At 61.5% G+C, this 82,625-nt stretch carries 73 protein-coding genes and 5 pseudogenes; 19 read left to right on the top strand and 59 right to left on the bottom strand.

The features are described from left to right. Both HHL24_RS34735 and HHL24_RS44875 read left to right on the top strand, forming a co-directional pair. Positions 1-215 (top strand): annotated as a pseudogene (locus tag HHL24_RS34735) (ISNCY family transposase); the annotation flags it as partial. 225 nt (positions 216-440) lie between these two features. Beyond that, the gene (locus tag HHL24_RS44875; RefSeq protein ID WP_329606790.1) at positions 441-791 is read left to right on the top strand and encodes a helix-turn-helix domain-containing protein; all 351 of its coding nucleotides are present in this window, start codon (positions 441-443) and stop codon (positions 789-791) included. On the opposite strand, the gene HHL24_RS45180 is transcribed toward HHL24_RS44875, so the two are convergent. The 3 genes and pseudogenes from HHL24_RS45180 to HHL24_RS45190 all read right to left on the bottom strand — a co-directional run bounded on the left by HHL24_RS45180 (position 742) and on the right by HHL24_RS45190 (position 1,543). Beyond that, positions 742-1,071 (bottom strand): M20/M25/M40 family metallo-hydrolase, encoded by a 330-nt coding sequence (locus HHL24_RS45180; protein ID WP_407947545.1) that lies wholly within the window; start codon positions 1,069-1,071, stop codon positions 742-744. The genes HHL24_RS44875 and HHL24_RS45180 overlap by 50 nt on opposite strands. Before the next feature lie 66 nt (positions 1,072-1,137). Then, positions 1,138-1,415: pseudogene (locus HHL24_RS45185) on the bottom strand (peptidase dimerization domain-containing protein); the annotation flags it as partial. Next, positions 1,412-1,543 (bottom strand): hypothetical protein, encoded by a 132-nt coding sequence (locus HHL24_RS45190; protein WP_407947543.1) that lies wholly within the window; start codon positions 1,541-1,543, stop codon positions 1,412-1,414. The gene HHL24_RS45190 and the pseudogene HHL24_RS45185, both read right to left, overlap by 4 nt. Positions 1,544-1,561: 18 nt before the next feature. Here HHL24_RS45190 and HHL24_RS34750 point away from each other — a divergent pair. Both HHL24_RS34750 and argG read left to right on the top strand, forming a co-directional pair. Beyond that, a pseudogene (locus HHL24_RS34750) lies at positions 1,562-1,875 on the top strand (argininosuccinate synthase); the annotation flags it as partial. A gap of 224 nt (positions 1,876-2,099) precedes the next feature. Next, positions 2,100-3,434, top strand: coding sequence for an argininosuccinate synthase (argG, locus tag HHL24_RS34755; RefSeq protein ID WP_169489809.1), 1,335 nt, complete (start codon positions 2,100-2,102; stop codon positions 3,432-3,434). A 411-nt stretch (positions 3,435-3,845) separates the two neighbouring features. On the opposite strand, the gene HHL24_RS34760 is transcribed toward argG, so the two are convergent. The 18 genes from HHL24_RS34760 to HHL24_RS34845 all read right to left on the bottom strand — a co-directional run bounded on the left by HHL24_RS34760 (position 3,846) and on the right by HHL24_RS34845 (position 25,465). Beyond that, positions 3,846-6,371, bottom strand: a complete 2,526-nt coding sequence (locus tag HHL24_RS34760; RefSeq protein ID WP_329606789.1) for a TonB-dependent receptor plug domain-containing protein — start codon at positions 6,369-6,371, stop codon at positions 3,846-3,848. Between the two features lie 81 nt (positions 6,372-6,452). Continuing rightward, positions 6,453-8,042, bottom strand: coding sequence for an MFS transporter (locus HHL24_RS34765; protein ID WP_169489810.1), 1,590 nt, complete (start codon positions 8,040-8,042; stop codon positions 6,453-6,455). Positions 8,043-8,170: 128 nt separating this feature from the next. After that, positions 8,171-8,698: a GNAT family N-acetyltransferase gene (locus tag HHL24_RS34770; protein WP_169489811.1), complete on the bottom strand. Its 528-nt coding sequence runs from the start codon at positions 8,696-8,698 to the stop codon at positions 8,171-8,173. 15 nt (positions 8,699-8,713) lie between these two features. Next, positions 8,714-9,058 (bottom strand): DUF3088 domain-containing protein, encoded by a 345-nt coding sequence (locus HHL24_RS34775; protein WP_169489812.1) that lies wholly within the window; start codon positions 9,056-9,058, stop codon positions 8,714-8,716. Positions 9,059-9,161: 103 nt separating this feature from the next. Next, entirely contained in the window at positions 9,162-10,202 is a 1,041-nt protein-coding gene (locus HHL24_RS34780) for an LLM class flavin-dependent oxidoreductase (protein ID WP_169489813.1), read from the bottom strand. A gap of 59 nt (positions 10,203-10,261) precedes the next feature. Beyond that, positions 10,262-11,197: an ABC transporter substrate-binding protein gene (locus HHL24_RS34785; protein WP_169489814.1), complete on the bottom strand. Its 936-nt coding sequence runs from the start codon at positions 11,195-11,197 to the stop codon at positions 10,262-10,264. 40 nt (positions 11,198-11,237) lie between these two features. Beyond that, positions 11,238-13,058, bottom strand: coding sequence for an amino acid ABC transporter permease/ATP-binding protein (locus tag HHL24_RS44880; protein ID WP_169489815.1), 1,821 nt, complete (start codon positions 13,056-13,058; stop codon positions 11,238-11,240). A 55-nt stretch (positions 13,059-13,113) separates the two neighbouring features. Further along, positions 13,114-14,436, bottom strand: a complete 1,323-nt coding sequence (locus HHL24_RS34795) for an LLM class flavin-dependent oxidoreductase (protein ID WP_169489816.1) — start codon at positions 14,434-14,436, stop codon at positions 13,114-13,116. Between the two features lie 33 nt (positions 14,437-14,469). Beyond that, positions 14,470-15,471, bottom strand: a complete 1,002-nt coding sequence (locus HHL24_RS34800; RefSeq protein ID WP_169489817.1) for an LLM class flavin-dependent oxidoreductase — start codon at positions 15,469-15,471, stop codon at positions 14,470-14,472. 138 nt (positions 15,472-15,609) lie between these two features. Next, positions 15,610-18,132, bottom strand: a complete 2,523-nt coding sequence (locus HHL24_RS34805) for a TonB-dependent receptor plug domain-containing protein (protein ID WP_169489818.1) — start codon at positions 18,130-18,132, stop codon at positions 15,610-15,612. A 136-nt stretch (positions 18,133-18,268) separates the two neighbouring features. Further along, positions 18,269-19,186: an ABC transporter substrate-binding protein gene (locus tag HHL24_RS34810; protein WP_230417697.1), complete on the bottom strand. Its 918-nt coding sequence runs from the start codon at positions 19,184-19,186 to the stop codon at positions 18,269-18,271. Between the two features lie 81 nt (positions 19,187-19,267). Continuing rightward, positions 19,268-19,840, bottom strand: coding sequence for a GNAT family N-acetyltransferase (locus HHL24_RS34815; protein ID WP_407947544.1), 573 nt, complete (start codon positions 19,838-19,840; stop codon positions 19,268-19,270). 444 nt (positions 19,841-20,284) lie between these two features. Then, positions 20,285-21,283: a succinylglutamate desuccinylase/aspartoacylase family protein gene (locus HHL24_RS34820; RefSeq protein ID WP_169489820.1), complete on the bottom strand. Its 999-nt coding sequence runs from the start codon at positions 21,281-21,283 to the stop codon at positions 20,285-20,287. Positions 21,284-21,420: 137 nt separating this feature from the next. Then, positions 21,421-22,629 carry a tetratricopeptide repeat protein gene (locus HHL24_RS34825; protein ID WP_169489821.1) on the bottom strand — a complete coding sequence of 403 codons (1,209 nt, stop codon included), beginning with the start codon at positions 22,627-22,629 and terminating at the stop codon, positions 21,421-21,423. A 56-nt stretch (positions 22,630-22,685) separates the two neighbouring features. Further along, positions 22,686-23,117 (bottom strand): ExbD/TolR family protein, encoded by a 432-nt coding sequence (locus tag HHL24_RS34830; protein WP_169489822.1) that lies wholly within the window; start codon positions 23,115-23,117, stop codon positions 22,686-22,688. A 204-nt stretch (positions 23,118-23,321) separates the two neighbouring features. Further along, positions 23,322-23,747: an ExbD/TolR family protein gene (locus tag HHL24_RS34835; protein WP_120307100.1), complete on the bottom strand. Its 426-nt coding sequence runs from the start codon at positions 23,745-23,747 to the stop codon at positions 23,322-23,324. A 30-nt stretch (positions 23,748-23,777) separates the two neighbouring features. Continuing rightward, positions 23,778-24,692, bottom strand: a complete 915-nt coding sequence (locus HHL24_RS34840) for a MotA/TolQ/ExbB proton channel family protein (protein WP_169489823.1) — start codon at positions 24,690-24,692, stop codon at positions 23,778-23,780. A gap of 74 nt (positions 24,693-24,766) precedes the next feature. Continuing rightward, positions 24,767-25,465, bottom strand: a complete 699-nt coding sequence (locus tag HHL24_RS34845; RefSeq protein ID WP_169489824.1) for an energy transducer TonB — start codon at positions 25,463-25,465, stop codon at positions 24,767-24,769. 269 nt (positions 25,466-25,734) lie between these two features. Here HHL24_RS34845 and HHL24_RS34850 point away from each other — a divergent pair. Beyond that, a pseudogene (locus HHL24_RS34850) lies at positions 25,735-25,917 on the top strand (IS110 family transposase); the annotation flags it as partial. 373 nt (positions 25,918-26,290) lie between these two features. On the opposite strand, the pseudogene HHL24_RS34855 reads toward HHL24_RS34850, so the two are convergent. Then, a pseudogene (locus HHL24_RS34855) lies at positions 26,291-27,100 on the bottom strand (aldehyde dehydrogenase (NADP(+))); the annotation flags it as partial. 288 nt (positions 27,101-27,388) lie between these two features. Here HHL24_RS34855 and HHL24_RS34860 point away from each other — a divergent pair. Beyond that, a complete protein-coding gene (locus HHL24_RS34860) occupies positions 27,389-27,685 on the top strand; it encodes a hypothetical protein (RefSeq protein WP_230417688.1) in 297 nt (98 codons plus the stop codon). Positions 27,686-27,780: 95 nt separating this feature from the next. Here HHL24_RS34860 and HHL24_RS34865 read toward each other — a convergent pair whose 3' ends face one another. The 7 genes from HHL24_RS34865 to HHL24_RS34895 all read right to left on the bottom strand — a co-directional run bounded on the left by HHL24_RS34865 (position 27,781) and on the right by HHL24_RS34895 (position 38,432). After that, entirely contained in the window at positions 27,781-30,039 is a 2,259-nt protein-coding gene (locus tag HHL24_RS34865) for a S8 family serine peptidase (RefSeq protein WP_169489825.1), read from the bottom strand. Positions 30,040-30,081: 42 nt separating this feature from the next. Continuing rightward, entirely contained in the window at positions 30,082-31,326 is a 1,245-nt protein-coding gene (locus HHL24_RS44885) for a phosphatase PAP2 family protein (protein WP_169489826.1), read from the bottom strand. A gap of 47 nt (positions 31,327-31,373) precedes the next feature. Then, positions 31,374-33,158, bottom strand: coding sequence for an adenylate/guanylate cyclase domain-containing protein (locus HHL24_RS34875; RefSeq protein WP_169489827.1), 1,785 nt, complete (start codon positions 33,156-33,158; stop codon positions 31,374-31,376). A gap of 348 nt (positions 33,159-33,506) precedes the next feature. Then, positions 33,507-34,538 (bottom strand): LuxR C-terminal-related transcriptional regulator, encoded by a 1,032-nt coding sequence (locus tag HHL24_RS34880; protein WP_169489828.1) that lies wholly within the window; start codon positions 34,536-34,538, stop codon positions 33,507-33,509. 778 nt (positions 34,539-35,316) lie between these two features. Continuing rightward, positions 35,317-37,077, bottom strand: a complete 1,761-nt coding sequence (locus tag HHL24_RS34885) for a tannase/feruloyl esterase family alpha/beta hydrolase (RefSeq protein WP_230417689.1) — start codon at positions 37,075-37,077, stop codon at positions 35,317-35,319. 83 nt (positions 37,078-37,160) lie between these two features. Next, positions 37,161-37,388 carry a hypothetical protein gene (locus HHL24_RS44270; protein WP_230417690.1) on the bottom strand — a complete coding sequence of 76 codons (228 nt, stop codon included), beginning with the start codon at positions 37,386-37,388 and terminating at the stop codon, positions 37,161-37,163. A 189-nt stretch (positions 37,389-37,577) separates the two neighbouring features. Then, a complete protein-coding gene (locus tag HHL24_RS34895) occupies positions 37,578-38,432 on the bottom strand; it encodes an urea carboxylase-associated family protein (RefSeq protein WP_169489829.1) in 855 nt (284 codons plus the stop codon). Positions 38,433-38,838: 406 nt separating this feature from the next. Between HHL24_RS34895 and HHL24_RS34900 the strand changes: the two genes are divergently transcribed. Continuing rightward, positions 38,839-39,606 (top strand): SH3 domain-containing protein, encoded by a 768-nt coding sequence (locus tag HHL24_RS34900; protein ID WP_169489830.1) that lies wholly within the window; start codon positions 38,839-38,841, stop codon positions 39,604-39,606. Between the two features lie 68 nt (positions 39,607-39,674). On the opposite strand, the gene HHL24_RS34905 is transcribed toward HHL24_RS34900, so the two are convergent. Beyond that, positions 39,675-40,367: an alpha/beta hydrolase gene (locus HHL24_RS34905; protein WP_169489831.1), complete on the bottom strand. Its 693-nt coding sequence runs from the start codon at positions 40,365-40,367 to the stop codon at positions 39,675-39,677. Between the two features lie 83 nt (positions 40,368-40,450). Beyond that, positions 40,451-40,969, bottom strand: a complete 519-nt coding sequence (locus HHL24_RS34910) for a hypothetical protein (RefSeq protein ID WP_169489832.1) — start codon at positions 40,967-40,969, stop codon at positions 40,451-40,453. A 645-nt stretch (positions 40,970-41,614) separates the two neighbouring features. Between HHL24_RS34910 and HHL24_RS34915 the strand changes: the two genes are divergently transcribed. The 4 genes from HHL24_RS34915 (at position 41,615) to HHL24_RS34930 (ending at position 46,847) form a co-directional block, all read left to right on the top strand. Beyond that, complete coding sequence (locus tag HHL24_RS34915; protein ID WP_169489833.1) at positions 41,615-42,073, top strand: DUF2501 domain-containing protein; 459 nt, start codon at positions 41,615-41,617, stop codon at positions 42,071-42,073. 460 nt (positions 42,074-42,533) lie between these two features. Further along, positions 42,534-44,144: an MFS transporter gene (locus HHL24_RS34920; protein WP_230417691.1), complete on the top strand. Its 1,611-nt coding sequence runs from the start codon at positions 42,534-42,536 to the stop codon at positions 44,142-44,144. Between the two features lie 64 nt (positions 44,145-44,208). Continuing rightward, entirely contained in the window at positions 44,209-45,330 is a 1,122-nt protein-coding gene (locus tag HHL24_RS34925; protein WP_169489834.1) for an HlyD family secretion protein, read from the top strand. Then, a complete protein-coding gene (locus HHL24_RS34930; protein ID WP_268966765.1) occupies positions 45,309-46,847 on the top strand; it encodes an efflux transporter outer membrane subunit in 1,539 nt (512 codons plus the stop codon). Before HHL24_RS34925 ends, HHL24_RS34930 begins: the two co-directional genes overlap by 22 nt. Before the next feature lie 146 nt (positions 46,848-46,993). Here HHL24_RS34930 and HHL24_RS34935 read toward each other — a convergent pair whose 3' ends face one another. Then, a complete protein-coding gene (locus HHL24_RS34935; RefSeq protein WP_169489836.1) occupies positions 46,994-47,782 on the bottom strand; it encodes an alpha/beta fold hydrolase in 789 nt (262 codons plus the stop codon). Positions 47,783-47,966: 184 nt separating this feature from the next. On the opposite strand from HHL24_RS34935, the gene HHL24_RS34940 reads away from it, so the two are divergent. Beyond that, positions 47,967-48,944 (top strand): helix-turn-helix domain-containing protein, encoded by a 978-nt coding sequence (locus HHL24_RS34940; protein WP_169489837.1) that lies wholly within the window; start codon positions 47,967-47,969, stop codon positions 48,942-48,944. A gap of 69 nt (positions 48,945-49,013) precedes the next feature. Here HHL24_RS34940 and HHL24_RS34945 read toward each other — a convergent pair whose 3' ends face one another. From HHL24_RS34945 to HHL24_RS34960, 4 genes are all read right to left on the bottom strand, one after another. Then, positions 49,014-49,973, bottom strand: a complete 960-nt coding sequence (locus HHL24_RS34945; RefSeq protein WP_169489838.1) for a fumarylacetoacetate hydrolase family protein — start codon at positions 49,971-49,973, stop codon at positions 49,014-49,016. 24 nt (positions 49,974-49,997) lie between these two features. Then, positions 49,998-51,278: an MFS transporter gene (locus tag HHL24_RS34950; RefSeq protein ID WP_169489839.1), complete on the bottom strand. Its 1,281-nt coding sequence runs from the start codon at positions 51,276-51,278 to the stop codon at positions 49,998-50,000. A 101-nt stretch (positions 51,279-51,379) separates the two neighbouring features. Next, positions 51,380-52,582, bottom strand: coding sequence for an acetamidase/formamidase family protein (locus HHL24_RS34955; protein WP_169489840.1), 1,203 nt, complete (start codon positions 52,580-52,582; stop codon positions 51,380-51,382). Positions 52,583-52,621: 39 nt separating this feature from the next. Then, positions 52,622-53,146 carry a GlcG/HbpS family heme-binding protein gene (locus HHL24_RS34960; RefSeq protein WP_230417692.1) on the bottom strand — a complete coding sequence of 175 codons (525 nt, stop codon included), beginning with the start codon at positions 53,144-53,146 and terminating at the stop codon, positions 52,622-52,624. A 432-nt stretch (positions 53,147-53,578) separates the two neighbouring features. On the opposite strand from HHL24_RS34960, the gene HHL24_RS34965 reads away from it, so the two are divergent. Beyond that, positions 53,579-54,667 carry a LacI family DNA-binding transcriptional regulator gene (locus HHL24_RS34965; protein WP_169489841.1) on the top strand — a complete coding sequence of 363 codons (1,089 nt, stop codon included), beginning with the start codon at positions 53,579-53,581 and terminating at the stop codon, positions 54,665-54,667. Positions 54,668-54,802: 135 nt separating this feature from the next. Here the strand turns inward: HHL24_RS34965 and HHL24_RS34970 are convergent, their stop codons facing one another. The 9 genes from HHL24_RS34970 to HHL24_RS35010 all read right to left on the bottom strand — a co-directional run bounded on the left by HHL24_RS34970 (position 54,803) and on the right by HHL24_RS35010 (position 61,884). Beyond that, positions 54,803-55,153 (bottom strand): cupin domain-containing protein, encoded by a 351-nt coding sequence (locus HHL24_RS34970; protein ID WP_169489842.1) that lies wholly within the window; start codon positions 55,151-55,153, stop codon positions 54,803-54,805. Then, positions 55,150-55,431 (bottom strand): hypothetical protein, encoded by a 282-nt coding sequence (locus HHL24_RS34975; protein ID WP_169489843.1) that lies wholly within the window; start codon positions 55,429-55,431, stop codon positions 55,150-55,152. The genes HHL24_RS34970 and HHL24_RS34975 overlap by 4 nt, the downstream gene beginning before the upstream one ends. 20 nt (positions 55,432-55,451) lie before the next feature. Next, positions 55,452-56,381, bottom strand: a complete 930-nt coding sequence (locus tag HHL24_RS34980; protein ID WP_169489844.1) for a BKACE family enzyme — start codon at positions 56,379-56,381, stop codon at positions 55,452-55,454. A gap of 17 nt (positions 56,382-56,398) precedes the next feature. Beyond that, a complete protein-coding gene (locus tag HHL24_RS34985) occupies positions 56,399-57,148 on the bottom strand; it encodes an SDR family NAD(P)-dependent oxidoreductase (RefSeq protein ID WP_169489845.1) in 750 nt (249 codons plus the stop codon). Between the two features lie 14 nt (positions 57,149-57,162). Then, on the bottom strand, positions 57,163-58,005 hold the full coding sequence (locus tag HHL24_RS34990; RefSeq protein WP_169489874.1) for a dioxygenase family protein: 843 nt from the start codon (positions 58,003-58,005) through the stop codon (positions 57,163-57,165). 337 nt (positions 58,006-58,342) lie between these two features. Beyond that, positions 58,343-58,780 carry a nuclear transport factor 2 family protein gene (locus HHL24_RS34995; RefSeq protein ID WP_169489846.1) on the bottom strand — a complete coding sequence of 146 codons (438 nt, stop codon included), beginning with the start codon at positions 58,778-58,780 and terminating at the stop codon, positions 58,343-58,345. A gap of 15 nt (positions 58,781-58,795) precedes the next feature. Then, on the bottom strand, positions 58,796-59,182 hold the full coding sequence (locus tag HHL24_RS35000; RefSeq protein ID WP_230417693.1) for a c-type cytochrome: 387 nt from the start codon (positions 59,180-59,182) through the stop codon (positions 58,796-58,798). A gap of 16 nt (positions 59,183-59,198) precedes the next feature. Further along, positions 59,199-60,935, bottom strand: coding sequence for an FAD-dependent oxidoreductase (locus HHL24_RS35005; RefSeq protein ID WP_169489847.1), 1,737 nt, complete (start codon positions 60,933-60,935; stop codon positions 59,199-59,201). Between the two features lie 82 nt (positions 60,936-61,017). Further along, entirely contained in the window at positions 61,018-61,884 is an 867-nt protein-coding gene (locus tag HHL24_RS35010; RefSeq protein ID WP_169489848.1) for a transporter, read from the bottom strand. Positions 61,885-62,340: 456 nt separating this feature from the next. On the opposite strand from HHL24_RS35010, the gene HHL24_RS35015 reads away from it, so the two are divergent. After that, positions 62,341-63,243, top strand: coding sequence for a helix-turn-helix domain-containing protein (locus tag HHL24_RS35015; RefSeq protein WP_169489849.1), 903 nt, complete (start codon positions 62,341-62,343; stop codon positions 63,241-63,243). Positions 63,244-63,544: 301 nt separating this feature from the next. After that, positions 63,545-63,952 carry a DoxX family protein gene (locus HHL24_RS35020; protein ID WP_169489850.1) on the top strand — a complete coding sequence of 136 codons (408 nt, stop codon included), beginning with the start codon at positions 63,545-63,547 and terminating at the stop codon, positions 63,950-63,952. Here HHL24_RS35020 and HHL24_RS35025 read toward each other — a convergent pair. From HHL24_RS35025 to HHL24_RS35080, 12 genes are all read right to left on the bottom strand, one after another. Continuing rightward, positions 63,949-64,302 carry a Rieske (2Fe-2S) protein gene (locus HHL24_RS35025; RefSeq protein ID WP_169489851.1) on the bottom strand — a complete coding sequence of 118 codons (354 nt, stop codon included), beginning with the start codon at positions 64,300-64,302 and terminating at the stop codon, positions 63,949-63,951. The two genes, HHL24_RS35020 and HHL24_RS35025, sit on opposite strands and share 4 nt — an antisense overlap. Positions 64,303-64,313: 11 nt before the next feature. Beyond that, a complete protein-coding gene (locus HHL24_RS35030; protein WP_169489852.1) occupies positions 64,314-65,177 on the bottom strand; it encodes an intradiol ring-cleavage dioxygenase in 864 nt (287 codons plus the stop codon). Between the two features lie 8 nt (positions 65,178-65,185). Further along, on the bottom strand, positions 65,186-66,280 hold the full coding sequence (locus HHL24_RS35035; protein ID WP_169489853.1) for a branched-chain amino acid ABC transporter permease: 1,095 nt from the start codon (positions 66,278-66,280) through the stop codon (positions 65,186-65,188). A 9-nt stretch (positions 66,281-66,289) separates the two neighbouring features. Further along, complete coding sequence (locus HHL24_RS35040; protein WP_169489854.1) at positions 66,290-67,156, bottom strand: branched-chain amino acid ABC transporter permease; 867 nt, start codon at positions 67,154-67,156, stop codon at positions 66,290-66,292. Then, positions 67,153-67,863, bottom strand: a complete 711-nt coding sequence (locus tag HHL24_RS35045; RefSeq protein ID WP_169489855.1) for an ABC transporter ATP-binding protein — start codon at positions 67,861-67,863, stop codon at positions 67,153-67,155. Before HHL24_RS35045 ends, HHL24_RS35040 begins: the two co-directional genes overlap by 4 nt. A gap of 2 nt (positions 67,864-67,865) precedes the next feature. After that, positions 67,866-68,588, bottom strand: a complete 723-nt coding sequence (locus HHL24_RS35050; protein ID WP_169489856.1) for an ABC transporter ATP-binding protein — start codon at positions 68,586-68,588, stop codon at positions 67,866-67,868. Between the two features lie 20 nt (positions 68,589-68,608). Beyond that, positions 68,609-69,898 carry an ABC transporter substrate-binding protein gene (locus HHL24_RS35055; RefSeq protein WP_169489857.1) on the bottom strand — a complete coding sequence of 430 codons (1,290 nt, stop codon included), beginning with the start codon at positions 69,896-69,898 and terminating at the stop codon, positions 68,609-68,611. Between the two features lie 43 nt (positions 69,899-69,941). Next, on the bottom strand, positions 69,942-71,000 hold the full coding sequence (locus HHL24_RS35060; protein ID WP_169489858.1) for a maleylacetate reductase: 1,059 nt from the start codon (positions 70,998-71,000) through the stop codon (positions 69,942-69,944). 6 nt (positions 71,001-71,006) lie between these two features. Continuing rightward, entirely contained in the window at positions 71,007-72,470 is a 1,464-nt protein-coding gene (locus tag HHL24_RS35065) for an aldehyde dehydrogenase family protein (protein ID WP_169489859.1), read from the bottom strand. Between the two features lie 96 nt (positions 72,471-72,566). Further along, positions 72,567-73,562, bottom strand: coding sequence for a hydroxyquinol 1,2-dioxygenase (locus HHL24_RS35070; protein ID WP_169489860.1), 996 nt, complete (start codon positions 73,560-73,562; stop codon positions 72,567-72,569). A gap of 37 nt (positions 73,563-73,599) precedes the next feature. Then, a complete protein-coding gene (locus HHL24_RS35075) occupies positions 73,600-74,091 on the bottom strand; it encodes a cupin domain-containing protein (RefSeq protein WP_169489861.1) in 492 nt (163 codons plus the stop codon). Positions 74,092-74,255: 164 nt separating this feature from the next. Then, a complete protein-coding gene (locus tag HHL24_RS35080; RefSeq protein WP_169489862.1) occupies positions 74,256-75,221 on the bottom strand; it encodes a LysR family transcriptional regulator in 966 nt (321 codons plus the stop codon). Positions 75,222-75,446: 225 nt separating this feature from the next. On the opposite strand from HHL24_RS35080, the gene HHL24_RS35085 reads away from it, so the two are divergent. The 4 genes from HHL24_RS35085 to HHL24_RS35100 all read left to right on the top strand — a co-directional run bounded on the left by HHL24_RS35085 (position 75,447) and on the right by HHL24_RS35100 (position 81,003). Then, positions 75,447-76,538 (top strand): efflux MFS transporter permease, encoded by a 1,092-nt coding sequence (locus HHL24_RS35085; protein WP_169489863.1) that lies wholly within the window; start codon positions 75,447-75,449, stop codon positions 76,536-76,538. A gap of 408 nt (positions 76,539-76,946) precedes the next feature. Next, entirely contained in the window at positions 76,947-78,233 is a 1,287-nt protein-coding gene (locus HHL24_RS35090) for a c-type cytochrome (protein WP_169489864.1), read from the top strand. After that, positions 78,230-78,742, top strand: a complete 513-nt coding sequence (locus HHL24_RS35095; protein ID WP_169489865.1) for a (2Fe-2S)-binding protein — start codon at positions 78,230-78,232, stop codon at positions 78,740-78,742. The genes HHL24_RS35090 and HHL24_RS35095 overlap by 4 nt, the downstream gene beginning before the upstream one ends. Continuing rightward, positions 78,739-81,003 carry a xanthine dehydrogenase family protein molybdopterin-binding subunit gene (locus HHL24_RS35100; protein WP_169489866.1) on the top strand — a complete coding sequence of 755 codons (2,265 nt, stop codon included), beginning with the start codon at positions 78,739-78,741 and terminating at the stop codon, positions 81,001-81,003. The genes HHL24_RS35095 and HHL24_RS35100 overlap by 4 nt, the downstream gene beginning before the upstream one ends. A gap of 117 nt (positions 81,004-81,120) precedes the next feature. On the opposite strand, the gene HHL24_RS35105 is transcribed toward HHL24_RS35100, so the two are convergent. After that, positions 81,121-81,762 (bottom strand): HD domain-containing protein, encoded by a 642-nt coding sequence (locus tag HHL24_RS35105; RefSeq protein ID WP_169489867.1) that lies wholly within the window; start codon positions 81,760-81,762, stop codon positions 81,121-81,123. Between the two features lie 209 nt (positions 81,763-81,971). Continuing rightward, on the bottom strand, positions 81,972-82,625 hold a 654-nt coding region (locus HHL24_RS35110), incomplete at its 5' end, for an amidohydrolase family protein (protein WP_169489520.1).

The following is an 82,625-nucleotide window of genomic DNA, read 5'->3' on the forward strand; positions in this document are numbered from 1 at the left end:
GACACACGTTGCAGATGGCGCAGGTGATCCAGGCGCAGCGCGATGACCGGCGTGCGTCAGGCTCGCCATCGAGGACCAACCAGGGCGAGGCAGCACGTCCGAAGGAGCGCAAGGTGGGCACCCGCAAGCAGCGTGAACTGACGCTTGAAGACCTGAATGCAGCGGTCCTCAGAACTGCCGGAACGCGGGCAGGCTCGGTGTTTAAAAGCCCTTGAAAGTAGAGATTTCTGAACCTCAAAACCGGACATTTCTAAAAAGTCCAAACCCGGACATTTAAAACCAGCCTCGACATTGGGTGTCAGGGCTTTTTGATAATGTCCGATTCTGGCTCATTCGAAATGTCCGGTTTCACTCCCTGAGCCACGCACTACGCGCATGCTGCGCCATGGTAGTCGCCCAGGGAGCCGGACATGAACGCACGTGGATTCGTCACGATCAGCATGCACGAGCTTGAGCGGGTCAAGATCATTGAGGCGGTTGTCGAACACCGGCTGAAGGTTTTTCAGGCAGCCGAGCGTCTGCAGCTGTGCGAGCGCCAGGTCAACCGGCTGGTGCATCGCTATCAGGCCAGTGGACCTGCCGGGCTGGTGTCAGGCAAACGCGGGCGACCGGGCAACCATCAGTTGTCCAGCAGCGTGGCGAAACCCATCGCTACGCAAAAGCCAGGAACGACGCTTGCATTGCCGTCTAACTGCATAGGCGTCTTGGCGCCGGTCTTATGCGATTGCCGACGCCCCCGACTCACGACAGGTATTTCTCGACGCCGTACGGCTCCCTCAGACTGCCAATGAGCCGCCGCACGAAACGCTCGCAGCTCGCAAGCTGTTCGAGCTCGACAGATTCGTTGGCGCGATGCGCCCGCTCGATGTAGCCAGGCCCGCATACGATGGTCGCAATGCCTGCCTGCGCGAACAGCCCGGCTTCGGTGCCGTACGCGACCTTGCGCTGCTGCCGGTCGCCCGTCAGCGCGCGCACGAGTTGCGTAATCGCGGCCTCTTCGGCGGCGTCGAGTCCCGGCGACGACGAGAGCTGCCGGAACTCGATCGCGGCACCCGGATGCTCGCGGCGCATTGCCGGCAGCAGCGTTTCGCGCGCATATGATTCGATCCGGGCGAAGATCTGCTCCGGCGCGACCGCGGGCAGCTTGCGGAACTCGAACGAAAACTGGCATTCGGCCGACACCGTATTGATAGCGCTCCCCCTTCGATGAGGCTCGTCTGCGCGGTCGCGAAAGGCACGTTGAACAACTCGTCGAACGGCTCCTGCGCCCGGAATTGATCAGCAATGTCGCGGATATGGCAAATCAGCCGCGCCGCGTATTCGATCGCGTTCAGTCCTTTCGGCGTCAGAGACGAATGCGCGGCGTGGCCGCTCACGCAGCACTGATACGTGTCGATGCCCTTGTGCGCGATCACCTGCGCATGCCCGTCGGCTCGCCGACGATGCAGCCTGCCGGCCGCACGCCGCGCTTCTTCAGATCGGCGACCATGCAGAGCGCACCGACACAGCCGATCTCCTCGTCGTATGACAACGCAAAGTGCACGAGCCGCGCGAGTTTCCCGTCGAGGCGAAGAGTCGCGGGATCTACGAGGCGCCGCGGCTTGCGTTCCTGCAGATCGTGTACGAGCGACTCGTGACGGGCATCCACAACGAGGACACATTTGAACAATATCGGGAGAACGGCGGGCGCCTGGGCCGCCTGTTGTATCAGGGCCGCTGGTTTGACCCGCAGGCGATCATGCCGCGCGAAACGGTACAGCGTTGGTTCGCACGCGCGATTACCGGCGCAGTCACGATCGAACTGCGGCGCGGCAACGACTACTCGATTCTGAGCACAAAGCGCCGAACCTGACATACCAGCCGGAGCGGCTTTCAAATCGCGCACCGGTCGTTGACATATCGGTGAGACGTTGTCACATTAAAGCATTCACGTTGCACACTACCGGTGACGACATGACACGCCTCAACCCTGTCGTGGCGAGTGGAAGGTGCTTCGAACAGCTATTCGTCCCGCGCATCCGGCTTGCCTGGTAACCTGGCACAGCCAACACCTTCACGTCGCATAGCTTTCTCTCTAACTCGATCTAATGGTTTTCAACATGAGTACAATCCTTGAAAGTCTTCCCGCGGGCCAGAAAGTCGGCATCGCATTCTCCGGCGGACTCGACACGAGTGCCGCTCTGCACTGGATGCGGATCAAAGGCGCCGTCCCATACGCCTATACGGCCAACCTCGGCCAGCCCGACGAAGACGACTATGAGTCGATTCCGCGTCGCGCGATCCAGTACGGTGCGGAAGGTGCGCGACTCATAGATTGCCGGGCCCAACTGGTCGCCGAGGGCATCGCCGCCCTGCAATCGGGCGCGTTCCACATCTCCACCGCCGGCGTGACCTACTTCAATACGACGCCGATCGGCCGGGCTGTCACGGGCACCATGCTGGTCGCCGCAATGAAGGAAGACGGCGTCAACATCTGGGGCGACGGCAGCACGTACAAGGGCAATGACATCGAGCGTTTTTACCGCTATGGCCTGCTCGTCAATCCGGAGCTAAAGATTTACAAGCCGTGGCTCGACCAGGCGTTTATCGACGAACTGGGCGGCCGCGCGGAAATGTCCGAGTTCATGCGCCAGTCGGGCTTCGAGTACAAGATGTCGGCGGAAAAGGCTTACTCCACCGATTCGAACCTGCTCGGTGCGACGCACGAAGCGAAGGATCTCGAAAGCCTCGAAAGCGGTATCAAGATCGTGAATCCCATCATGGGCGCCGCGTTCTGGCGTGACGACGTGCAGATCGCGAAGGAAGAAGTCACGATCCGCTTCGAGGAAGGTCGTCCGGTCGCGCTTAACGGAGTCCAATACACAGACGCCGTCGAGTTGTTGCTAGAGGCGAATCGCATCGGCGGCCGCCACGGTCTCGGCATGAGCGACCAGATTGAGAACCGGATCATCGAGGCGAAGAGTCGCGGGATCTACGAGGCGCCGGGGCTTGCGTTGCTGCATATCGTGTACGAGCGACTCGTGACGGGCATCCACAACGAGGACACAATCGAACAGTATCGCGAGAACGGCCGGCGCCTGGGCCGGCTGTTGTATCAGGGCCGCTGGTTCGACCCGCAGGCGATCATGCTGCGCGAAACCGCACAGCGTTGGGTCGCACGCGCGATTACCGGCGAAGTCACAATCGAACTGCGGCGCGGCAACGACTACTCGATTCTGAGCACGAAGTCGCCGAACCTGACATACCAGCCGGAGCGGCTTTCAATGGAAAAGGTCGAATCGACCTTTTCGCCGCGCGACCGGATTGGCCAGTTGACTATGCGTAATCTAGACATCACTGATACCCGCGCCAAGCTGCTGATCTATGCCGAAACCGGGTTGCTCACGCCGGGCGAGGCGCTGGCGCTACCGCAGTTAAAGGACGATACAGAGTAAGTCGGGTGGATCGCGGGCGGATGTGAAGACCAATGAGCGCCAAGGTTGAGGGATGGCGGTGGCCGAGATGCGTCGGTTCGACTGGTATCGGCTACCCGCCCCGTCGGTTGGCGAACAATCTCAAGCAGTTTGAGTGTCCGCTTCGTGGAAGGCCGACCATCCTTTATGGGTTGACTCCGGCCCCACGTGTCATTGGGGTGCGGCCATTCGCGAGTGCGACAAAACTCTTTGACCTGCCGCCCTCGTTTCCAAGCGCCAGATCTTCCCGCTGCGGCCAGCGCGAACAGCGATACATAGCTGCTTCTGTTGGCACCAGCCGCCATTAACTCAGCTTTCTGTTGATCGCCCGACTTGCCGGGTATCCATGCCGCCGAAGACCAGATCAAAAACTGACTTTATAAAACGGAAAGACTAGAACAGGTATTTCGCGCGGAGGTAGTAGAAGCCGCCGTCCATACCGATTGCAGACGTCGTAGGGTCGTAAACAGCCCCTGCATATTGAGCTGCCTGTGGGATCTTGTTCGGATACTCGTTGAACAGATTCTTCGCACCCACGGCCAACTCGAAGCGCTTCGTCACGTCGTAGCGAGCCTCGATATCCGTGGTGTACTCCGCCTTATTGGTGAACGGTATGAACACGGAAACCGAACCCGCGTTGGGTCCGGTACGATAAGACTCCTCCGCCGAGGTGGTACCGTAGCGTGTCTCGTGCAGAGACACGCCCCACTTGCCAAAATTCCAGACGCCACCAATGATGATCTTGCTCTTGGGTGTCCCAGTGGTCAGGTAAGCAATCTGTTGAGCATTGAGTAGCGGCTGGCCGTTTGCGCCTGCTGCGAGGTGCGTCAACGTCGTGTTGTTGAAGTTAACACCCAGGTCCCAATCAATCGTGCCATATTGTCCAAGGTACGTATGGTAAGTGGCCGACAGATCGATGCCTTTGGTGCGCGTGTTCGCGCCATTGGTGAAATAGCTGGCGGAGATAGCTGACGCCGGAATCCCCAGCGGGGTCGAAAAACCTGCCAAACCGATGGCGTTGATTGCGGCCTCACCGGCCTGCGAACCGCCCTCGACGATACGGTTACGGATATCGATCTGATAGGCATCGAGTGTCACGTTGATGTCGCGCGTGGGAGTCAATACAAAACCCAGGTTGTAGCTAGTCGACTCCTCCGGCTTCAGCGGCTGCGCACCGAGTGCTTTTGCTGCAGCCGAATTCGCGGCAAGCAATGCGAACGCCGAAGTGGGCGTTGGACTCAGAGTCGTGTAGTATTCCTGAGCGAGTGTCGGCGCGCGAAACCCGGTACCGACGCTACCGCGTAACGCGATCCAAGGGGTGAAATCGTAGCGGGTCGAGATCTTGCCATTCGTAGTATCGCCCACGTCACTATAGTGTTCGAAGCGTCCAGCAAGATCGATCTGCCATTTCTGCGTCAGCTTGGTTGCCAGGTCGATATAAGTGCCGAGCACATTACGCGTATTATTGCTCGCGCTTGCGGGCGACAAACCGACCAGCGCCGGCGTGCCACCGTATAGATACGCATCCGGCTCGCCTGGGCCGACCGAATAGCCCTCGGTGCGCTGCTCGAAGCCGAACGACACGGTGACAGGCGCCGGCAATATGGAGAAATTGAACGGTCGCGTGAAATCAAGGTTATTGGTCCACTCGGTGTTCTGCTGACTACCGATGTAAAACTTCGTCGGCGTGTGGCCCGTCGCATTATATAGGCCTATATTCTCCGACGTTACCTGACTAAAATTATCGTAATCGCCGCCGTAGGTTGTGCTTAAGTCCCACTTCCAGCCCAGCAGATCGTTACCCTTCGCTCCGGCCGTGACCGAGAAATCGTTTTCGTTAAGCAGATCTTGCGGGATGAATCCATTCGGATAGATCGCAGGCAGAACGGTGGCGCCCCGAATCGACTGGTAGCTGGCCGCATTCTTGTGAGCATAGGTACCGAATCCGTAAAGCTCGACATCGTTGCCAACATAATAGCCCGCGTTGAAGCCGACAACTTCGCGCGTGCTCGACGGATCGCCAAAGTATATGTTGCTAACCGACCCGGCGAGCGCCCCGGTATGAGCATACTGAGCTGTCCGGTCCGTATGATTCTCCCGCGACACCTCTGCGCTCAAATCCAGAAAGCCGCCCGCTCCCAGGGCGAGCCCGTAATGTGCGGACTCGTCTTGATGGAGACCGTCTCCCTGATAAGTCTGCCCGGTCGACGTTTCGATAGAACCACCCTTGGTGTCCGACTTAAGAATGATGTTGATCACCCCTGCGATCGCATCAGAACCGTACTGTGCCGCCGCGCCGTCACGCAGGATTTCCACGTGATCGACAGCACTCACGGGGATCAGGTCGACATCGACACCCGTGGAGCCCTGCTGCGGACCGGGGTTAAGAGAAATAGTCGCGGTGGAATGCCGGCGCTTGCCATTGACGAGCACCAGTACCTGGTCAGGCGATAAACCGTGTAGCGTCAGCACATCGACCAAAGCGGCTTGTGCGCCCCCCATGGCCTGACGCTGGATCGCCGGCGACAGCGCAATCAGCGCATCGCGCAGGTCGGTCTGACCGGTGTTCTTCAACTGAGCGGCCGTAATCACATCCACTGGCGTCAGACTTCTGGTGGCTTTGGTCGCCGTACGCGTTCCTGTCACCACCACCTGATCCTGCACCTGCACGTCAGTTTGGCCGCCCTGCTGCACGGCGTTGGCCGGCTGCGCCACCACGTTCTGCGCGAAGACGCTGCCGCTGCAAGCGAACGTGGAAACTGCCACAGAAATTGCCTTGCACTTCCACCTCACAAAAGACTGGTTACCCAGTCGTTCCGGATATTTATTCTTCACCAAGGACCCCGATAGATAGACAAAAATGAACAGCACATACAAGCCCATAACTCGAACACGAATATACATAGGATTACGAATCACATAGCGCGATCCTAATCCCGCAAAACAGACCAAAAATGACCACAAAGGCTGAGACCGCTAACGCCAGCCGCGCCCTACGGTTCATCCATCAGCATTTCCACCCAGTGTGTTCCCCAGTAGCGCCATCGTCCTATCGGGATCTTCGTATCGCGCCTCATCGCGCCGTACGGCCAACCGCCTGCGCAGCATGTCGGCAAGCGCGGCAAGTAGCGCCCCGCTCGAGAGGACTAGCACGAGAGCGAGCGCCGCTATGAACGCGGACCGATAGGCCGCCAGACCGGCGCCTTGCGTCAACCTTGCGAGGAAGATGGCCGCCCCCAACGACATCCCGATCGAGCAGGCCAGACGTTGGGATAGCTGCAGGAATCCGGCCGCCAGTCCGCGGCCCTCCCCCTCGCCGGCCTCGGCCAGAGTCATCACCTGGTTGGGCGCGTGGATCAACCCACTTGTCACGCCCTGCAAAAGGCCAATTGCCGGATAGGCCAACAGGATCCCCGAAACCGGTAATACCAGAATCGCCACCCCCTCCAATGCAATCAGAGCGGCATAGACGGCGATCACTGCCGCCACGCCGGGACGGCCGAAGCGGCTAACGAAACGCCAGCTTCGGGTGGACGACGCCAGCATGCCCAGCGCCGAGGAAACCGAAAGGCCGGCAAAGAGCAGCGGACCTATTCGCAGACCGTCCAGGAAAAACAGCGTGCTAACGATGCCCAACGTCAGACCGGCGGCGAACTGGAACATCGCCACCGTGGTGCCCAGCACGTAGCCGGGCGAACGCACGAGGCCGCGCGCGAGGATCGGCGTACCGCCGCGGCGCTGGTAATGGGCCTCCCAGCAGACGAACAGCAGCACGCCAGCCATCGCTGCAGCGAGGTAGGCCCGGGCGGAAAGCAGGCCACCGTCGCCGATCAGGGTGGCGGACATCAACGCAAGCGTGGTGAAGCTCAGCAAAGCCAGTCCGCCCGTATCCAGAGAGAACCTGCCAGGCTGCGGTCGGCTCTGCGGTAAGTGCCGCAGCGCGAGGAAAAAGACGACCGCGCCGAACGGAACGTTGATCAGAAACAGCAGGCGCCATCCGAGATCCGGTGGCGCCCATGCGAGCACGAGCCCGCCGAGCAGCGGCCCGACGGCACCGGACATCCCTCCGGCCGAAGCGTAGCGGCCAAGAGCCCTCGCCCGGTTGACTCCCTGGAACAGGTCCTGGATCAGCCCCAGCACCTGAGTGTTGATAATGCCCGCGCCCAAGCCTTGCAGCAGCCGCGCTGCGATGACCGTCTCCGCATTCCAGGCCAGTCCGCCCAGGACGCTGAACCCGGCGAACATCGCCAGCCCGAGCAGGAACAGCGATCTGCGCCCGATGATGTCGCCCAACCGCCCAGCCGGGACCAGCGCGACGCCGAAGGACACCGAGTAGACCGAAATGATCAACTGCAATTGGGACGCGGACGCGTGGAGACCATCGCGCAGCCTGGGAACGGCCAGCGCGAAGATCGCCTGATCCAGCAGCGTCGTGAAGCCCATCGCAACGCAAATGCCAAGAACGATGTGGGCATTGACGTCAGACTGCGCGGACGTGTCGGCGTCGGCCTTCAGTGGCCGGTGCAGCCGTGTTTCGACCGGGTGCACCGGCAGCGCGCCGGACGCAGTCGATCTTGATGTATCGGGCATGTGATAACTCACAGGGCGTGTGCCCGGGTCGGCGGACACACCATTAAGAAACGCTGGTCGCATGGCGACCGACAAGCCATCACTTTGTTGTCGCCGCTGAGGTCATTCCCACAGAGGGTGAGCGGGCGTTAGCCAGTTTTCTGCGTGGCCAGGTCTTTCTCGAACAGGAATCCGGGCGGCTCATCCTCGCCGAAGTCGTGCGCCGACAGAAGGGTATAGCCGCTGGTTTTGTATAGCGCGATGGCCTCGGGCTGGCGGGGACCGGTGCTGAGGAACACCCGCGTATAACCCAGGCGAACGGCCTGCACCTCCAGCTCTGCCAGCACGCGGCGCGCCAGCCCCTGACGGCGGTGGGTACGGCTTGCCCATATGCGCTTGAACTCCGCGGTGCCTTGGTCGGCATGACGCATGAGCGCGCCGCCCGCTATTGCCTGCCCGTCGCGCAATAGCAGCACGAAGGCGCCATGCGGCGCAGCGAACGCCTCGGCCGGATAGCGTTGTAGTTCGTTAGATATGTCCTCCTTATTGATCAGGCCTGCATAACGGCTGCTGTATTCGAAGACCAATTCGTCGAATAGAGGACGGGCCAACGGGTCGTGAACCGAAACGTAAGCGAAGCGGTCATCTGGTACGGTCGGCGAGAGCACGGCTACCATGCCTTATCCCTTGACTTAATGGACCTTCGGGAAGCCGTGCCGCTCGGCGAGCAGCGCAAGGATCCGCTTCGTGTCGGTAACGAAGCGCTTGTCGCCGAGCGTCTGCGCGTCATCGGGTATTGCATGACCGTCGCCTAGCACGAGTACCGGCAGACTCTGATGTGCTTCATCGAGCGCAGCGATCACGTCGCGCCTCGGCCGCAAAAACGGTACGCGCTTCACGTCGAGTCGCGCGACGCGCTCGGACTCGTTTGCTAGCAGTCCTTCGATCGCTACGCCGTGCGGGCAGACAAAGCGCTCGCCCGGGTGAGCGGGATCGGTGAAACCGGGTTCCAGCAACAGAAGCAAATCTCGACTCACAATGAATATTCCTCTTTTCCTGGTTAGCACAACACTCTGTTTCTTTCCAATCCCATCCCGACATTCCAGCCAGAAAATCAAGTCGACAAGATGGGCGCCGCTGCTAAGCTGCGACAGGCTTGCGCGCGGCATCGGGCCGCCAGCCCAGTTCGGGAGCAATACGCGTGACAAAGTCCTCGAGGATCTGCTGGTAATTCTCAAACGGCAGGTCGTACGGTAATTCGAGGCGCAGTTCGCGGACCTGAGCGACGACCGGATCATCGAGCAGTTGGCGGACGATCTCGTCGGCGGTACCCACGAGATCCGGCACAAACAGCGTGCGACGCTCTCCATGCGGCGTCAGCGTACGCGCGTGGCGGCCCTCGGCGAATTCGCGATAGCGCTGGCGCGTCCGGGCGTCGGCGCCGTCGATCGGTACGATCACGCGGCCCAGCGCGATACGCGGTGCCCGCGATTCGCGCCAGTGCGAACGGAACAGATCGAGCTGACGCAGCTGCGCGTCGCGGTAATCGTCGGTTCCCTCGCCCGTCGTGATGTTGCCGATCAGCAGATTAAAACCGGTGCGACCCGCCCATTCGATAGAACGCCGCGAGCCGCCGCCGTACCAGAGCCGATCGGTCAAACCCGGCGCATAGGGCGACACGTGCGGCCTTACACGACCTGCCGCCGATTCGACGAACGTGTCTTCGCCGCCGAGCCATTCCTGGCTGAGATTGCGGCGCAAACGCTCGACGCGCGCATGCGAGAAGTCGATCAGCTCAGGGTTGGCATCAAACAGCCGCTCGCCGAGCAGAATGCCATGCGCGGGAGCGCCTGCGCTCAGCCCGATATTCAGGCGCCCATGAGACAGCACGTCGACGGTCGCAAGATCCTCGGCAAGACGAAACGGATTCTCGTAACCCATCTGGATCACCGCAGCGCCGAGTCCGATCCTCGTCGTGCGCTGACTGGCCGCCGCAAGAAAGGTCGCGGCAGAAGAGACCGCGCGCTCAAGATGACGTTGGCGTACCCACGCACTGTCGTAGCCCAGCGTTTCGCCCACGTGGAACAGTTCGAGCGAGCGCTCGAGACCCGCGGCCGGATCTTCGTCCGGATAATTCCCCGGCGTCAGAAACGCAATATGGTCAATGCGCGATGCGCACATGTCGTACCCCTGTCCTAATGTGTGTTGGTGTGTCGATGCCCGTATTCACAGCCTTTTACTTAGGCATCCTTATATCCTGGCGGATTAGTCTCGGACCGCTGAATGGCCTCGTCTTCGAGTCCCCAGCGGGCCAGTGCCGCCTTGTATTGGCCGCCGGCGATCAGGCCGTTGGTCGCTTCGGTCAACGCCGGCGCCAACCCACTGCCCTTGCGCGACGCAACCGCCACGTCGGCCTTGAGCGGCCAGCCGGCATTCACCGTTCCCACCAGGCGAATCTTGCCCTGCGTCGCGGCCGAGTAGGAAAGCGGAGCATGCGGATTGAAGATCGCGTCCGCGCGACCCGACTGCAGCGCGAGCTCGGCCGAAGACAGGTCATCGAAAAACTGCAATTCGGCGGGCTTCAGGTGTTGCGCCACGTTTTGCTGATTCCACTCGAGCAGAATGCGCTCCTGGATCGTGCCTGAACCCGTGATGATGCGCAGCCCGGCAATATCCTTTGGCGCGCGTATCGACTGAATAGAACTGGTGGCCGCCACATAGAAGCCATGCAAGCCGAGCCGATAAGTGGTGAAGTCGAACTTCTGCTTGCGTTGCTCGGTTACGCCGACGTTGGAGATCACCGCGTCGTACTTCCCGGATGCGAGCCCCAGCGGCCAGTCCGGCCACGCGACTGGCACGAGGACCAATTTCAGGCCGAGCGCATCGGCCAGCAGTTGCGCGTAGTCCGGATCCGAACCGACAATGGTGCTCGCGTCCGTCGCATAGGTCGCAAGCGGCGCGGCAAACGGTGCGACCGCCACCGTCAATGCGCCCGGCGTAACGAAGTGGTAGCCACTCGCCACGCGCTGCGCGGCGGGATTCTTGGGCGCCCTTAACTTCCCTTGCTGCTGCGGGCTGAAATCGAATGATCGGGTATCGGCTAGTGCCAGTCGATCCCATGCCAGAGAAGCAACAGCTAACCCCGCCAGGTCCACCAGAAATTTTCGTCGAGTCATGATTGATCTTGAATGGTCGTATCCGCAAGCTCGCGGCCTGCTACAGCACCTTGGACAAAAAATCACGGGTGCGCGGATGAGTCGGGTCACGCAGCACGCTCGCGGGCGGGCCGGATTCCACGATGCGCCCGGCGTCCATGAACACGATCGTGTCGGCAACCTCGCGCGCGAACCCGATCTCGTGCGTGACGATGATCAGCGTCGTGCCCGAACGCGCAAGCTGGCGGATCACGTCGAGCACCTCGTTGACGAGCTCCGGATCGAGCGCCGAAGTCGGCTCGTCGAACAGCAGGACCTTCGGCTTCAGCGCAAGCGCACGTGCGATTGCCACGCGCTGCTGCTGGCCTCCGGATAGCTGGCGCGGCCACGCATCAGCCTTGCCGGTGAGTCCCACGCGAGCGAGCAGCGTGCGCGCTTCCGCTTCTGCCTGAGCGCGCGGCACGCCAGCCGCCAGCGGCGCCTCGATGACGTTGTCGAGCACCGTCAGGTGCGGGAACAGATTGAAGCTCTGGAACACCATCCCGACATCGGCGCGGCGCCGCTGCAGGACGTCCTTTTCCTTGAGTTCGTACAGCGTGCGCCCTTCCTTGCGATACCCAACCAGTTCACCGTCGATGTCGATGAAGCCGTCGTCCACGCGTTCGAGGTGGTTGATCGTACGCAGCAACGTCGACTTGCCCGATCCCGACTGGCCGAGGATCACGGTGACGCTTCCCGACGGAAAACTCAACGAGACGTTGTCAAGAACCTTCAGCGGCCCGAAGCTCTTCGATACGTTGTGGATACCGACCTTGCCACCGACGCGCCGCTGCGCCCAGCCTGCTGTGCCCGCTTTGGCATCTGTTTCGGCTGCCACGAGATCTTGCCTCTGCGGCTGGACCGCGCCTTCCCCGCGAGCGGCGCGTGCGCTACGCCACCGCCCGAATAGCGCGGCGAGCGGCGAACGCTCCACCTGCGCACGCGTCGTGCCACGTGCGTAGTACCGTTCGATGTGCACCTGGATCGCCGACAACACGGTCAGGATCACCAGATACCAGATCGTCGCGACCATCAGCAGCGGAATCACCTCGAGGTTGCGGTGATAGATGATCTGCACCGTGTAGAAGAGGTCCGGCATCGCGAGGATATAGACGACCGATGTGCCTTTCGCGAGACCGATCACGTCGTTAAACGCAGACGGCACGATGGCGCGCATCGCCTGCGGCAGCACGATGCGCCGCACCTGGCGTGCGCCCGGCAAGCCGAGCGCCGCGGCCGCTTCCCGCTGGCCGTGATCGACTGACAGAATCCCGCCGCGGATCGCCTCGGCGGCGAATGCGGCGTGGTTGAGCGTGAGACCCAGCACAGCGGCGAAGAACGGACTAATCAGCTCAGTGGTCGATTGATTCAGTAATGCGATGTGTGTGAACGGCACGCCGATCCAGATCGTGTCGTACAGATAGCCGAGGTTGTTCAGCAGGAGCAGCAGCACGATCGGCGGAATCGAGCGGAAGAGCCAGATAAAGGCCCATGCACAGCCGGCCAGCAGCGGCGAACGCGAGACGCGCGCCAGGGCGAGCGGCGTGGCAAGTGCGAAGCCGAACAGCGCACTGAGCGCCGTGAGCACGAGCGTACGCAGGAGGCCCTCGAGTACCGGCCCGGCGAAGAACCACTGTGCGAAGACGCCCCAGCCCCAGCGCGGATTACCCAGTACCGAGTTCAGCACGATCGCGATCAGCAGGATCGCCAGCACGGTTCCGGCCGTGCGCGCATGATGTTTCGCCGGCACGACCCTGTAGTGTGCGTAGTCCTGCCCTGCTGCGCCGTCGATCACGGGCCCCCCGTGGGCGGTCCGGCCAAGCTGATGAGTGGTGTCGCTCATGATGCTGCCCTCCTGCGTTGCAAGCCGTACGGCGAGCCGTTCGTCAAGCCGTTCGTCATGCCGTTTCGGCGGTTGCATAGCGGCTCGCGCGGCGCGGCAAGCCGAGGTGATCGCGCAGCGTGATCCCGGGTAACGTGCGGCTATAGCGGCCGCGGGCCTCCAGCGCCGGAATCACGTATCGGACGAAATCGTCGAAGCCCTCGGCCTGCACCGGGAAGCCGAGAATGAAGCCGTCAGCTGCGCCAGCGTCGAACCAGCGGATCAGTTCGTCCGCGATTTGCTCGCCGGTGCCGATGAACTGCGGTTTCGGTGTCGCCACCTCTAGCGCGACCTGGCGCAAAGTCGAGCCCGTGTGCTTCGCGTCGGCCTTGATGCGCTCGGTCGTCGAACGGAAGCTGTTAGCGCCGAGATCGCCCAACTCCGGGAACGGCTCGTCGAGCGGGTATTGCGTAAAGTCGTGATGCTCGAAGAAGCGCCCCAGATACGCGAGCGCCTCGTCGATCGTCAGCAGGTCGCGGATCGCACGATACTTTGCCTCGGCTTCGGCCGCGGTCGCGCCGACGACCGGACCAATGCCCGGAAAGATCTTCACGTCCGTTGCCGCGCGCCCGTGCTCGACCGCACTCTTGCGCACGCTCTCCGTGAAGTCTCGCGTCTCTTCGAGAGACGGCGAATGCGTGAACACCGCGTCCGCATACTTACCGGCGAGCGCGATCCCGGAATCCGACGCGCCGGCCTGAAAGATCACCGGTTGGCCCTGCGGCGAACGCTGGATATTGAGCGGCCCGGCAACCTGGAAGAACCGGCCCTTGTGGTCGAGCGTATGCAGTTTGTCGCGGTCGAAAAAGCGCCCGCTTTCGCGCTCCCGTACGAACGCTCCGTCGTCCCAGCTGTCCCACAGTCCCTGCACGACCTCCAGGTATTCGTCGGCGATCTCATAGCGTAGTTCGTGATCGGGATGCTCGCCGCCGTAGTTCTTTGCGGATCCTTCGAGCGGCGACGTGACGACGTTCCATCCCGCACGCCCGCCGCTAATCAGGTCGAGCGACGCGAACTGCCGCGCTACCGTAAACGGATGGCTGTATGACGTCGAGAGCGTGCCCGCCAGGCCGATCTTCGAGGTTGCAGTGGCGAGCGCCGAGAGGATCGAGATCGGCTCGAAGCGATTCAGGAAGTGGGGAATCGACTTCTCGTTGATATAGAGGCCATCGGCCACGAACGCGAACGCGATGCCATTGGCCTCCGCCTTCTGTGCGATGCCGGTGACGAAATCCAGGTTGACACTGGCATCCGCCGGTCCGGCTGGATGCTTCCATGAATTCATGTGGCCGCCCGCGCCGTGCAGCATGATGCCGAAAGTGAGGTTTCGCTGGGTCATGTCGTGGTCCGTAATGTGGGAATGAGAAGCGCGTCAAACGCGCGCGGCGTGTTCAGCGGTGGCCAGCGCTTCGATCGAAGCAAGGCGCAGCGCGTAGTCAGCGACCGGGGTGTCAAGCACGAATTCCTCGATGCCGAAGCGTTCGTGCAATGCGTCGAGTTCCTGGCGTACATCGTCGGCCGTGCCGGTGAGGAGATGCGGATGCAGCTCGTCGATCTTGTAGTCAGTCACGCCGGTTTGCCGCGCGAACTCCGCTGCCGCCTCGGGACTGGGGAGATTCACACTCTGCCCGGTAGCAAGCTGCAGTTTGAAAATTCGCAGTGCCGGGACCTGACGCGCAGCCTCGGCCTTCGACTCCGCTGCAAACGCGTAGAGCGCGAGCAAGGGCGTGCGTCCCGTTGCATTGCGATAAACGTCAATCGAACGTTCGAGGTTGGCCTCGTCACGATTGAAATGGCCGGCATAGCAGAATTGCCAGCCATGCTGCGCGGCGAGCGCGGCGCTCTCAGGGCTCGCACCGAGCAAGACGCCCTCTGGCGCCTCCGGCGGCGTGGGCAGCGCAATCGCCCCTGCCAGCGGGTGGTCTTCGGCGACACCCGATTTCAGGAACGCGTCAAGTTCCGCAAGCTGATGCGCGAAATCAGGCTTCTTTGTCTTGTCGTGAAACCATTGCAGCGCGCGCGTCGTCAACGGCAAGCCGCCCGGCGCTTTGCCGACGCCGAGATCGACGCGGCCAGGCGCCAGGGACGCCAGCACCCGGAACGATTCCGCAACCTTGAAAGGGCTGTAATGCTGCAGCATCACACCGCCGGAACCGACCCGAATGCGCGAGGTGTGCGCGAGCAGATGGGACACGACAATCTCGGGTGCGGAGCTTGCCAGCCCAGGTGCTCCATGATGCTCGGCGATCCAGTAGCGCTTGTAACCCAACGCCTCTGCGCGCTGAGCAAGCTGAACCGTAAAGCGCAGTGCATCGTAGGCACTCGTTCCGTCGGCGATCGGACTCTTGTCGAGAATCGAAAGTGAATAGGACATATCGGAGTCCTCCTCATGTACCCGCAGGACCATGGGGAAAAAGTTTTAAGGAAATCCCTGAAAGACGCCACTTACCCATTATCGCTATCGAGCCTGGCTAGCGTTCCAGCGAATTTTTCTATGCATAGCAGGAAAACTTCAAAACACGTAACGGGCACGCGCGTAGTAGAAGCCGCCGTTCACGCCGGTCGTCGAAGCAAATGCGTCGTACTGGCTCCCTTCGAGCTGGGCGACATAAGGCAGCTTGCTCGGATACACGTCGAACAGATTGTTCGCGCCCACGGCGATCTGGAATTTCTTCGTCACGTTGTAACGGACCTCGACGTCTGTGATGTATCTCGCTGCATTCTGGAATTGCAGGAATTGTGTCGTCGAAAACGCATTGGGCCCGACGATGTAGGTTTCCTGACTCGTCGTGGAGCCGTAGCGTGTCTCGTGCAGGCTCACACCCCACTTGTCGAGATGCCACGTGCCGCCGATGATGATCTTGTTCTTCGGCGTCGACGTGGAGAGCCAGGCGATCTGTTGCGCATTCAGTTCCGGCACACCGTTGGCGCCGGTCGCCACATGCGTGACCGAGGTGGTGTTGATATTCACGCCCAGATCCCAGTCCACCTGGCCATACGCGCCAAAGCCGGTGTGGTAGGTACCGGTCAGGTCGATCCCGCGGGTCCGCGTGCTCGCCCCGTTGGTGAAGTAGCTCGCGGAGACTGCCGACGCCGGGACCGAGCTGGGCACCGACAGCCCCGCTGCCTCCATTGCGGCGATCGCGGCCTCACCCGATGCCGTCCCGCCTTCGACGATCCGGTTACGGATGTCGATCTGATAGGCATCGAGCGTCAGGTGCAGATCTCGCACCGGGGTCAGCACGAAGCCGAGGTTGTAGTTAGTCGACTTCTCCGACTGCAGCGGCTGCGCGCCGATCAACCTGGCCGCCGCCGAGTTGGCCGCGAGAAGGCCGAACACGGATGCGGGCGATTCGCTAATGTTGCTGTAGTACTCCTCGGCCAGCGACGGCGCGCGGAATCCGGTACTGACGCTGCCGCGCACGGCGAAAACAGGCGTGAAATCGTAGCGCGTCGAGAACTTCCCGTTCGCCGTACTGCCGACATCGCTGTAATGCTCGAAGCGTCCCGCCAGATCAACCGTCCATTTCGGTGTCAGATGCGTCAATAGGTCGACATACGTTCCGAGCACGTTGCGCGAGTTGTCGCTCGCGCTGACGGGTGCAAGGCCCGGCAAGGCCTGCGAGCCGCCATCGATATAGGACGCATAATCGCCCGCCCCCACCGAATAGGTCTCGCGGCGCTGCTCGACACCCCACGAGACGTTCACCGGCGCCGCAAGCAGCGGCAGCTGGAATGCCCGCGAGAAATCAAGGTTGTTCGTCAGTTGCGTGTTACTGACCGTCCCCAGATGGAAACTGGACGGCGTATAACCTTGCGCCGCGTACAGCCCCGTGTTGGCCGAATTCTCCATCCCGATGACGTCATGGTCACCGCCGTAGGTCGAGCTCAGATCCCACGACCATCCGAACAGGTTCTGGCCTTTGATACCAGTCGTGACTGAAAAGTCGTTCTCATTGACCGTCTCTCTCGGCACGAACCCGTCTGGATAGACGGCTGGAAGCACTGAAGGCGGACGATAGTTCTGGTAGGACTGCGCGTCGCGATGCCCGTACGTGCCGAAGCCATACAGCTCGACATCGTCGCCGATGTAGTAGCCGGCGTTGTAGCCCACCAACTCGCGGGTGCTGGCCGGATCACCCTCGATCGGGTTGTAGTATCCGTGCCCCGGCTGGAAGGTGCCGAAATAATCGTCAGGCCCGGTACGGACCGTATGGTTCTGGCGGTCGTATTCCGCGCTCAGATCCAGAAATCCCTTGCCGCCCAGGTCCAGACCGATACTGGCCGATTCGCTATTCTTGAAGCCATCGCCGGCATAGGTCTGACCGTTCGTCGTCTGAAGATCACCCCCGTGCGAATTCTTCTTCAGGATGATATTGATAACGCCCGCGATGGCGTCCGAGCCGTACTGAGCCGCGGCCCCGTCACGCAGGACCTCGATGTGATCGATGAGCCCAACTGGGATCATGTCGATGTCCACACCGGTTGAACCCTGATTCAAACCGCCGTCGAGCGCGATGTTCGCCGTGGTATGACGACGCTTGCCGTTCACGAGCACGAGTACGTGGTCCGGACTCAGGCCGTGCAAGGTCAACGCGTCGGTCAGCACGGCGGCATCACCGGCATAGGTCTCGTGCGCAATCGAAGGCGACAGCTGGACGAGTGCATCGCGCAGGTTGGTCCGCCCGGTCGCCTGCAACTGGGCACCGCTGATCACATCCACTGGGGTCAGGCTCTTGCTCGCCTTCGTATCGGTGCGTGTGCCCGTCACGACCACCGTATCCTGCTGCACCGTATCCGCGGCGCCAGGCTGCTTCGCGCTCGACTGAACGCTCGCGGCCGGTGAGGTTTGGGTTTGCGCGGGCTCAGCGGCGGGCGAGGCAACCGAGGCATCGCTCGCGCCCGTCGGCGCAGCCGCGCTCTGCGCCCATGCGGCGCTGTTGCACGTGATTGCCAGCACAGCAACCGACAGCACTTTCCTCCGTGCCCCCATGATCGGCTGACCGGCCCGATTCTTCCTGCTTTTACCACGCATCGACTGCCCCGTTGGTTATAAGTGGATACACCGATCCCGCGCATTGGCTGATATCAGCCATGCGTCGCGAACTTCTATTAGTGATGCTTATGAAATAGGCTGGACCATCAGAGGCAGCGATCGCCGCCTCGACTAGTTAGCTTTTGGGTAGCCCCGGAGGATTCGTCTGGGCCTTGTCGACCGCTTCGGAACCCAGACTCCAGCGGTCGAGTACCTGGGTGTATTTCCCGCTGCGAATCAGGTCGTTCAGCAGCAGCGTGACGGGCGCAGCGAGTCCACTCCCCTTGCGAGTCGTGACCGCGACGTCGGCATTGATTGGCCACCCCCCACTGATGGTGCCGACCGAGCGTATTCCCCCTCGTTGCGCAGCCGCGTAGGCAAGCCCCGAGTTGACGCTCAGGATCGCGTCCGCGCGCCCCGATCGCAGTGCCAAATCCCTCACGGCGAGATCGTCGTAGTACTGAATCTGCACCGGCTTCAGTCCATGCGCGACGTTTTCCTTGTCCCACGCGAGCAGGATCTTTTCCTGGTTCGTTCCCGAATCGGTAATGACACGGAGTCCGGCGACGTCCTTCGGCTCCTTGATTGTCTTGATCGGGCTTGAATCGGCCACGTAAAATCCGAGCACATCACGCCGATAGGTCGAGAAGTCGAATTTCTGCTTGCGCTCCTCGGTCACGGTCACGTTCGACACCACCGCGTCGACCTTGCCCGATTGCAAGGCGAGCGGCCAGTCTTCCCAGGCGAGCACCACGATTTTCAGCTTGCGCCCGAGGCCGTCCGCGACCAGTTGCGCGAGGTCCGGATCGAAACCGACAACGGTCTTCGCATCGGTCGCGTACGAACCGAGCGGCAGCCACGCCACCGTCATGCCGATGACCAGTTCGCCCTTAGAGGCGAACGGAAACGCCGCGGGTACGGCCTGGATCGCGGCGGCGTCAGGGGTTGTCCGTATGCGATCGTGCTGATCCGGACTCACATTGAACGTGGTGGGGGTTGCGGCCAGTGCAGTGCCCGCTACGCCGATCGCCAAAGCGACAAACGTTCCGGCCATCGCCGACAGAATATTCCGGCTGTGCTTCATGAATTGATATGCCCTGTTGAAGTGGACGACTAGACCGATGCGTTGCACGCATTACGACCGCTGGCCGAGCGGCTCGGGATGGACCAGATCGTGCAGCGAATCAGTGCGGCCCGGTTCCAGCAAATCCTTGCCGAATGGAAGACGAAAGTGGATCTCCGGCGCGATCGAACGATCGAACAGAGCCTCGTAGCCCGAACGGGTATAGAGTCCGGCTGCTTCCGGCTGCCTGAAACCCGTGGTCAGATAGACACGACGATATCCCTGTCGCAACGCACGCGACTCGAACTCCTGCACGACGCGGCGTGCCAAACCCTGCCGGCGCTCGCTGGCATGGGTCCACATGCGCTTGAGTTCCGCAGTCGTTGCGTCATAGCGTTTGAACGCGCCGCCGGCGACGGTCTGCCCGTCGCGCTGAATCACAATGAAAGCCCCCTCGGGCGGCACGAACAACTCGGCCGGATAACGGGCCAGCTCTTCACTTGCCAATGCCGCGCTGTTGGCTCTGAATTCGCGATAGCGCGTTGCGTATTCGACCTCAAGTGCATCCAACAGGGGCCGCGCAATCGGATCCGTCAGTGTGGTATCAATAATTTCGTAGGTCATTGCGGATAAGGGGAATTTCATGCCCCGTTTGATGCTGCCGTTGAATCTCTATACCCGTTCGACCTCTCATGCCGTCGAATCGTCAAACAAGATAACAGGCTGCCAATGAGGAATGAACCAAACATTTAACGAATCGTTATTCCATAAATTCCGTATATATAATTCACGCCTTATTCCCGCCATTAGGCGCGCGATGGCGCTGCCAATAAAGCCTGCAAATCCCCCAGGATATCAGCGCCGATTTATTTCATATTGCTTTCAATTATTTTAATTAGATTACAAATTATGTGGCGTGAGTGATTTGCGCTATCGATTAAATCTCTTATTTTCAAAATACCGAACGCCTTTTTATTTCAGGCTGCTTTCAGAAATCGTTTTAAAATGACGATTAATGCGTATGAAGCGTGGTCCGCCGCCGATGAAACGTGTGAGCTTCCAGGATAGCGGCGGCGGATTGGCCGGACATTAACTTTGACGTGGTTCGGCAAGATGGAACAGGCAGTCGCCGCGCTCCACTGCGGCGGGCACGCGTTTGCAAACCACTTCGCCCGCTGCCGCGAAAAAGGTCGTGACCGGTTCCCGCAGCGGCGTATCGGGGAAATGAATGCGCGCTGCGGGCTGGCCCGCCACGACCTGACTGCCCAGTTCGACGAGCGGCTCGTACACGCCACGATCGTAGGCGTACACATAATGGCGCGAGACCGACACCGAGAAGAAACGCGTCTGAGCGGGAGGTCCATCCGGTAAGAGCGGCCCGCTCAGCAGTCCGATGAAACCCAGCAGGTTCAGTAGCCCTTGTCGCGCATCACGCAGCAGGTTTGCCTGCACTGTGCCGCCGCCGCCGAGTTCTGTGAGGATGGAGATCGCGCCCTGCCGGCGCGCTGCGGTCGCGGCATGGACCGGATTCGGCCGATGCAGAAATGCACGCGGCAAACCGAAGGCGGCGAGCAAAGCTTTGAGCCGTTCCTCCTCGGCGGGATCGCGCGGCTCGAGGGCCAGCATGTTGGCGCCGTCGTAGAGAAGCGAACTGCCGCCCGAATGCAGGTCGATCAGATAATCTGCGCGAGCGAGCAGCGTGTGCTCGATGTAGTCCGCGATCGCGGCCGTCGGCGCACCTTGTGCGTCACCGGGGAAACTGCGATTCAGGTTGCCGCCGTCGAGCGGCGAAGTCCTCATGCCCGCAGCCGCGGCGGGAAAGTTCGCCATCGGCAGGAAGATCAGTTGCCCGCGCACCCATTGAGGCTCGATCTCGCGAATCAGACTGGAGACGAGTACCTGCCCTTCATATTCGTCGCCGTGATTGCCCCCCATCAGCAGCACGACGGGGCCCTCGCCATTGCGGACCGATGCAATCGGAATGGGAAGCCATCCATACGCGGAACGATGAACGGAATGAGGCAGGCGCAGATAGCCGACGTGACGTCCGTCGGCATCGAGGTCGACTTCATTGTGGATGGCACTCATCGGGGGTTCCTTCACGAAGCGGACTGTCCGGCGGGGAGCGCCGGGTCGTTTGACTGGACCAACGCCGGCTTATCGACGGATTATCGCCGGATTAGTGTTGGGCTGAGGTCCGATATACGACCGGCCACGTCGGGCAACTAGTCATTGCGCCGATCGGCGACCAGCGTCCACAGCCGGGCGAGATCGGCAGAGCCGTCGGCGCCCTTGACGGTGCCGAACACCTGCGCTGCGCGCGCCTTCTGACCCGCGTAGTAATACGCTTCACCCAGTCGCAGCCGTGCAGCATCCGGATGCGCGCTCCCTTTGCCGATCGCGGCAACGACTGCGTCGACCCCTTGCTGCCGTTGCCCGGCAAACACGAGGTTCAACGCGCCGTCCGCCGGATCCACCGGCAGATTGTTGCCGTCGTTCTGCCCTTGTAGACGCCGGATGACCAGCGCCTGCAAACGCTTCTCACGTTCAGCCTGCGCGTCGTGTCCGAGCACGCCCGATGCGAAGCCCTGGTCGATCACCTGCTTCGCTTCGGCGGGTATCCCGGCGACAAGTGCGAGCTGCGTCATCTCCATGTACTGGTCCGCTGTCGTCAACGCACCGGTCGCGCGGCGCAGACGGTAGATGTCGAGATCCAGCGACGCGAAATAACCCGACTTGCTGCGCACGCTATCGAACAGTTGCTGCTGGTACACGGGTTTCGGGTAGTACGCAACGAGTGCGGCCAGCGCCTCGGCACGCGCGCCATCGTCGTTCGTCTTCTGCGCGCACTGCGCGAGCATCTGCAATTGCGGCTCGGCCGGTGGACGGCCGCCCTTCAGCGCGGCGCCGACGGCGGGCTTCAGCGTCGCGACCACATTGCCGCAGTCACCCGACAGGAAATACGACTGCAGTTGCAGTTCACGCATCTGCGGATCCGCGCCGCCCGCTTTCTGGTAACGCTGTGAGGTGCGGATCGCCGCCGCGTAGTTCTTCTGCTGGAAGTAGATGCCGGCGAGCGCAGCCGAGAACTGCTGCGCGTTCGCGGCGTCGAGTTCTCCCGAGGACAGCAGCGCCTCATAGGCCCCGGCAGCGACGTCGGTGTCGCCGGCCGCCATTGCCGCCGCGCCTTGCATCTCCTCGATCACGCGCGTCTCGTAAGCAGTCTTGCCCGGCGTCGCCGCGGCCTGCGCAATCTTGCCCAGTGCGCCGCGATAGTTGCGGGCCCGGTACAGGGTCTGCGCGTCGTTCAACGGCTTCGCCACTTCGGGACGCAGCACGTCGGCCGAGTGAGAGACGCCGGGGACCACCGCCAGCGCAACAAAACTGCTGAGCGCTGCCGCTGCTGCGGCGCGCTTTACACTACGGAGATTCATTGTGTCCGCATCCTTGCCTGACTATAAAAACTGCTGCGCGTAGCGCTCACGCGTGCTCATTGCATATAGCGTTCGTTGCCGACTAGCCCGATTTTCGTCGCGCCTTCACGTTGCGCGGCGGCCAGCACGGCTGCCACGTCCTTGTACGGAGCAAGCTTGTTCGGCAGCAGGTGGATCTCCGCCTGCTCCGGTTGCGCCGCGACGGCGGCCATGTGGCGCTCCAGGTCGGCCGCGCCCGCGAGCGGCGCGCCGTTCCACGTGATCGTCCCGTCAAAATCGATGTCGACCTGCACGACCGGCGGCGGCACGGCCGGCGGCGGCGGGTTGCCCACGGGCAGGTCCATCTTCACCGAGTGCATCTGGATCGGGATCGTGATGATTAGCATGATCAGCAACACCAGCATCACATCGATCAGCGGCGTGGTATTGATGTCAACCAGCACATCCGGTTCCCCGCTGCCGCTACCCGAAGTTACGTTCATTCCCATCGTCGACTCCTGTCGACCGGACTTAACGCTTTAGCGCTTAGTCCGGTCCCATGCAAAGCTGTCGACCGGACTTAGCGCTTTAGCTGTCGGCCAGAGTTGGCGCTTTAGCGCTTACTCTGGTCCCATGCAAAGCTCTTAGTCCGGTCCCATGCAAAGCTGTCGACCGGATTTGGTGCAAAGCTCTTAGTCCGGTCCCATGCAAAGCTATCCGCCGCGCGCGGGCGGCTGAGTAATAAATGACACCTTCGAGATGCCGGCCCGCTCGCATGCGGTGACCACCCGCCCGATGAATTCGTAGCGAGTCGTCTGGTCACCGCGTACGTGCACCTCGGGCTGCGGCAGCTTCACCGACGCCCCCTTCAGCCGCGCGAGCAGTGTCGGCGCATCGACCAGCTTCTCGTTCCAGAAGAAGTCGCCGTCCTTATTGACTGCAATCTCGATGCTGTCCGGTTTGGTCTGCAGCGGGTTCACCGTCTCCGTCGGCAAACGCACCGGCACCGTGTGCGTGACCACCGGTATCGTGATCAGAAAGATGATCAGCAGCACCAGCATCACGTCGACGAGCGGCGTCGTGTTGATGGCAGCGATCACCTCGTCCTCGTCACCGTCCTGTCCAACGTTCATGCCCATAGCTTCTTGCTCCGCCTGTGCTTCTGTTGCTTACTTCGCATTCGCGACCGCGCGCACATGACGCTTCGTGCCCGGCAGAAGGACCGTATGCAGTTGCGCGCCGAACGCGCGCACGCGTTCCATCACTGACTTGTTGCGACGCACGAGGAAGTTGTAGCCAAGCACCGCCGGCACCGCGACGGCCAGACCAATCGCCGTCATGATCAACGCCTCGCCCACCGGGCCTGCGACCTTGTCGATCGACGCCTGGCCGGCGATACCGATCGCGGTCAGCGCGTGATAAATGCCCCACACCGTGCCGAACAGGCCGACGAACGGCGCCGTCGAACCGACCGTGCCGAGGAACGCGAGGCCATCCTGCAAACGGTTCGACACATTGGTAATGGCACGCTCGATGGACACGTCGATCCATGTATTGCGATCCACCGCTTCGAGCAACGCCTCGTCGTGGTGCGCGCCGGCCTCGATCCCCACTTGCGCGATGAAACGGAACGGTGAATTCTCATCAAGCTGTTCCGCGCCCTGGGCGAGCGAAGGCGCACTCCACAACTGCGCGTCGGCCGTATTCGCGCGCCGGTTGGCACGTAGCTGCTCGAGGAACTTGGTGATCATGATGTACCAGCTTCCCATCGACATGAGCACGAGCAGGATCAGCACGAAGCGCGCGACGAAGTCGCCGTTCGCCCACAGCGCACCAAGGCCATACGGGTTCGTCACTTCGGCACTCGTGGCGGCGGCCGGCGGCGGCGCGGGCTGGTCGGCGGGAGCTGCAGCCTGCGGGGCGGCCGTGGCCTGATTCGAGCCCGCGGCGCCAGCGGCTATGGTGTTAGCCGCCGGCGCGCTGGCCTGGGCCCGGGCGGCCTGCGGTGCAACGAGGAAGGTGACGGCCGTGGCCGAAATCAGCAGGCTGGCCGCCGCGGCGGCAAAAAAGGAACGCTTCTTCATACATGCTCCAGAGGGTGCATCCATCGATATCGAAAGGGTTTGAATCGGGCACGCCCGAGCCCTGCGCACGGCGCTCAGTTCAGGTTGAACGAGAACGGCACCTGCACGCGGACCGGCTGCCCTTGCGAAATGCAGTTAAATTTCTTCACCGCGCTGAACGCTGCACGGGCGAGGATCGGGCTCGCGGACTGCTCGACTTTTTCGTCGGTCACATGCCCCTGCGGGTCGACCACGAATGAGATCAACACGTCGCCCGTGATGTTGTTGTCCTGCGCTTCTTCCGGGTAGCCCATCGTGCGGCGTACCTCGTCCGAGTTCGGGCACACCACGCCGACAGCGTGGCTGGCAGGCTTCGCGGGCGCCGGTTCCGGCGGCGCAGCGGGCGCGGGCGGCGGCGGTGCAACGGGAGCCGGCACCGGCACGGCCTGATGCGTGATCGTCGGCGCGACCGGCGGCGGCGTGACCTGCACTTCTGGCGGCGGCACGAACGGCGGCGGAGGCGGCGTGAACTTCGGCGGCGGCAGTTGCACCACCGGCATCGGCGGCGGAGGTGGCGGCTTCACCGGCTCGATGATCTTCGTCTCGATCGGCTTCTGGACGATCTGCACGACCTTGTTGGCAAGGCCGTTCATCAGCGCCCAGATGAAGAAAATGTGGAGGAGTAACACCGCCCCGATGCCGGCGTAACGGCGTACCGGATTCGGATCGCGACGCCCGTACTGAGCTGGACTTCGAGCCGGCTGGGTGGAACTGAAAACTACCTCTGCAGGCATACATCACTCCGATAGCTGTGATCTGTGCAGCTCACGACTGCCCTCCTGAAATCTTGCAAAAAACACGATCCCCTTTTTTGCGACGGGCCGGCATCCTCACATCGATACCAATAGGAAGCCGAAGTCCAGATAGCGCCTGCGCGAGAGCGCAACGCAATACAAACGAGGAGCTACGGTACCGAGAACCGGCAATTCAGTGAACAAAGAATTCCGTATTTGGATTCCTGTCCATGCATAAAAAAGATCAGAGTAAATTTTGACGCGCGTGATTGGGTTCCGTCAGACCTCGCAAATCAGTAGGTGTAGATATCGCAAAGAGCGTCATCCAGTTGCACTGGGTCGAGCCAGATACTGGCAAGATCGTAAGTAGGCAGATTAAGCGGGCGGCATTTCTCGAACACTTTGCGAACCGTGCGCCATGCCTGATCGGAATGGAAGCCTGCGGCCGTGCAATGAAGCGAAAGTAGAAGCGTTTCGGAAGTAAAAGTGGAAGCAGCCTTGGTGCAAATCGTCTACATCATCAAGATTCGGTGCTAACCGCAAATACGGGACGTTATTCGCCATCGGTGACAATACCGGGAGGGGCGATAGCGCTTCCATCGGTATGCGCCAGGCTTCATTTGCATCCTGAAGCGCCTTAAGCAAAGCGGCGGCCGGCGTGAGTCGACCCTCCGGGTTGGCTTATTCAGCGCGAGGCTCGATCCTTGTTGCCCAACTCTTCCAATTCGGAATCAAGAACTGCATCGCGATACCATCGTCGCGCGCGCCGAGTCCCTTTTGACAAAGAGACGGCCCGATTGGGCCGTGTCGTTTTCTCGTGATCGTTTAATTGCGTGTGACCTGTCCGTCCCGGCGCCGCCACAACTCGAGCGGGTTGTCGTCGAGAAGCGCCTCGGGCAACAGGTCTTCAGGAAAGTCCTGGTAACAAACGGGGCGCAGAAAGCGCTCGATCGACGTAGTCCCCACCGACGTCACCCGACTGTCGGAAGTGGCCGGAAATGGACCGCCATGCACCATCGCGTGTGATACCTCAACGCCCGTCGGGTAGCCATTGACGAGAATACGGCCAGCCTTACGCTCGAGGATCGGCACGAGTTTTTTCGCCGTGGACACGTCTGTACGGTCCATCTGGATGGTCGCGGTGAGTTGACCGACGAAGTGCTCTGCGACGTCAAGGAGTTCCTGCTCGTCCTTGCAGCGCACGATCGTTGATGCCGGGCCGAACACCTCGTCTTCCAATTCGGGGGTCGCAAGAAAGGTCGGGGCATCGGTCACGAACAGCGCCGCGCAGGCTTGTGTCGGGCCCGTGGCCTCCAGCCCATACGCGACCGCGGCGACGCCTTTCGTTGCGGCCAACTTACCCTCGCCCTGCTGATATGCCGCGTAGATGCCTGGGGTCAACATCGTCTGCGCGGGCCTCGCGCTCAGTTCTGTCGTGGCGCCTTCTATGAATGCTTTCAACGCATCGCCATCGATTGCAATACCGAGGCCCGGGTTGGTGCAGAACTGGCCGCCGCCAAGCACAAGCGAATCGACAAAGCCTCGCGCGATGCCCTCACCGCGAGCCGCAAGCGCGCTCGGTAATAGAAATACAGGGTTGATGCTGCTCATCTCGGCATAGACGGGGATCGGCTCGGCTTCAACACTACATGAGATTCAAACCGTTAAAGACAGCGTCAAACCCGACGTCAAACCCCGACATTTCCAAATGGCCGGCACTACGACTGGTTCCGCTATAACTTCGACGGCTACCGCGCGTCCTTCGTCGTCTATCACCAATGGCATATAGCCGAGCCCGCGCCCGACACACATACTGCAATCGACCTAAGCGTCTCTGCAACCTCGCCCGATCGCACTCACTCCGTTTTCCACGGAGCGACCCGCTTTCTCCCTGGACACGGCGCACATCGGCGCAGCGGGACCATGCGCCACCATCTCGAAAGGAGAGTCGAAATGAAGACAGCACTTTTACTGGTAAGCGGCATCCTCTGCGCGTGCTCATTGCAGGCAAACGCGCAGGAAACCACCACGCAACAGCCGCCGACGGCAACCGAAATCATGAACAGTTCGCAAGGGCCAGACATGTCGACCAACTCGATGTCGGGCGGCGCCGCAATTCAACAGGGCAAAACCCGCGCCGAGGTTTATCAGGACCTCGTACGCTCGCAGAAAAACGGAGAAGCGGCGAGACTCCAGGAGCTTTTCAAGGGAGGTCAATAATCTCTCTGTCCGCGCCAGATCCCGGCAGCGGACGCACGTGACAGACGACGAGGGCCGGGTGCAGAAGACCCGGTCCTCGACGCGTTATGGCTCCGCTACAGCTTGATGCCTCTTTTCTTCCAGCGCGGCGAAGGCAGCCTGCCGGAGCCTGCCCGAATCTCAGGCAGGCGCGGCACATAGGCGTGTTGACCGAGCGGTACGGGCGGCGGATTCAACGTGCCGGGGCATGGGGCTAGCAGGTGAGGCGCCAGCGCGGCCGGCACCGGATCGAGGGAATCCGCCTCGTCTTCGATCCATGCGCGAGGGGAAAGCTGAGGCGTGAAAACATTGGGCTGCAATCCATTCGCGTGCTCGATGATTCTTTGCCTCGCCAGCGAGCGGGCCACCTGCGGAGCCGCCGCGCTGGTTCCGCTCAACGCAACGAGGCAGCCGCTGCGCGTACTCGCGCCCAGCACGCCTGCGCATGCGACGGAGTCTTCGCTGACAGCCGCCGCATCTGGACCGGATCGCTTCGTCTCCTGAAGAGAAGGTCCGGTCGATGAGTAGGTCGCAGCGCGTCCGTCAGTCCTGCGATAGGCACCGACCACGACGGTGCGCTCGCCGGTCGCAATGGAGCTCAACGTGCCACGACGCTTGATCCAGGTCGACGGATTGCCCTCGTCGGGATTGCCCTCGTCGAAGTCCCGCACGTGGGCCCCGAAAACAAACCTCTTGTACGCCAGATCCTCGAAGCGCGACTGGCGCCCCCGCAGCGGATATCCATAGGCCGTTTCATTACGCTGCACCCACGCATGAATCTCCAGATCGTCACCCGACCCGTTCGTCAGCGTCACGGTCCAGTTGCCCGCCGGCGCCGGATCGCGCTGGGACTGGTTCATCGTCGTGGGCGCGAGTGCGATCAGGATCATATTGCGGTCGCCCGTTGCGACGCGATCCAGATAGACCGCCGTGCACAGCACATTGCGCCCGGGTTGCCATGTGTAGAGATTCTTGACCGGAAACGCGGGGCTCTTGTCTCCCCACGGCGGAGTAATCTGAACGGTCACGCTGGATGCATCGGCATCCTTCGGCAACCATATCTCAAGAAAACCAGGCGTGGCGCAATCGGGCAAGACGCGCCACGTGAGCGCGCTCGACGTTCCGCTCTCAATCGGGAGTATCGCGTGACAGCGGAGCAGGTTGCTGTTTCCTGCGGGTACGACGATGGATAGATCGCGATGCAGGCCGATCAGTTCGTCCATCGCGCTTTCAATGATCGAACTGCCGTCGTGCGGACCCGCCATATAGCCGTAGCTCAGGTTGAGTACAACCGAGTACCCCGCACCGTTGGCAAGATCGTCGGCGCGACGCAGGAGGTAGCGGATCGCGTCGAGTGCGTGAACGGCGAACCAGAGCCCGGACGTGTCGCGAATCGTTCGCCCTGCCGTCTTGAACTGGACGCACAGGATACGCGGCGGTTGAACCGTTCCCGTCCGCTCCTCTTCCAGGATCAACGCGGCGGCCTCGATCTTGTTGGGCCTCACGCCGCACGCGAGATCCATGACCTCCGTGCCGTGCGCCCAGCGTTTGCGCGCACCGACGTAACCGTTGAGCCGATACACGGCGTCTTCATCGACGAGTCCGTTGCTTACACACTGCTCAAGCAAGTCGTTTATCTCGTCGCGAGCTAGCTCACGCCCGTAGTGCACGCCGAGCGGCGCCGCCGCCGCGTCATCCTGATTCCAGAAGTATTCGATGCGGGTTAACGGAATATCGGCGACAGAACGAAAGCGTTCGTGAGCGAACGCCAGTCCGTCGTCCATGACACCCATGAACACGGCGTGCGGCTGGTCCGGCGCGTCAGGGGACGCTGCGCCTGGTTGAGCGATGGGACCGAAGACGGGCGCCGTTCCCGGCACGGACGCTTCGGGACCAGGAGCCAAAGACTGCGCCGCGTCGCCAGGAGCGATCGGCATCCCGAGTTCGAAGCGCTTCACGACACCCTTCATGGCGCCATCGATTTCGGCGAAGAACTGCTTCGTCACGATCGCAGTCAGGAAGCGCGACGCCTCCAGATCATGCGGCGGAAAGCGATAGACGGTCGATACCTGAATCCACCTCTTCCACGCGGCGTTCGCGTTTTCCAGACTCTCCGCGAACGCCTGCGCGGTAAGTGGCGGAGCGCCATCTCCTGGCCAGTGCGCTTCCAGTTCGAGGATGACGCGCACCCACCCCGTGGGTTGCCCTCCGAGGCAAGCAAATGCCGTGGTGTCCGCCCACGCCAGATAGGGGTCGGCGCGGGCGCTGTCAACGGCGCGCCCGGTCCAGTCGAGACCACTCCACGCGCCGCCGCCCACCAAAGATTGCCAGCTCATATGTCACCTCGTATGCCACCATTTCTGCGCGCATCGACACGCTTACGGCAAACGCGTGTTCTGGAGACTCTTACCCGTCCACTCGCTCACCGCCTGGTTCCAGAGCCACGACAGAATGTCGGATCCATCCACGGCCGTTTGCACAGAGTCCCAGCCGATGAACGAGAAGTAGGCTTGCACCTGTGCCGCGGTCATGCCCTGAGTGTTCGCGATATAGGCGGCGACATCGGCGTCGCTCAGCGGCTCGTGATAATCGAAATCCGGATTGCCGTGCGGATCATTGGCATTGATATCCTTGCCCTTGAAATAGCGGGACGTAATCATGCCGTTACCGCCAAGCTTGCGCTTACACCGCGCGACAAAGTATTCCCCGAGCGACGTACCGAGGACGTGCCCCGCGATGCTGTCGATCGGAAAATGCACACCCGCCACCGTTCGATTCACCGCGACGCGGTACGCCTGCCTCATCACCTGCTGATGGAATACCGAGCCGGGCAACTCATTGAACAATGCGCACAGCACCACCGCGATAATGAACGCCTGGGTCGAATGGCCGCTCGGTAGCGAGCCATGACCCGGCGTCTGGATCATCGGCTGGACCTGGGTCGAGTACTCGATGGCCCTTTGCGCCGCTATCGCATGCTTGAAGCGAAGTTCCACGAAGATCGCGAATCGCACGACGGTATCGAGCAGTTCGAGCGTCTTCGGCGTGCGGCTCGGGTGCAGATAGATAAGGGTGCTCCAGAACGCCACTTGCGGCCCCATCTGACACAGTATCTCCGCAGTGCGGTCCTCGCGCAGGTCCGCATAGAAGTCCAACCAGTCGAGTTGTTTCGTGAAGACGTCCACGTCCGGCCTGCTCAAGGAGACGATTTCCACGTCCGCGCCGCTTGCCGCGCTTGCCCGGTGAGACAGCATGGCAGTGTAAGGGTCGGGAAACGAAAAATGCAGACTGGTCAGCAGTTCGAAATCGAACACCGTCGCGCGCACCCAGGGTTCCCATCGCCACAGCTGAGCGGGATCGTCGAGCGCCGCCGGTGTGGCGAGATTCTGCAGTTTCTGTCTATCGAAGTTGAGCGTGACCAGTTCCGCAGGCCGCCAACTGCCCACTATCCCGTCGCGGTGTCCAGTCAGCGCTTCCGCGAGAAGCCGCGCGTCGCCCGAATTGCCGCCGCCCGCATCATAGACGCCACCCGCGCCGCCACCGCCGGGCGGAACTCCCGCGCCGCCCGCTCCACCCGCACCGCCCGCACCGCCTGCCCCACCCGCACCGCCAAGTCCGCTCACGATATGTCTCCTCTCTCAGGGATCCAGCACCGCATTCATTGCTTCTTCTATCTAGCCGGTAATCCCGCCTGACGGAGCGCCTCCGACCAGATCTTGCCGGTCTTGTATGCGCCGCTAGGCGAGCGTTCGAGATAACGTTGCACCGTCAGCGTCGGCTCGATGGCCAGCACTTCGCCGACCGTCAAACGCGCCGCCTCGACGTTGCCGAGCAGCGACTGCGCGATCGCCAGCGCGCGTAACGTGGACGTGTTGGTACGGTTCACCCGCAGGGACCGTTGCGCCAGCTCCACCGCGCGTTCGTAGCGGCCTGCGGATAGCGCGGCCGTTGCGCCTAGCGACTCGTAGAAATAGCGTAAGGGATCGAGCGGCGAAAGCCTGAGGGCACGCTCGGTGGCGTCGACAGCCTCCTCGCCCTCGCCTTCGAATGCGTGCAGCGTGCCTTTGAGCAGCCACGCAAGCGAATCGTTGGGATTGACCGAGAGCGCGAGCGCGTAGCGCTGCTGCGCGACGTCGAGCTGCTTGAGCAGATTCGTATGCACGAATCCGTCGATGGTCAACGCGAGCGAACACTCAGGATCGGCGTCGAGCGCGCGTCGCGTGCATTCGAGCGCCACATTTGCTTCGCCGCTGCGGTCATCGGTCCAACCGCGATTGAAGCGCAAGACATGCCACTTGGCGAGCCATGCATGCGGCAATGCCTGTCTGCGCGCGCGTTCGATCACGACTTCCAGCATGTCGCGCGCGCGGTTGAAATCGTGCGCCACGCCGCGGTGCATCAGCACGATGGCGCTCATCAGCAGTGTCGAGATTTCGAGCGTGGGCAACGCCTGCGATCGTGCCCGATGCAATTCGCGATTGATGATCGCATTGCTGACCTCGCCGACCACCCGGCCGATCAGTTCGTCTTCGCCGAGCATGATCTCGGAAGTGCGGCCTCTGATGCTCTCGGTCCACAAAATGTGACGCGACTTGGCCTCGGCGAGCTCGGCGACGAGCACGAACTGATCGCCCGACATTCGATACGCGCCCGACAGTACGTAACGTGCGCCGAGAAACCCGCTGATTTCGTCGAGTGACGCGCCGCGCTCGCGAAACGCCGTCGTGGACAAACGCGAGATCACCTGAAGCTCGGCCGTGCGAGACAAGGAGGAGATGATCTCGTCGGCGAGCACTTCGCCGAGCATCTGCTGTTCGACGTCGCCGCCACGCAAGATGAACGGAATCACCGCAATGGTGGGCCGCAGCTCCGGCAGAAACGCGGCGCCACGCTCGATCAGCGGACGTGGACCGGGCGGACCGATCCGATAGGCGCGCACCGGATGCTCGAAATGCTTCAGATGGCATTCGCCGAGGTCGTCGATTTCCGCGTCCAGATCGGAAGTAAGCTGATCCCGGACCTGCGCGGAGACCACGATCTCCCCCGGTCCCGCCAGCGTGTACAGGCGCGCAGCCAGGTTGACGCCGCGGCCGTACACGTCACGCTCGTCTTCGTACAACTCCGTGATGTGCAAGCCCATCCGCAAGAGCATGTGCTTGCTCGCTGGCTCGCCTGCGTTGACCTCGCGCGACGCGCGCTGGATCGCAAAGGTCGCGGCGAGTCCATCCTGCAGGCGGACGAACGTGACCATCAGTCCGTCGCCCTCAGTTCTGATCAGGCGGCCGCAATGCGCAGGCACAAACTCATTCTCGATCTGCGCCTTGAACGCGCGCCAGCGCCGCGCCGCTTCGACCTCGTTATCCTGCATCAGCCTGCAGGACTCAACGAGGTCCATAAACAGCACGGCGCGAACGACACAAACCAGTCCATCCGGTGAACGGGGGAAATCTGCCATCACTTTTATTCAAGCCATTTTTTGGCGTGCACGGGTCTTATCCACAACGGACTTCATCGCTCCCTGCGCATTCTTTCGAATGTCACGTCGGAAGAGCCGCGGCCACGCATGCGCAAGCTTTCAGCGCTGGGCCGAAATGCTCGAGAAGGTGAATCTCGCCGCCTGACGGGGCGATGCGAACGCGCGCCCGACGTCTTCAGCAGACTGGCGATTTGTATGTGTTATAGGTCAAAAAAACATTGGAAAAACGGCTTTTTTTGCCCGTTATCCGCTTTATGTCAGTCGATATCGGACAAAGTCGAAGCATGTTGGAATGCCGTGTCCGCAATAAACGTTCGACAGTCGCAATTAACGCCGCGTGCGCAGCTTATCGGCCTCCAGTCGGCGGGTAATCAAGTGGATCAGATAGGTGGCGAATTCCGGGTCCTGGTAATAAAGGCGCATCGCGTCGGTCGCCGAGACCACCAGCAGCTCGCATTCGCTCTTGCAACGCGCCGTGCACGTGCGCCGATGGTCCGGAGAGAAGAGCCCGATTTCGCCCAGTATCGTGCCCTGCCCCACCTCGATGCCGATTTCCTCGAGCATGACCGTTCCGCGCACTACGTAGTAAAGCGCATCGCTTCGGTCATCTTTGTGAAAGAGGACGTGGCCGGATTGAAAACGGGTGGGCGTCGTATAAGCCAGCAGCCGACTGATTGAAAGCTGGCCGTCCAGCGCGTGATGAAGTTGCACATCGCCGACCTTCTGCAACCGCGCTGCGGCAACGCTCGCCTGCCCTCGACTTCCGACCTTTAGTGCCTTGTACACCGTATATAAGTGCACTTTTACGGTCCCTTCCGTAATGTTCAACTGTCGCGCGATCGACTTGTTCGAATCGCCGCGCGCCGCGAGCGCCAGCACTTGCAGTTGGCGAGGCGTCAGGAAGTGGGAATTGGGATCGGCCGCGACGGCGGAACTTTGCACCGCGTCGGTGGAAGCGGTAGCCGCGGTAGCCGCCGACCAGCGAATGGCCGATGGCAGATACCGCCCGCCGGCAGCGAGGAGGCGCAGTGCGCCGAGCAGTGCGTTGCCGGACTCCGATTTACCCAGGTGACCTGCTACGCCAGCCGAGATGAATTGCTCGACGGTCTGAGGATCGACCGAGGTCAGCAGTGCAAGCACGGGCAGGTTAGGTGCGGCGTGATGAGAAGCGCTTGCGGTAGTGAGCGCCTCCGGTAGGTAGTCACCGTCGAGCACGAGTACGTCAACCGTTTGCCCGCTACCGATAGGGCTCAACGCGTAGTCGGCGCATTTCACTTCGGCGCCGTCAGCCACGTCGCCGAGCAGACGTGCGACTCCATCGCGAAACAAACCTGCGGGAGCAATGAAAAGGATCAGCATGAGCCGTGCTCGCTTTTCAAGTGACTAACGACCCGTCAGCGCCTGCCTCGCAACGTGCAGCGGACCATTAGTATGATGAAACGACGGTGGTGGCTCACAACCGTAGGCACCGCTAACCGTTATAGGCGACACCCAAAGAGAGCGTCACGTTCCTTACGCGAAGCGACGGGTTTATGCGACGGCTGGCCGAGACCCGGCTGGATACGAACACGATGATCAAGATGGCCGAGCTTTATCGGGCCCGCGATGTCGAGGTTGCAAGACTGCGTACCGGGTTCATCCCTGTATAGCGAGCCAGAAGGGCTCGTAGAAGTCGGGCAAGACAACGGGCTGGGTATCAGGTCCTCCCCACCTGGAAGTTGCCCAAGGTGCCTCATTAAAGCATCTGGTCTATGGCGGTCTTCGGGAGATCGCGGACCTCATCGGACAGGAAACGGGACATGGGGGGCAATTCAGGTGAATTCGGTAAATAATATAACGTAAACCGTTAATAATCTAATGTCCATGCACCTTAATTTTGACATTATGATAATAATGTCGAGATTCAGCATGCCGTCCTCTCCCGCAAACACGCGACAACCCACCCGCCCCCGATATACCCCATTGCCGCCCCGCTGCTCGCGGCGCAGCCCATCAAAACGCTGACCATCCCGCCGAACTGGATGGCAGCGCGGGCAAGAATTGCGCGAACAACGGCATTGCACAGACGTGGCTGACGCGCGACGCGCGGCGATAACGGGCGCGGTAGCCCTTCGCGCGTCGCGGCCTGCGTGCGCTGTCACTGCACGCAGGTAAACGACGCCGCGCTGTTCACGTCGCCCGCGCCGTTATAGCTAGGCCACGCCGGATACTGGCACAGCGGCCGCGTGCGTCCCGGCACCCCCGCGGTATCGGTGTCCACCTGATGCACCGGCGGCGTCCCGTGCTCGACCCAGTTCTGTAGCGCCGTGAGCGAGTCCCACGACGCGTTGAACTCGGTGCCGATCGCGTGCTGCATCCCTGGAATCTCGTAGAAGCGCACGAACGACTCGACGGCGCTAAAGCCCATCGTGAAAAGCAGGCGCTGATAGTAGATCTCGGTGGCCCGCGTGCTGACGGTCTGGTCCACGGTGCCGTGCGCCATCAGCAGCTTGCCGCCGCGCTGCATGAAGGGCGTCAGGTTCGCGTTGGTCGCGTCGAGTCCCGACAGCATGCTGATCCGCCCGGACCATTGACCGGCAAGCGCCGGATTGAACGTCAGCGAGTCGAAGTTCGGGTTGTCCATCACCGTGTAGCGGACAAACTGGTCGCTGATCTGTCCATCGAACATCGCGGTGCTCTGCAGCGGATACGACGGCTGCGTCGTACCAAGCGCGAGCAACGTGACCGTCGCCTCGAGCGGCGAACTGCTGCCCACCCCCAGATCGGCGCCATACACGTTATAGCCCGGATATTGCGTTTCGCCGTTTTCGAGCGGATAGGCAAACACGAGCGGCGTGTTCATTGTGTTGAGCGCCGCGATCTGCCGATCCGACAGGCACGTGTCGCCACGCGCTGCACCACCGGCGCAGCGCAGTGGCTTGCCGTCGACGTCGGCGGTCGCCGGGTTGAACGTCGCATTGCACGCCTGCACGTTGCTGATCAGCCCGTCGACGACGCCGTCGAGCCCGTCGCACGCCTGCATCACCGCTTTCAGGAGAAGCGCGCGCTGCGCCGTGTCGAGGTACGCGCCCGGCGCCGCGAAGCCTTCCGTCGCGCGCAATTGCTGCAGGCTCAGCGTCGTGAAGTCGTACGCGGGGTAGAAGGCGATCACACCGTCCCAGTCCTGCGGCCAGCGCTGCGCGACGGTCAGCGCCTCGCGCCCGCCAGTCGAGCCGCCCGCGAAATACGCCTTGTACGGATGCGTGCCGTAATGCGCGTCAATGATCACGAGCGCGGCGTCGTGCGTCTTCTTCAGCGCTTCACCCATGAAGTTGTCATACGCCTCGGCGTTGACGGAGAACGCGCCGCTCACCGCGCCGTTCGTCGCCTCGTGCCCGGAATCGCTCGCGAACACCGCGTAACCGCGCGACAGCGGTCCCGGCAGATTGGCCGGCGCGCTCGGCACGTTACCGGTCACGGCGGGAATCGAGCCGTCGAAACCGCCGCCGCCGAGCATCAGGATCTTGCCGTTCCACTGGTCCGGCAACGCGACGTTGAACAGGATGTCCGGCGCGGACGGATCGACCGGATGAATCGCGCCGGCCACGAGGCAGTACGACCCGGTAGCCGCCGCCCCGCTGCCGCTCGCCGCGATCTGGGTCGTCGATGTGACGACGGCGCCGGTTGTGGGCAGGCCGATCTCGCGGGCCCGGATGGTCAACCCGTTCAGTTGCGGACAGCTTGCTTTCGACGGTGGCGGCGGCCTGTGCGGTCTGCATGCCTCGTCCCGGCATGGGCCGCCCACCGGCTCGGAATACGCGCCGCCGCTCCACATGGCGCACAGTACCAGCGCACACAACGCACCCAGCCACGACGGCACGCGCCCATATGCGCGCAACAGCCCGTTGCTCGAATTCATCGCCTTGTCTCCTTCCATTGAGGCCTGGAGACGGCGCCGGACGTCGCGGAATCAGCCCCTATGCCGCAACGCACACATGACCCTTATCCCTTCCGAGCCAACTGCGCGGCCACCGCGCGTGCGCCACGATCAGCAGCGTGTTGCGCGCGATACCCGCCCGACACCGCATACTCGAACCTGCCGTCAACCCAGTAGAAGACTTTCACCGGCCCGTCGACGTCATGGTCGAAGGCCGTCGCATTCGCGCCCGCGGTGCGGTGCGGCAAAGGCCACTGCGCTCCGCTGTGGCAGGCGAAACGGCGACGGCTCACCCAGCACGCCGGTCGTAACGCTCGCGAAGAGGATAGTTCAATAGATAATAGTCGCTGACGCGCGCGGCAGACGCCGAATCGCGCTCAAGTGTGCGCTCGATGCGAAGGCAAACGGCGACCGCGACGGTACGATTTCGACCGCGGTCTAAAGCTTTGAGCATGCGACTCGTATCGGCGCGTGATCGATCATCAACAACCGCATTTCCATTTCGGCTGCTGCAGTGTCATTCCATGCTGTCCCTTGTACGCAGCGACGGATGGCGGCGCCCATCCATCCAGCATCTGCGGTGCAAGCCGGTAAATCTCGATGCCGAGTGGTCGGCACACCTCCAGCGGATCGCGCGCGTCCGGCCCCCACATCGGCAACGAAAGATCGCCACCCGGACAAGTCGACAGCGCGCACAGCAAGTCGATTTCGGCAAAGAATTCGAGGTAGTCGCCCTTCTTTGCCGGGCATGCTTTCATGAAATATTTGTCTTCCAGATTCAGACCGGTGCACTGGAAGACGTTGAGCACGTCGTGCACGTCGTATTCGGTCAATCCGTACGGCGCGATCGCGCGTGTGAGGTTGGAGTGGCAGTGGAAATGGAAATCCTCACCGGTCAGCATCCGGTTCACATAGGGATCGCAGCGCGTACCGAGCAGGTCGTGGACGCGGCCGCCATGCTCGTCGACGCCGTAGTCGGCGAGGCTGTCATCGGTGATTGTCACCATCGGGCGCAGGAACGGCAGCGTCGACCACAGACGATCAAACGTACTCACGTGCGCCTGCTGCAACTGACGTGTGCGCGAGGCCCACATGCGCTCGCGCGGGTTGTGCAGGTTCCACATATTCAGGTCGGCCACCTGTGGACCTTCGATCGTCACGATGCGAAACACATGGCCGGCCGGGACGGTCCACGCCTGACCCGAGCGGATCGGTACAACGATCGATTCGATCAGCGTGCGGGTGTCGTGCTGTGATGCGACGCGTTCATAAAACGCCTTATCGACGTCGAGCGCGGAACCCTTAGTGGATTGATAGGCGGCAGGGTAGTTCAACATGCTGAATGCTCCTTCATGAGACTGGCGAACAGCCAGCACCCAGGATCTTTGCCAAAGCTTGCCTTCGATTCATGCGCACCGAAAGTAGGCGTCGCGCTGACACGTGTCTTGAAGAAATCGGACAGCCTGCGCATCTTTCAGACCTTACACCTTAGCAGCGCTTGTGACGAAGCATGAAACTTGCTATTTCCATCGTATGTCCCAAGGAAAAGCGCAGGCGCCAGTACAAGCCAACGTCTGGCTCGAGGCTGAACAGCTGAATACCGCCCAGAAGAAACGCCGAAGAAACGTCAGACATGGCACCGCTTTATCGCCAGATCGCCAACGGCATGCCGCGCATCTGCGTCGCTTTTTGCAAAGACTGGACGGCAAGGCTCGGGAAACAGCGTTCTGTTTGGGAGGAATCATGCAAAAGCACTTTGTCATCCGGGCCATCGCAGGCGGTGTCTGCCTGATGGCGCTCTCCGGCGCGGCTTGCGCGCAAGTCCAGGCGTATACGAATGCGCCCGTGGATGTCTATGCCGGTCCGGCACCGGATTACCCGGTGGTAGTCGAGGTGCCAGAAGGCGTGCCGCTCACGGTGATGGGCTGTGTCGAGGGTTACAGTTGGTGCGACGTCGCCGCGCCCGACTTGCGCGGATGGGTCTACGGCGAGAGTCTCAGCTATCCGTACCAGGGCGCGAATGTTCCCGTCATGACTTATGGCGTGCAGATCGGGCTGCCAATCGTGGTGTTTTCGGTCGATTCCTACTGGGGCCGCTATTACCATGATCGTCCGTGGTATCACGATGCGGCGCGCTGGGCAAATCACCCGCCGCCCGTGCGTGGAGGCCCTCCGCCGGTTCGCGGCGAGGTCGGTCGACCGCCGGGGGCGCCGCCTGCTCGTGAACCTGCGTATGGTCATGCGCCGGAAGCGCCCCCGCAGCAGGGCGGCGCTCCTCAGCCGGGCTTTGCTCATTCGCCGGGTCAACCACCGCCGCACGGCGGCCCTCCGCAGCAGGTTCAGTCTCAGGCGCGACCGCAGCCACAACCGGGACCAGCCCCTGCTCATACGATGGATGCACCGCAGATGCATGGCGGCAGCCCTCCGCCCGCGCAGCGCGGTGGCGGCGAAGCGCACGGTGGAGAATCACGCGGCGGGAATGACCGCGAAAACCATCCGGACAACCATTAGGCTGTGTTGAGAATCCCGGACGCACCGGAGCGGCTTGCGCTCTACAAAAAGACACGCTGCGGGACGCTTCAGGAAGATGCTGCGAGCAGCGTGCCGAGCCGCGTGCCGAGCCACGCGCGCAACGCCGATATCTCATCCTCGCACACTGAATGCGGCATCGGATACGCGCTCCAGTCGACCTTGCAACCTCGCGTGATCGCAAAGTCGCGCGCGGCCTCCCCTAACTGGATCGGCAACACGTCATCGTATATGCCGTGCGCGGCAAAGATCGGCACGCTGCGGTTCGCGCCGCTCAAGCGGCTGTCAATAAAGCCCGGCGACGGTACATAACCTGACATCACGATCAAGCCGGCAAGTGCCTCAGGGTGCGTTAGTCCTGCCGTATAGGTCATCGCCGCGCCTTGCGAAAAACCGGCGAGAAAGATGTTCGAAGTCGGAATGCCGCGCCGGTTCTGCGCTTCGATCAATTGCCGCACAGTTGCACAAGACGATTCGATACCCGCCTCGTCAACTTGCTGATTAATGCTCTGGAACGACCGGATGTCGTACCACGCACGCATCACGTAGCCGTTGTTCGCGGTAACGGCGATCTCCGGCGCATTCGGAAACACGAAGCGCACGGCGGGCGCATCAGTGAAACGCAGCTCGGGGACGAGCGGCACGAAGTCGTTGGCGTCAGCGCCGAGACCGTGCATCAGGATCACGGCGAACCGGGGATTCGGCGCACTTTCAATTTCGATGGTGGATAGTTGTTCGGTCATGTCTTGCGCCTACTCGGTTTCAGGAAACGTTCAGAGGATCGGAATGAGTACAAGCAGGATCGAGTTAGCCCGCAGACATCGGACTAAAAGCCGTGCCGAACAGAAAGCGTCGCGCCCGTATCGTGTGAATGGAGAACCGCGACACGCGCTGTTCCAGAAAAGACCCAGTCGTCGACGATCAACGACAGCCTTCGCTGCGGTTGCGTACCGAGCGTTAACGTCGCGTTCGGTAATTGGACCATTGAGAGTTGCGGCGCCGTCGACGGACCCAGATTGAGATAATTCGATGCCTGCTGCGGTGCCGCCTCAGGCGTTGGTGTGGCCTTCCCTGCGCCGAATCGGAAGTCGTGGGTCACCTGCGTGCTATAGAAGTTCTCGATTTGCGCGTAAAACGGCTTTCCCTGATCCGACTGATATTCCATTTCATACCGCTGCAAATAGCGCTGCGGTTCCGGAATGGGCGGAACACCCCTCGCGGGCAGAGGCGCGATACTCGCAATTGTCACCTCTGCGGGCGAATCGCCGACAAGGCCGCCTGCGAACGCATATCCGCTCAGCAGAAAAAATATTGCGCCGACAATCCTTTCGCTCAGGCAGGTCATGGGCATGACTCCGGTGAAGGAATTGAAACGTCACACTACTGATCGCTATATCTGAACAGACCATCTTTGCAACTTCGCTTGTACCCACACATTGTAGTCAGTCCTTCGCGCCTGGCTACCAATGTGTGAGGCGCGGCGCCCGGATTTCCGTCTTCCATTTCAGCGCCAGCCGGCCGCCTGCCTCGCTCAGTTCGACGCTCAGTAGCGAGGGCATGCGAACTCCATTTTGCGGCGCGGATACGGTCAGCGGATGAGGTAGTAACCCGGGCGCCCGCCTCCGAGTCTCCAGGCCGGTAGGGAATCTGTTTAATCGACATGGCTTCTAAAAGGACCCGGCGGTGCGCGTCGCCTATTCGCCGCATTTGAAGCGGCCGTTCGACATCAAGCCATGCGTTTGGGCTGCCGTAATCGAGACATCTCTACGCGCATGCATGAGCCTGGCGTAAATCGCCAGGCCAACGCGATGCTCGTCGCTATTCTGATCAATGCTCATCGCCCCAGCGAGGACAAGCAGAAACTGCTTGGGGCGATCACGCGGTGCAGCACGAAAACGTTGGCTTTTCGCCCGACGATGTATTCATCGTGCCATATGTCTGAAAGGAACTATAGTAGAGTGGATTTCCAGCCAGCAGAAGGGGTTCGAGTATGAACGCACGTGCGTGTCGCACCACAGCTGCAATGATTCTGATCACCGCATTGCTACCCGTCCCGGCCGCCCAGGCGCAGCTCGGAAACCTGCTCAACCAGGGCGGGAGTGGCGGATCGTCCGGCGGCCTCGGGAGTCTCGGTGGCATGGGCAGTGCGTTGTCAGGTCAGTCATTAACATCTGGCAGCACGGGCAACGTCGCGGGCGTGCTGGAGTTCTGCATCAAGAACAACTATATCAGCGGCGACAGCGCGTCTTCGGTCAAGGACTCGCTGATGAGCAAGCTCCCGGGCGGTTCCAGTTCCGCCTCGTCTGACAGCGGCTATGCCGACGGCGCCAAAGGTATCCTGAGCGGCAGCAACGGCAAGCAGTTGGACCTGAGCGGCGGTGGCCTGAAGGAACAGGCCACGAAGCAGATCTGCGACAAGATTCTCGCCCAAGGGAAATCCCTGCTGTAAGCATGCGTGAAGCAATGCGTTAGTGGGCAGTGCCGCTGCGTTGAATGACGGGGGCGGTCTTTCAATCGCCCTCGGCGCGTGCTGACGGTCTGCGATCGGCCCAAACCCGGCCTGTCGTTGAGAACGGGCGCAGGATTCAGAAAGCACTCAGGACTTTTAAGGTCCACCTGCGTCAACATGACTCCATCGTGATCTTATTTGTGGCGCCTGCATCGCGCCCATTCATCGAGGAGTCTCCTATGCCGCACGGCTCGTTTTCGCCCGTGGCCAGCGTGGTCGCGGGATTGCGCCGCCCAGACCTGCAGCCATGAGCGCTCTGCCCATATCCGCGTGGCGCCTGCTGGGAGCGGCCTCCAGTACCGGTTCGCTCCTGGTCGCCGGCCTCGGCACCTGGTTGATGCGCATGGTCTTGCGGCTCGTCACGTGATCGCCACCTGTCAAATACGGATAAGCCGTTGCAATGAGTGACACTGCCCTGCCGACCTCGATGCCGGCTTCGCCTCCGCCCATGTCGGCACTCGCCATGTCGCCGGCGCAAACGCGCCTGCTGCTCATGGGACTAGGTCTCGCGACCGGGATGGAGTTCTATACGTTCGACAGCATGAACCTGGTGCTGGCCGATCTGACCGGCACGCTAGGCGTATCGGCAGACGAAGCAAGCTGGCTGCTGACGGTCTACAGCTGCGCGCTGTTTCTCGGCGTACCTGTCTCGGTCTGGATGGCCGGGCATTATGGCTACAAGCGCTTCCTGATCTCGACCATCGTCGTGTTCGCGATCGCATCGATGGGTTGTGCGATATCCCCGAATCTCGACTCGATGCTGATCTGGCGCGCCATCCAGGGGCTGGCCGGGGCCGGTCTGGTCGTATGGTGGCGCGCGAGCATCTACGTACTGATGCCCAAACCCCAGCGCAGCCCGTCATTGATGAAGGCTTCCACGCTGCTCTACCTTTCAAGCGCTGCGGGGCTTCTGGTCAGCGGCTATATCACGGACCATTTCAACTGGCGCCTGATCTTCCTGCCGAATCTGTTGTACGCGGCCGGCGCGATATGGTTGCTGGCCCGCTACTTTCCGACACTTCCGCCCCCCGCCTCCGATCGCGTGATCCAGACCGACTGGCTCGGCATTGCCCTCCTCGCAACGGCGCTGATTTCGCTTCAGATCATCCTCAATCGGGGTGAAATCGACGACTGGTTCGGATCGCTACATATTCGCGTGCTAGCCTGGACGAGCGGCGCGGCCCTGCTTCTTTTCGTTGTCTGGCAGGCGAGTCCGGCGAATCGAACGCCGCTCCTCTGGCTCGGCCTGCTGCGCGACCGCTACGTGCTGTCGTCTGCGTTGATTGGCGTCTTCACCGGCATGATCCTGTCAGGCAGCCTGTTCGTTCTGCCCGAGTTTCTGCGCAACCTTTCAACCCATACCTATAGCGCGGCCCAGACCGGACAGATCATATGCGTCTATGCGTTGACCGCGGCGGCCATCCGGCCGCTCATGGTCGGTCTGATTGCGCGAATCGGCCAGCGCAAAACCATCGTGATCGCGCTCGTCATGCTGATCGCGTCGATGGTCCTGTTCAATCGCCTGCTGACGACGGACACACCCGGCTACTACTATGTGGCTCCGCTGATTCTGTACGCCTGCTGCCTGTCGCCATTACTGCCCGCTGTGGGCAGCGGCACGGTGGCGAGAATCGAGCAGAACAAGCTGCTCGACGGCGTGTCCCTTTACATGACCTTCAGGCAGTTCGGCGCGTCGCTCGGAGTCGCGCTGCTGACCATTCTCATCGGGCATCGCGAGACGCTTCATTCATCGCGCCTGTTCGAACACCTGCGCCACGACAATCCGGTCACGCAAGACTGGCTATCTTCGGTGAGCGCAACGCTGGTCGCGCGCGGCGGCTATACCCCATTCGAGAGCCAGCGGGCAGCGGTAAGAATTCTCGCCGAAGCAGGCGCGCACCAGGCCGCCACTCTCGCCTATGCGGACGCTTTCGCCTTCATGGCGGCGGTCGGTGTCATCGCACTGTGCCTCGTGCCCATCATTCCGCCGACCCCGGTAGCCAAAAAATAAGGAGCGCGGCCATGCAAACCCTCTCTGTTCCAAACCTTATCCATCCGCGCGGCCGGAGGCAGCAATGAGCGAAGCGCCACCGGTTCAAAAACCGGCCACCCCGCCGCCCGCCGCGATTGCATCTCCGGCGCCCCCGCCGCCAGACAATCGACGCTGGCTGCTCCTTGGCCTGCTTGTGCTGATCGTCCTGCTGGCGATCGCTGCGTATTTCCTGGTGCCGGGCCTGTACGAGAAGCAGACGGACGACGCTTATGTCGACGCGCATCTGGTCTCCGTCATTCCCAAGGTGCCGGCTTATGTGCAGACCCTTCATGTCAACGACAACAGCAAGGTGACGGCCGGCGACCTCCTCGTCGAACTCGACCCGCGCGACTATGTCGTTCAGGTGGATCTGGCGCGCGCCAATGTCGCGGCGGCTGCTGGCAAGCTGGACGAGGCGCGCAATCAGGTCGCGGTGGCCGATGCCAACATCGGCCAGCAGCAGGCGGAGTTCGACGTTGCCAAAGCCAACGCAAAGCTTGCTGTCGCCAACCTGGCGCGGCTGCAATCCGTCTCCGATGTACGCGCCGTGTCGTCGGAACGCGTCGATGAGGGCAACGCGGCCGCTGACGGGACGCGGGCTTCCGCGACCGCCGCACAGGTCAAGATCGACGCGTCACAAGCGCAGGCGAAGCTTGCACGCGCCCAGGTGAAAACGGCAGAGGCTTCGGTCGCTCAGGCTCAAGCCATGCTCGCGCAGGCGACGCTCAACCTCTCGTACACGAAGATCTACGCAACCGAGTCCGGCAGCGTCGCCAACAAGAACGTCGAACAGGGTAACTTTGTGCAGCCTGGACAAACGCTATTGTCGATCGTCCCGGACAAGCTCTATGTGATCGCCAACTACAAGGAAACGCAATTGACCCACGTTAGACCCGGCCAGTCGGTCACGGTCTTCGTCGACGCGTTTCCGGACTTGCGCCTGCGCGGCCATGTCGACAGCATCCAGCGCGGGACCGGCTCGCACTTCGCGCTTCTGCCACCGGAGAACGCCACGGGCAATTTCGTGAAGGTGGTGCAGCGCGTGCCGGTGAAAATCGAATTCGACAACCCTGGCGAAGCACTTAAATTGCTCTCGCCAGGCATGTCGGTTGAAACGGAAATCTTCGTCAGGGAGCGCCCGGCATGGCTCGGCTTCGGGAACTAGCGGCAGCGCAGCCGGCGCGCCTCCCTCCTTGCCGGCGACGCCGTTTCACTTCTGCCGCCAGCCTTGGCGCTATCGTCGCGGCATGGGCGGGACTCCTCACAGGTTGTACCGTGGGACCCGACTACGTGCCGCCGAAGCCGGTCATGCCGGCGGGATTTACGGAACAATCCGGTTCGGCAACCCATGCGGTGAACGAAGTGCAAACGTCGACTGACGCCTGGTGGGAAGGCTTCGGTGACGCTACGCTTAACTCGCTCATGACCGACGCGCTGCGTTCCGCCCCAGACCTCGCCGCTGCCGAAGCACGTGTACGTGAAGCGCGGGCCTTGCGGGGCATCGCGGGCGCAGAGCAATACCCAACCGCCGACGCAGGCGCCCAATACGATCGGACCCACGGCAGCGCCAATGTGCCGGTCGGCGTGCCGCCCGGCGGCCTCGGTCCGGGCGCAAACGGCAATCTATGGCAGGCCGGCTTCGACGCTTCGTGGGAGATCGACGTATTCGGCGGCAAGCGGCGTGGCGTCGAGGCAGCCGATGCGTCGTATCAGGCCGCCGTGGCCGACCTTGGCGACGTCGAGTTGATCTTGCTCGCGGAGGTTGCGCGCAACTACATCGAGTTGCGCGGCGTGCAGCGGCAACTCGCCGTCGCGCGCAGCAATTTGTCCATCCAGCAGGACTCGTTGTCGCTGACCCGGTCGCAGTTCGACGCGGGTCTCGCCTCGCGTCTCGATGTACTGCGTGCGCAGGCTCAAGTCTCCGATACTGAAGCCGCCATCCCGACATTCGAGGCGGACGAACGCGCGTCCATCTATCGCATTGGGGCGCTGGTCGGGCATCCACCGGAACAACTGCTGGCCCAGCTGGATACGCCGCAAGCGATTCCTTTGGCCGTGGCGGACGTGCCTGTCGGCCTGCCGTCCGACCTCCTGCGTCGCCGGCCGGATATCCGCGCAGCCGAACGCCGGATTGCGGCGGCGAACGCGCGTATCGGCGTCGCTCAGGCCGATCTCTATCCGCACTTCTCGCTGACTGGCGTTGCGGGCCTGGAGAGCCTGAACGCATCGACCTTTCTCACCGCGCCAAGCCGCTATTTCTCGATCGGTCCGAGTATCAACTGGCTCATCTTCGATGCGGGTAAGGTCCGCTTCGAAATGCGCGCCGAAGAGGTTCGGACCGATCAGGCCGCAGCCATCTACCAGCGGACGGTTCTGGGGGCTTTGCGCGATGTCGAAACTGCGCTCGTGTCGTATGCGCAGTCACAGGTGCGGCATGAGCGGCTGGCTGCCGAGGTCACCGCCGACCGGGAGGCGGTGACTATCGCAACGCGGCTCTATCGGCAGGGGCTCAATGACTTCCTCTCCGTGCTGGACGCCGAACGCTCGCTCTACGCCGCCGACGACAAACTGGCGCAAAGCGATCGCGATACGGCGCTTGCGCTCGTCGCGCTTTACAAAGCGCTGGGTGGCGGCTGGCAGGAGACAGCCGACGCCTCCCGTATCGCCGCGCAGCGTCCGTGATGCAGGCATGCATAGAACGTACGGAGCGTTAAACCGACACGCTTCAGATCAAGCGGAGCGGAAAATCAGGCATGTCACTGCGTTTCTTTTGCGCACAATCGGACCGCGCATGGCGGCAAGTAGGCTCGACGAGTGCCCGCCCCGCTTTAGCGTGCATAGCGAAGCAGGAAATCTCGTAACGGCGGATTCACAATATCGGCGTGCGTCAAATTTGGCGTGTGTCCCGCGCGGTCGACCAGAACAAGATCCTTGCAGTTCGGCAACCGGGCGGCGAGCGCCTCTGCGCAGTCGGGGGTGATGGCTGCGTCGTCGCGCCCATGGAACACGATCGACGTGTGCGTAATCTCGGCAAGGCGCGGCGTGATGTCGTCCCTCGAGACCAGGGCGTTGACCGGATGTTCGAAGTGATCCGCGCCGGCGTTCAACCATTTCCCGATCCATGCCGATGCCGCGTACTCGGGACCGAACAGAAACGCTGACAGATTCTGCGCGACATTTTTCGCGCCGTTACGTGCCCACTCCGCTTTCAGCTCCTCGAAAGACTGTCGGACCGCTTCGGAGTCGACATCGCTTCTTGTCGATATCAGGGCGATCGCCCGAAAGCGGTCTGGCTCCAGCAATGCCGCACGCATCGATATAAACCCACCTTGAGACATGCCGACAAGCGATGCCGAGGCAACCTCAAGATGATCGAGCAAGGCAATCAGGTCCCTCGCGGAGTCCCAGTAGCTAAAGGCTCGGGTCGTGGCTCCGGTTGCACCGAAACCTCGCTGGTCCCATACGACACAACGGAACTCATTGCGGAGTTCCACAATGTTCGGCTGGAACATGTCGCCGTCCATCAGGAAGCCATGACTGAAGACAACGACAGGCGCCCCGGAAGGACCGAATTCATCGTATGCGAAGCGTATCCCTTCTCGTTCAAAAAACGGCATGTCTATCCCTGCTTTCGAATAACACGGTGGATTCAATATAAGCTGACCTCCGCTGGAACACCTGACCGAAAGAGCCGATTGCTTGCCAAAGCGTCCGGAATTTCCAAAACCTCACCACATGTCAGAGCACGTTTCTACCGATTGACTGCATTCCTTACTTTTGATTAAGTTAGGTCTGCGCGAGTTGTCGATCGACTGGCTTGCCGCAAGATCGCGCCGCTTACGGAAGCGTCTTTTTTTGTATTTATGGAACCCGGCAAAGCGTAATGCACGCCTCGTTCCACGTGGAGAAATGTTGGGTATGACAACAGTACCAATTGATGGAGACAAGCCCGTCTGGATTCTGCAAGGAAGTTTCGGGCGAGCAACGGTGAACTTTATTAGCCGTCCGCTTGTCGCTCACGCTCACTCCCAATACCAGTTCCTTTTCAAGCTTGGCGGAAGCAACTGCAATTTCCGCGTCGGCACAGAAGATTGCACGCTTACCGCGGAGCGGGCTCTCTGTCTGAATCCTTGGGTCGAACACTCGAAAAGCAGCAGCGACGACGAGCCTTCCCTGATCCTTTCCCTCGTCATCGAAGCACCGTGGCTGCGTCAGCAATTGAAACTCGCGGAAAGCGGCACCGCGAGCATCTTCCCGATGGCTGAGGTCGTTGTCACGCCGGACGTGCGGCACCACGTGGATCGTATCGCCGCGGCGATCACCAACCACCTGGTCGCCCACGACGACAGTTGCATGCCCATTCTTGCTGATCTGGTAACCGCACTCGGTCGGGATTTTGCCGATCCCGCGTTGACAGCCGGCATCATTTCGTCAGGCAGACCGATCGATTTTCGCATCCGCAAAGCGGTGGATTTCATCAAGCACGCGTCGATCGCGAATCCCACCGTCGCCCAGGTGGCTGCTCAAGTCGGCCTGTCCAGGTCGAGATTCTTTCAGCAATTCCGACTATGCATGGGCATTTCACCGCAGCACTATATCGATTGGGTCCGCATGTCGCATGCGATCCAGTTGCTTGGAGCCAGCGATAAACCGCTTTCTGAAGTGGCCGACGAGTTGGGGTTTGAGGAACATAGCCACTTCACACGTTTCTTCGCCCAACACATGGGTGTGCCACCCAGTGAGTTTCGCCGGCATTCGGTGAGGCTGGACAATCATTGAGGCTTGCGGTGGTGTGGAGTCCAGAAGGATCTCCACGCCACCTGAAAGCCAAATTCGCTAAAACTGGAATCAGGCTGCGGACTTCTGCGTCGCGTGACCACTCTCGCTGATGGACGCATCAGCAGCTACCGGATTGCCAAGGACACCCAGTCCATCGATCTCGACCTCGACCCAGTCTCCCGGCCGCATATGAACCAGGCCCGGCGTGGGAAAGGGACCGTATTGACGCGAGAGATCGCGGCCCTCGACATCATCCGGCTGGGGCTTCAATGCGCCAGGCGTTCCCATCGCAATCAGGTCGCCAGGCCGCAAGCGATAGCCTTGACTCAGATAGCTGATCACTTGCGCAACGCTCAACAGCATATCGTCGAGAGGTGCGTGTTGACGAACGATGCCGTTGATCCGAGTTGTGACAGTGTGCTTTGCAGGATCGCCAAACTCGTCGGCGGTCATCAACCACGGCCCATAGGACCCGGACGCTTCGAAATTCTTGCCGAGGCCGAATTGACGATTGTGCATCTGGAACTCGCGAACCGATCCTTCGTTGAGGCAGGTATAACCCGCCACATGCTCCAGCGCTCGCCCCACCGGGATAAAACGCCCGGGCGTGCCGATGATGACACCCAGTTCGCCCTCGTAATCGAACGCGCGTGCAACGGATTCCGGCGGCGCCAGAATCGGCTCGCCGGCGCCGACATAAGACGCAGCCGTGCGCATGAAAAGGTGGGGAAATTCCATCGACGTTTGAAGTCCCGTCTCCGCGATATGGCTCTTGAAGTTCAACGCCAGTGCCCACATCGCGTTCGGGCGGTCCAGGAAGGGCTTAAGTGTGACGTCAGCGAGCGCGCGATCGCCCTGCCGCCCTTCTGCCGCTAGCCGCAGCCGCGTCAGCCCATCCTCCAGCTCCAGAATTGAAATGAGGCTGGATGGAAGGTCCGGGGCGATATCGGAGACAGCAACGAAGTGCGTTGGGCTGGTGACGATCCCGAGTGCGACGCGGCCGCTGTCGGCGTAAGCAATAATCTTCATGATTGAGAATGTCTTTGCGTTGGATTAAAAGGCTGGATCGGGAAGTTTCTGAACCGCTCTACGACCGATCAACGATAAGGCGGCGAGCGCAAGGATCGCGGCGCCGGCGGGCACAACGGAGGTGAGGACGATATTGCGTACCGGCCAACCGAGCGACAGCAAGCCCCCTCCAATCGCCGGCCCCACGAAGGAACCGACTCGCCCGATCGCATGCCCCCAGCCAACCCCGGTCGCGCGGATCTCCGGCGGATAGAAAGCGACTGCGAGCGCCGTCTGGCCCATGATGCCGTTGACCAGACCGGCCCCGATCACGCCGATGAGCAGCAACACGATGCCTGGCGTCACCGCCACCTGGCTAAGGCCGGTAATGCTAAGTATCACCAGCAACAATCCCAGAACCAGAGCCGATTTCACCTTGAGCCTGCCAGCAAGCGTCATCATGGCGACCGCCCCGGTCATCAGGATGTTGCCGCTCAGACCGCCGATACTGAAGGCCGCCATGCCGACCGAAGCATGGTCCGCTGAGAAACCGAAATCCACCAGCAGCGTCGGCACCCAGAACAGCAGTGCATAGACGTCCATGAAGATCAGGAATGAAAACAGCCACAGCAGGCACGTGTAGGCGCCCAGACCATTTTCGAACAGCGCCTTGAGCGGGTTTGACACACGCACGGCTGCGACATCGGTTACGACCGGGCTGCGCGCCGCGAGGATGCGAAAAAACGCGGGAACCAGCAGGAAAGGAAGGACACCGCCAGTCACGAAGATAGATTGCCAGCCGAAGTGACCCATCAGAGGGCCACCGGCCACGCCGCCCGTGACTGCGCCCACGGACATGCCGGTCGTAATGAGCAAGGACGCTGCCACCTTATGCTTCGCGCCAATGATGCCGGCCGCCGCCGTAATGGCGATCGGCAACGCCGCGCCCAGACCGATGGCCGCCGCGAGGCGCATGACGGACAAACTGGCGATATTGTTCGCATAGGTGGTCAGCAGCGTGCTACCGGCGAATAGCACAACGCTGGCGACACCAATGGAACGGTGCCCGAAACGTTGAGCGAGCGGTCCGGAAACCATGAAACCGATCGCCGCGCCAATGTTCGTCGCCACAAAAACGGTAGTGAAGAGCGCCGGCGCCAGGTGCCATTCATGAGCGAGCTTTGGCACGACAAACGAGATCGACGTGGTGTTGAATCCGTCCAGAACGATCACCAGGAAACACACCAACAGGGCCAGCAGAGGCCCTGCCCGGCGTGTTTTCGCCAGCCCGCCTTCTATCGACGGTTTCGGGTCTTTCGCATTCATCGAATCATCTCCTTGCAATACATGCACGGGCACGCGCCCCGGCTGAAATGCTGTAGTCAGGCATGAGCAAACGCCTGTCGAACTGACGCACGCCCATGGGCTCAGGTCCGTATAGACGTTGTGATGCGCGCTTGCAGCGCTGGGGAAAAAATGCGCTTGGGAAGCATGCAGTGAATACCCTTGGGCGGGATGGTCGAGTAGACCGTTCCGGTTTGATTGGCGTATTGCGTCACACGGAAACTACCTGCGACGCTAAAGATTCCGTAGCAATCTTCCGGTGCAATGCCGGTGGCAGTAGACAGCCAACTGATCATCTGGCGCAGGCAGGCCACGAGTGAGTTCTCGAGGGAGTCGGAAAACCCGAAGCCGATCCAGTGCTCAGGCGTCTCCGCCATCGGCACGTTCAGTGCGGCGCCCTTGTGGAGGATGTACTGGATGCGCATCTCTTCAAAGGCCGTCTCAATCGAGGTCTGATCGACGTTGCCTTCACCCGATGCCCCCATGGAGCCGCCCGTCCACACCCTCGCACCGCTCACCTGGACAGGCAGGAAGATCGACGTATCGACACCCAGCACGGCACAGTCGAGATTGCCGCCATAATTGCCGGCCAGATTCGCGCTGACAGGTTTGTCGCCGGTTGGCTGCGCGGCGATATATGCCTGAAATGGCTTCAGCGGAATATTGACGCCCGGCACATACGCGGCGGCAGTCCTGTCCTTGTCGAATTTCAGATATCGCAGGTAAGGCTTGAAATCGTGCGGCAATGCGCCGACGCCAGAAGGCGCGGAGTTCCAACCCCAATCGATCGGCCGCATCTTCAACATACGGCATTCGACCAGATCGCCCGCTTCGGCACCGATGATCGAAACGGGCCCGATCAGTGAGAAGGGACCGTTGGGGTACTTCTTGCGGATCGGCTCGCGCTCCTTGAAGGTCAACCCATACGTTGCCTCATTGCCCCAATTGGTCCACGTGCCGTCATACCAGACGGTATCGCCCGACTTGATCGTGACCGCCGTCGGCGCGCTGGGCTCGATCTGCCCGACCTTCACCGTCTCCAGTGACGGCACCAGTTTGACGGTCTGACCTTCGCGCGAGGCTGCCGCAACAGCCGCCCCTTGCGACGTGCTGCCCTGCGCGCGAACTGCTCCCGACAAACCTAAAGCGCCCGCGGCAAACGCGCCGAAACCCAACTTCAGGATCGATCGGCGGCAAGCGTCGGTGGCGTCACGGGTCGAGGCATGCCGGTCGTCCGCGGCGCTCGTCACGCCCACCGCATCGCGTTGTTCTGTTTCGCGTTTCATGAAAATCTTCCCAATGTTTTTTCAATAAGACACGACGTGTCATCGCACAGTCGTTGCACCGATTGCTTCGATTGCACCCTTGACCACCTGGTCATCGATCTCCGAGGGTGCGCCGCTTGCGCCAACGGCACCTAACAGATGCCCATCGACAAAGACAGGAAACACACCCCGCGCCGGCAGAAACGGGGCGAAATACCCGGCACCCGAAACATTGCTGTACTCCGAAGGATCATCCTTGAAGCGCTGCTCCAGCGTGGCGCCGGACTGGCCACCGAGCGCAACGGAGGCGAAGGCTTTGCCGCGGGCGAAATCAACGCTCGCAAAGGGTGCGCCGTCCATGCGTACTGCCATGATGAGGTGGCCTCCCGGGTCGAGTACGGCGAAACTCATCGCAAGATGGCGGCTCTGCGCGGTTGCTGTTGCGATCTCAACAAGCTTCATTGCCTGCTTGATGCTCAGCGAATAGTTTGTAATCGGGTCCGCTGTTTGCTGCGCCTGAGTGACGTCAGCGGCACAAACTTCACTCTGAAAAGCGAGGCATGCCGAACAGAGTAATGCGGCCAATAGAGCCCTGATTGACGGGTCGGGACAACAGAATTTCAAGCTGGTCTCCTCTTTATGACACCTCGAGCACCGCTCGATGGATGAAGCTTAGGTTGGGGGAAGAAACTCCCGGTAACCAGAAAGGTCACGCGCTTACCAACAAGTCCGATAATTTTCGATCGGTCTGATCGCTGAGGGCGATTGCCCCCAGCGTCACGCAAAAGTTGAGCGCCCTGGTGACCTGATCCGGGCGCCGGCACAACTGCTTTTGATGCGGGTGCCTTGCGCTGCGAGTCCTTCCAGGAAGCGCATTCAAATCCACGCACAATTTATGCAATCGTTTGCATATACTAGCCCGAAAGAGATCGTTGTCAATTCGTGTGCGACGCTCAGCGCATAGGGTTTGTACCTGCAACGTTGAAGGCAACCCTTTGCACCTATACAATTACTTCCATGGCCAAATCATCAGAATCCCGCGCGACGAGCCGCGTCACCATTCGCGAAGTCGCGCTGCATGCGTCTGTCAACGCGTCGACGGTCTCGCGAGCTCTCAATCCTGCAACCCGTCACCTGATTGGGGACGAAGTCGTCCGCAGAGTATTGGCGTCCGCGAAATCGCTGGGTTACCGCCAGAACAAGCTCGCATCCGCGCTCCGCGGCGGCCAGTCGAGGGTGGTCGGGGTGTGCTTGCCCGATATCGAGAACCCGGTATTCCCGCCAATTGTCTGCGGCATCGAAGAAGAACTCGCGGCCGTTGGCTATGGCGTCCTGATCGCCAACACCGTTGGAACGTTGAAAGACCAGGAACGCATGCTTGAACAGATGCTCGAGCGCCAGGTCGACGGCCTGGTCCTTGCAACCGCAGCCCGTCACGACCCGCTAGTACGACGCTGCATTCTCGATGGCATACCCGTTGTACTGGTGAATCGCGCGGAGGAAGGCGGTCAGGTTCCCGAAGTGATCAATGATGACTTCCTCTCCATGAAGCTTGCCGTAGATCATCTGGTCAACCTGGGACACAAGCGGATCGCGCATCTCGCCGGCCCTGAGCGGCTGGCAACCGGCCTCTCGCGAATCCAGGGTTTCCAGATGGCGACGCAGCAGCATCGGCTGACCGGGACCGTCATTCTGGAGGCGGCCGAGTTCACACGTGAAGCTGGCCGGGCAGCCTGCGACCAGCTGTTGAAGGAGCACAAAAACGTGACCGCGATCATTGCCGCAAATGACCTGATCGCGCTGGGATGCTATGACGTATTTGCGGAACATCGCCTGGTGTGCCCGAAGGATATTTCTCTCATCGGTCACAACGACATGCCGCTTCTCGACATGCTTCATCCGCCATTAACCACGCTGCGCATCCAGCATCGGGAAATGGGCCGGCAGGCCGCAAGACTGCTGCTGGGGATGATTACAACGCCGGGCGCGGCCCCACACCGCATTACGCTCCCTCCCGAACTGATGGTTCGCGGCTCGACCGCCGCACCACGCAATACGCCGCTGCGAACGAGAGCACCGAAAACCGCGCCCGCTTCCGCGGAGTGAGCCGCATTGCCAGGGCGCACAGGCGGAAACCACCAATGCGCGTGTGTTTCAGCTCGAATCGCCTCGTTCAGGCAACGTGCGTTGACGCGCGAGCCATTCGTGCGGGGCATGGCGGTTACCACTGCCGTCGGCTCATCAGCAGTGCTCCGGCCGCAGGAATGGCATCGCAAGCAGAATCTTCGCCGGCCTGCGGGAACGGTTGTGCAATGCCCGCCGCTCTCCCGGCGCAATGCGGCACGAATCGAAGGCCGCGAGTACAACTTCGCCTTCATCTGTCAGCACGGTGACTTCACCTTCCAGCACCACATAATGTTTTTCGACGTGCGACGCATCCGATGTGGTGTAGCCACCAGGCTCGATCGCCGAAACGCCTAGCCACAGCGACTCTGCCGGTCCGGCTTCATGGCCTTGAAGCCGGACGCACCGCATTGAAAAGTGGTTAGGCGGAAAATATTCCGGCGCCTCGCCAAAGCGGGTTACGTTCATGGCTTGAGCGGAACCCGGTTTGCCGCGCCGCGGAAAACGCCCTGATACGCTAGCGCCGCGTCGGACAGATCGAAGACAAAATCTTCAACGATGGGAAACGGCTTTAACGTGCCATGCTCGAAGCCCAGCACTGCCTTCACGTCGCTCGGATTCACCGCCGCACTCACCACGCGCACGAGACACTCGGCAACGTCGACGTCCGGCGCATCTTGCGCGCCAATGTGCAGATTGAGCGAGTCGATATCGGCGCTCTTTTCCATGACACGAACTGTTTTCATTCTTTTAATTTTCTGAAAGCTCAAGATGACAGGCCGAGCGGCTCTGTAACGCTCGGCTGGCGCCGCGCATCGGATCTCAGCCCCAGAAGCTCGCGAGCCTCCTGACTGGTCGCCAATTCACCGCCCAGCGAATGCACGATGTCGCGCGCACGCGTGACCAGCTCCGCATTGCTGTTGGCGAGCACGCCCTTGGCAATGTAAATGTTGTCTTCCAGGCCGACCCGGACATGGCCGCCCGCCAACCATGACTGGGCCACGATCGGGAATTCGAAGCGGCCGACACCGAAGGCCGACCAGACGGCCTGACGGGGTAGCAGGTTACGTGCGTAGAGAAGCGTTTCCGGACTGGCCGAGAAGCCGTATTTGACGCCCATCACCAAGGTCCAAAGCCCCGGCCCGTCGAGAACGCCTTCCTTGATCAGGTCCAGCGCGAGGTGCAAGTCGCCGGAGTCGAAAATCTCGAGCTCAGGCTTGACGCCCGCCTCGCGGATGACGTTGGCCATGCGCGTGACATTCTTAGGTGTATTGATGACAACGTCGCCACCGGAGTTCATGGTGTTCAGGTCGAGACTGCAGATGTCCGGCTTGAGTTCGAGAATGTGCTCGACGCGCCTTTCCGGCGGCAGCAAGGTGGTGCCTGGCGCCGCGACTCGCGGGTCGTCGTCGCTTGGGATAAAGCGGCCGCCCGGACCGGTGGTCAGATTGATGATGAGATCGACGTCCACCGCGCGGATGCGCTCGATGACTTCCCGGTAAAGCGCCACGTCCATCGACGGCCGCCCCGTTTCGGGATCACGCACGTGAATGTGAACGGCGGCCGCGCCGGCGCGTGCGGCGTCAAGCGAGGCGGTCGCGATTTGCGCGGGTGTGATCGGCAGCCCCGGATGTTGCTCCGGTTTGGTGATATTGCCTGTTACAGCGCAGGTGATGATGGTCTTGCGGGAATGCATGTTGGGCCTCGCTGCAACTAGTTCAGACGACGGCCACCGTCCACGACGATGGTCACCCCAGTGCTGAATTTCAGATGAGTGGCGCAGGCCTCGATGGCCGCTGCGATATCGTCCGGTGTGCCGATGCGGCGTAGCGGCGTGGTGGCCGCAACCTTCTCGTTGAAATCATCGCCACGACCGGGAACGAATGACGTGTCGACCACCCCGGGGGACACGTTCAGGACGCGAATACGAGGTGCAAGTGCGCGGCCAAGCGACGCCGCCATCACGTCAAGCCCGGCCTTGGCCGCGCAGTAGGCGATGTTGCTGCCGGAGCCCGTCGTGCCGGAAATCGATGAAACGTTGACGACCAGGCCGTCCCCCGACGCATCGAGCAGTTCGCGGAACGCGCGAATGGCCGCGAATTGCCCGCGCCAGTTGACCTTCAGAATCTCATCGATCAATTCGTCGGTGAGCGCATCCAGATCGGAATGCTTGATGGGCTGGGTGAAACCTGCCGTGTTCACGAGAATATCCGCGCGGCCATACCGGTCACGAACCTGCCCGGCCAGTGCGTTCAGACTCTCGCTCGCGGTAATGGACGCAAGCGCCGCGCTATGGCCCTCGCCCGGCAGATTGTCGGCCACGCGCTGCGCTTTAGCGAGGTCATGCTGGCCGACGACTACAACGCGGGCGCCAGCTTGCCCAAGACGGTGGGCTGCGGCAGCGCCGATCCCTCCGGTTCCGCCCAGGATGACCGCGACCTTCCCTGAAAGTGTGTTTGACACGTGAGACCTCTTCGTTACTTGATGGGGGGAGTGGGATAGGTCGGCGTTCCTTCGGCAAGAACGAAGTCGTAGTCGAGCGTGTAGTACAGCCCGTCTACGTCTTGCTTCGGACTCGTGCCGGGATCGTGACGCTCGAACGTGCCGACGAGACAACGATTGACACCAAACACGACGTCGGAATTCAGGTGCTCCGAGTCGTCGGCGAACACTTGCGAGACCAGGGTCGCGTAGCCTTCCGCGAAGATGACGAAGTGCAGATGCGCTGGCCGGAACGGGTGGCGATTCTGCTTTTCAAGCAGCACGCCTACCGGCCCGTCGGTGGGCACAGGGTAGCCCGCAGGGCGCACGCTCCTGCAGGTAAAACGCCCCTCGCCGTCGGTGTAGAAGTGACCGCGCAGGTTCTTGTCCGGCTGGCTGGAGTCCTGGTTTTCGTACAGACCCACCGGCGAGGCTTGCCAGACGTCGACCTTAGCGTTGGCAATTGGCTCCCCCTTGGTGTTGAGCACGCGGCCCTCCACGAAGAGCGGAGCGCCGGGTGAGTCCTTGCATGCGATGCTTTCGCCATTCGCGTATTGCGGCGAGTCACCCCGGTAGAACGGTCCCAATAGGGCGCCCGGCGTGCGACCGCTTGCGTCCGAGTTGTTCAGCAACGTAACCAGGGTTGATAGACCCAGTACGTCGGCGAGCAGAACGACCTCATTGTGCTTGTCGTTGCAAGCCAGACCGACCGCCCTCACGAAATCAAGGCCCTTCTCGAATTCCTCGTCGGTCAGCTTCACCTGCTTCAGGAACGCGTGGCCGTGCTCCACTAACGCGTCGAGGATCTCCTTGAGCCGGGGATTGTCAGTCCGGCTCATTGCCGCCTTGACGACCTCGGTGATCGATGCGGCGTCGTCGACGATATTCTTCAGATGGTTTGAATCTTCCACGGGTCGCCTCCATCAGTGCAATCGTTTGCATAATAATTTGCAAATATTCCGATGTCAAAGCCTAAAGAGCGCATAGTTAACCCTGACTATCCGCGTAGATAGGGCGATACGAAAATAAGCAAACCGCGCAACCGATTGCAGCTGAATGCCTTACACCACGCCTCTGCGATACGCGCGCCGCGTTGCAATGTAGGTGAAGGCGGCGCGGAAACAGGCGCGGCCGCCCCGCCAAAGGGATAATGGCTATGCCGCGCCAAGTTAGCGTCTATCGCCCGCCTGCGAGCCACGGATACCGTCCCGTATCGGCATCTTCATAATCCGGGTCGAGGTAGATAAAGCAGCGCTGGATTTTAAAATCGCGGATTTCGAACACATCACACCAGCGGCCCGCATGCGTGACGCCCGCGCGCCAATCGACGCCGCCTTTGCTCGTTCCGTAGCTGGTACCTTCGACCACCACGGTATCCCCTTGCTGGATCACGTTCAGATAGGCGAGATCGTGTTTGAATTTCGACACGATCGCGCCCAGGTCCATGAACAGTTTTTCGTACGCTGCCCTGCCCGTGGCGATGCCCCACTTTGGGAAAAATACCTCGGCATGATCGTCGAACAGATCGAACACGGATTGCCCGCGGTCGAGCCTGCGCAGATAGTCGAGTGCGATTGCTTTGCGTTGCTCGTCTGTCATCGTCCTGATTTCCATGATTACCTCACTCGGTTAATGCAACGTACGTAGATAAGCAATGATCTTCCTGCGTCTTGCTTCGTCGCCTTCAAAATAGGTCATCGCGTTGCCCGGCGCGACCGCTTGCGTGTCCGTAAGCCACTGGTCCAGCAGCTTGTCGTCCCACACTTTGCCCGCCGCGGCCGCTTTCATCCCAGCGGAATACTTGAACCCGGGCGCCGCGGCGAGGGGCCTGCCGATGATTCCGAACAGGTTGGGTCCCTGACCGTTCGGCTCGCCCTGGCCGAACGTATGGCACACGGCGCAGTTGTTTGTCGTCAGCGTTTTGCCCAGTGCGATTTCGTCCTGGGAACGCGCGGTGAGCGTGGCGAGCGAGAGGCATGCCGCCAGAGCAATCGACATGATCTGAATATGACGCATGGTTCGTCTCCAGTCGTTACGTTGATGCAGACTCGGTGTGGGCGGTATTAGCCGCCCGATACGCGAATGCGAGGATCGGGCCCAAAGTGCCGCCGCCAGCCCAATAGGCGCGTGCCGAGGCCGACGCGACGCAGTTGCCGATTCCGTAGAGCCCCTTGATTGGTTTGCCGCCAACGTCCAGCACCTGGCCATTCGAATTGGTCTTCGGCCCCCCTTTGGTATCGAGATTGCCGGCGACGATCAGCGCCGCGTAATAAGGTCCCTTCGTGCTGATCGGCCACATCGTTTCGTTCTTCTGGTTCGCCTTCTTACTGATCGAGCCGTTGAAGAGCTTCTCGACGACGCGCTCACCGCGATGGAAGTCCGCATCCTTACCGGCCTGTGCGAAGCCGTTGAATCGTTTAAGCGTTGCCTGCAGGTTGTCGACGAAGTCGTCGCTCAGATCCATGCCGCCGATCGCGCTCTTGTACTTCGCAAGCCGCTCACGAATCGCCGTAGCAAGCTCCGCCAGGGTGTTGCCGCGAATCACGTGACGGTCGTTCGAGCCGGGCGGCACGATCAGGCTGCCGTAGTCGTCGCTCGCGCAGTTGTCCTGTGCCTGCTGGTCCCAGATCGAAATCAATGCGAGGTTTGGATACTCGCCTTTGGCGCCGTCCCATTCGGAAAAAGTCGCGCAAATCTCGTTGTACGCGAGCTTTTCGTTGACCACGCGTTTGCCGTGCTTGTTCACGTAGATCATCGAATCGCCGGTTGGCGTGAAGATGCCCGAGAGCGAACCGTCCTTTGCGATCGCCTTCTCAAGCGAGATCGGTGCCATCCAGGAATAGTTCATGTTGCGCAACTGCACGTCGAGCGCGCTGGAGATGCGCACGAAATCACCCTCATTGGTCAACGCCGCACAGCCGCCGTAAACGGCGCCGTGCAGGAAGTTCTTGCGCAGTTCCGGGTCATGCGTAAAGCCGCCAGTCGCGAAGACCACGGCCTTCTTCGCGCGGGCGCGAAACGTCGTGCCCTCTTCCGTCAATGCCTCCACACCAATGACCGCGCCCGCGCTGTTCAGCAACACTTTCTGGACGCGGTAGCCGGTGCGGATCTCGACACCGTCCCGTCTCGCTGCAGTACTCATCGTGCGGATCGCGACGCGGCCGCCGTCGGACATGCTCGGCAGTCCGTCTTTCGGAAACAGCACACGGCCGCGAGGCGCCTTGTCTTCCGGCAGTTCGGCCCAGTAGTCGGGGACCGCCGCCTCATGGCGATACGGCAGCGCGCCCTTGCTCGCGAGCAGTTCCGCCGCCGGCGATGCGCTGTCATAGATGGCCTCGCACATCTCATACTCCCAGTCCGAGAGGCCGAGCTTCGGTAGCGACGAGTCGTACTGTTCAGGCCGCGACAGCCGGGCAACGTATTTCAGGAAGTCAGGCTTGGGGTCGGCGATGCCGGCGCGCTTCATCGCCTCGTTGTTCGGCACCCAGTACCAGAACGCGGCCTTCGCTGCGGTACCGCCTACGCTGCCCGCCTTCTCGAGAATGGCGACGCGATTGCCGAGCCAGCGCGAAAAGAGCGCGCAAGGCAATCCGCCACCTCCACCGCCGCAGACGACGACGTCGTACTCGGCGTCGAACTTGAGGTTGGCCGCGGCGCTGGCAGACAGTGAGACAGCGCCGAATGCCGCCGCTGCCGTTCCGGCGCCCGCGGCTTTGATGAAATTGCGGCGCGAGTGGGCGCGCTGTTCTGAGCCGTTATCCTGAGTCATGATTGTCTCCGTGGATCTGTTCTGCGTTGATGGATCGTTCTGCATTTATTTGAATGAGCGCGGCAGGAACCGCGAAAGCGTCTTACCAGTAGTGCCAGACCTGCACATACAGGCCCTTGGTCAATGTCGTGTTGCGGCCCGACACCGAGTGTGAATACTGGATCGACAACTGGTCGTACATCTTCTGGTGGACGAACGGCAGGCTGTTCGGCTTGAACTGGAACAGCACGCCGGCGCCGACCGCGGTTTCGCGGCTGGCCGAGTTCGGAATTGCGAGACCGGTCGTGCGGTCGAACGTGCCGCCGCTGCGCTGGTGATCAAGCGACACAAACGGAATGGCAAACGGATTGTCCGGCGACGAGATGCTGTAGCCGACACGCAGGTTCAGGTGGAAGGTGTCGCCATTGCTAAGGTCGTCGCTGCCCGAGCGCAGCGTGCGCCCGCGCAGAATGCCGCCGACCAGCAGGTCTACGTTCACGTGGCCGAACCAGTCGTCGTAAAAGACCGACGGCCAGACCGACCACGTGTCAGTCGACACGCTCTGCTGGCCGATCGGCACCTGAACGTAGGTCTGAAAACCTACCGTAGTCGCGGGCGCGGGGTTGTACCAGACAAGCCCACCGATCAGCGGATCGCCAATACCGCTAGCCGAAAAATGCGAGCCCTCGGTGCGCACCTCGGGCAGCGTGATGCTCGCGTTGAACCCAACATGCGGCAACGACGGCAGCTTCCAGTAGTGGATGAAGGTCGACAGTCCGACAAATGTATTCGTGCCCGGTCCGGCGACCTGATTGCCGTTTGCATCGAATGCGCGGCTATCGTGGTTCCACTGGACGTTTTGCCCGAACGAGCTGTAGGGTTCGTCGAAGTCTGAGCTGAACTGCCACGTTTGCGGTCGGTCGGTCGCAAATGGAATCACCGAGGCGGTTGCCGGCAATATTGGCAGCATCGTGCATGCGGCGCCGACGACCGCACCCGCTACCCTCCGGCTCCGCCGTAAACTTCCTGTAGCGGGAGCGACACCGGTTCTCTGCGTCTTTGTCTTCATCGTAGTCTCCACTCTCTTCAATCCGCCGCTATGGCCTTGGAGTGCAGACTAGCCGTGTGAACCTGGCCGGTCTTTCAGATTTCGGGGGATGTCAGATTCCTGCCAAGGCGAACGAAGCAGCTGTGCGCGGGCGTGGCCGACGGCGAGCGTCACTATGGGCGCCTGTTGGCTGTGGGCGGGTGTGTAGGTGTTTCTACTATCCTTCAATTAGCGTACGCGGCGTTCGCGTATTCCGACCCTCGGCTAGGGCGCCGACGCCCCGCGCGCCGGCGGCCTCTTCTATACTTCAGTCGAGCGGCATCATCAGACATCGTCCCGCCGGATCGAGGACGGGCGGCTCAATGGCAGGAGACAAGAATGAGTCAAAACGCAAACCAGGCAGGCCGTCGCGGGATGGAACAATTTGGCATGGTCGCCAGCGCGCCGGGCCTCGACTATTGCGTGTCGGGCGCGCAACCCTATTCACTCGATTTCGCACATACGTCGGACGTGATTTGCCTCGTCCTTGGCGAGATCGTCTCGCAGACCCAATACGATGACGGTCCAGCGAACCCGCTCACCTTTCATGCCGAAACCGCCGCGTTTCATCCACGCAATAGCCGCATGCGGATCGAAGCAAAGACGGTTCGACACGGGTTCATCGCATTCAGTTATTCCGGCGAATTCCAGCGCGGCATCTCGGACAAGAACGTCGCTGCGCCGATTTGCGCGGGAAGCCGCGAGAACATCGGCGGAGACGGCATCAAACATCTGGTCCGCTATGCCCGCGGACGAGCATTGTCGACCGGGGGAGTCAATCACTGGGAAATGCACTGCCTCGCGACGCTCACCTACCTCGAGGCAACCCGCCATCTGAATGGCACGGGTGGACAACGCAAGCTCAAGATGTCGGATGCGGAGTTCGAGCGGCTCAACGAATACCTCTCCGAAAATCTCGAGCGCAGCGTGACCTGCGCGGATATTGCGGGAGCACTCGGTCTGCCGGTGCGTGTGGTGTTCGACGGGGTCAAGGCGCGCACCGGCTATTCGCTGTATCGGCTGGTGCTCGAGCGGCGTATTGACCTCGCGCAGCAACTGCTGCGCGACACCGATCTTTCAATTTGCGACGTGGCGGTTTCTTGTGGATTTTCGTCGCAGCAACATATGACGGCACTGTTCTCAGAACGACTCGGCGTGACGCCGCTGCGCGTCCGGAAGGAGCATGTCTCGCCGCGTTCGACCGCGAAGCTGACATCGTCGCTGACCTGCAGCGCGCCATAAGATGGCGCGAAAGGCAGCCAGCAAGCGCATGCGAGTGATGTGAGCCCCGTTGCCAACACGCAGGCTCCGCTTAACGTTGCCGCTTAATAACGTTTCAGGTCAGTTTCATGACTTTAAAGGTCTGAATTGAGTAACGTGGATTCCGACCCGGATGCCGGTTGCGAACCATTGACCCCCGTGGGCACGCGTGCATAGGTGGGCTTGGCGCAGCAACATCCCGACCGGCGAACACCAACGGTTTCCGGGGCGCTCTGGGGTGCAGCTGTTTCGCGTTTAAACGCAGGATACGGGACGATCGACAATGGGAATAAGTTTGGCTCAGATCACCGCAAGCGCCACCGACCTTGGTCTGCTGTATTTGCGGATCGGGGCGAGTCTCGTATTGATGATCGTCCACGGCTTACCCAAGTTGAGGCACTTCACGAGCGAAGAGTCGGCGATCGAAGACCCGTTTCATCTCGGTAAGATGCTGACGATTTGCTTCGCGATCTTCGCGGAGGTGGTGTGTCCACTCTTTATGATCGCCGGCCTCGGCACCCGTTTTGCGGCGCTGCCGGTGATGGTCCTCACAGCTATCGCGCTGGTGCGCGTGCATCCGGAATGGACGCCTCAGCAAGCTCAGTTCGCGTGGATGCTGCTGGTTCTGTTCGGCACGATTGCGATCGCGGGCCCCGGCCGCTACACCCTGTTTGCGCTGGTCGGTAGCTAAGACAGCGCAGATATGTTTCGCTGCTCGATACGAATGGCGACGCGTGTGAGCGCCGCCCCCTGACATGGGCCGTCGATGCACACGCCGTCTTCGAACCGGAACATCGCGCTGTGATGCGCGCACATCAGCAATTCGGCGTCGTAGGCCCAGAACGTGTTCGGCTCGTAGTTCAGCGGAATCGAAAAGTGCGGGCAGACGTTGCGATACGCCCAGGCGTCGTCGCCCCGGCGCAATACGACGATGCCCGGTGCGCCGGCTTGTTCAGCCGCAATTTCAAGCGCGCCGCCGTCAGGAATGTCGTCGAGCGTGCACAGGAAGCTCGTAAGGGGTTCGGGACTCGCCGCGTTCATGGCGCTATTCCTTAAACACGTGATTGGGACAGCACGAAGTCGCGCTGGACTTCGAAGAATGGGCTCGGCAAGTCCCATTCCTTTGCGGCAGCCGCGCTGTGGTTCGGCACGTAGTCGATCACGAGCGAGGGCTTCGAGCCGAATACCGCGTCCGAATCGACATACGGGTCGCCCTTGGAGTACAGCGCGGTCGTGAGCGTCTCGTACCCCGGTGCTTCGATGAGGAAGTGCACGTGGGCAGGCCGCATCGGATGACGTCCGGTCGCCATCAGCATTTTTCCAACCGGGCCGTCGGTGGGGATCGGATAGCTGGTCGGCTTGATGGTCCGGAACGCGTATTCGCCGTTTGGTCCGGAGCGGAATTTGCCGCGCAGATTGCTTTCGGGTTGGTCGGGGTCCTGGCCTTCGTACATGCCGTTATTCGCCGTTTCCCACACCTCGATTAGCGCACCGCTCACCGGCGCGCCGCTGTCGTCGACGAGGCGGCCGTGAATCAACGTCGGCTCGCCTTCGGTACGCGCGATGTTGGCACCGTAAGCTTCATCCTTGGCCCCCTCGCGATAGAACGGGCCAAGCAGGCTGCTTTCGGTGGTGTCGCCCTTGCGTCCGTGATTGATTGCATCAACCATGATCGACAAGCCGAGCGTGTCCGACAGCAAGATGAACTCCTGGCGGATACCGCTGCACTGCTTGCCGGTCGCGGTCAGAAACTCGATGCCTCGACGCCATTCGTCGCCGGTCAAATCGACCTCGCTGGCAAACGCGTGCAGATGCTTGACCAGCGAGTTCATGATCTGCTTCAGACGCGGATCGGTGCAGTCGGCAAAAGTCTTGAGCACGTTCTGCGTCAGCGGATGGACGGTTTCTTCGTTCATGATCGACCTCATGCGCGGTGGGGAGTCGACGGCGCTTCGACGGAGTCGGTCGATGCGTCGTGATGCGTTGCTTGCTGTGAAGGGCCGGCGTCGACAAACACGACGCGCCGTCCCACGGGGAATAATTGCAGACCATAGCGGCGTGACACGAAGCCCCATAGGCCTTGCGGAAAGAACATTGTCACGACAATCGCGAGCGCGCCGAGTCCGATCAGGTACCAGGTGCCGAAATCGGACAGGAACCGGTTCAGCACAAAGAAAATCAGCGCGCCGACGATCGGTCCTTCGAGCGTGCCGAGGCCGCCAATCATCACGATAAAAATGCCGAACGCGGTCCAGTTCACCGAGAACGCGGCATCGGGCGAAATGCGCAGGTTGCCGATGAAGTATAGGCCGCCGGCCAACGCCGTGCCGCACGCGCAGACCAGATAGACGATCAACCGCGCACGCTTCACATCGACGCCCTGACTGCTGGCCGCCACCGGGTTGTCGCGCATCGCGGTCAACGCGAGACCGGCTTTCGAGCGCAGGAACAGATACAGCAGTCCGATCGCCGCCGCGACGATGGCAAGTGCGAGCCATAAGGTCAGCGATTCGCGCAACACACGTGGCACGTCCTGCAGCGCGGTAAGGCTCGTGCCCGAGCCACCGCCGAGCACCGACACATTCGCCACACTCAGCCGGAACACTTCCGCAATCACCCATGTGCCGATCGCGAAGTAGCCGCCTTCCAGCCGGAACGCGACGAGCGATACCGGAACCGCCACGACCGTCGCAATGACCGCTGCGATCGGCACAGCCACGAACGGCGAGATACCGCAATAGTTCGCGAGAATCAGCATCCCGTAGCCGCCGATCCCAAAGAACGCCTGCTGTCCGATCGACACCATCCCGCCATAACCTGCGAGCAGATTCCACATCAACGCGAACACCAGATACGACGCGAGCTGCACAAATTCGTGCATCGCATCACGCCCGGCCCACCATGGTGCGCTCGCCACCGCCAGCGCGACGATCAGCAACACGATCATCGCCACGCGGCTCGCACGCGTGGCGCGCCGCACTTCAAAGCCCGCAATGGGCCTGTTCAAATGCATTGTCATGTCGGGCCTCTATGCGGTTTTGGGCAGCAAACCCTGCGGCCGGGCCACCAGCACGCCGAGAAACACCACGTGGCCGAGCCAGATACCCCAGCCGGGATCGAAATAAAAGCCCACCTGCTGCGCAATACCGAGCGCCATGCCGCCGACGAAGGTGCCCCAGAAGGAGCCCATCCCGCCGATGATCACCGCCTCAAATGCGTACAGCAGCAATGCCGGGCCATCGGTCGGCGAGACCGCAGTGCGCATCGAATACAACGCCGCGGCGACCGCAATCAGCACGAACGCGATGCCCATTGCCAGCGCATAAGTGCGCCGGTACGAGACACCCATCAGTTGCACGACTTCGCGATCATCCGAAGTGGCGCGAAACGCGCGGCCAAGCGGTGTACGGCCGAACAGCCACTGCATCGCGAGGGCGAGCGCCATGGTCGCCACCAGCGTGATGAGCGGCAGATAGCCCAACGTGACGCCGCCCGCGAGCGTAATGCTCTTCGACTCGAAGCTGCCCGTGGCGACCGAACGCGGATCGGCGGAGAACACCTGCTGCAGTACGTTCTGGATCACGATCGACAATCCGAACGTGACGATCAGCGAAGGCAACGGATCGCGGCTGCTCACCCGGTTGAGGATCGTGTACTGCACCGCGTAACCCGCACCAAAAGCAATCACGAGCAGCAGAACCAGCGCGGCGGCGAGCGGCAGATGCGCGTAGTTCGTCAGCGCGAACAGCACGAACACCAGCATCACGATGAAGTCGCCGTGCGCGGTATTGGTAAGCCGCATCACGCCGAACACCAGCGATTGCCCCATGGCGAAGAGCCCATACAGCGCGCCAAGCAACACGCCCTGCACGACGATATTGATGAACGTATTCATGCGACCGCTCCAAAATACGCTTGTGTGATGGCCTCGTCCGACACGTCGGCCGATACCCCCGCCAGCGACACGCGCCCTTCCTGCAAGCAATAGAAACGCGACGACACGCGGCGCGCCAGTTGCACGTCCTGCTCCACGACGATCGCGCTCATGCCGTCGGCGACGATCGCCGGCAACGCCGCGTAGATCTCACGCACGATGACCGGCGCGAGGCCGAGCGAAAGTTCGTCACACATCAGCAGATCGGGGTTGCTCATCAGCGCGCGGCCGATCGCGACCATCTGCTGCTGGCCGCCCGACAACGCGGTAGCCGCATGGTGACGGCGCTCCTGCAAAGCCGGGAACAGCGCATAGATGCTTTGCAGGTTCCAGCGGCCCGGCCGTTTGCAGAATGCGCCGAGCAGCAGGTTCTCTTCGACGGTCAAGCTCGCGAACAGACGCCGGCCTTCCGGCACCAGCGCAATGCCCTTGCCGACGATGCTCGCCGCAGCCGCGCCGCCGATCGGCTCACCGCGATACCGAATCTGCTCGGCAGCACGCGGGCGCAGCAAGCCCGCCACCGACTTCAGAAAGGTCGACTTGCCCGCGCCGTTCGAGCCGATCAAAGCGATGACCTCGCCGGGCGCGACCGTCACGTCGATGCCGAACAGCGCCTGAAAATCGCCGTAGAACGCGCTCAGCGCGCGTGTCTCCAGTAATGCCGACATGGTCATGCCTCCAGTCCGAGATACACGCGCCGCACTTCGGGATCGTCCATTACGGCGGCGGGCAGCCCTTCGGCGAGCCGTTTGCCGAAGTTGATGACGAGCAACCGGTCGGCCACCGCGAGTAGCGCATGCACAACATGTTCGATCCACACGATCGTCACGCCGCGCTCCTTGACGCGGCGAATCTCGTCGACGAGTTCGTGCGTTTCGGGTTCAGTCAGGCCACCGGCGATCTCGTCAAGCAGCAGCAGTTGCGGCTGCGTGGCCAGAGCGCGAGCCAGTTCGAGGCGCTTGCGGTCCAGCAACCCCAACGTGCCGGCCAACTGGTTAGCACGCGCTTTGAGGCCGGTACGTTCGAGCACATCGATGCAGACGTCGTACGCAGCATGCTCGGCCAGTTCGCCGCCGAAAGTCGCGCCGACCAGCAGGTTCTCGAACACCGTCATGCCGCCGAACGGCCGCGGCACCTGATACGAGCGGCCGATTCCCGCCGCGCAACGTCGATGCGGCGGCAAGTGGTTTACGTCTGCGCCGTCGAATTCGACGCTGCCCTGATCGGGCCGCACGTCGCCGCTGACTAGGTTAAACAGCGTGGTCTTGCCGGCGCCGTTCGGGCCGAGGATGCCGTAGGTTTCGCCGCGTTCAACGGCGAAGCTGATGTCATCGGTCACCTGCAGCGCGCCATAACGCTTCGACACGCTGGTCAATCTGAGAACTGGATTCATCGCCGCTCTCCGCTATGCATTCACGCGATCAGTTTGAGCGGGCCGGACAGCGGCACGCTCGGCGCGAGCTGGTTGTTGACGATCGCGAGATCGAAGCGATGCTTCTGCCCCTTCATCCATTGCCCGCCAACGAGCGGCGTCTTCGCGACATTCTTTACCGGACCGCTGCCCCACGCGACGTGGCCGACCAGCGTATCGAGCTTGGTCGATGCCACGGCGTCGCGGATCGCTTCATTCGAGTCGATATCTTTCGCGCGCTTTAACGAATCGACGGCGATTTCGAACAGCGCATGCGCGAAGCCGATCGGTTGCGTCCATTGCTTCGACGTGATGCGCTCGTAGTCGTCCGCGACTTGCCGCGCGCTTTGTCCCGTCAGCGACGACTTGAACGGATGCGACGGCGACCACCACACCTCGGTGGAGAGTCCGTCGCCGAGGTCGCCGAGCGCTTCGACCGAAGTAGGAAACAGCAGCGCCTTGCCGATCGAAATGATCTTGGGCTTCAGACCTTGCTGGCGCGCCTGAACCAGGAAGTTTTTCGCGTCGGGCGGAATCACGACGCCAGTGACAATCTGCGCAATGGCCTGCTTGAACGACGAAATCTGCGCGGAGAAGTCCTGCGTCATGCTCTGGAAGCGACCCGGGTCCTTCAGCGTGAAGCCCTTCTGCGCGAGTACGGGCGGAAAGCCGAGTTTCGCGTCGCCCCAGGCGTTGCCGTCGCCATCGTTGGGGAACAGGCCGCCGACGCTGTGATTGGTCTGTACCGACTGCCACATGCCGGTGAAGACGGCGATCACGTCCTCGAGTCCCCAGAAGAAGTGATAGGTAAAGCGGAAACCCTTCTTCGGATCGCCTTTTCTGCCGAAGAACCACGGCTGCCACGGCACCACCGTCGACACGCACGGCATCTCGTTGAGCTCGCACATATCGCTGACCGGATTCGCAGTCTCGGGCGTGCCGGAGACGAGCATGATGTCGACCTTGTCCTTCAGGATCAGATCATTGGCGACTTCGCCCGCGCGATTGGGGTTGGACTGGCTGTCCTTGACGACAATCGACACCGGATAGGTCTTGCCGCCGATCACGATGCCGTTTTTCAGCGCCGCCTGCATCTGCTGGATCGTGAAACGGTCGGCTTCGCCGAACGGCGCGAGCGGTCCGGTTTGTGGCGACACGTAGCCGATTTTCAGCGTACGCGGCCCGGCGGCGAAGACGAGCGGCGAGAACGCTGACGTTGACGCGGCGAGCGCACTGCCCGCCGCGAGTGTGACGAAACGGCGGCGCCTCGCATCGAAGGAATGGTCGTCCATGGTTGTCTCCTGAATTTTTTTGTATGAATGGGGGTCGTTCCTGCTAATCCGGCCGCCTCCCTTCGAAGGCAGCTTCCAGCAGCGCGCGTAGCGGCGTTCGTTCAACCGGCCGCGGATTCCAGTAAGGATTCTTCAACGCGAGATCAAGCGCGACGTCGAGATCGGTGGCCGTCACGCCGATGTCTTTCAACGCAGTGGGCGCGCCGTGATCGCGGGCCAGGTCGAAAACACCCTGGGCGGCATCGTCGGCGTGCAATGCACGGGCGATGCGCTTCATCGCCTCAGGCGCAGCCTCGCGGTTATAGGCGAGCACGTGCGGCAACACGATCGTGTGCGTCTCTGCATGCGGCAGATTGAACGTGCCGCCGAGCGTATGGCACAGCTTGTGATGCAACGCCATGCCGACACTGCCGAGCACCGCGCCGCATAGCCACGCGCCATACAGGCAGTCGCCACGTGCCGCAAGATCGTCCGGTTGCCGCATCACGCGAGGCAGACCCTGGCCGAGCGCGCGGATGCCCTCTTCCGCCATCAACGCGATGATCGGATTCGTGTCCTGCGCGTAGAGCCCTTCGGCCGCGTGCGCGATTGCGTTGATGCCGCTCGTCAGCGATAACGCGGCCGGCAGCGACGTGGTCAACGACGGGTCGTAGATCACCGTCTTTGGCAGCACGCGCAGATCGCGGCCGGTCTTTTTGACGCCGCCTTCGGTGAGGCCGTAAATCGGTGTCATCTCGGAGCCTGCATAGGTGGTCGGAATCGCGATGATCGGCAGCGAGGTTTCGAGCGCGATTGCCTTGCCGAGTCCGGTCGTCGAACCGCCCCCTATCGCGATCGCGCAATCGGCGCCGACCTGCGTGGCAAAGTCGCGGGCCGCGCGAGCGGTTTCGATCGGCACGTGCATCACGGCTTCCGCGTAGACGCCCGCCGCTCGCGAGCCAAGGCTTACTGCCAGCGCTTCGGCCTGCGCACGCTGTTGCGGCGTGGACAGCACGATCGCCCGCGTCGCACCGAGCAAACCGATTTCACGATCGAGCTGGTCAAGACTGCCCGCGCCGAAGATCACGCGTGACGGCAGGCCGTTATAGATGAACGGTTCCATGGCGGTTCAGCGCGGGTAGTAAGGCGGAATCTGCGCATCCACGTTGACCCAAACCGACTTGGGTTGCGTGTATTCGCGCATCGCTTCGAAACCCATCTCGCGGCCATAGCCGCTCGCGCCGACACCGCCGAATGGTGACGCGGGGCTCACACGCTTGTAGCAGTTGATCCACACCATGCCGGCGCGAATCTCGCGGGCCACGAGGTGCGCGCGCTGCAGGTCACGGGTCCAGAGACCGGCACCGAGACCGTACTCGGTACCGTTCGCAATCGCGAGTGCCTCTTCGTCTGTGCGGAAGGTCGTGACGGTCATGAACGGACCGAACACTTCTTCCTGCGATACCCGATGCTCCGGCTTTGCTTCAACGATGGTCGGCTCGACGTAGCAGCCATTCGCCAGCGCAGCGTCGTCTGGTGCCTTGCCGCCCGCCAGCACGCGACCACCCTGTTCGCGCGCAACGTCGACGAACGACAACACGCGGTCGCGATGCTGACGCGAGGTGAGCGGGCCCATTTCGGTCAGTGGATCGAGTGGATTGCCGATCCGGATCGTGCGGCTCAACGCCGTGAACTTCTCGAGCACTTCGTCGGCGATCGATTCATGCACGATCATCCGCGAGCCGGCAATGCACGCCTGCCCCTGGTTATGGAAGATCGCGAACGCGGAGCCTTGCACGACCGCATCGATATTCGCGTCGCCGAACACGATGTTCGCGCCCTTGCCACCGAGCTCAAGCTGCACCTTCTTCAGATTGCCGCTCGACGCCTGCACGATCTTACGGCCTACCGCCGTCGATCCGGTGAAGGCGACCTTGCTGATCTCCGGATGCTCGGCGATGTACTGGCCGGCCACATGACCCAAACCCGGCAGAATATTGACCACGCCGTCCGGGAAACCCACTTCGGCCATCAGTTCTGCGATTGCGAGACTCGACAGCGGCGTGAGTTCAGCGGGCTTCATGATCACGCAGTTGCCCGCAGCGAGCGCCGGCGCCATCTTCCAGCTCGTGAACATTAGCGGGAAATTCCACGGCACCACCTGCCCGACAATGCCGACCGGCTCGCGCGTCATGTAGTTCAGAAAGCCCTGCTCGACCGGAATCACCGAGCCCTCGAACTTGTCGGCCATGCCGCCGAAATAGCGGAACGTCGCTGCAGTGCGCGGCACATCGAGATTGCGCGTATCGCGAATCGGGTGGCCGGTATCAAGCGATTCGAGACGCGCCAGCGCGTCGGCGTTCGCTTCGATCGCGTCGGCGAGTTTGAGCAGCAAGCGCCCCCGCTCCATCGCGGCGAGATTGCTCCACTTCGGAAACGCCGCTTTCGCAGCCGCCACGGCGCGGTCGACATCGGCCGGTCCGGCCATTGCGACTTCGGCAATCAACGAGTTGTCGTGCGGATTGAGGGAGGCGAGCGTTTCGCCGTTTGCAGCCGGCACGAAGCGGCCGCCGATGAAGAGTTGCGTTTGCATGTCAGTCCTGTGCAAGTAAAACTTTGGACGTGACATTCCCCGCGGCGCCAGCGGTCTGGCGCCGTTCGATCGACGATCGGAGGGAATGTCTGAGCGTTAGATCTGGATCGGATACGGCGGCAGCTCACCGCTTTCGTAGCGCTTCGGCAGATCGGGCGTGGCGTTCTCCCACACCAGCAGCATCGAGCGCTTCTGCGAGTAGCCCTTGTGACGGATATCGGCCGGCATCGCGGCGATATCGCCCGCATTCATCGTGATACGCGCACGCGGCTCGCCGCTGTCCTTGTCACCAACGTCCCAGATGATCTGATCGGACAGTTGCAGGAACCACTCGACCCGATCGTTGCCATGGAACACCGGTAGCACAAACTCTTCGGTGGTCGGGCAGAACAGGCTTTGCTGGCACACGGAAGTGACCGACGGATTCCACGTCACGTCCGAGCGCGACAGGTACTTGAAAAGGCTGAACGCGTGTAACGTGTTCTCGAAACCGGGCTCTGCGTGAATTTCCGGTTCGTCCTGATCGACGTCGGCGAACTGGCGGTTGACCGGCAGGTCATCGCGCAACGGTGAATCGCCCTCAAGCCCCGGCATGCGTTTGGTGGCAATCCGCGTCCGCTCGATGGCCGCGATGTTGTCGCCATGTTTCGTGCCGAACGCTGAGCCGGTTTCTTCGGGCGCGGCGAACGGATCGAAGCCTTCGTTGACCCAATCGTTCAGGATCGCCTTGAAGGTCGCCATGATGAGCGGCGTATCGAACTGCTGTATGTGATCGACGCCCGCTTCCTTGAAGCTCGCGTTGTACGCACCGGCATACATGTCGACCTTGCCGTAATGATTGCGCGTGCCGATCACTTCGTCGAAGTTGACCCAGCCGTAAAAGAAACCCCACGCAACGTCTCGCATCATCGCGCGCAGAAAATCGTCGGCATGCATCTGGTGTGAGCGGGTCTGGCCTTTGGCAGGCCATTTGACGGTGGCGAAATAGGCGTCGCGGCTGAATTCGAAGTCGCCGAGGCGGAACACGCGATAACCGGTGACCGCATCGGCCTCGCTCGCGGTGACGTTTTGCAGTGTGCTGGCTTTGTTCATGATGGGCTCCAGAAGAGGATCGATCGTGTAGAGGGATTCAGTGGATGCAGATGTCGGCCCACTTCTCAACCGAATAGCGTCCGAGGATCGTCTGCACGAGCAGCACGCCCTTCGTCACCGCTTCGAAGCGGTAGGCGGCGCCCGCGGGCAACAACGCCTGATGGCCGCGGCGCAAGCGCACATAACCCATCGACTGGCCGGAAGGCTGACCGTCCAGACGTACGCTGCCCTCGGTCTGCGCATCGACCAACGGGCCGTCCGACGGTTTGATGAAATAGATGTCGATCTCGCCGTCGAGCACGACCGCGAATTCATCGTGCGACGCAGCAAACCACGGCGAAGAGCCTTCCGCGCGCAGCGTCTCGATCACGTACTTGAGATTCTTACCGACGACGACTTTCTCGTAGGGCGCTGAGCGGCTTGCCACGTCGAACACATTCGACATCGCGTAGTGCTCCGGTTTGCCCTTGATGATTTCGATGGAGCCTTTGCGAAAGTTGTCCAGGCTGCCGAACCAGGTCTGTTGCATGTCTTCCTCCAGTTGATCTACGAATGCCTTGCTTGGAACGAAGATTAAGTGGCGGCAGGCGCAACAGCAATGTTCTGAGGGTCGGGAAACACGAACCATGGGTGCTTCAAAATCGCGCCAGGGAAACTACCTGGTGGAGAACCCGGACGGGCGTCCGGCGGTTCTCAGTCTTCGGCCAGCTCCTCGCCGACGCTTTTGGTGTCGTCGTCCGGTGGCGCAATGCCGAGCGCCTTGTCCCATTGCGGTTCGCGCAGATAGCGCGCGCGCAGGAAGTCGACGAAAGCCTTGACCTTGGTGGTCGAGCGGTGCGATGCGGGATAGACCGCCGACAGCCATAACGGCGGCGCCGCGTACTCCGGCAGCACCCGTTCGAGGCGCCGTTCGAGCAGATCGGCCGCGGCGACCATCGTCGGGAGGTAGACGACGCCCGCGCCGGCCCGCGCGAACTCCAGCAGCAGGTGCACGCTATTGGTTTTCAGTACCGGATTCAGCGCGATTTCGAAGCACTCGTTGCCACGCATCAGCGGCCACTTGTCGCCCCACGGATAGTACGAATAGCGGGCGAAATCGTGCCGCAGCAAATCGAGCGGCGTCTCGATCAGCGGCTCTTCCTTCAGATAACCGGGCGCGGCGCACAGCACACCGCGCACGGGGAACAGACGCCGCTCCACCAGCAGATTCGACGCCGGCGGATAGATCTGCAAGGCCAGATCGAAGCCTTCCTGAACCGGATCGATCACACGGTCGTTGACGGTTACGACGAACTCGACGCGCGGGTAAGCGGCGCGGAATTCGATCAAGGTTTGCGAAAAATGGCCAAGCGCAAAGCCCGGCAGCACGTGGATGTTGAGCGTGCCCGCCAAAGCCTGTGGATCGCCGCGCGAGCGCCCGGACAGATCGTGGACCTTGTTGACCAGTTCGGCGCACTCGCGGTAGTAAGTCTCGCCGAGTTCGGACAGGCGCACCGCCCGCGTCGAACGATGAAAGAGCGGCACGCCGAAATGGTCTTCGAGCTGCTTGACGCGCGAGGTCACCACCGACTTGGCGACGCCCAGCTGACGCGCGGCGCCAGCAAAGCTCTGCGCTTCCGCTGCCCGGACGAACGCTTCCATTGACATGAAGAGGTCCATGCTTTCTCCTGTGGCCGTGGTCAGCGCTCTGCCCGGCCTTGTCCCCGGGGGACTGATGTCATTTTTCAGGCGGCGCCAACGCCCTGCGTACACCGGGTCAGGTCGGCACCATCCGGTCTGCACTGAGATCCTATCGCGTTTCGAAGCACCCCCTCGGAAATCCAGAATTTTTATGTTTTCTGTATGATCTGGATTCCTACTTACATCAAATAGCGATGTCAGGTGATGAATCCCACTATCGTTCCGGGCGAAGGATGGTATAGCGAACATCTCAGCTGGCACTGGTTGTTCTGGCAAAACGCGGCGCTCACCATCCCCTTCATCCTATGCCTGATCATGTCGGTGCCCAACGAAGCAATCCGGCAGTCGCCTGCACGCAGCGACCATGCCGGTATGCTGCTTGGTGCGAGCGGCTTCGCTTGCCTCTTCGTCGCACTGGATCAGGGTGAACGTTTGTTCTGGTTTCAATCACCATTCATCGCCGGAATGTTTTACGTCGGTACGGTATTGCTGGTGGCTTTTGTATTACGCGAACTGGTAACGGAAGCACCCGGCATCGCCCTTTCGTACCTGCTGAAGCCTAACGTCACGCTGCTGGTGGTGTTGGTCGGATTGATCCGCTTCACAGTTCTGAACACAAGCTTTATCCCATCCATTTTTCTCGCCAGCGTGCACGGACTGCGGCCGCTCGAGGTCGGCGACACGCTGCGCTGGGTCGCCGTACCGCAAATACTGTTCGCTCCGTGCGTTGCGTTCATGCTGCTCCACCTCGACGCACGCCGCGTCATCGCCATTGGTTTTGCTACAGTCGCCCTCGCCTTCGGTCTCGGCACGCAACTCACACCCGACTGGGCAGAAGGCAACTTCATCCCGTCCCAGCTGCTGCAGGCGCTCGGCCAAACAATGGCGCTCACTTCGATCATTTACTTCTTCGCCAAACACGTCACCGCCGAACACGCACTGACTTTCGGTGCGGTCGTGCAAACCACCCGCCTCTTCAGCGGCCAATTGGGCACCACGTCCATCGCGGTGACTCAGCGCGTGATGGAGCAGATCCACTCAAACCTGCTCGGCCTACATGTCAATGTATTCAGCAGCGAGACTCTGGAGCGATTGGCCGCACAGAGTTCGCTATTCGGTACGACGTTAAACGGCAATCCTGCTGAGGTGCCAGCCGGTGCGATCGCCTTGCTGGATCGAGCCGTTCGCGTTCAGGCCACAACCCTGTCACTCGCGGACAATTACCGGCTCGCGGCGGCCTGCGCATTAGGCGGCATCGCGTTAACGCTGCTGTTGCGACGCGCTCCCACGCCTTGAAACCCTCTGCGTTGGGTCGAAGCCGAACGACCCGATGCTACCGTCTCGCGACAGGAAACGCATTGCATGTCGCTGAATTTTTCTTAAACGGCCGATATGTCGAAGTCATGTTACCCGGTGACATTTCAGGCCGGACCGCTGACTGACTCGGCCGATGAGTTTGACTATGCGTCGCTTTGGGAAGACCACCGGATTTAAGTTTTATTAAGGCATCCATCAGGACATTTAGTTACGGCCTATATATGCTTTATCCAATTGGGCCACACGGATTGTCCATTTCACAGCGGCACTCACTTCAACGCGGGGCAAAATCCGGCGGCCAAATAGGACGTGCACATCCGTGCGTTTAACCGTCGGGCGTCCGCGACGACATCGATGGAATTTCCTTTTTTTTCGGAAGGTGCGGCGATGACTCGCAAGCCAATCATTCTCGCGGCAATTGCCGCTGTTGTTGTGGCATGCGCCGTCGCGGTCGGCATCATGTGGGAGCCCAGCATCGCTGTGATATCCCCCCCTGCTGCTTCCTCGTTCGATCGCCAGCTCAAGCTCGAGGGCGCCCGCGTGGTGGCGCTCGGCGACTGCGCGGTGTGCCACACCGCCAAGAGTGGCAAGCCGTTTGCCGGCGGCTTGCCGCTCGCCACGCCATTCGGGACTATCTACGCGACCAATATCACCCCGGACCCTGAGACTGGCATCGGTGCGTGGTCGCAGGAAGCCTTTGCGCGGGCGTTACGCCACGGCATCGCGCGCGACGGTCATCAACTCTACCCTGCCTTTCCGTATATCCATTTCACCAGAATGTCGGATCACGACATCGCGGCAGCCTATGCGTACCTGATGAGCCGCGATCCGGTCAAAGTGACGACGCCTGGCAATAAGCTGATCTTCCCGCTCAATTTCAGGCCGTTGGTGGCGTTCTGGAACGTGCTGTTCCTGCGGTCCGGCGAACGCGCGGCGGACGCGTCGCAAAGCGCCGAGTGGAACCGGGGTCATTTGCTGGTCGACGGATTGGGACATTGCGCCGCCTGCCATTCTCCCTTGAACGTCATCGGCGGCGAGAAATCCGGCCAGGCGTTTGATGGTGGCCAGGTCGATGGCTGGGAGGCCCCACCGCTTAACCAGTTGAGCAATGCGGTGAAGCCGTGGACCCAGGAACAGCTGGTGACCTACCTGCGCACCGGCCGCGCCAGCGAGCATGGCGCCGCTGCCGGCCCGATGCTGCCGGTGACGCGCGATCTGGCCACAGTGCCTCAACAAGACGTCGAGGCGATCGGCACCTATCTTCTATCGATTCAGAAACCGGCCATGGCCGCCACAGAGAAGACAACTACCGAGGCCACGCAAGACGCCCAGTCGGCGAGCGCCCAGCGCGGGGCGATCCTGTTCAACGGCTCCTGCGCGTCCTGTCACGGCAGCGGCTCGCCGATGCAAACCATCGGCACACGGCCCAGTCTCGCGTTCAGTACCGCGGTCAACGCGGCCACCCCGCGCAATGCGATCCAGATGATGATGGGCGGCGTGCCCTGGCACGGCGAGGATGCACTGAACTACATGCCCCCGTTCGGCGAAGTGTTCAGCGACGACCAGCTTGCCGATCTGGCGACCTATCTGCGCTCGAGTTACTCGACACGCGTCCAATGGGACGCGGTCAAGGACACCGTATCGAAGGTCAGAAAGGAGAATGAGACGCGATGATCCAGCTCTCAGTGAATGGCGTACAGCACGCCCTAGATATCGATCCGTCGACGCCACTGCTCTACGCGCTGCGCAATGACTTGCAACTGCACGGGGCCAAGTTCGGCTGCGGCCTCGGGCAATGCGGCGCATGCACGGTGATTGTCGATGATCGGCCGGTATTTTCATGCTTGTTGCCCGTATCGGCCATCGGCAATCGGGCGGTTCGAACCATCGAAAGCCTGGGCACGGTCGAACATCCGGGCGCTTTACAAAAGGCCTTTGTTGAACATCAGGCTGCGCAATGCGGCTATTGCATCGCGGGTATGATCATGCGCGCCCAGGCGCTCCTTGACCGTACGCCGCACCCCACCGAAGCGCAACTGCGCGAGCATATGGAACCGAACCTTTGTCGTTGCGGCACCCATATGCGGATTCTGGCGGCGATCCGGCAAGTGGCCGGACTTCCCGAAGGTGGGGAGGCCAATGCCTCGACCGGCGCAGCATCGGATAAAGGAGTCACGCAATGAGCGCCCACGACGATCAAGTCGACGAGGGACGCCGCCGCTTCATGCTGTCCGGCGCGCTCGTGGTCGGTTTCAGTCTGGTTCCCGGCGTGAGTGCACTCGCCCAGGAAGTCATTGCTGACGAAGGCAAAGCCGTGCATATCGGCAAAGAAACCGAAGCGCTCGCCGGCAGCCTGAAGACCAATCCGTTGCTCGACGCGTGGATCAAGATTTCGCCCGACGGCAAGGTGATGGTCTTCACCGGCAAGGTAGAACTCGGCACGGGCGTGCGCACGGCCTTACTGCAGGTGGCCGCGGAAGAGCTGAACATGGCGCCGTCGCTCATCACGTTCCTCACGGCCGACACCGGCCTCTCGCCGGACGAGGGCTTGACGGCGGGCAGCCATACGATCGCCGACAGTGGCACCGCGCTGCTCAATGCCGCAGCCCAGGTGCGCGGCATTCTGGTCGATGCGACCGCGCAACGCCTCGGTGTCGATAGCGCAACGCTCGTCGTCAAAGACGCAGTCATCGCCGCGCCAGACGGGCGCCGCGTGACCTATGGCGAGGCCGTGCAAAGCGTGAACCTGCATCGGATGGCCACGCCCACTTCGCCGCTAAAAGATCCCCACACCTTCAAGGTGATCGGCACCTCTATGCCGCGTCTGGACATTCCAGGCAAGCTCACGGGCGGTGCGAGCTACGTGCAGGATATGCACTTGCCGAACATGGTCCACGCGCGCGTGGTGCTGCCGCCTGCCTATCAGGCGAACCTGCTGGACACGAATGAAGCCGAGGTCGCGAAAATGCCCGGTGTCGTCAAGGTCGTCAGAAACGGCAACATGCTGGCCGTGGTGGCTAAAGGCGAATGGCAAGCGGTCCTCGCACAAAGGGCACTCTCGGCCGGCTGTAAATGGAGCGCTGGGCGCCCATTACCCAATCCCGATACCGTCCACAGCGAGCTCAAAAAAATTGCCACTCAACAGATCGAGATCGCCAATTCTCATTCACCCGCGGCGCTGCCAGTCAAGACGCTGAGCGCGACCTATATCAAGCGCTATCTGATGCATGGTTCGATCGGCCCGTCATGTTCGGTCGCCGTGTTCGAGAACGACATGCTGACGGTATGGACGCACTCCCAAGGCGTCTATCCACTGCGCGACGGGTTGGCGGAAATGCTCTCCATGCCGAAGGAAAAGATCCGCTGCATTCATACCGAAGGCTCGGGCTGTTACGGGCACAATGGCGCCGACGATGCGGGCGCACATGCAGCGCTGATCGCAGTGGCATTGCCCGGACTGCCGGTTCGCGTGCAATGGATGCGTGATCAGGAGCATACGTGGGACCATTTCACGCCCGCGATGATCACCGAGGTCAGCGCGTCACTTGACGCGCAAAACAATATCGTCAACTGGGATTACGCACTGTGGAGCAGCTCTCACAACGAGCGGATCGTCAACGCGGGACGGCTGGTGCCGGCCACTCAGCTGGCGAAACCGTTCGTATCCGCCCCCTCCACGCCGATGCTGCAGCCCGAAGGCGGCGGGGACCGCAATGCGATCCCGCTATACGCGCTGCCCAATGTGCACGTGATGAACAACTTCTCGCCGACAATGCCTCTGGCCACATCGGCCATGCGTTCGTTAGGGGCGCACACCAACGTGTTCTCGGTCGAGAGCTTCATGGACGAGCTGGCGTTTGCCGCTCATATGGATCCCATCGAGTTTCGCCTGAAGCACCTTCAGGATTCGCGTGCGCAGGATGTGATCCGGCTCGCGGCGAAGGAATTCGGCTGGCCGAGGCCGCCGCGTCAGCCTGGGCGTGGCGTGGGATTTGCATTTGGCAAGTACAAGAATCTCATGGCCTACGTCGCGATTGCGGTGGAACTTTCCGTCGAACGGGAAAGCGGCATGGTCCGCGTCGAGCGTGCCGTCGCCGCAGTCGATTGCGGCCAGATCGTCAATCCAGATGGTGTCCGCAACCAGATTGAAGGCGGCATCATCCAGTCTTCAAGCTGGACACTATACGAAGAACTGCAATTCGATACGAAGCAGATCCGAAGCTTTGACTGGAGCAGCTATCCGATCCTGCGTTTCTCCGCAGTACCCGTCAGCGTGAAGGTACATTTGATTGACCGGCCCGGCATGCCGTTTCTAGGCAGTGCCGAAGCCTCGATGGGACCAACCGCAGGTGCGCTCGCCAATGCATTGTTCGATGCAACTGGCAAGCGTCTGCGTCAGATGCCGTTAGGCGGTGACAGCTTGCGCAGGCAGATCGAGGTTTGATCGATATCGGTGACCAGATAGCCGCAGCAATAGCTGCCACTTGATCGCGCACGCCGTTCGCGTCCGCTGTTCGTACCCACCGCGAAGGCAGGCGCCTGTACTTCGCGTCGTACCGTGTCAAGTCGGCCAGTTCGATCCCAGCACCAGTCCGCAGAAATTCAACCGGCGATAGTTCGGGTCCCACCGATCCAGCACATCGGCGTTCACTGTGCCGAATGTTGTCTCCGGACGATGCTCCATGCCACGCGCATAGGCTTCGATGATCTTCTTCTTGAATCCGCACTCGCGCGGATAGGCTTGCAGTATTTCGTCGCGCTGTTGCGCAGTGAATTCGTCGTAGCCGCCGCCGCGTACATCCATCTGCACCCCGGCGCTGACCAGCGCGACGAGCGGCGACATATGCTCAGGAATACCCGGCGTCGTATGCAACGCGATCGCCTCCCATACCTCTTCGATCACGCTCTCGGCAGCTCCGTGCTGCCGCAGGAATTCACGTGCCGCATTCGCGCCGTCTACCTCAAACCGGTATGGAGAACGCTGGTGCCGCACATTCAGACCGACGTTGTGAAACATCGCGCCAACGTAGAGCAGCTCCTCGTCGAACGTCAGCCTCCCACGATAGCCGGTCAACGCGCCGAACAGAAACGCCCTTAGCGCATGATGGAACATCAATACAGATGCCGTACCACGAGTCTGGTTGGTTGCTGCCCGGGTCATGGCACTGTCGGGAATCTCGACTCCTGCAATGGTTGTCGTCATGTCACTCCTCCGTGTCAGACGTGCCCTTCGGTAAGCATCGATCTGCGACCCGGAAGCGTATCGCAGCCGGGCGACGTCCAGGACCGTCCAGCCGGAATACAGTGGCGCGGGTCGGCACACGCACGATCACATCCGTCCTGACGCCGACCAGAATGCCTGGCTGGCCGATCGAGTCACCAGCCGCCAGCCTTCGCAGTTCGATCTCGCCGTCAGAACGCGAAACAGCTACATCCCAATGCGCCCCAGAAGCCGTTCGCATCGCTGACAGGCACGTTTTTACGCCACGCCCAACCATGCGCATGCGCGTGCACGCCGCACAGATTCACACAGCCATCCACGCACGCCACCGCAGTCGGCTTGTAACGGCTATAGCCGCCGAATTCCGCGACCGGCGACCACGACGGGCTGACCGGCAGGTCAGGCGGCGCGAGCGGCGCGAATTCATCATCGGCATACACGACCTTGCCACCCACCACCGTCATCGCCGAGGTCAGGAACTTGATGCGGCTCTCGTCGACGGTAAAGTAGTCTTCGCTGAGCACCGCGAAATCCGCGAACTGGCCCGGAACCAGCGCGCCTTTACGCTCTTCCTCGTTCGAGAACCATGCGCTGCCTACCGTGTAGCGGCGCAGCGCTTCCATCCGGTCCAGACGGTTCTCGCTGGAATACATCGCCGTGCCACCGACCGTCTTGCCCGACACCATCCAGTACAGCGAAACGAACGGGTTGAAGCTCGCGACGCGCGTCGCGTCCGTCCCCGCGCCAACGGGCAACCCGGCATCGAGCATGTGGCGAATAGGCGGCGTGCGCTTCACGGCCTCTTCACCGTATCGCTGGATGAAATACTCGCCCTGATAGGCCAT

The organism is Paraburkholderia polaris, assembly GCF_012927345.1.
In the GTDB taxonomy this organism is placed as follows: Bacteria; Pseudomonadota; Gammaproteobacteria; order Burkholderiales; family Burkholderiaceae; genus Paraburkholderia; species Paraburkholderia polaris.

What these genes read in the sequence shown, in the direction of transcription:
- HHL24_RS35065 (WP_169489859.1), bottom strand. Translation starts at nt 72,470, where the DNA reads ATGCAAACGCAACTCTTCATCGGCGGCCGCTTCGTGCCGGCTGCAAAC.
- HHL24_RS34765 (WP_169489810.1), bottom strand. Translation starts at nt 8,042, where the DNA reads ATGCCCGATACATCAAGATCGACTGCGTCCGGCGCGCTGCCGGTGCAC.
- HHL24_RS34865 (WP_169489825.1), bottom strand. Translation starts at nt 30,039, where the DNA reads ATGAGCTGGCAATCTTTGGTGGGCGGCGGCGCGTGGAGTGGTCTCGAC.
- HHL24_RS35035 (WP_169489853.1), bottom strand. Translation starts at nt 66,280, where the DNA reads ATGACAATGCATTTGAACAGGCCCATTGCGGGCTTTGAAGTGCGGCGC.
- HHL24_RS34810 (WP_230417697.1), bottom strand. Translation starts at nt 19,186, where the DNA reads ATGGCCGGAACGTTTGTCGCTTTGGCGATCGGCGTAGCGGGCACTGCA.
- HHL24_RS34950 (WP_169489839.1), bottom strand. Translation starts at nt 51,278, where the DNA reads ATGAATGCGAAAGACCCGAAACCGTCGATAGAAGGCGGGCTGGCGAAA.
- HHL24_RS34800 (WP_169489817.1), bottom strand. Translation starts at nt 15,471, where the DNA reads ATGTCCTATTCACTTTCGATTCTCGACAAGAGTCCGATCGCCGACGGA.
- HHL24_RS34830 (WP_169489822.1), bottom strand. Translation starts at nt 23,117, where the DNA reads ATGGGAATGAACGTAACTTCGGGTAGCGGCAGCGGGGAACCGGATGTG.
- HHL24_RS34780 (WP_169489813.1), bottom strand. Translation starts at nt 10,202, where the DNA reads ATGTGCGCATCGCGCATTGACCATATTGCGTTTCTGACGCCGGGGAAT.
- HHL24_RS44880 (WP_169489815.1), bottom strand. Translation starts at nt 13,058, where the DNA reads ATGAGCGACACCACTCATCAGCTTGGCCGGACCGCCCACGGGGGGCCC.
- HHL24_RS35055 (WP_169489857.1), bottom strand. Translation starts at nt 69,898, where the DNA reads ATGGACGACCATTCCTTCGATGCGAGGCGCCGCCGTTTCGTCACACTC.
- HHL24_RS34900 (WP_169489830.1), top strand. Translation starts at nt 38,839, where the DNA reads ATGCAAAAGCACTTTGTCATCCGGGCCATCGCAGGCGGTGTCTGCCTG.
- HHL24_RS34925 (WP_169489834.1), top strand. Translation starts at nt 44,209, where the DNA reads ATGAGCGAAGCGCCACCGGTTCAAAAACCGGCCACCCCGCCGCCCGCC.
- HHL24_RS34945 (WP_169489838.1), bottom strand. Translation starts at nt 49,973, where the DNA reads ATGAAGATTATTGCTTACGCCGACAGCGGCCGCGTCGCACTCGGGATC.
- HHL24_RS35025 (WP_169489851.1), bottom strand. Translation starts at nt 64,302, where the DNA reads ATGAACGCGGCGAGTCCCGAACCCCTTACGAGCTTCCTGTGCACGCTC.
- HHL24_RS34840 (WP_169489823.1), bottom strand. Translation starts at nt 24,692, where the DNA reads ATGAAGAAGCGTTCCTTTTTTGCCGCCGCGGCGGCCAGCCTGCTGATT.
- HHL24_RS34905 (WP_169489831.1), bottom strand. Translation starts at nt 40,367, where the DNA reads ATGACCGAACAACTATCCACCATCGAAATTGAAAGTGCGCCGAATCCC.
- HHL24_RS34860 (WP_230417688.1), top strand. Translation starts at nt 27,389, where the DNA reads ATGCGCCACCATCTCGAAAGGAGAGTCGAAATGAAGACAGCACTTTTA.
- HHL24_RS35105 (WP_169489867.1), bottom strand. Translation starts at nt 81,762, where the DNA reads ATGACGACAACCATTGCAGGAGTCGAGATTCCCGACAGTGCCATGACC.
- HHL24_RS34970 (WP_169489842.1), bottom strand. Translation starts at nt 55,153, where the DNA reads ATGAACGTAACCCGCTTTGGCGAGGCGCCGGAATATTTTCCGCCTAAC.
- HHL24_RS34935 (WP_169489836.1), bottom strand. Translation starts at nt 47,782, where the DNA reads ATGCCGTTTTTTGAACGAGAAGGGATACGCTTCGCATACGATGAATTC.
- HHL24_RS34825 (WP_169489821.1), bottom strand. Translation starts at nt 22,629, where the DNA reads ATGAATCTCCGTAGTGTAAAGCGCGCCGCAGCAGCGGCAGCGCTCAGC.
- HHL24_RS34895 (WP_169489829.1), bottom strand. Translation starts at nt 38,432, where the DNA reads ATGTTGAACTACCCTGCCGCCTATCAATCCACTAAGGGTTCCGCGCTC.
- HHL24_RS35090 (WP_169489864.1), top strand. Translation starts at nt 76,947, where the DNA reads ATGACTCGCAAGCCAATCATTCTCGCGGCAATTGCCGCTGTTGTTGTG.
- HHL24_RS34820 (WP_169489820.1), bottom strand. Translation starts at nt 21,283, where the DNA reads ATGAGTGCCATCCACAATGAAGTCGACCTCGATGCCGACGGACGTCAC.
- HHL24_RS34815 (WP_407947544.1), bottom strand. Translation starts at nt 19,840, where the DNA reads ATGAAATTCCCCTTATCCGCAATGACCTACGAAATTATTGATACCACA.
- HHL24_RS44875 (WP_329606790.1), top strand. Translation starts at nt 441, where the DNA reads ATGCACGAGCTTGAGCGGGTCAAGATCATTGAGGCGGTTGTCGAACAC.
- HHL24_RS35070 (WP_169489860.1), bottom strand. Translation starts at nt 73,562, where the DNA reads ATGAACAAAGCCAGCACACTGCAAAACGTCACCGCGAGCGAGGCCGAT.
- HHL24_RS35030 (WP_169489852.1), bottom strand. Translation starts at nt 65,177, where the DNA reads ATGAACGAAGAAACCGTCCATCCGCTGACGCAGAACGTGCTCAAGACT.
- HHL24_RS35080 (WP_169489862.1), bottom strand. Translation starts at nt 75,221, where the DNA reads ATGGACCTCTTCATGTCAATGGAAGCGTTCGTCCGGGCAGCGGAAGCG.
- HHL24_RS34885 (WP_230417689.1), bottom strand. Translation starts at nt 37,077, where the DNA reads ATGAATTCGAGCAACGGGCTGTTGCGCGCATATGGGCGCGTGCCGTCG.
- HHL24_RS34980 (WP_169489844.1), bottom strand. Translation starts at nt 56,381, where the DNA reads ATGCATTCCCGCAAGACCATCATCACCTGCGCTGTAACAGGCAATATC.
- HHL24_RS34875 (WP_169489827.1), bottom strand. Translation starts at nt 33,158, where the DNA reads ATGGCAGATTTCCCCCGTTCACCGGATGGACTGGTTTGTGTCGTTCGC.
- HHL24_RS34930 (WP_268966765.1), top strand. Translation starts at nt 45,309, where the DNA reads ATGGCTCGGCTTCGGGAACTAGCGGCAGCGCAGCCGGCGCGCCTCCCT.
- HHL24_RS35075 (WP_169489861.1), bottom strand. Translation starts at nt 74,091, where the DNA reads ATGCAACAGACCTGGTTCGGCAGCCTGGACAACTTTCGCAAAGGCTCC.
- argG (WP_169489809.1), top strand. Translation starts at nt 2,100, where the DNA reads ATGAGTACAATCCTTGAAAGTCTTCCCGCGGGCCAGAAAGTCGGCATC.
- HHL24_RS34965 (WP_169489841.1), top strand. Translation starts at nt 53,579, where the DNA reads ATGGCCAAATCATCAGAATCCCGCGCGACGAGCCGCGTCACCATTCGC.
- HHL24_RS34880 (WP_169489828.1), bottom strand. Translation starts at nt 34,538, where the DNA reads ATGCTGATCCTTTTCATTGCTCCCGCAGGTTTGTTTCGCGATGGAGTC.
- HHL24_RS34845 (WP_169489824.1), bottom strand. Translation starts at nt 25,465, where the DNA reads ATGCCTGCAGAGGTAGTTTTCAGTTCCACCCAGCCGGCTCGAAGTCCA.
- HHL24_RS34955 (WP_169489840.1), bottom strand. Translation starts at nt 52,582, where the DNA reads ATGAAACGCGAAACAGAACAACGCGATGCGGTGGGCGTGACGAGCGCC.
- HHL24_RS35050 (WP_169489856.1), bottom strand. Translation starts at nt 68,588, where the DNA reads ATGAATCCAGTTCTCAGATTGACCAGCGTGTCGAAGCGTTATGGCGCG.
- HHL24_RS34910 (WP_169489832.1), bottom strand. Translation starts at nt 40,969, where the DNA reads ATGACCTGCCTGAGCGAAAGGATTGTCGGCGCAATATTTTTTCTGCTG.
- HHL24_RS34990 (WP_169489874.1), bottom strand. Translation starts at nt 58,005, where the DNA reads ATGAGCCGGACTGACAATCCCCGGCTCAAGGAGATCCTCGACGCGTTA.
- HHL24_RS35005 (WP_169489847.1), bottom strand. Translation starts at nt 60,935, where the DNA reads ATGACTCAGGATAACGGCTCAGAACAGCGCGCCCACTCGCGCCGCAAT.
- HHL24_RS34915 (WP_169489833.1), top strand. Translation starts at nt 41,615, where the DNA reads ATGAACGCACGTGCGTGTCGCACCACAGCTGCAATGATTCTGATCACC.
- HHL24_RS35000 (WP_230417693.1), bottom strand. Translation starts at nt 59,182, where the DNA reads ATGCGTCATATTCAGATCATGTCGATTGCTCTGGCGGCATGCCTCTCG.
- HHL24_RS34835 (WP_120307100.1), bottom strand. Translation starts at nt 23,747, where the DNA reads ATGGGCATGAACGTTGGACAGGACGGTGACGAGGACGAGGTGATCGCT.
- HHL24_RS35020 (WP_169489850.1), top strand. Translation starts at nt 63,545, where the DNA reads ATGGGAATAAGTTTGGCTCAGATCACCGCAAGCGCCACCGACCTTGGT.
- HHL24_RS35040 (WP_169489854.1), bottom strand. Translation starts at nt 67,156, where the DNA reads ATGAATACGTTCATCAATATCGTCGTGCAGGGCGTGTTGCTTGGCGCG.
- HHL24_RS34770 (WP_169489811.1), bottom strand. Translation starts at nt 8,698, where the DNA reads ATGGTAGCCGTGCTCTCGCCGACCGTACCAGATGACCGCTTCGCTTAC.
- HHL24_RS34785 (WP_169489814.1), bottom strand. Translation starts at nt 11,197, where the DNA reads ATGACTCGACGAAAATTTCTGGTGGACCTGGCGGGGTTAGCTGTTGCT.
- HHL24_RS35015 (WP_169489849.1), top strand. Translation starts at nt 62,341, where the DNA reads ATGAGTCAAAACGCAAACCAGGCAGGCCGTCGCGGGATGGAACAATTT.
- HHL24_RS35045 (WP_169489855.1), bottom strand. Translation starts at nt 67,863, where the DNA reads ATGTCGGCATTACTGGAGACACGCGCGCTGAGCGCGTTCTACGGCGAT.
- HHL24_RS34795 (WP_169489816.1), bottom strand. Translation starts at nt 14,436, where the DNA reads ATGACCCAGCGAAACCTCACTTTCGGCATCATGCTGCACGGCGCGGGC.
- HHL24_RS35100 (WP_169489866.1), top strand. Translation starts at nt 78,739, where the DNA reads ATGAGCGCCCACGACGATCAAGTCGACGAGGGACGCCGCCGCTTCATG.
- HHL24_RS35095 (WP_169489865.1), top strand. Translation starts at nt 78,230, where the DNA reads ATGATCCAGCTCTCAGTGAATGGCGTACAGCACGCCCTAGATATCGAT.
- HHL24_RS35010 (WP_169489848.1), bottom strand. Translation starts at nt 61,884, where the DNA reads ATGCTGCCAATATTGCCGGCAACCGCCTCGGTGATTCCATTTGCGACC.
- HHL24_RS34995 (WP_169489846.1), bottom strand. Translation starts at nt 58,780, where the DNA reads ATGGAAATCAGGACGATGACAGACGAGCAACGCAAAGCAATCGCACTC.
- HHL24_RS34975 (WP_169489843.1), bottom strand. Translation starts at nt 55,431, where the DNA reads ATGAAAACAGTTCGTGTCATGGAAAAGAGCGCCGATATCGACTCGCTC.
- HHL24_RS35060 (WP_169489858.1), bottom strand. Translation starts at nt 71,000, where the DNA reads ATGGAACCGTTCATCTATAACGGCCTGCCGTCACGCGTGATCTTCGGC.
- HHL24_RS34920 (WP_230417691.1), top strand. Translation starts at nt 42,534, where the DNA reads ATGAGTGACACTGCCCTGCCGACCTCGATGCCGGCTTCGCCTCCGCCC.
- HHL24_RS45180 (WP_407947545.1), bottom strand. Translation starts at nt 1,071, where the DNA reads ATGCGCCGCGAGCATCCGGGTGCCGCGATCGAGTTCCGGCAGCTCTCG.
- HHL24_RS34805 (WP_169489818.1), bottom strand. Translation starts at nt 18,132, where the DNA reads ATGCGTGGTAAAAGCAGGAAGAATCGGGCCGGTCAGCCGATCATGGGG.
- HHL24_RS35085 (WP_169489863.1), top strand. Translation starts at nt 75,447, where the DNA reads ATGAATCCCACTATCGTTCCGGGCGAAGGATGGTATAGCGAACATCTC.